The sequence below is a fragment of the Acanthopleuribacter pedis genome (assembly GCF_017377855.1).
GTDB classification, from domain to species: Bacteria; Acidobacteriota; Holophagae; order Acanthopleuribacterales; family Acanthopleuribacteraceae; genus Acanthopleuribacter; species Acanthopleuribacter pedis.
On sequence record NZ_JAFREP010000035.1, the window covers coordinates 1 to 103436 of the forward strand.

Here is a 103436-nt window from a genome sequence, read left to right on the forward strand (position 1 = left end):
CGAAAGGTCGGCCCCGCGAAAGGTCGGCCCCGCGAAAGGTCGGCCCCGCGAAAGGTCGGCCCCGCGAAAGGTCGGCCCCGCGAAAGGTCGGCCCCGCGAAAGGTCGGACCCCTGTGCCGTCTCTCGGTCGTCATCTTCGTACGCACAAGGTTTTCAGCTTCTCGCGACGAATCCTTATGAGAATTGCGGGTTAGCTTGGTTTGTCGAAGCGTTTTTTGAGCGTAAAGGCGTGAGGACTTGGGCCGTGTTCCTGTAAGTACGCGAGCCGTTTTTTGCCTTCCTCCCCGCTTGGGGTCTCGTCGGCGGGATGCCACCACAGCACCAGCGAGGCTTGTTTGGTGCGGCGCTCGAACCACTGGTGGCGGTCGGCGAACACTTTGACGTGATCGCTGTGGTAGGTGTACTCGAATAAGGTGTCGGGATCGGTCCAAACCGACATGTTGACAACGATCCTCGCATCCTCGTAAAGCTGGATATCGGTTGAATTACCGCTGTCGGATTTGAGGCGCCACACAAAACCGGGAGCGGCCTCGGCGAGCGCGTTGACGGCGTCGAGCTGGGACATAAACCCGTGCATGCGTTCGTCGTCAAGGGGATACAGGGCTCGGGCGATGTTGTATTGCGCCAAATGGTATTCACGCATGGTTCACTTCCTATTGGATTTATCGAAGGTGGGGGATTCAGGCCGCTCGGTGTGCGGCTCATCCAAGGAGCATCCTTAATATACGTGGCGCAAGCGAAGGTGTTCATCAACCGGGTTCGAATGGTAAAATAACCCGATTCCACCGTGTGAACCAAAATCACTAAATACGTCCAACAGTCCTTTTTCCGGGGCCGATCCGGCTAAAAGACGCTTGGGAGGCTGCTGTGTTGCTGCGAAACCCCTTTGCCCAAACGCTGATGTGGGGCTGGATCTTTTTGCTCGGGACAACCGGGCTGCAGGCCGGTGAAACGCCGGGGGCGGTGGTGCCGCTGTGGTTGCCGCAAGATGCCGCCGTCGCGCTTGACGCCGCGCCGGGCGACGCACTTTGGCTCGAGGTGCGTTACCGCGTGCATCCCCAAGGGGAGGCGGTGCATGTGGAAAGCGCCGAAAAAGTATGGTGGATTCAGGAGCGACCCCTGCTGGTGCTGGGGGCGGCAGGTTACCCCTTGCCGGAGAAGCTGTTGTCGCGCACCGTTGCTTGGATCAGCGTGCACCAAGCCGACGGCACCCAGGTTTCTGTGATGACGATTCACCCACGCCGCGACCGCATTTCGCTTGGCGTGGACAGCGCGGCGATGAGCCGAGCCCTCAAAAAAGGGTTGGGCGACGTCAACGCGAGTTATTTGGCCCAAGTCGCCCATTTCCTGGCCGGCAACCTGGCGGCGCTTGATGTTCAGGGTTCCTCTTTTTCGGTGACGGGTGTCGGCGAGGTGATCGACAGCAGCGGCGCTTGGGTCGGACCGCCGATTTCGGGAACGGGTCTGTGGTCGGAGGGGAGCGGCGGCATTTTTTACGACGCCGAATCGGATGCCAACGACCATGTGGGCATTGCCACGACCGACGGCGCCGCGACCCTTACCGTGGGCGGTGACGACGGCGTGTTGTTTACCGGCGCGTTTAACCAGGGCAACATTCCCAGCGAAGGGGCGGGCACCCGCCTGATGTGGTACCCGCGCAAGGCGGCGTTCCGGGTTGGCCAGGTCAGTAGCACCACGTGGAATGATGTCAACGTGGGCAGCCGTTCGATGGCGGCCGGTTTTAACACCACGGCCTCGGGTTCGGCGGCGACCGCCTTGGGCGATCAGACCGCCGCGACCGGCTCGGCTTCCGCGGCCATGGGGCTCAAGGCGACCGCCAATGGGACCGCCTCGCTTGCCCTCGGCAACGAAACGACCGCGGAATCTTACGCATCCCTGGTGCTGGGTCAGTTTAACCTGCTCGCGGGGAGCAGCACCTCTTGGGTCGCAACCGACCCGGCCTTGGTGATTGGCAACGGGACCAGCATTAACCTGCGCGCTAATGCGTTAACCGCCTACAAAAATGGGAATTTTGAAATCGCGGGCGTCGGTACCCAACCGAGCGGCGGCACTTGGGCGGCCCCGGCCGACCGACGTTTGCTCGCCGGTGTTTCCGCGCTGGCACCGGCGACATCCTTAGACAGCCTCACCGCCTTGGCGCCGGTTTCCTCGTTGCAGCGCGCTTTTGGTGATGAACCGTCGCAAAACTACACGGGGTTTCTGGCGGAAGACGTGGCAGCGCTGTTCCCGGAATGGGTGGTCACCCTGCCGATTGAATCGGAAGCGGTGCGCAACAGCTTGGGAACGGCCACGGTGAAAGGTGTGCAGTTGCCACAGGCGTTTTTCGCCCACCTGGTGGCGGCGCTGAAGGAATTGAAGGAACGCAACGAGATGCTTGAGGCGCGCATTACCGCCTTGGAAAACCCTTAAATTATGGCGGTGTCTAACCTAAGAAGCGCGATAACTCGCGGCGATTTTGGCTAAACCTCTGGGCTGCAACGGTCTGTGAAAATGCTCACCGCACCCAATGGGTGCGGTCGGGCGCGACCCCGGTCCGCTTTTTCCAAACCATTTCGCTCCAGATCTTTAGCCAAAATCCCTCGCTCTTATCGCGCTTCTTAGGTCTAAGGTTCCTTCTTGAGCGACGGGTAATATTGCGTGAAAACCTGGTCCTCGGCCGCGCCGACCTGATGGCAGGAACGACAGGATGCGGCGGGCTGTAGATCGGCCAGCTTTTTGCCGGCCTTGAGTTCACGATCCGCAAAAAAGTAATATCCCCAACCCTCACCGTCAAATTGGCGACGGTCTTTGACCGCGGCCAACAGATCCATGCCGCCGGTGGTGAAATAACCAAATCCGCTCTCTGCCTCGCGCACCGTCACGTGGTGGTTCTCCATCAGGATGATGGTCCCATCGGGGAAGATGCCTTTTTCCCGCCTCATGCGCAAGGCACGTGGATTGATGTACACCGTGTGGATGCCGGGGAAAATCGCCTTGCCGTTGTTTTTGTCGTTGGGCACCATGCTCGTGCCCATGTAGGGCCACTGGCGGTATTCGGTGACGTCGGGCAGGGTTAGCTGCTTGCTGCCACTTAATTCGTAGGGCAAATTTGCCGCCGTTTGCCAGGCGCCGAGGAGCAATACACAGGCGGCGCAGACGGCAAACATCGGGGTTCGTTTCATGGTGAGCTCCTCTGAACGCAAGCCGCGCTTGCGTTTCGCGCTTTTCTCGCGGGAACCGCGAGGAATTGGCTGATGACCCCAAGGGTCGCGTTAAGTAAGCCCGCGGGGTGCCGATGACAACCATAACCGCGGAGGGGAGGAACCGGCAGTATCTGTGGTCCCTGTCTATCCTTCTATCGGATTCCCACCTTTTGAGTTAAATCCCATGAAATACTTCATCGTACAGGGTTACTGGTATCTGGAACAGGAAACCGGCGAGTTCCAGCACCGCATCGCGCGACCCGGTGAGATGGTCGCGCGCCATCCCGAATTTCTCGTGCGCAACGTTCACGTGTACCATCCGCTGTTTGCGCAATTGGCCTTGTCGGCCGATTTGTTGATACTGCATTTGGTAGCGGAAGAAGAGACGGCGCAAATCATCCAACGCCGCAAGAAACTGGGCAAAGCCACGCTGTACGAAATACCCGACAACTTTCTGAAGGTGGGCGATTGGGTGCCGCCCCACAACGCGCTGCGCAACCCAATGGTGCGGCAACGGATTTTGAGCGCGGCCCGCGCTTGTGACAGCCTAATACTCAGTTCGCCCGCCCTGCGCGAGGTATTTGGCGCGGTGAGCGACCGCGTCCAGGTTTTCGAAAACCAAATCGATCATTTCAGCGCGCCCCGCAAAAAAAACGACTTTGTATTCGGTTGGGGCGGGTCCCTCGGCCACGGCCATGACCTGGCCTGGATTTCGCCGGCGATTGAACGTTTTTGCCGCGATTTCCCCGACGCACGTTTCGCCTACATGGGCGACCGCGGCTTGTTCGACCGTCTCTTCGCCTACCTCGACAACGCCGATTACACTGAACCCGGCTCCCTCAAGGCCTACTACCATTTCATCAGAAAACTATCGGTGGGCATCGCCCCATTAATCGACAACGACTTTAACCGCTGTCGGTCGGACGGCAAGTTTATTGAGTTTGCCGCCCACGGCGTGGTGCCGCTGCTGTCGGATGTCGCCTGTTACCGCCACCACGGAATCGACGGGGAAAACGCGCTGTTTTTTAGCGATGGTGAATCCTTTTACCAACACCTAAAAACGCTCTACGAGCAGCCGGACCGAGTCGCGCGTTTGGCCAAGCAAAGCTACGATTACGCCAAGCTGAAACGCGCCCTGCTCAACCACGCCGATAAGCGCATGGCCTACTACCGCACCTTTTTACCTTTTGAACCGTCCTTGGATGAAATTGCCGAAATCCCGCCCTGCACCGGGCTGATCGCCCATCTACACAAGGCGCATTATTTGGCCGACGCCCACGAGTACACCGAGGCACTGGAGGTGCTGGACGAGGTGCTGGAAATGCATCCAACCTATGCTCAGGCACACATGTTGCGGCTCAAAACGCTGTGCAACTTCGGCTATCACCGCGAGGTGATGGAGGAATACCACGATTTCGCGTGTGAACCGGTGTACTGGGATGTGTTGTACTGCTACCTGTCCCAATCCGCGCTGGCACTGGGCGATGCCCGTCAAAGCGAGCTGGTGCGCAAGATCGCCGATCTCGGTCTGCGCACCCGCTGTAGTTACAAGCCGTCGCTCAACAACGAGCGCATGTTCCGTAAGTTGCTTAAGATCAACCCCTACGATTACGAGGCCCTCATTCGCCTGAGCCAGATCACCGCGCACAACCCCAAAAAGGTGGAAGAGGCGTCCGCGTTGTTCAAGCGCGCTGTGTTCATGAACCCCGAGGAACTGGGGGCCGGTTAGCCCGCATTTCTCACAAGGATTCGTCGCGAGAAGCTGGAAGTCCAGTGAGAACGAAGATTACGACCAAGCCACGGTACAGGGGTCCGACCTATCGCGGGTCCGACCTATCGGGGGCCGACCATTCGGGGTCCGATAGGTCGGCGTAGCAGCTGAGGCGAAGGCGGCTCGACCGAGTAAGGCGGCCGGCCGACCCGCGGAAGGCCGCCCCCGCGTAATCGCAAGACTTCCGGCTTCGTAGCAGAACTCCTTGTGAGAAATGCGGGTTAGGTCCAACAAAAAAGGAGTGCCGCGGCACTCCTTTTTTAGGTGTTTAGTGTTTGGTGTCTTCGTCCCACTCCTGCTGTGCGCCACCGGATGGCGGTGGCGGTGGCGGTGGGGCGCTTGCCGAGGCGGCAGGCGGGGGGGGTGGTACCGCGCTGGGGGGAGGTGGTGGAAACGCAGCCGTGGAAGTCGCGATCACCCCTTGCGCGCTTACGACTTGGGTGTTGGCGTAGGTGTCGCCGTAACGGCGGCCGTCCGGCTTGGTGCAGACCAGGTAGCATTCGTAGATGCTAATGAAAAATTGCAAGCCGCCGCCGACGAACGCGCCCGCTAAGGCGCCCAACACGGGAATGAAGCCGAAGAGCAGCGAAAGCACCGCGCCGATCAGGCTGCCGATCACAAGGGGCAGGTTGCGTTTGATCGATTCTTCCGGGGTCAGGTTGCCGCCGTTCATGTTCACGGCTTTCAGGTTAAAAATCTTTTTGCCCGGGCTTGCGCCGTCCAGCGCGGGAAGGGGGATCGCGTCTTTCATGGCATAAGCCGCGGCGCCGACGACACCGGCTATTAAACCGCCGATAAAAGGGATCAGTCCCAGGACCGTGCCCAGAATGATGTTGATAATGCCAAAAATGACAGCATCGATGATCGCGGCAATCAGGCGATTGTTTCTTATGGTATTCGCATCGGACATGAGGTTTCCTCCGAGTTGTTTCATGAAATAAATAAAAGGGTTATGAGGTGGTGATGAATACGGCCGGTGATCAGGCGCGCTTAGTCGCTGAAAAGGGTCAAGTAAATTTGAAAACCCGTTGATAACCAAAACGCACGGCAGGATGTTCATTGGCGGACTACCGGGTAAGTGGGTGTCCGGGGGGGTTGGGTTGCGAACAAAAGGTTGGGAAGAAACCAAGGGATGTTGCACCGTTGGAAATTAAGCGATGACTCATTCTAACTGATTTATTTTCAGAATTCTGTAGCTTCTCGTGCAAAAATGATGATTTATCGGTTTTGCGTTGCACTTGAATCAAGACGACGGCCTTTTTATGCGTGTGCCGTTCTGTAACCTGCAGTTGTTGATGGGTTTATCCTTTGGAGAGCTGGGAGGACGACGTGGATTGGATGGTGTTGCTGGTGGTCCTCGCCGGATTGGCGTGTGGCTTTATTAATGTACTCGCCGGTAGCGGCTCGCTGATTTCGCTGCCCATTCTCATTTTTATGGGATTGGACGCCAAGGTCGCCAATGGGACCAACCGCGTCGCCATCCTTTGCCAAAACATCGTGGGCGTTGGCGGGTATTACCGTCAAGGCGTGTTGGATACGCGACACGGGCCGCGCTTGATGGTACCCGCGGTCGTGGGTGCTCTGCTGGGTGCCAAATTGGCGGTGGAACTCGACGAAAACTTAATGCGGCTGGTGATTTCCCTGGTGATGTTTCTCATGCTGGGTGTCATTTTGGTGAAACCCAAACGATGGCTGGAGGGTGCTGTTGCGCCGCAACGGGAAGGCTTCCGGTTGGGCGAAGTGCTTGTTTTTTTTGCTATCGGTGTGTACGGCGGTTTCATTCAGGCCGGGGTCGGTGTGTTTTTGCTGGCGGGTTTGGTGTTGCAATCCGGCTACGACTTGGTCAAAGCCAACGCCGTGAAGCTCTTGATTGTATTGGGTTACACCCCGTTTGCCTTGGCGATTTTCATCTGGGAAGGTCAGGTCGATTGGACCTATGGTTTGCTGCTGGCTTGCGGCAACATGCTCGGCGCTTGGTTGGGCACCAAGGTGGCCGTTTCCTGGGGGCCGGCGTTCGTTCGCTGGGTGTTGATCGCCGTGGTAGCGGTTTCCGCGGTGCGGATGTTGGGTTTGTCGCTGGGCTGGTTCTGAGCCCCGTTCCTAATCAGGGTTGATCAGCCCGGTTGTCGCCCGCGAGGCCGGCTAACCTGCTTCGTGGCGGTCTTTCGGGATCGCGAAAGACCCAGGATCGGCCCCATCTGCCAAGGGGCCGACCAGGGCCTGCCCGTCCTTTTCGGACGGCGGTTGGTGGTTTGGATTGGGAGAACGTTTTCGGTGGATTGGGGTCCCGGGACGGGTTTTTTGGTTCGACCCTTGGTGAGGCATTCAAGGGGCGCGGCCGTTGCGAGGCTCGGCTAAATCGGGGTCAAAACTTCCGCCGTATCTCGCGAGGTCATGGAGACAACCACCTTCCCCCGCGATGTTTTGGTTTGCGTGTGGTGAAGCGCCTCTTTGGCTTGGGCGTAGGGGTACACCTTGCCGATAAGCGGTTTCAAACGGCCTTGTTCGACCATGTCGGCGAGCAGGGCGAGCTGCCGATGGTCCGGGCGCATGACAACACGCCGGTAGGCGACTTGGCAGGTGGTTGCGGTTTGGACCACCTTGTCCGCGCGCCGGCCGGCAATCCAACGCCAGATCAGGTTGAGGCCTTGGCGGCGGGCGGTTTCTGCATCGACCGCGCCGTGGAGGGCGACCAGACGACCGCCGGGACGGATCAGGGGCAAGCTTTCCAGGGAAACCGCATCGCCGTAAGGGTTAAACACGACGTCCACGTTCCAAATCAGTTCGTGAAAGTACTGGTTGTTGCTTTCGATGACTTGGTCGGGACCGAGCCGCTCAACCCAGGCGCGGTTCGCACCTTGAATGGTGGTCGCCACATGGGCGCCCTTGGCTTTGGCCAGTTGAATCGCCATGGCGCCGGGTAGTTCGTCGCCGCCGTGGATGAGGACGTCCTCGTTTTCGCGAAGTTTGGCGCCCTCAAACAAGGCCTGGTAGGCGCTGAGGCCCGCCCAGGGTAGGCCGGCGGCCTGTTCGTGGGTCAGGCACGACGGCTTGAGGCTCACCTGGTGTTGGGGGACGCGTACGTATTCGGCGATCCTGGTTTGTTCGTCTTCGATGAGGCGGCCGAAGACCTGGTCTCCGACGGAAAAATCGCTGACGCCAGCGCCGCATGCGACGATTTCGCCACTGATATCGGCGCCGCGATCCTCGGGGAAGATTTGGCGGTGAGCGGACTGAAGATCACCGTTTAATACGTTGGTTTCAATCGCGTTGATGCCGGTTGCTTGTACTTTGATAAAAAGGTCGTGGCCACTGATTTTGGGGAGGTCGGTAGAGGGAGAAAGAGGGCCGAGACCCGGGCGGGTTCGGCTTTTCGTGAGGAACGGTAGCATGTTCAACTCCTACGGTAGCATGGGCTCGTACGCCGCAAACCAACGAGGAATAGAAGGTGGCTGGTGCGCTGCATGATGCAATAAAATTGCGGCGTCCGGCGTGCGATCCGCCCGCGTTATCCGAACCGACCGGATGATCCCTATGGACCGCACGTGAGGCGTAAGAGCAAGCAGGGTGCCGGCTTCGGAGGATGGTCGGGGCTTTTTGCTAAGCGTTTATGTTTGAATATGCTTAAGGTGATTCAGCTCGATGCGCGGGTGTCGAAAATATGCCGCTTGAACGATCCGTTGTGCCTGGCCTAAATACAGGTGTTACTCCGATGGATGCAGGTCTCCAGATCACCTAGCCGAAAAAAAACGACATGGTTGGGAATAGGTTAAAGAAAGCCCGTGTTTGCTCATACAGGCAACAAATACGCGTTGACCTACTCCGAGTCATGAACATGTAAACGGAAGGTTGGATGCCTCCAACTTTCGTGGGGAGAAAGCCGGTGTCCTGCACCGGCTATTTTTTTACCCGCTCCCAGATGGGCGATGATCCGGCGAACCCCACTGGGGTTCGCACACCCTAACCTGGGGGCCATAACTGGTTTAAAACGTGAGCCAAAGGCGAGCCTCTTCCAGCAACGCCGGCGGCGTTTTGGATTTCAGCCCTGATCAAATGGTTGTGGAACAACCGTTTGTTCTGGGTCCCCGGGGGTTCCCGTCGTGCAGGCCGCTGAAGGCGCCGGCCAAACAAAAACCACGCGAACCCAATGGATCAACACCATCCATAACCAACCGAACCCAACAAACCAAAACCAACCGAACCCAATGGATCAAAACCACCGAAAAACCGACCCTGCCTCCATGAACCGCCGCGGGGCATGAACCCCAGGCGCCTCTGGTGTCAACGCCTTCAGCGTTTTCCTGGCCGTGAACCCCCGAGACCCAGGGGGCGACCATTTTCAATGTTCGTACCCGGGGCTGACCGATTGCCCTCCTTCAGAGGGCGTCCAGGGTGGCGAGGCGAAGCCTCGCGTTCATTCAAAGCATGGTCCGTGGATGGGGTGGTGCGGCCCGCTCCGGTGCACGCACACGCCTCGGCGTGTGCTGAAGTGGCGCGCCGGGTCGACAATGGTCCAAAGAGGGTGTTGCGGTGTGATTACATGTTGGTGGCACAACCATTTGCTCTGGGTTCCCGGGGGTTCCCGAACCCTAAACCCCGGCGGGTTGGCATCACAACCGGAATCAAACCGAACGTCGGCGGAAACCGAATGGAATCAATTCAAACGCCGGCCGGAGATGGTCCGCGCCCCAAACAAAGATGCCGGTCGCGGGCAACCATCCAGCCATGGGTAGGCCGTCGCGAATCGCTAGTGGACGGCGAGCGCTTCTTCCTGCTCCGCCATCATCGAAACCACGACCTTGCCCGTGGCCGGACAGGAGCGGGTGCGGCGAATCGCCTCACTTGCCTCCGAGAAGGGGAACACTTTGTCGATCACCGGTTTAACCAAACCGAGGTCCACCATTGTCGCCAACATCGAAAGCTGGTGACCGTCGGGACGCATTACCACGCGACGGTACATCACTTCATGGGTTTCCGCCGTTTGAATGACCTTGCCCGCCCGCAGGCCCGCGACAAAACGCCAAACCGGGTTAAGCCCTTGGCGCCGTGCTGTTTCCGCGTCGACCGCACCGTGCAGGGCCACCAAACGTCCGCCAGGTTTCATGATGCTAAAGCTCTGGAGTGATACTTCGTCGCCGTATGGGTTAAACACCACATCCACATCTTGAACCAACTCGTGGAAATTCTGTTTGTGGCGGTCAATCACCTGATCGGCGCCGAGTCGTTCCACCCAACGCTGGTTGCAACCCTGAATGGTGGTGATCACGTAGGCACCCTTGGCTTTGGCCAGTTGGATCGCCATCTCGCCCAAAATTTCGTCGCCGCCGTGAACCAACAGCTTTTCGCCGTCACGCAATTCGGCAACTTCAAACAGTGCTTGGTGGGCACTCAGGCCCGCCCACGGCAAGCTCGCCGCCTGTTCGTGGGTCAGGGCAACCGGTTTCAGGGTGATCTGGTGCTGGGGAACACGGACATATTCGGCGACGGTAGTTTCTTCGCCTTCGATCATACGGCCGAAGACCTGATCGCCCACCGAGAAACCAGTGACGCTCGCGCCCATCCTTACAATTTCACCACTGATATCGGCGCCGCGATCTTCGGGGAACGCCTGTTTGTCTACCGATCTCAGATCGCCACGTAACACGTTTGTTTCGATGGCATTAATGCCGGTGGCCCGCACTTTTATCAAGACGTCGCGGTCACCGATCTGGGGGAGGGCGATGTCACGTACAACGGGATTAAGGTCAAGGTCACCGTAGCCTTTGGTCATCAAGGCAAGCATGGTCAAACTCCTACTGAAAATGGGCAAACGCCGCACTAAAAACCTAAAAATGGGATATCGGTTGGTGGTCAAGATGCAGGTTTGTGGTTTCGAAGCGTGATGTGCTGATCAATCGAGAATTTGACGAATGGCCGGTTGCGCCGCACCCGCTTGCCTCGCGATGAACCATCGTGAGACGTGTGGGCTGATTCAAGGCACTCCCCGCCGCGGTGTCCCTAAACGGACACGAAAAGAAGCGTAACAAGTTGGCGGTGGGGTGACATGATTTTCAGGGCAAACGAACTTTTCGTCTGTGATATAGATAACTGTCCTGAAGGTTTCGGGATCGGTTCGCCGCGGCATAAGGTCGCGTAAAGGTGATCCATGGGGTTACGAATCAGCGATAAGTCGCGTCTTTCGTGTCTCATAAAGCAACACGGCGGAAATGCGCCGCGTGGCCGAAAAAAATGAACAAATTTTTTGAAACCTCTACCAGGGTTGGACCCGTTTGGTCGCCTTTTCAGACTTTTTGTCCAATGAAGGGCGTTTGCCGACCGGGGACGATGGAAAAACGCGGATTGGCGTTTTGGGTGACCGGGTGGTGAGGTTTGGTCGCATGATCCGCCGGGTTGGGTACAACCTAAGGGGAACTGAAGCGAGGGTTTTTTGCTAAAGATCTGGAGCCAAATGGTTTGGAAAAAACGCGCCGGGGTCGCGCTCGACGTGCACGACCACACCCACTGGGTGCGGTGAGCATTTTTATAGGTAGTTCCAGCTCAGAGGTCTAGCTAAAATCACCGCGAGTTATCGTGCTTCTTAGAAAAGAGCCTTCTACTTTAAACGATGCGCGGCGATGAATTTATAAGTCGTTTTCGCTTATTCCTGTCCTTGCGTTTTCAACAGATCATGGAGGGGCACCAACGTGATTTCCATATGCTCGGCGTCGGAATCGCTGAAGATGGCCTCGTGATCCGTGGAACCTACAAGTTCTTGGGCGGTGTGAAACAGTTCACCGACGCGTGAGCCATTCAGTTTGAAACCAGCGTACGTGTAATCGCTCCGGCCAGGACTTCGAATCCCGAGGACCAATGTTTGGTCAATGACCTGCGCAAACTTGATTTCGGAGTGAAGCTCAAAATGACGTTCCATTCTAAAATCATCAAGCCGAAGCTTTGATATCACTTCAACATCGGGCGTCCGCCAATGGGGTAGCATCGTTTTTACCTGCTCCACTTCCTTAAGCATCTTATCGTAAACAGTCCAACCACTGACTAGACTCTCTAAGACCACATAGCCGGCCTCTGTTTCGAGAAGAAATCCTTTGTAGGACTGACTGTCGAGATAGGGCACGCGATCATCGAATACTTTATGCGCTTTTCGTTGGATGTTCATATCGAAATCCGTTTCGACCAATAGCCATTGATCGGCGTAAGCATCTGCAAGAAATACATAACCACGTTCTGTGCCAATGGCTTTACCCTCTTGGGCAAAATGAAGGCCGCTGGGTATCGACTTTGTGGCTATAAGCCGTCCTTCGGTGTCAAAGGTTTTTAATTGATTTCGGTATAAATCGAGAATAAGCCACTGACTGAGCCTGTTGTTGAAACTCGGCATGAGTGCGATGCTGAAGCCGTCTGGGCCTTCACCTGATTGGCCGAATACATAAGTCCAGTTTCCCTCTTTATCATAACTGTGGAAATGATTTCCTCTCGGTCCCATGTGGGGAATCAAAAGGTGATCATGGTAGGGAACAACGCCATAAATCATGTATAGGTCATTTGTTTTAAGCGAAAGAGTTTTTCCTGGCAATATCATCGTCATAAAGCACATAAAAAAGAACATCATTCATCCTTGAAGAAAAACCAAGCACGGCCTTTAACCTAAGAAGCGCGATAAGAGTGAGGGATTTTGGCTAAAGATCTGGAGCGAAATGGTTTGGAAAAAGCGGACCGGGGGCGCGCCCGACCGCAACCACTGGGTGCGATGAGCATTTTCAAAGACCGTTGCAGCCCAGAGGTTTAGCTAAAATCACCGCGAGTTATCGCGCTTCTTAGGTTTAACCGCGCTCGGCTAAGGGGTTTTCAATCTTTGATTTCTTTACTTCTTGTCTTCACATGTAGTAAAGGAACAATTGGTGTACTTGCTTCTTTTTTGACAGCCGTAGAAACCCCAGCTCTCTTGAATTTTTCCATCGTGAGTAACTAGCTTTTGGTTTTCCTTACAACCTCCGTTACCACTGGATGGCTTATCATCAGGTGGCCCAGGACGATCTTGAACCTCAATGGTTTGATCAGAATTTTTTGCAAACATTGCACCAGAAAGAGTAACAAGCAGACACAAAAATAAAACTCTTGTCATGTACAGAAACTCCAATGATTTTTTTCAATCTCAAGGACGGGCCATGTTACCAGTTCACGTAAAAATGGGCGACCATGAAAATGTGTTAGGTTTTTTTGTTGTGACTTCTGTCACATCCGGGTAAGTGGTGTATCTAGAGTTGCTTATCGTCGCATGGCTGAAAACATCGAACAATTTTTTGAAACCTCTACCAGGGTTGGACCCGTATTGCTTTTTCAGAACGTTCGTTTAGAAAAGTGGCGTCGCCGATGCCGCTTTTTTTTGACCTGGTTTCAGAACGATTGTTTAGAAAAAGGAGATGCTCCACCATGCGTCGTTTCATCCTCTTGTGTTTTGCCCTTGCGCTTCCCCTGTTCGCGGCCGAAATTCCCGCCGTCGACGACAAACCCATCTCTGTTGAGTTCCCGTTTATGTCTAAATACGTCAATGTCTTAGGTAGCAATATGCACTACGTTGACGAAGGCTCGGGTGACCCCATTCTGTTCCTTCACGGCAACCCCACCTCCATGTACCTGTGGCGCAACATCATGCCCTACTTAACCGAAAAAGGTCGGGTCGTGGCTGTCGACAACATCGGTTTCGGGTTCTCCGATAAACCCGATATCGACTACACCTTCGCCGATCACGCCGCTTATTTACGCGCTTTTATCGATGTCCTGGATTTACGCAACATCACCCTCGTCATTCACGATTGGGGTTCGGCGCTGGGGTTCGATTACGCGGCCGCGTTTCCCGACAACGTCAAGGCGATTGTGTTTATGGAAGCCATCCTGCCGACCATTTCGGACACCATCACCAACGGTCCCGGCGGCCCCCTGTTTGCCCAAATGCGCGATCCGATTCAAGGATGGTCCTTCCTGATCCGCCGCAACGGGTTCATTGAGGACATTTTGCCGGGGAACATTCTTCGGGAGATGACCCACACCGAAATGCAGCATTACCGACGGCCGTTTTTGTTGGAAGCGGATCGCAAGCCCCTTTGGGTTTGGCCGCTTCAGGTTCCGATTAACGGGGTTCCGGCCGAAACCCACGCCGTTGTTCAGAATTACGGTGCTTGGTTATCCCGAACCGATACCCCCATGTTGATGTTTGCGGTGACGCCGGGTGCCATTGGGCCGGGGGAAGCGGTGGCCTGGTCCCGTGAGCACATCGACAACTTGCGGGTTTTTCATCTGGGACCCGGGCTCCACTTTATTCAGGAAGACTACCCCCACACGATTGGGCGCTTAACCGCGCGGTTCGTGGATTCCCTTCCCTAACGACGGCGCTGTGCCATAATCAGTGGGCCGAGCGCCGGTTCGGCCCATTTTTTGTGCCCTGAGGTCCTTCATGGGTAGACCCAAAAATTTCGATGAAGAACAGGTTTTGGAAAAAGCCTTGCAGCTCTTTTGGTCGCGTGGCTTTTTTTCGTGTTCGATGCAGGAATTGGTCGCCATGATGGGCATCAACCGCTTCAGCTTGTACAGCGCCTTTGGTAGCAAAGAAGGTTTGTTTAACCAATGCATGCGGCGTTACTGCCAACGGGGGAAAAGGTTGATGTTCCAACCGCTGAGCCGACCTGACGCGGGTCTGGCCGAGCTGCACGGGTTCTTTACCCGGTTGGCGGAGGTCGCGGGCTCCGAAAAAGGTGAGCGGGGTTGTTTCATGAACAACAGCCTTGCCGAACTCGATTTGTTGAATCCCGAGGCCCAGGCGATTGTGAACCGCTGGTACGCCGACATGCGTACGGTTTTTTTGAAGGCGTTGCAGCGTGGTGGGGCGGAAGGCGCCTTGGCGGCCGAAATCGATTGCGAGGCGCTGGCCGACTTTTTGGTAGGCACGGTGATGGGCGTGTGGTCCATGGCCCGCACCGATTTACCCGCCGCCCACATCAAGCGTTACGTGGAAACCGCGATGGCGCAATTGCCGCAACCGGCTTAGCCTCCCGGGGCGATCTGCCGTCGGTGCATGCTGCCGAACATGCCGAGGACGAACAACATACCGGTGGTGACCAGGCATAAGCCGCCGACCTCGATCCAGCCGGGAATTTCACCCAGGACCGGGATGCCCAGGATCAGCGCGCAGCCGGGGACCAGCGCCGCAAACACCGCGCCGCGGCTAACACCCAAAATCGCCAGCGCCTTGTTGTAGCAGAACATGGCGATCACCGCCGAGAATACGCCTTGGAACAAACCTTGGGTCACGATTTCACTCGTGGAGGCCGCGCCCATGTTGCCCAATCCGAAGATGAGGTAGATCGGAATCAAAGCGAGCATCGAGGTAACGTTGACCCATGCGGTTGCCTGTAAACCGGTCATGCCGGTTTGTTTGAAAGCGACGGTGTAAATGCCCCACATCACCCCGCAGATCAGAAAAATGAGATCGCCGCGCCAAACGTCGCCCGAGCCCAGGCTCAAGCCGCGCAGACCGACCAAGGTCACACCGATCAGAATCAACGGCCAGCCTATCAGCCGCGCGGGCGTGGGTTTGTCGTCCAACAACCACCAGGCGGCCAGGCTCGAAAAAGTCAACATACAGCTTGGGGTGATCACGCCGAAGTGGCCCGCCGGTGCGATGGAGAGTCCGTAACCGCTGAGCACCAGGTAAGGTGCGCCGGCCCCGAAAAACATCAACAGAACCAGTTGGGGGCGGACCGCCGGCCGCGCGGTCGTGTGGCGCAGGGTCTTCAACCAATAGGGGAGGAGGATGGTGCCGGCGACGCCAAACCGCAAGACCGCAATATCGTAGGTATTCAGCGCGCGGGTGAGGGAGAAACGGGAGAAAACCGGCCAGGCGCCCCAAATCAAGGCCGTTAGTAAGCCGAACATCACACCCTTGGCGATGTGGGAGGAATCGGTTTTCATCGGAACTCCTTCAGATTCAGCAGCGTGATTCGCCTCGAGGATTTTAGCGCAAATCTCGGCGACAACCCGCTACGGTTTTTGTAGCGCTTATGCTACGGTATGTGTAGCGCTTTCACAAGGAGGAACTATGGCGATTCCGACACCCGGCCAACCCGTGCGGGGTTCTCGTTCCGGCGCGCCGATTATGGCACTGTTCGATTTACTCGGCCGCCGCTGGGGGATGGGCGTGCTGTGGCGGCTCAGCGAGGGGCCTTGTTCTTTTCGCGTTTTGCAGGAGCGTTGCGAGACGATTTCTCCCACCATTTTGAACCGGCGCCTCAAAGAATTGCGCGAGGCTGAATTTATTGTGCGCTGTGACCAGGGTTATTGCCTGACCGATTTGGGCCGCGAACTCCACCAAATGCTGGTTCCGCTCAGCTGTTTCTCGCGCCAATGGGCCGAGGTGTTGCGGGATGAAACGGAGGAACCATCTTGATGAAAGACGTACTTTATACGCTGGAAACCTTAGATCGCGCGGCCCATCTGCGCGAGGATCAACCCTGGCTGGCGGCGCGTCTGCGCGATCCCGAAAGCCGTTTCGTGTTGCAGCGCGGCACTGATTTATGGCTGATCGAAACGGATCCGGCCCGGGTGGCCCACGCCCTCTCTGAAGATGTAAGCGGGACACGGCCCATTTTCCTCGGGCTGCGCGACAAGCGCGCGGTGTTTGCCCTCGATTGTGATCGCGACCCGGTTACCCCGCCCGGCCCGGGTGCCTGGCACGGGCTGCGTTCGGTGGTGGCCCAATTGGCGCCGGACCAAGCGACCGCCGCGGCCTACGCGCGTGCCATGGTGTTTTGGCAGCGCGCCCACCGTTTTTGCGGGCGCTGCGGCGGTCCGCTGAGCCTGACCCACGCGGGCCATGTCGGCCGCTGTACCGTCGCGCGCTGCGGCGCCCAAATCTTCCCCCGCACCGATGCGGCGGTGATTATGTTGGTGGAATACCAACCGGCACACGGCCCGCCGCACTGTTTGCTGGGGCGTGGTACGACCTGGCCGGAGGGGCGTTTTTCGACGCTCGCCGGTTTCCTCGAACCGGGTGAGTCCCTGGAACAAGCGGTGCGGCGCGAGGTTCAGGAGGAGGCGGGAATCGCGGTTGGCGCGGTCGATTACTTGGCTTCCCAGCCCTGGCCGTTCCCGTCCTCGCTGATGGTGGGCTTTCGCGCCCGCGCCTTAACCCGCGACATCCAATTGGATCCCAAGGAGTTGGCCGAGGCGGCTTGGTACACCCCCGCCGAAACCGAAGCCTACCTGGCGCGCACCCCGGAACGCGCCAATTCCGGGTCGATTTCCACCCGGCTGATCCAACACTGGCTGGCGGAACAGCGGGAAGCCGGTTGGCTGTGAAACGGCGGGGCCCTTCTTAGGTTAAATTAGCAGGTTCGATCAAGCAGGCCCGGCGCGGCATCCGTAGGCTTAGGGTCAAGGAGTGGGAAATGAAAGCATCCACCGTCGAATCCTACCGCTTGCGTTTGTGGCGGGTGCTGGATTTTATTCAAGCACGTTTGGACGAACCCCTGCCCGTCGCCGATCTGGCCGCGGTTGCCTGTTTCTCGCAACACCATTTTCACCGCGTATTCCGCGGGATGGTCGGCGAAACGGTGCAAAACCACGTGCGCCGGCTGCGCTTGGAACGCGCGGCCCTGGCCCTGCGCCATGGCGACTCCGGGATTCTCGACATCGCCCAAGATGCCGGCTACGAAAGCAACGAGGCTTTTTCGCGCGCTTTCAAACAGCATTGCGGCGTGGCCCCGTCCGTGTTTCGCGAACGCCGAGAGCTTTCCTTCCCACGCCGACCCGGCGCCATCGCGTTCGGGCAGATGCCGCCCATCGACGACTTAATCGTCCCCGGGCTGGGAGGACCCTTGATGAAAGTAGAACTTGTGACGCGAGAAACGCTCCGCTTGGCCGGCTTACGCCACGTCGGCCCCTACAACCAATGTGGCAACGCTTGGGAAAAACTGCTGCCGATGATGGGCAAACTGGGCTGGTTGTCCGGTTGCGAAAGCATGGTCGGCTTGTGCCACGACGATCCCGAATCCACCCCGGCGGAGGAAATCCGTTACGACGCCTGTGTGGTGGTCGACGAAACCTTTGAAGCGTTTGACGATGTGACGATCCACGGCATTCCCGGCGGCACCTTCGCCCGTACCGTCCACGTCGGTCCGTACGACACGCTGAACAAAACCTACGCGGCTTTGTGCGGGACTTGGCTGCCGCAATCGGGGCACGAGACCCGTGACGAACCGGCTTTTGAGATCTACATCAACGATCCTGAAAGCACCGAACCCGAGGATCTGGTCACCGAAATCTATCTACCGATTGTGTAAACCTAAAACGCGCGAAAACGCGCGCCTCTTAGTTTGAAGGAGCCGTTATGACTGAAAAAATCGATCTTTATAAATCCTTGAAACAGGAATACGCCGCGCCAAAAAAACCGCGGTTGGTGCAAACCACCGACGCCCTGTTTCTGGCGATTACCGGCCGCGGTGCGCCGGGCGGCGAGGGTTTCCAAGAAAGCGTGGCCGCGCTTTACGCCGTTGCCTATACGGTGAAAATGACACGCAAGGCCGATGGTTTGCAGGATTACGTGATTTGTAAATTGGAAACGGAATGGTGGGGCGACGACGCCGAGACTGCCCTGACCGACCAACCGCGCGCCGAATGGAACTACCGCCTGCAAATCCGCACCCCGGATTGCGTGGATGAAGCGGAGCCGGCGCGCGCCGCCGCGGCCCTGATTGACAAAGGAAAATCGCCGCGCGTGCGTGACGTGGTCTTTCACCGGGTGGCGGCCCATCAACGGGGTCAACTCCTCCACGTCGGTCCCTACGACGCGGAAGGCGACGCCTTCGAACAGATCCGCGCGATGATCGAAGGGGAAGGATTAACCGCGGCGGGACATCCGCGCGAAATTTACCTCAACGACCCGCGCCGAACCGCCCCGGAAAAGCTAAAAACCATTCTCTGCATGCCGGTCGCGGGCTAATCGCATGGTTTGCCCCGCGGCAGCATTCCTTGTGAGCAATGCGGGCTAGGGTTTTGTGAGGAGGAAACGGCTTGGTTGCGGCGTGTTTTTCCGGCCAAGCCGTTTCTTGGTCGGCCCGCTAGCGGTAAACGCGCAGGCCGTTGGGCATGGCGTTGTAGTCGTTGAGGCGTTGCTCGATGTACTGCACCAGGTCGGCGTAGTTATCGGCGACGGCCGCGATGATGTCGGGTTGTGGTGGTTGGTAGGTCAGGCTGGGGTTTTGGCCGTAGAGCGCGCGGTAGCAGATCATGCCCGCGAGCAGGTAAACCGTGGGTGCGCCGTGGGGGGCGTCATCGACGTAGAGGTCGGCGAATTGGACGCCCTGCATGTAGGGTCGGGTTTCGACGATGTCGGCGATGATGGGTCCGACCGGGATGGTGCGCAGGTTGTAGGCCGGGCGTTGTTCGCGGATGAGGTTTTGGTAGGTGCGGAACCATGCGTAGTAATTGCCGGAGGCGGTGTATTGGTTGAAGGCGGTGAAGTCGGCACGGCTCAGTTGGTTGGTGTTTTCCACGTTGAGGCCGAGGATGATGGGTTCGGGCCAGTGCATGTAGAGCACGATATCGGTGTTGGGTTCGGCGCTTTCGACGAAGTCGAGGACGCGGAAGCTGTCGGCCAGGTATTGGGCGGGGGTGAGCCATTCTTGTTCGAAGTTACTGGGCATGAAGAGGGTATGGGTGAAGTCGCGTTCGGCGAAGGTGGTCGGTGGGAATTCCGGCCAGGCGTCGTAGGCGTTGGTTGGGTAGCCGATTTGGGGGATGGGTGGGATGCCGTGGTAGCTAAGCTGGCCGAATTGGCCGCTGCCCGCGGAAACCGTGCCGCTTGCCGCGGCGAGGGCGCCGAGCCAGTAGCCGGTGTTTTGGGTGCCGTGGTTGAAAAGGGAATGGCCGAAGTTGTAAAACCGTACCTCGTCGATGGGACCGCCGCCGTCGCCGCCGTCGGAGCCATCGCCGCCATCGCCGCCGTCGGAACCGTCACCGCCGTCGCCGCCATCGCCGCCGTCGGAACCGTCTGAGCCGTCGCCGCCATCGCCGCCGTCGGAACCGTCTGAGCCGTCGCCGCCATCGCCACCGTCGCCGCCGTCCGAACCGTCGGCTGTTACCGTAATGCGCACAATGGCATAACCCATTAGACCCCAATCGCCGCCGTCGAAACCGTCGGTCAAAGCATAGGTAAACTGGGCTTCTCCAACAAAGTCAGCGAAGGGTTGAAACTGGAGGCGGTTGGTTTCGCGGTCAAAGGTGAGTGTCCCGTTAAGCGGGTCGTCGACGAGCACAAGGCTGAGTGGATCGTCGTCGACATCCACATCATTGGCGAGCAAGTCGGCGGTGTTCAGCGTTAGGGTGGTGTTTTGGGTTATGAAAAAGCGGTCGTCTCGGCCTTCGGGTGGCGTATTGCCGGGTGAGCCGTCGGAACCGTCTGAGCCGTCGCCACCGTCGGAACCGTCGCCACCGTCCGAGCCGTCGCCACCGTCGGAACCGTCGCCACCGTCCGAGCCGTCGCCACCGTCGGAACCGTCGCCACCGTCCGAACCGTCGCCGCCACCTGAATCAGTGATGTTTAGGGTGACCAGGGCAAAGGCGTAGCTGCCGTCCCAGCCGAGACCGGCGCCGTCGTCGATCAAGTAGGTGAACTGTGCTTGCCCGACAAAACCGGGGTTGGGGGTGAAGACAATCGTTTGCGCACCAGGGTTGAACTGAATGTGGCCGTTGCTCCAGTCGTCGACCAGCCAAATGGTTAAGGCGTCGCCGTCGGCGTCGCTGTCATTGGCGAGAAGATCGGCGGCGGTCAGGTTAAGGGATGTGTCCCGAGGGATGGAAAAGGCATCGGGTAGGGCACGGGGGGGCGCCGCGTTTAGCGACAGCGCTGTCAGAAACAGCCAAAGGCAAGAGCTTGTGAAGGAAAAGGCATAGGTAAACCGCATTTATTGTGTCCTTTTGGTCATTTCGCGCAAAGCCGCGACAGCGAGGTTTCTTCAGTGGCCATCGCTGTTCGCGGTCGAATAGGGAAGGGGAAGTAAGTGATAAAGTATTTTGCACGAAAGGGTTATAGAGAGATTAAGGTTGGTGCGGGAAGTAGGGAAACCGCTGTAGATTACGGAGGACGTGTTTGCAAAAACTACCACGCGGCTGCTTTACTGATGGTTGAAATTGGCGACACGTGCGTCAAGTCACGGGTTATCTGTTTGTTTTCACGCGTGGTCGTGGATCGGAGCCCTTTTCAGAGATAAACCCATGCTAATGGGCGCCATGGTTTTCGGCGCCGGGGAGGTGGTTGTGAACCTAACGAACACACCCGTTTTGGGATTGGCGTTTCGGCCCTTTTTCTTGCTGGGCGGGGCATTCAGCGCCCTGAGCATTTTGGTGTGGAGCCTTCACATCGGCGGCCGGCTCGCCTTCGAGCCCTTTGGTGGTTCCTATTGGTGGCATGTTCACGAGATGTTGTTTGGTTTTGTGAGTGCCGTCGTGGTTGGCTTTCTCTTAACCGCCGTGCAAACCTGGACCAAGGTTCGCGGCGTTCACGGGGCGGCGCTCCTGGGTTTGGTGCTCCTGTGGCTTGCCGCGCGGTTTTTGTTGGCTTTTCCCCAGGCGGCCCCATCGTGGCTCATCCCCTGGGTTGACGGCTTGTTTCTCCCTTGCGCCGCTTTGCTGTTCGCGCGATCCATTGTTAAAGCCAAAAACCGGCGCAATGCCGTATTTATCCCGATCTTGCTTTTGATGGCTGTTGCCAACGGGATGATGTACGGGTCGCGTTGGCTGGGCGCGTCTCCTTCCATGCGCGAGGGCGCGCACGCGATGGTGTTGTTGGTGACCTTGGTGATGTGCTTGATCGGCGGACGGGTTTTCCCCATGTTTACGGCAAACGGCACCGGCACGCCTCGTGTACAGCCCATTCCCTGGCTGGAAAAGGTATCGCTTGGGTCGGTTGGAATCGTGGTGGTGCTTGGTTCAGGGGTGTTGCCTGTTCCTGGCGCCGTCGTCGGTTCGTTTTTCGTTTTAGCGGCTCTCGCCAACGCCCTGCGCGCGTTCCGCTGGCGGTTCTGGGTGACCCTGGGCACGCCGCTCGTTTGGGCGCTTCACCTAAGTTATTGGGCGATCTGCTTGGGTTTGCTGCTGTTGGGTTGCCACCATTGGGGTTTTGCGATTCGCCAATCCATTGCGACCCATGCATTAACCGTGGGTGGGATGGGCGGGATGATTTTGGCCATGATCGCGCGCGTTTCCTTGGGACACACGGGGCGACCCCTTGTGGTCGGTCCCGTCATGACCGCCGCCTTTGGGTTGATGGCGGTTTCTTTCGGGGCCCGTGTCCTCGGCCCGTTTTTGGGATTGCCCTACGCCGCGCTGATGATGGGCGTTGGTTTCGCGTGGACGGCGGCCTACACGCTGTTTGTCATTGTTTATTTCCCGATCCTAACCCAGCCAAGAATTGATGGAAAACCCGGTTGATTTCAAGGGACGGGGCGGGTACCGCCGGGGAGGCGAGTTATCGCGCTTCTTAGGTTCTAGATGTGTTTAGGACGCATTGTTTTTAGATCGTTCTTGAGACCCGCGTTTTTTGCAGAAACCATTTTCGGTTCGCTGTCGTACACATCCAACCATGGCCCCGGATGCACCTGTATGCCGGCAGCCAAACAACCCACAACCGCCAACAACCGCTTAGTCCAACACCAACCGAGGCAAACCGCCGGATACCGTGACGGTTTTTGTCAAACCTCTGGAACGCGTTGTGTCGCTTCAACTCGGCCAACCGCATGCTTCCAGATCTTTTACAAAAATCAGCCAAATAATCCGCGTGTTTTTACCCGCCCCCAAGAAGGGATCTGTCGCGTCTAACGCAAGTGATCTTGGCGTTTCGCTCTTTTCTTATGGAATCCATGAGGAAGGCGTTTAACGCTGAAACCCTCGTCCTTGCAGAAGGGTTGTCGCGCCTGAACCCCTTGTGTGTAATGCGGGTTAAGTCTCACTTTATCCTTCTTCCGGGGGACGGCTCTTTCTGCCGACCTTGGTGGTACGCCGTGTCTTGTAATCGGCGTCGATGTCCGCGCGTCTTGCGCTAACTTTTCAAGGAGTCTTTTGTGAAGTTCTTTACACGTCTTTTTTTTGTATCTGTTTTGTTTTTAACCACAACCGCCGTTTTCGCCAACGGCAATCTTCCCACTACCGTGGTGCATATCGGCCCCGGAAGCGATTTGAAAACCGAGGTGGCCGACCTCGTCGCGGCCGGTGGCGGTACGCTCATTTTGGAGGAGGGTACCTGGATCGTGCCCGCCGGTATGATTCCGGTCACCGTTCCCATTCGTATTTTGGGCGCGGGCGCCGGGTCCACGGTTCTGGAAAGCGGCATTGATCGTGCTTTCCCCTTGTTCGACGTCCAAGCCAACTTTTCTCTTGAGGGGTTAACTTTCAACGATTGGGACGAACCCGTTGTTCAATCCCTCGGTGCCACCCTGGAATGGTTGGAAATCCGCGGCTGCCACTTTTCGAACGTGAGTCACTACGTCATCACAACCCACAAGACCCAGGGAAGCATCCACCTGCGTGCGGACAACATCCACCGCTTCGTTTTGGAAGATGCTCTGTTCACCAATTGCCACGCCGCGCTCAAATTGCGCGCCCACAAATACTTGCGAAACGTAACCATTCGCAACAACCAGGTCGACGGCGTGGTCGTCGCCGGCTTTTTGGTGGGGGTCAACGGGCCGAACTACCAGCCTTACCAGACCGATTACGTGATCACCGGCAATACGGTGAAAAATGTGATCGGTCCCCAGGGGAATACCAACGAAATCTATGCGATCCAAGTTTTGGGTAGCCAGGCCGTGATTGCCGACAACCTGGTTCAAACCGTGAAAAACGATACGCCAAACAGTTCCAGCTTCGGGATTTACACCAAAATGACCGACTCGATTATCCGCGACAACACCGTGCTGGACGTTGCCGGCGCGGGCATTCAGGTCAAAGGACGCAGCCCCAATACCGCGAACAATGGTGACAACTTGGGTTACGGCAACAGGGTGACCCATAACCTGATTCAAGGCCCCCATGCTTCAAACGGTCTGATTTCTTTCGGAATTGCCTTAAACTGCAGTGATACAACCCTCTCCGATAATATGATTTCCGAGGTGGATCGCGGTATTTATCTTCATTTTGACGGTACCAACAACCTGATCGAAAACAATAAGATTTCCCATTTCCGCGCGTCCGGCATTCAAATTGACCAAATGGCCAAAGGGTTGACCATCCGCCACAACCGCATCTTCGCCCATCAAGGCAGCGGCGGTAAAGGAATCTATTTCAACGCGTTCTGTGCTAACGAGGGTTTGTGCATGATGGTGAATGTCCTGGTTGAAGGCAACCACATTGAGGCCATGAACGATCAGGTCGGTGTGTATTTCAACGCGAGCCAAAGTGATCCAGTCCCCATTCGCAACATGACCGTTCGGAACAATGTGATCCGCGATGCGACTTACGGCATTGGTTTCTTCAATGATGGGACCTATGAGAACGTGGTGATTGCCGATAACACCATTCAGGCAACCGTTCCGATCCAGCGGTTGGACCGGGTGGACAGCTACCGCATTCACGGCAATGACAATGGTGCGGCTAAAATCCGCGGTTCGTTCCCCATTGCGGGCGGTGGCGGTGCGGTTTTATCCGAAACCGTCGACCACGGCGCGATCATGACGCCCAGCGTGGAACAGGTCAAGGTAACCTTGATTGGCGACCCCGCCGATGTTGCCACCGTTTCCGCGACCGTCCAATCGGTTGGTTCCGCGAGCTTCCAAGTTGTGCTGAACCAAGCTCCGCTCAACGATATGGTTGCCTTTTGGGAAATCCAGCCGGATGAAAAGGTCATCGACAACAACCAATAATCGACCCATTCATGAATCGGTGCCGGGGTTCGGGGATCTGTACGATTTTCGAACCCCGGCATTGCGTTTCGCCCTCGCCGGCCCGCCCCCAAGCGCTTCATCTCACACCTTTTACCCTTCCGGTCCTTAGCGGGTTGACAGCCCACCCGGCGCGGTTTACTGTGCGAGAAGGAACTTTGGGGAGGACAGAGCTTATGTGCAAGCGTGCCGCGGTGTTGGTTGGGTTAATGGTGATGAGCCTGGGTTTACCGCTTCAGGCCATGGAAGACGGTTCCAAGTTGGCCGCCAAACTCAAGAAACACCATCAAGGGAAAGCCTACGAGGGCCAATTCCACATGCTGTTTAACACCGAAAACAACGGCATCCCGGTCAAAGCCACGACGGAATCCAAGGTGGGTTTCAAGGATCCCAACCACCTGGCGATCACCTCCACCCTCGATTTTGAAATCCCGGCCCTGCCTAAACAGCCGGGCACCGATATCCACCAGGTCCACGACGGCAAGCGCATGTGGCTCGATGTCAAAATCGGTGATTTCAAAAACAGCCAAGTCTTGACCATCAGCTTGAAAAACATCGCCAAGGTTCGCAACGCCCAAGGCCAATTGTCCTTCATGCCCGGCAAACCCGGCGCGGTCGATCCGATGAGCCTGATCCTGCAATACCTCACGCTTTTCCCCTGGCGCATCGAGAAAACGGAGGGCGATTGGGCCACGCTTTATACGGAGTTGCCCTCGTTGATGTGGCACCAATTTGGGGTGGTCGACCCCGAGGGCGCCAAAATTGATTTCAGCTCGGTGCGCATTGAAGCCAACACCCAAACCAACGCCATCCGGGCGGTGCGCATCGGCAAGGGCGAAAAGGCCCACATGAACCTGACGGTGAAAAGCTACGAGCAGGTGGCCAAAAACAGCTTTGCTCCAGAGCGGTTCCAGTACAAGCCGCCCACCGGCGCCAACATCAACGACTTGGATGTGCGCCTGGGTTTAGCCAAGCCGAAAACGCCCGCGCCGCAAAAAGCGCCCGTCAAAGAACCGGACCCCAAGAAGACCGAAACGAAAAAATAAGCGAATCTTTGTGACAGCAACGCCGACTTCGTAGGTTTTTATCCGTTCTTCCATTCACCCGCGGCGATTTTTTCGTTATGCTGCCTGTTGTTTGGGACGCCGTCCTTCAGCCGCCCCCGCGCGGCCGTGCGACCCCGACGTATTGATGCAACGAAGGTGATCGCGATGCGCCGTATTATTTTAGTAGAAGCCCCCGACGCCGTTGGGCTCGTGTACAAAACGACCGGTGTCTTTTTTGATTTGGCCCTGAACATAGTCAGTACCGACGAATTCGTCGAACCCAAGGAAAAGCGTTTTTTCATGCGGGCCGAGGTGGTTGGCGAGGCCGACAACCAAACCCTCACCGACTTGCTCAAGCAGCGTCTGCCGGAAGAGGCCGTCGTCCGTGTTGAAACCAAACGTCCCAAAAACATCGTGATCATGGCCACCAAGGAATCGCACTGCCTGGGCGACTTGCTAATTCGCCATTACGCCGGCGAACTCAACGCCAACATTCTGGGTGTGATCGCCAACCACGAAACGCTGCGCCCGTTGGTCGAGAAATTCGAGATCCCGTTCACCTGTGTCCCTCATGAAGGCCTTTCCCGTTTGGATCACGAGGCCTTGGTCCGCAAGGAGATCGACCCGTACGAACCGGAATACATCGTGCTGGCCAAATACATGCGCGTGCTTTCGCCGGAGTTCGTGGCGGCCTACCCGCGCCGCCTGGTCAACATCCACCACAGCTTTTTGCCGGCATTTATCGGCGCCAATCCGTATCGCCAGGCTTGGCAACGGGGGGTCAAGGTCATCGGCGCCACCTCGCACTTGGTGACGGATGATTTGGATGCGGGACCGATTATCGCGCAGCAAGTGTTGCCGGTGACCCACAGCCACAGCGCGCGCGACATGGCAATGGCGGGCCGCGACGTTGAAAAAATCACCTTGGCCACCGCGCTCAAGCTGGTGTTTGAGGATCGCGTCATGGTCCACAAAAACCGCACCATCATCTTCGAATAAGGATGGTTTGGGGATGGGCGATTGTGGGTGCCTGCTTATTTTTGCCAGTTGCGCCTTGGATCATTTCTTTCTTTCTCAGGATAGGGCGATTAAGCGTGGCCTGCTTGGTTGAACCGGTACCGCCTGGGATAAGCAGGATGGGGCGGTGGGCAGGTATCCCCAGCCGGGCGTCGCGGCGCCGGCGGATGACTGAGTCCACCAGGAACATGATGCTTCATAGGGTGCGGGTCGGTTTCGGTGGCTTTTGATATCAGCCGTTGTGAAACGGCGTGAATTGCGGCGCACGAATCTTTCATCCAATAGGGGCGTGCCTGATTCTCTTTCGTTAACACGAGGCAGACACCCTCAATCGCCCATCCGAAAAGAAGGAACCCGGCCCCTCGTCCGCTCCGCGTACACGGGCCGGGCCGATCCTAAGTTCCTCGCAGGGAGTTGATCTCCGTGCGGATTTCTCGGGCCATGTCCTTGGCGTTGGCGCCGAAGTTCATGGTGATGTGGTTGCCCTTGAGCTGTTTGAGCTTCAACCCGTTGGGCATCAACTCAATCCAGGGAATGTGCATGTTGAGTGGGTTCAACTTCATGGCTTCCGTCGGCCGGAAGAACAGGCCGCGGCCCGGATACTCCAGCGGCTTGTAAGCGTGCATGCCTTCTTGGTGCGCCATCCAGGTGTTCAACATCGGCAAGCCGAGGTTGTCCGGCAGTGCCGAGAAGTTGTTCGCGGAACGGGCGCGATCATTGATGAAGTTGAGCTGGTCCTCCGCATCCAACCCCTGCAGGTCGGACAAGGCCAGGTTCAATTGGTCGCCCAATAAGTAATGAAGGATTTCGGCCGTGCCCGCGACTTTTTTGGGCATGTAGCCCGGTGCCGGGGTGTCGACCAGGATCACCAGCGCCGGGGTGCGGCTCTTGGCGTGCATCTGCTGGGCGATTTCGTAGGCGACCAAACCGCCGTAGGAGGCGCCGCCGATAATGAAGCGCGATCCTTTGGTGATCTTTTCCATTTCGGCCACGTAATCGGCGGCCTGGCGTTTGATGTCGTTGACGGGGTCGCCTTTGCCCATCATCGACGGGGCCTGGAAGGCGTACACGGTTTGTTTGGCGCCGAGGTAGTGCGAGAAGTCGCGGTAGAACAGAATGTCGCCGCCGATGGGGTGCACCATGAAAATCGGAATGCTTTTCGGGGTGCCTTCCTGAATCGTGATCAGCGGCGAATCCTCGTTACCCGGTTGGCTGCCGTCGCGGCTTTCCGCGATTTTTTCGGCCAGCGAGGCGATGGTGCGGCGCTGCAAGACGATGTGGTTCGCCAAACCGACGTTGTGTTTTTTGGCCAGTTGGTTGACCATGCGCATCGCCACCAGCGAGGTGCCGCCCAGTTCGAAGAAATCGTCGTGGATCCCGACCCGTTGCAAACCCAGCAGGTCTTGCCAGACGCCCGCCAGCAAACGCTCGTGCGCGGTGGTGGGTGGCACGTAGGGGACGTCCACGTTGGGGCGGTAATTCTCCTCCTCCAACGGGATGTCGTCCGGTTCCATTTCGTCGGCTTCGAGTTTGAGGTCCTCGTCGCCGCCTGCCGCGTCGCGGTGTTTGGGTGGGTCGATCCAGTGGGGTTTGCGTTCGAACGGATAGGTCGGCAACACGATGCGGTGGCGGAAGGTGTCGCTCTGGAAGCCTTCCCAATCGACATCGACCCCGTTTAACCACAAACGACCCATGGTGGTCATCAGGTAGTGGGTGTCCGAATCCTGCTCCTGCGGTTGGCGCATGGTGGACAGGATGGTGTGGCCGCGGTCCAGCGCGTTGCTTTGCTTGGCCTCCAAACTCAAGGTGTGGTCCGGGCCGACTTCCAGCAGAATGCGGTCGGGGTCCTGCAGCAGCACCTCGACACCGCGTGCGAAACGCACGGTGCCGCGCATCTGCCGCGCCCAGTAGCTATGACTGGTCGCTTCTTCTTGGGTCAACCAGGTACCCGTAATCGTCGAGATGATCCGGTTTTGCGGGGGCTTCAGATTGATGCCTTTGATTTTTTCGCGGAAATCGGCGAGGTGCTCGTCCAGCATGAAGCTGTGGAAGGCGTGGCGCGCGAACAAGCGGCGCGTGTAGACCTTCTTCTCTTTCAGGACTTTGAGCAAGTCGCTGATGGCGCCCACCGTACCCGAGATCATGCAGCCGGCCGGGTTGGCCACGGCCGCCAGGGAGAGTTCGGGATTGTCGTGGATCAAGGCCTGCATGTCGCTTTCCGGCATGGCCACGCGAATCATTTCACCCGGCGGCAGCCGGCTGGTGATCTCGCCGCGGGCGACCAGCAGTTCCAGCGCTTCGTCCAGCGTGAACACGCCCGCCAAGCAGGCGGCCACGTATTCGCCGGTACTGTTGCCGATCATGGCGTCGGGCACGATGCCCCACTTGCGCAGCAACTTGGCCAGCGCGTATTCCAAGATGAACAGCGAGATTTGCGTGATGTCGGTTTTGTGGATGGTGCGCGTGCGGGCGCGGCGATCCTTCTCCGACAAGCTTTCGTAGAGTTTGGGGAACTTGTGCTGGAAGCGTTCCCAGCAGTAATCCACCTCTTCGCGGAACACGAGTTCGACCTTGTACAACTGGTCGCCCATGTTGGTGTACTGGGCGCCCTGGCCGGGGAACATAAACGCGATGGGCCGCCCTTCCTGTTCCTGGTAGTTGGTGTAAACCCGTTCCGATTTGCGCTCGATTTCCAGCACGGCTTCGTTCAGCGATTGACACACCAGCATGCGGCGGTGTTTGAAATCCTCGCGGCCGACGTGCAGGGTGTGGGTTGCATCCGAGAAGTTGATGTGTGGGTTGTCCTTGAGAAAGCCGGACAGGTTTTGGGTGGCGTTGTCGAGCGCCTCGCTGGAACGCGCCGACAGGGTCAGCAGTTGCCATGGCCGGGTTTTCGGCGTTTGGTGGGGGCGCGGCCCTTCTTCCAAAATCAGGTGGGTGTTGGTGCCACCCAGGCCGAAACCACTGATGGCCGCGCGCAAGGGTGTGTTGTTGGTGCGTTCCCAGGTGCGCGTTTCGGTGTTGACGTAAAAGGGGGTTTCCGACAGGTCGACCTTGGGATTGAGTTTTTCGTAGTTGATCGTCGGCACCAGCTTTTGGTGGTAAAGCGAGAGCACGGTTTTGATGAAAGCGGCACAACCGCCGGCGGTGTCGGCCCCGCCGATGTTGGATTTAACCGAACCCACGGCACAGTAGTTGTGGCGGGCGTTGTGGCGGCCGTAGACCTTGGTCATGCTCTCGAGTTCGGTGGCGTCGCCGCTGAGCGAGCCGCCGGAACTGGTTTCTACGTAGGTAATGGTATCCGCGGGCACGCCGGCGGTTCCCAGCGCGCGACGAATGGCCGATTGCTGGCCGTCCGTGCTGTAGGCGGTGTAGTTGGTTTTGTTGGCGCCGTCGTTGTTGGCGGCTGAGCCGCGGATGACGGCATAGATGGTGTCGCCGTCTTTGAGCGCGTCGTCCAAGCGTTTGAGCAGCACCACCCCGACGCCTTGGCTGGGGACGATGCCCGCGGCGCGCGCGTCGAAGGGTCGGCAATGCCCGTCGGGTGACAGCAACATACCCGGCTCGTAGAGGTACCCGGATTTTTGCAGGTAACCGAACTGAACGCCGCCGGCCAGCATCATTTCACACTCGCGGTTGACCAAGGCCTGGCAAGCGAGGTGGATGGAAACCAGCGGGGTCGAGCAGGCGGTTTGCACCGTGACGGCCGGCCCGGTCAGGTTGAGCATGTAGGAGGCGCGGGTACACAGCGAGTCTTTTTCGTTGGCGATAATGATCGGGAAAATGCCGACCGTGTCGACCAGGGTCGGGTGTGCCAACAGGTGTTGGGCCAGGTAGTGGTTGAAGCCCACCCCGCCGTAAACACCGATGTGTTTCGAGTACTTTTGCGTGCAGTAACCGGCGCGTTCCAAGGTCTCCCAGCAACACTCCAGGAAGATGCGTTGCTGCGGATCCATGATTTGCGCCTCGCGCGGGGTTACGCCGAAGAAGCCGGTGTCGAAGCCTTTGGTGTCGCGCAAGATACCTTGGGCGCGCACGTAGTCCTCGTCCTCAACCAGTTCGGGGTCGACGCCCTCGGCGATCAGTTCTTCCTTGGAAAAGAAGGTGAGGGTTTCCTTGCCTTCGACGAGGTTTTGCCAAAATTCCTCGGGTGAATCGGCGCCGGGGAAGCGGCACGACATGCCGACGACGGCGATATTGGTCCCCGGCAACTTGCGGTACTGGTCCTGCAACTCGCCGATCTCTTTTTGGTAATCGGTTTTGAATTTGTAGAAGCTTTGCTCGTCTTCCTGATTTTCGAAGTGGAGGTCGAGCGAGTGGATGGTGGGGAACTTAAACAAATCCAGGGGTTCGAGGTTCTTGCGCAGCAGTTCCGGCAGCTTGTGGAAGACCTGAACCATTTCCATGGCGGTCCCGCCGATTTCGAAGAAGTTGTCGTGGAGGCTGACTTCTTTGAGGTTCAATACCTCGCGCCAAATCCGGCTGATGATGCGTTCGACCTCGCTGTAGGAACGGGGATATTCGCGCTGGTCGCCGGGACCGAAATCATCGGAGATGGGCAGTGCCTCGCGGTCCACCTGGCCGTCAGAGCGCATGGGCAGTTGCTCCAAGTAGGTGAATCGCTCGGGGATCATGTAGGCGGGCAGGCTTTTGCGGAGGAAGGTGCGCAGTTCTTCCGAGGGCGGCGGCGTGGCGCGCACGGTTTCGAGGCAGGCGATCAGCACGGCCCGCTCGTTCTCCCGGCGGCGCAGGGCCACCGCGGCGTTTTGCACGTCGGGATGGCTTTTGAGGCAATGTTCGATGTCGGTGATGTCGACCCGCATGCCGGATACCTTGGCGTGTTCATCACGGGTGCCGAGGTATTCGATTTGGCCGTCGCTGAGGAAGCGCCCGACGTCGCCGGTTTCATAGAGCAGGGTGGCGCCGTCGTCGAAGGGATTGTTAATGAACCGCGCCTGGTGCTCGGCGCCCGAGGCCAGGAACTCGGTTGCCATGCTGGTGCCGCCGATGTAGATGTCGGCCGGGACCCCGATGGGGACGGGTTGCTTAAAGGCGTCGAGCAGGTAGATCTGGGTGTTGGCGATGGGTTTGCCGATGGAGACGGTGCGCGTGTTTTTGGGATCGCATTTGCTGAAGGTCACCGGGCCGGTGGCTTCTTTGACGCTGTAGACGTTGTAGAGATCGCTTTGGGGGAACTCTTTAAAGAAGCGCTGCTGGAGGCGCGTGCCCAATTGTTCGCCGCTGCAGAACACGCGTTTGAGGTAGCGGCTGCGCTTGGCTTGGGCGGAAAGCAGGAAGCTGTCCAGTTGCGAGGGGGCGAAGTGGACGGCGGTGACCTTTTCGCGCTGCATGATGTCGGCGAGGTAATGTTGGTCGCCGAGCCGGTCTGAGTCGGCGAGCACGACGCGGGCGCCGCAGGAGAGCGGCCAGAAGAACTCCAGCACGGAGATGCCGAAGGCAAAGGGTGATTTGAGCAGAACCGCGTCGTTGCGGTCGAGGCTGAAGGCCTCGCGCAGCCACAGCAAGCGGTTGCAGACGGCCTTATGGGGTTTGACGACGCCCAGGTGGCGGTTGCCGCTTTTGGAGGTGAACATGACGTAGGCCGATTTCGGCGTGTCGGTTTTGACGGGCGCGGCGGGCACGTCGCCCACGGCGCGGCTGATTTCCTCGTAAAGGCAGGAGGTCAACCCCGCGACTTGGTCGCGGTGGGTCGCGCTGGTGATGACGTGGTTGGGTTTGCTATCGCTGAGCATGTCGTCGCGATGCTGCTTGGTGAAGCTGGGGTTGAGGTGCATGTAGGCGGCGCCGCTTTTGAGCACACCCAGCAGGGTGGTCAAGAGGTCGACCGAGAGCTCGAGGTTGACCGCGACCACGTCGCCGACACCGATGCCTTTGCCGTGCAGGTAGGCGGCGATTTGGTTGGCGCGTTCGTCTACCTGAGCATAAGTCAACGAGCGTCCACGTGCCGAAACAGCAATGTTGCCAGGGGTTTTCGCCGCTTGTGCTTCGATCATGCCGTGGATGGTGAGGGTGTCGTCGATGGCAAGGGTGTTGTCGTTCCAGTCCGAAATCAGCGTGCGGTACTCGGTTTTTGAGAGGATCGGGTACTTGGCGATGTGCCCGTCCGGTTGATTGGCGACGGCCTGCAAGAGGTTGGCGTAGTGGTCTGCCATGCGTTGGATGGTGTCGTCGAGGAACAGGTGATCGTCGTATTCGAAGAAGGCGCGCAGGCCTTGGGGTTCGTTTTCGATACGCAGATTGAGGTCGCAGATGATGTTGTCGGTTTCGAAGAAAAAGGAGGTCAGTTCACAATCGGTGACCACGTCGGGCAGGTTTGCCGGTTCTTCGTATTGGAACATGACCTGGAAGAAGGGATGGCGGCTGAAGTCCCAGTCGATGTCAAAATCGTCGGGATAGGCTTCCAAGAAGATGTCGCGGTTGCGGTCGATTTTGGCGACATTGTCTTGGGTGTAATCGAGCAATTCTTGGTAATCGTTGATCGTGTGGAGGCGGTTGCGCAGGGGCAGGTAGTGGGCGAGCGGTGCGATCAGTTCCTCAAAATTACCGCGCATGCTCAGGGAGCGGCGCAGGCCGACCGTAAAATCGTTGGCGCCGGAGTAGCGGTGGAGCAGCGCGACATAAGCGGCGAGCAAGGTGTTTTCGAGGGTGGCGCCTTTGGCTTCCGCCATCTTGGTGAGCGCCTCGGCGATGCCGGCGTCGATGGCGAGTTCGTGGCTGGCGCCTTTGTACTCTTGCACCGTCGGTCGAGGCCGGTCGCAAAACATTTGGAAGACCTTGGGTCGGTCGGCCAAGTAATCGCGCCAAAAGGCGTGTTGTTCGGTGTAGTCGCTGCTCGCAAGGAAATCTTCTTGATGGTGTTTGAGCGCCTCGTAGCGGTCTTCCAGCGCGTTTTCTTCCAGGGGCAACTTGCGCACCGCGACATTGTAGAAGCGCAGGATGTCCAGCGCCGTGATTTGGGCCGAGGCTTCGTCGCCGATCATTTGATGGAGCACCACCAACAAGCGACACACGTAATCCTCGCGGCGCACCAGCACCGCGCGCCACAGCGGCCCGTTTTCGTGGTTAAAGGCCTTGTGGGCGAAGGTGTGGAGCAGGTCGTCACAGGCCGCGTCCCGTTCCTCCGCGGGCAGTTTGGTCAAGTCGCGGTAGCGGAAAAGCTGTTCCGGTTCGGTACTGGACGTCTGGTAGGGAAGCCCGTTGTGCATGGGAAACACGTTGTCGAGGCAAGCGTGGCGGTCGGCGACCTGCGCCATCGCCATTTCGAACAGTTCGGGCATGACGCGCCCGCGAATTTCCACGCCGAAGACGGCGTGGTGCGCGGCGGTTTCCAAACCCACCTGACGAATGACCCACAGGCCTGCCTGTTGGCGGGTCAGCGGTTCACCTTTGGGTGCCTCGGGTTCGGGCGGTTCGGGTGGTGGTGCCGGGGCCGTGTTTTCCGCCGTCTTGGCGGGTTGCGGCGCCGCGGCTGTGCTTTTCGCCGCGCCCGCCGCTGCGCCCGCGGCGTTCGCCGTGGGGGAGGGTGGCTTGGCGGCGTTGCCGAGGAAGGCGATGAGCGCCTCTTTCTGGTCCTTCAGCTGGTTTTTCAGCTCCGCCGTCATGTGCCCCTTGGGCGCCTTGAGACGGAGCTTGTCACCCTCTAACCAGATTTTGATATTGCGACTTCGCAGTTGCGACAGAAGATTGATGACGCTCACAGCTCAAACTCCTCTTCTTCTTCCGGTTCATTGCCGGCCGCCTCTGCCATGTTTTGGGCCGTCCATGCCAAGGTGTCGATCACCTGGGCCAGGCCCACCACGTCTTGATGGTCACTCAAGCTGTCGGGCCCGATGGGGAGCCCAAAGGCGTTTTGCAAGGCTTGTTGGTGTTGGAGGAGCCATCCCGCGTTGACGCCCAGTTCGGTCAGTTTGGCGGTGGTGCTCAGGGGTGCTTTGCCGGTTAGCTCGCTCAGCAGGCCGACCAGTGTGGTTTCCGTCTCGGTTTTGGGCGCGGTGACCGGTGCCGGCGCGGGCGCCGGTGCGGCCGGTGCTTTGCCCATCAGCCCGTCCAGGTGGGCCGACATTTGTGCGATGGTGGGTTTTTCATTAAACAAGTGCGGCGAAATTTTGACCTTGAACTTGCGGCGAATGTTGGCGGTTAACATGGTGGCTGATAGCGAGTCACCGCCGAGATCCGTCCACACATCGTCCGCGCCGATTTCGTCAATACCGAGGGCGTCCTGCCAGAGTTGGGTCAGCATCGGGGCCGTGTTTGACGCGGCCGGAGCGGGAGCGGGAGCCGGTGCGGGTGTTGGTGCAGGGGCGGCGGCGACCGGGGCCGGAGCCGGCGCGGCCGGCGCGGGGGCCGGACGCTTGACGCCCATTTGTTCGTCGAGATGGGCCGCCATTTGGGCGATGGTCGGTTTCTCATTGAACAGGTGCGGCGAGACCTTCACTTTGAACTTGCGGCGAATCTTCGAGGTCAGCATGGTGGCCGACAAGGAATCGCCGCCCAGATCGCTCCACTCGTCGTCTTTGCCGATTTCGTTGATGCCGAGCGCGTCTTGCCACAGTTCGGTCAGTTGTTTTTGCGTGTTGGAATCCGGCGCGTGGAATTCGGCGACCACCTTGGGCCGGTCGCGAACCGGATCCGATTTCTGCACGGGTGGCGGTGGTGGTGGGGCGACGGCGACCGCCGTCGCGGCGGGTTCAACCGCGGTGGTGGTGGCCGGCTTCGGCGCCTCGATTTGCGATTGCGCCGCCATGAAGTTTTTGATGTCTGTCAGCATGGTGGTTAGGTCGAAGGGCGAGACCACGATCTGCGGCAGGTTCTTGACGCTCAGGGCGCGGTGGAAAGCCTCGACCCCGTCTTTGTTGGCCATCATGGTGGCGAGGCGGCGGTTGTGGGCTTCCTGTTGTTCCGGCGGCAGGTCCATGTCGACCGCCATGCCGACCTCGCGCCAGCCGTCCCAGTTGATCGCCAGCGTCGGCTTGCGTTCTTGGCTGTTGCGGTAGAAGGAGAAGGCGTCGAGGAAGGCGTTGACCGCGCAGTAATCGGCAAAACCCATGTTGGCCAGGATGGTGCTCGTTGAGGAGAACAGCACCATGAAGTCCAGGTGGCGGTCCCGGAACACCTCGTCCAACGCCAGCGTGCCGTAAACCTTGGCCGCCAGCATGTTGGCCGTGTTCTCGCGGGTCAGCTCGCCGATCATGCCGTTGGGGTAAAGGCCCGCCGCGTGGATCACGCCGTGAATGGTACCGAAGCGGTAGCTCGCCTGATCGGCGATGTCGCGCAGTTTGCCGGTGTCGGTGACGTCCGCGGAGGCGACCATCACCTCGGCGCCCAGGCTCTCCAGCTTCTTCAAGCGCTGAATCTTCTGACTGGTGCGGTCGTTGGCGTCGTTTTGGGCCAGGTACTTTTCCCATTCGTCGCGGCGCGGGAAGGTCGAGCGACCGACCAGGACCAGCTTGGCTTTGACCGTTTCGGCCAAAAACTCCGCGATCACTTGGCCGATACCGCCCATGCCGCCCGTAATCAGGTAAACACCGGCCGGCCGCAGGCCGCGCGGCCCGTCCAGCGGTTCGATGTTCATCGATTCGTAGGACTGTACCCAGCGGTTGTTGCCGCGCCAGGCCAGGACTTGGTCCGTTTTGCGACCCGTCACCTCGGACAGCAGTTGTTCGACGATTTGTGCCTCGTTGCCGTTGGGCGTGTGGCCGAAGGCGATGTCGATGCTGCGCGTGGCGATGTGCGGGTACTCGCGTGGGATGACCTTGAGCGGACCGAGCAGGGTCGCTTTTTCGGGATCGGTCAGGTCGCCGCCGATGATTTCCTGCATGTGGTTGGAAATGACAAACAGCTTGATCGGATCCAGCAGGTTGGCCTCGTCAATCGCCTGGGCCAGCCAAATCAGCGAGTAGAAACCCATGTTTTGACAGTTCTCCGCAAATGACTTGCGCTCGCGGAACAAGCGGCTCGGCGTCACGCTCCACAGGTGAACGATGTTGGCGGGGATGGTTCCCGCATCGGTTAACTTTTGCAACAGCCGCGTGTAATCGTTTTGCTCCTTGGGGTTAACGCTGTAATGATCGCGACCCAATTCTTCAAAACGCTCGCCCTGAATGACCGTGACCAGGCGAACCCCGTCCCGTTCCAGGCGGTCTACCAGCTTGTGGCCGAGCCCGCATTCGTCGGCAAACACCAGCCAAGGTGCGCTTCGGTCGCTCAGGCGGTCGATGCTGTAGCTCGGCGGCGGGGTGGCCTGTTTCCAAATCGGGATGTTGAACCAATCGTCGAGTGAGGTGAACTTGCGTGGCCCGCTTGCGGGCGCCGGTGCCGTCTTGCGCGGGGTCGGCAGTTGTTTGGGTTTGGTTTTGGGTTTGGCTTGTTCTTTACCGGGATCCACCCAGAAACGGCGTCGTTCGAACGGATAGGTGGGCAGCGGGACGCGGCGGCGTTTTTGATCCGCGTAAAGCGTGCCGAAATCGAAGGCGACCCCTTCGACCCACAATTGGCTCAGCGCTTCCTGTAAGAAACGGATGTCGGAAAGTTGGTCCTTGGGGTGACGCAGCGAGGTGATCACCTTGGAGTCGCCCTTGCGGCGGACTTGGCCGCGCGCGAAGGTGGCCAGCGCTTTGCCCGGTCCGACTTCCAGCAACAACTGGTCGCCTTTTTCCAGCAGGGTTTCGACACCGTCGGCGAAGCGTACCGCTTGGCGCAAGTGTTGGGCGTAGTAACTTGGGTCGGTCGCCTCGGCGTCCGTGATCCACTTGCCCGTCAGGTTGGAGACGTAGGGAATTTGGGGCGGGTTCAACTTGAGTTTGCGCACCTCGTTGGTGAACTCGTCCAGCATGCCGTCCATCATTGCGCTGTGGAAGGCGTGCGAGGTGTGCAGCACCGTGCTTTTGATTTCCTCGCCTTCCAGCGTGGTTTTAAAGCCTTCAATCGCATCGGTCGGCCCGGCGACCACACAGCGCGACGGCATGTTGATCGCCGCCACCGTCAGGTTGGCCGGCAGCTTGGGTTCCGCCTCGGCCGCCGGCATCGGCACCGCCAACATCGATCCGGTCGGCTGCGCGAACATCAGGCGACCGCGTACCGTAACCATGCGCAGCGCGTCTTCCAGGCTGACCACGCCCGCGATGCAGGCCGCCACGTATTCGCCGATGCTGTGGCCGATCATGAACTGGGGTTTGACGCCCCAGTGCAGCCAGGTCTTGGCTGTCGCGTACTCAATCACAAACAGCGCCGGTTGCGTGTTCGAGGTTTTGTTGAGTTCCGCCGCCGCCGCTTTGCGGCCTTCCTCGTCGGTGATCTCGGGATAGATCAGGTCGCGAATGTCGCTGCCGAACCAAGGCTTGAGCAGGTCGGCACAGTGGTCGACCTGTTCCTTGAAATAGGGTTCGTTTTCGTACAAATCACGGCCCATTTGCGGGTACTGCGCGCCTTGGCCGGAGAACATGAACACCACCGGTTTCGGTTGTTTGCTTTCAAAACCGGTGTGGATCTTTTTGGTGTCGCCGTCCTCGAGGATGCTGATCGCTTCCGCCACGTTGCCCACCACCAGCGAGCAGCGGTTGGCGAACAGTTTGCGACCCGTCATCAGGGTGAAGGCGATGTCGGCCAAATTCTGGTCGGGGTTGTTTTTGAGATGGCTCAGCAGGTTCTCACGGTGCGATTGCAGCGCGTCCGGCGTGCGTGCCGAGAGGGTCAGCACGTGGAAGTCGCGACCTTCGTCGCTTTCGATTTTTCCGGTGAACTCCTCCAGCAAGGCGTGGGCGTTGGTGCCGCCGATGCCGAAGGAAGAGATGCCCGCGCGGCGCGGCGTGTCGCCGTGTTCCCACACGTGCAGGTCGGTGTTCACCACAAAAGGCGTACTCTCGAAATCGATGTCGGGGTTGGGATTTTTGAAGTGCAGGCTGGGCGGCATCAACTTGTGTTTCAGCGACAGCGCCGTTTTGATCAAGCCCGCGACACCCGCCGCCGAGTCAAGGTGGCCGACGTTGCTTTTCAGCGAGCCGATGCGGCAGAAGCCGGATTTTTGGGTGCCGTAGCGGAAGGCCTTGTTCAGCGCCGCGATTTCAATGGGATCGCCGAGGTTGGTGCCCGTGCCGTGGGTTTCGATGTAGGTCACACTCTCCGCGTTGATGCCTGCAACCGCGTGGGTCTCGGCGATGACCTCGGCTTGGCCGTCGACCGAGGGCGCCGTGTAGCCGACCTTGTTGGCGCCGTCGTTGTTAATCGCCGTGGCGCGAATCACCGCATGAATGTTGTCGCCGTCGGCAACCGCCTCGTCCAACCGTTTCAACAGCACCACGCCGGCGCCGCTGCTGACCACCATGCCTTTGGCTTCCGCGTCGAAGGCGCGCACGTGGCCGTCGGGTGAGTGAATGCCGCCCTCGTTGTAGAGGTAACCCGAAACCTGGGGTACTTGGATGGAAACCCCGCCCGCCAGCGCTTGGTCGCATTCGCCGCTAATCAGCGAGCGGCAGGCTTGGTGGATCGCCACCAGCGAGGTGGAACAGGCCGTCTGGACGTTGAGGGCCGGACCGCGCAGGTTGAACTTGAAGGCCACCCGCGTGGGCAGGAAATCTTTGTCGTTGAGCAGCATGATTTGGAAGGGGCCGAGCGCCCGTTCCAAACGGGGGTTGGTCATAATGTTGTTGATGAAGTATTCGCTGCGGGTGACGCCCGCGAAACAGCCGATGCGACCGGGGAAGGTTTCCGGGTTGTAACCCGCGCTTTCGAGAGCTTCCCAGGTGATTTCCAGGAACAGGCGCTGTTGCGGATCCATAACTTCCGCCTCGCGTGGGCTGAAGCCGAAGAAACCCGCGTCGAAGCCGGCCACGTCGTTGAGGACGCCGCGTGCGCCCACGTAATCGTCGTCGTTGAGCAGTTCCCGATCCACGCCCGCGTTTTCCAACTCTTTTTTGGTGAAGCGTTTAATCGATTCGACCCCTTGGCGAACGTTGTCCCAGAAGGCGTCGATGGTGTCCGCGCCGGGGAAGCGGCCCGCCATGCCGATGATGGCGATGTCGCTGCTCCCCGTGCCCGCCGTGGTCTTGCGGGTGTAGGTCGCTTTCGTTTTCTCCACGCTGGGGGCCAGGTGTTCCGCCAGCGCCGAGATCGTGGGGTATTGGAAGAGGTCCGTGTTGGTGATCTTGATATCGTGTTTTGATTTCAACAACTTGCGAATCGCGACTACCTGCAGCGAGTTACCGCCCAGGTCGAAGAACTTGTCGTGAATGCCGATGTTCTGGATCTTGAGCACCTCGCGCCAAACCTGGGCGATGGCTTCCTCGAATTCGTTTTGGGGCCGCACGAAGTTGGCCGAGAGTTCGGGGCGATCCGTCGAGGGCTCCGGCAACTGCTTGCGGTCGACCTTGCCGTTGGGTGAGAGCGGGAGTTCGTCGAGGAACACAAAGGCCGAGGGCACCATGTAGTCCGGCATTTTGGCCGTCAGGAAGGTGCGCATTTCTTCGTTGGTCGGGGCTGGGTTTTCCTTGGCGACCGAGTAGGCGACCAGTTGTTTTTCGCCCAAGCCGCCCATCTCGCGCACGACCACCACCGTTTCGCGGATGTTGCTGTGCTCCGCGATCGTGGCTTCGATTTCTCCGATTTCAATGCGGAAGCCGCGGATTTTGACTTGGAAGTCGATACGGCTGATGTACTCGATGTTGCCGTCGTCCATAAAGCGCACCAGGTCGCCCGTACGGTACATGCGCACGCCCGGGTTTTTGGTGAAGGGATCCGGCACAAATTTGTCGGCGGTGAGGTCGAAGCGGTTGTTGTAGCCGCGCGAGACCTGGATGCCACCGATACAGAGCTCGCCCGCCACGCCGATGGGGACCGGCATGAAGTTTTTGTCGAGCACGTAGATTTGGGTGTTGGTAATGGCTTTGCCGATGGGCACCAGCGGGCGGTCGTAATCGCGCGGGCAGGCCCACCAGGTGACGTCGACCGCCGCCTCCGTCGGCCCGTACAGGTTGTGCAGCTCGGCCTTGTCCATCAAGCTGTAAAAACGTTCCTGCAGGTTCCAAGGCAGCGCTTCACCCGAGCACAGCACCCGTTTCAGCGAGGTACAGGTCGCCACGTTGTCTTCTTCCAAAAAGACCTGCAACATCGAAGGCACGAAGTGGATCGTGGTGATGCCGTGCTGTTTGATCAGGTCGATCAGGTAACTGCCGTCCTTATGGCCTTCCGGCTTGGCCATCACCAGGCGCGCCCCGATCATCGGCGCCCAGAAGTGTTCCCACACCGAGACGTCGAAACTAAAGGGTGTTTTTTGCAGGACGCGGTCGTCCGGGGTCAGGTTGTAGGCGTCTTGTTTCCACATTAAGCGGTTGTAAATGCCGCGGTGCGTGTTCACAACACCCTTCGGATTACCCGTGGAACCCGAGGTGTAAATCATGTAGGCCGCGTTGTCGACCGCCACGCCCGAGTCCGGTTTGGTGTCCGGCTCTTTTTCCACCTCGGCCCAGTCGCGGTCGATGACCAGCACCACCGCGTCCGACTCCGGCACTTTCTCCAGCAGGTGCGATTGCGTGATCAGGACCGGTACCTTGGCGTCGCCCGCCATGTAGACCAGGCGTTTTTCCGGGAGACCCGGATCCAGCGGCACGTAGGCGCCGCCCGCCTTGAGAATCCCTTGCAGGGCGATTTCCAGTTCGATGCTGCGTTCCATGCACACGCCGACGAAAATCTCGGGGCCGACCCCTTTTTTGCGCAGGTAGTGGGCCAGTTGGTTGGCGCGCCGGTTAAATTGGTCGAAGGTGACGTGTTGGTCCTCGAAGACCACCGCGATGCTGTCTTGTGCCACCGCCGCCGTGCTTTCCATCAACTCGTGCAGGCATTTCGCCGGCGGATAGGTTCTGTCCGTCGCGTTCCAGGTGTCGATGATTTCCTGTTGTTGCGCCTGGTTCATCATCGGGAAATGGCCGATGCGGCGTTTGTGGTTGGCGGCAACCTCGCCCAGCAAGTTGGCGTAGTTGTCGCAAAAACGCTGCATCGTGTCGTCGTTAAACAAATCGCTGCTGTAGTCCAACACCCCGTAGAAGTCCGGGCCGTGTTTGACGATTTTCAGCGCCAGGTCAAATTCGTCCAATTGGAACTTCACCCACTGGCGTTCCAGCTTGATCTCGCCCAGGTCCCAATCTTCCTCGCCCTGGTCGTTCAGGCGTACGATGGGATCCGTGCCGCGCCATTTGAGGAAGCGGTTGGGGTTTTCCCACACGAACAACGTTTGGAACACCGAGGCGCGGCTGGCGTCGCGTTCCGTTTCCAACTCCTGCACCAGGCGCGGGAAGGGGTACATCTGGTTTTTGATGCAACGCATCGCCTTGGTGTTGCTGTTTTTGACGTACGCGCTAAATTCGGGGTTGCCCTCAAAGGTGGTGTGGAAGCAAATCGGGCTGACCAGGTAGGCAAACACCCTGTCGAACTCTTCCGTGCGGCCCAGCGTCGGGGTGCCCACCAAAATTTCTTTTTGACCCGTGTAGCGGTGCAGCAGCAGTTGGTACAGCGACAGGTACAGGCCGAACAACGACACTTCCGTTTCGCTCGCCACCTTGCCCAAGGCGTCGGAAACCGCTCGTGGGATGGGAAACTTAATAAACTTGCCCTTGAAGTTGGGGAAGGCCGGGCGGTTGCCGTCAACCGGCATGCCCAGCGGGGGCCGCTCGCCCTTGAGTGCATCGAGCCAGAAGTCTTTGAGTTTTTGCCCTTCTTCGCCGTCGAGAATCGCGTTTTGTTTTTCGGCCCAGTCCTTGTTTTGAACCGTGATCGGTTCCAGCTCGGCCGTTTCGCCCTTAACCGCCGCCGCGTAAAGTTTGCTCAATTCGTCCAGTGCCAGCATCACCGAGTGGACATCCATGCCGATGTGGTGCATTTGGAACCAGAGCACCGGGTCTTTGTCGCCGCGGTCAAACAGAATCCAGCGGATCGGCGCCTGTTCGTCCAAATCCCAGGAGGCATACACCTCTTCATCCAGGCGATGCACCATTTCCTCATCGCTGAGGCCCGCCACCTTGATCACTTCAAACGGGGTCGGCATGGTGTCGTGAATCAATTGCATCGGTTCTTTGCCGACCAGCGAATACGTCGAACGCCAGGTGTCGTAGCGCGCCACCAATTTGGCCAAGCAGTCTTTGAGCAACGCGGAATCCAGCTTGGAGCGAACGTACCACGCATAGTTAATGTTGTACGCGCGCCCCTCCGGGTCCATCGTATACAGGTACCAAAGGGCTTTTTGTCCCTCGGTCAAAGGATGTTGCTCCACTACTTCGCCTTTTTTGTTTGCGATGCCTGCCATCTTGCTCTCTCCTTTACGCGCTGAGGTCTCTGGGTCTGGGGCGCTTGCGCGGGGCTTACCGATCCGCGCTCGTTACGTCTTGGGTCGCGAAAGCACGGGTTACCCGAACCAAATCGGTGTCGGGTTTTCTGAGTGGGATAACCTCGAGATGAGGGTGCCCAAAGGGGGTACCGGTGAGGGGGTCATCATGCCGCTCCTGGCCATGTCACGGTGTCCGGTGTCAAAACGCCGAACACGAGATGGGTCGCGGCAATGACGGAAGGTCTCACGGTGCCCGAGGGATGGAACAGCGAGCCGTCGGTGTGTCGCGGTGTTTTGACGGAAAACTTCAGTTGTCTAAGTTGGGAAACTCGGTAATCCCTCAAATTCTGTCATTGGCGCGTGAGGGTGTCAAGTCGGTTATCTGTTGAGATTGCTTGAATCTTGCTTCTTTATCCGAGGTCGTGAACATCGGTTGATTTCCCGAAAAATTCCGAGCAAGGGCTTCGCGAAATTCGAGCGCTTTTACCTAGAGTGTTCGATTCTGGTGGATGTAAGCGCATAAAATGCTGGAGCAAAACTTGCGGGAAAAAACACAGGCGTACTGGATCGTACGGCGCCCATTTTTACTGCAAGTTGTAGCCCGGCAGGTTATGGGAGTGCGCCGCCGAGAATCGTTCACTTTCGGTTCTGCTTCTTTCCGGCTGGTTCCCTGGAAACTAGGGATTTTCGGTTACGTTGTCACCTGGGGCATGCTTACCCTTTCGGGAATCTGTTGGGTTGGCTTAAATTCCGAACGTGATTCCCGCGGGCTTAGTCTGTTTCTACGCCCAGGGTGCGGCACAGTGCTTGGCACGGATGGTCCGGTTTCGTCCCCGCAAACCGTTGTGTTTGCGTGCGGCACGAGTAACCCGTCGCCAAAATGCGATCCTTGTCCGTCGCGCCCTCGCGGAAGTACAGACCCCAGCTCATATCGAAAATGCCTTTCGAATGGTCCAGGTTCTTTTTCTCGTGACCGTAGACGCCCGCCATCCCGCAGCAGCCCGCCGGCAAAATGGTGAGTTCCAAGCCCAGTGCCGCAAACACCCGCGCCCATTGTTGTTGCGAATCCAAGGCGCCCGTTTTTTCCATGCAGTGGCCGAGCAGAGAAAAAGGTGCCTGTCCGTCCACTTTGCGGTCCACCGGGAAGGCCGGATGATCGGCCAGCCATTCTTGCAGCAGGTGAACCTCAAACGGCAAGGCGTCCACGCCCAGGATGTGTGGGTACTCGTCGCGGTAGGTCAGCACCACGCTGGGTTCAATGCCCACCAGGGGCACCCCGCTCACCGCAAGGGCCGCGTGGGCGTCGCTGTTGCGTTTGGCCGTCTCGCGGAATTCTTTGAGAAAACCCTTGATGTGGAGTGCTTTGCCGTTTTCTAGAAAGGGTGCGATAAACACATGGAACCCTAGATGTTTTAACAGGTTGTGGGTGGCGCGAAAGACCGGACAATCGTAGAAAGCCGTGAAAGCGTCTTGCATCAGCACCACCGCGCGCGCTTTTTCTTCCGCGCTCAGTTGCTTCAAGCGTTCCGGCGTCGCCAGGCTCAGGCCCTGTCGACCCATCCAACGCGAGAGCGTGGGCACGCTTAATTTCGGCGCGTCGACCATGCCGAACGAGGACGCCGCCACCTGCTCCGCCACACCGTTGTGGCTCATCACGTTGGCCAAACCGGCGAAACGCGCCTGCATCGGCAGACTGCGTTCCATGAAACCCACCAGGTAATCGCGCATCGGGCGTTGGTAGCGCGTGTGGTACAGCTCCAGGAATTGCGCTTTGAAGTGCGGGATATCGACATTGATCGGGCACTGGGTCGCGCAGGCTTTGCACGACAAGCAGCCGCCCATCGCCTCGTAAACCTCGTGGGAAAAATCCTGGGTGCCGCGTTCCAAGGCTTTGCTGTTGGCGCGCCGCGTCCACCAGGAACCCGACGCTTTGAAGCGGCTGAGATCCTCGTTTTTGTCGCGGTGATCGCCCAGTGTTTGGCTGTAGGTCACCTTGCCTGATGCGTCCGCCTGGGACAAAGCCCGCAGCCATTCGCGGATCAGGGTGGCGCGTCCCTTCGGTGAGTGAATGCGGTCGCGCGTCACCTTTGAGGACGGGCACATTACGTGGTGATGGTGGACGTTAAAACAGGCGCCGTTGCCGTTGCAGTACATGGCGTTTTGAAAGGGTTGCTGCACGGTGCGCGGCACCTGGCGGTCAAATTGGCCGCGCAAGGGCGCCTCAACCTTGACCGTCTCGACGTCCAACCCCGCCGGCGTGACTACCTTGCCTGGGTTCATGCGGTTGTCCGGGTCAAAGGCCGCTTTGATTTGCTGGAGATCCCTGTACAGTTCGTCGCCGAAAAACAACGGCGTGTACTCACTGCGAAAGCCCTTGCCGTGCTCCGCCCACATCACGCCGCCGTACTTGCGTACCAGGGCTACCACGCCGTCTGAAATTTCGCGAATCTTGGGTTCGTCCAGTTTGTCTTGGAGGTCCAGCGCCGGGCGCACGTGCAGACAACCCACATCCACGTGGCCGAACATGCCGTACTGCAAACCGTGGCTGTTCAAGAGTTCGCGGAATTCTTGGATGTAGGCAGCCAGATGGTGGGGTGGAACCGCCGTGTCCTCGACAAAGGCGACTGGTTTGCGGTTGCCCGGCATGTTGCCCAGCAGGCCTACGCCTTTTTTGCGCAAATCCCACAAGGCCGCCATTTGTTTGGGTTCGCGGGTGAGAAACACCCCCAGTCGGTTTTGTTCGTGTTCGGCCGCTTTCAACTGCGCCAAACGCGCCTCAACCTCGGCCTCGTCGCTTGCCGCAAACTCAACCAGGTTGATGTTTTTGACCCGGGGATCGTCGCCGATGGCCGTTTTGACGCGGCCGTAGATTGCGTCGTGGCGTGCCAGCTCCAGGATTTTGTCGTCAATGGTTTCGATGGCGCTCGGCTCCGTTCCCAGCAACGCCATCGCATCGCCCAGGGCCGCGTCAAACGACGGGTAACGCACCAGCGCCAAGCCTTTGTGTTTGGGGATCGGTTCCAGGTGGACCCGCGCCCGCGTGACCATTGCCAGCGAACCTTCCGAGCCCGCGATGATCTCGCCCAGGTTGAATTCACCCTTTTCGTTGGTGACCTTGGCCAGGTTGTAACCCGTCATGAAACGCCGCATTTTGGGGAATTGCGCTTCAATCAGCGCTTTCTTGGTGGTGACAATTTCGTCCACCACGCGGTGGATCGCGCCCACTTGATCCTCGCGCTTCTTGATGTCCGCCAACGCCTCCGGCGTGATCGGGCCCGTCTGCCAAATCGTGCCGTCCAGCAACACGATTTCCATTTCCAGGATGTGGCTGCTTGTTTTGCCGTACACCCGCGAACCCTTGCCGCAGGCGTCCGTGTTGATCATGCCGCCGATGGTGGCGCGGTTGCTGGGCGACAGGTTGGGCGCGAAAAATAATCCGGTTTCCTTCAAGTGCTCGTTCAATTGGTCCAACACCACACCTGGCTGAACCCAGGCCCAGCGCGCCTCGGTATTCACCTCAAGAATGTTGTTCATGTACTTGGAACCGTCGATGATCAAACCGCTGGTTAAGGATTGACCGTTGGTGCCCGTGCCACCGCCGCGCGGGCTGAAGGTAATCGCCTGGTAGTCGTCGTGGGCGGCGACGGAAAAGGCCGTCGCGATGTCCGTGGCGGAACGTGGGAAAATGACTGCCTGCGGCAAAACCTGGTAAATGCTGTTGTCCACCGCCGCCACCAGTCGGGTGGATAAGTCGAAACGGATCTCGCCGTTGAAATCGGCGTGGGCCGCGAGTTCATCGAGAAATTGGCGGTAGAGGGGATCGGTTTTGTTGTCGATCTGGAGCTGGGGAATCAAGGGGGTTCCTCCCGTGGGGTGGGTCGTGGGGGACGGGTGGCGGTTCATCGTGGCTTGGAACAAGCAGCGATTCTACACAATAAGATGTGTTTTTTGAAGGGTTTGGCTTTGGATAACCCTTTGTGGAGAAAGCCTGGGCGCCCGCGTCGAAACGTCATTTCCAGTAAAAAGGTGTGGGTTGCTTTTTCAATCGGAACGAGCTTCGGTGGGCATTAGAAAATAATGGAAGGCCGCTGTTGCTTGACTTCGCCCGAAGTTGTTGATTTCGGGGAGGCGTCGAGGATCGCGCATGTGTAAGATTTTTGCTGAATCACGGCTTCAGCTTGCCTTGGGCGGCGGCGCTCACCTATAATTGCCGCATCCCATTTTAAAAACATAGACGGATAGACCCATGACCATTGTCATTTTCGATTTTGATTCGACCTTGTTGACGTGTGAGAGTTTGGAAGAAATCCTGAAGCCGGTTTTGGCCGACGCCCCCGACAAAATGGCCCAAATAGAGGCGATTACGAAGGAAGGCATGGAAGGCAAGCTGGACTTTAAACAATCCTTGGCGCGACGTTTGGAAGTGGCCCAGCCCACCCTTCGGCTGTTGCAGGACTTCGGCGCCGAGGGCGATCAATGGTTAACCGAGGGCATCGCTGATCTTGTGCGCGCTTTGTTGCAACGCGGCATTGAGGTGCGTATTGTCTCCGGTGGGTTATGGGAGGCCATTGTGCCCGTGGCCGGCCGGCTGGGGATTCCTGCCGAGCGCGTCCACGCCGTGCGGCTCAAGTGGGCCGACGACGGTTCCTTTGTCGGCATCGACGACCAGGATCCTTTCAGTGAAAACAAAATTGTGGGTTGTAAGCCGTTGTTTGAAGGGCGCGACGCGACCAAAATCGCCGTGGGTGATGGGATGACCGACCACGCCTTGTTCGCCTCGGGTATTGTGAATCATTTTGTTGCTTATACCGAGCATGCACGCCGGGAGGCCGTCGTGGCGACGGGTGCGCCCGAGGCACGGAATAGCAAAGAGCTGGCAAACATTTTGGAGGCTTGGTTATGACCCAGGGAACCGTTTTTAACAAAGAAGAGATCAAGATTGTGTTGTTCGAAGGGATCAGTCAAGCGGCTGTTGAGGTTTTTGGTCAGGCCGGTTACACCAATGTGGAACTGTTGCCCAAGGCCGTGGATCGCGAGACCCTGCTGGCAAAACTCAGCGGCGCGCACATGATCGGCATTCGTTCGCGCACCCAGCTCAAGCAAGAGATTTTGGAACACGAGGCCGCCTCGCGCCTGATGGCCGTCGGCTGTTTTTGCATCGGTACCAACCAGGTCAACCTACCGGTTGCCGCCACCCGCGGCGTACCCGTGTTTAACGCGCCCCACTCCAACACCCGTTCCGTTGCCGAGCTCGTCATCGGCCACACCATCATGATGATGCGCAAAGTGTTTCCCAACAGCATGGCGGCGCACCGCAAGCAGTGGAACAAATCGGCCGCCGGTTGTTACGAGGTGCGCGGTAAAACCATCGGCATCATCGGCTACGGCCACATCGGTTCCCAGGTTTCGGTGCTTGCCGAGGCCATGGGCATGAAGGTGATTTACTACGACGTGCTGACCAAGTTGCCGCTGGGTAACGCCACCCAGGTGACGAGTATGCAAGAACTGCTGAAAACCGCCGATGTGGTTTCGCTACACGTGCCCGCCACGCCGGAAACCAAGGAGATGATGGGCGCCGAGGAAATCGCGCTGATGCGTGAGGGGTCTTATCTGATCAATGCCAGCCGCGGCAACGTGGTCGTGGTGGACGCTTTGGCCGAGGCGATTCGTTCGGAGAAACTGCTCGGCGCCGCCGTCGACGTGTTCCCCAAGGAGCCGGCTTCCAACACCGAGGCCTTTGAGAGCCCGCTGGTTGGTTTGGAATCGGTGATTCTCACCCCGCACATCGGTGGTTCGACCCAGGAAGCCCAGCGCAACATCGGCCGCGAGGTTGCCGGAAAGCTCATTAATTATTGTACGCACGGTTCCACCATCGGCGCCGTCAACTTCCCCGGCGTGAACCTGACCCACTCGCCCAACACCATCCGTTTGCTCCACATTCACCACAACCGACCCGGTGTGCTGCAAAAAATCAACGACGTGGTCGGTGACCATGCCATCAACGTGTTGGGTCAGTACCTGCGTACCACCGAGGATATTGGTTTCGTTGTATTGGACATCGACGCCGCCCACGGCCGCGAAAAAGTGAGCGTGATTCGCGATCAGCTCAGCGAGGTGCCCGGCACCATCCGCACCCGTAAGCTGGTTTCCGACGAAGAAGGCGATCACACCATTCTCGAATAAATCGGGCGTTTGCCCCCTCTTCGGCGGATGGTTTCGACCGCCGTTTTGGGGTGGGGGCGCTCGCCGTGTCTGTCACGGGCGGCTGTTCGTGACCGTTCTGATGCTTGATCCTGGACATAGAAGGGGGCCGTTTTTTTGGGATGGGTTCTTGGTGAAGCACGGATCCAACCTCGGGAAAAAAGATGAAGCCGTGTTCCGCCTTGGTTTGAATGAGGCGTGGCTTCTTGGTGAGAAGAAAAAAGGAGGTTTACTCGGTTTCGGTCAACCCATTATTTTTTAGATAAAAATTGGTGCGGGAAAAAGGGTGTTTTGTCCGTTGATTTGCAAAAGAAGATAAAGATGCGGTGCGTTTTCTGTCAGTAACTTTTGGGATTATGTACTTATGTAGAATATGGCAAAACATGTTTTGTGCGGACGTGCTCTTCAGACGCGGTCGTGGAAAGCTAAGTTCCCCTAATATCAAGCGTTTGCCTTGAACCGGGGTGAAGATTTTCGGGTAGTTATCGGTTGACAGAGCCGTGCCTTTGTGGAATGATTTCTGGAGTTTCTCCAAAATGACAACGTGATGGGAAAAAAAGACTTGCGGGGCTTCTACACAAGGTGTTCCGCTGGTTGATTATTGCCGTTTTGGAGTCGCCCCGTTTTCATGAGGCTTCCAATTCTTGTCCGATGGAAGTTCTCGAGCTTCAAGCAACGAAACACGCGTGGCGTACTTGTGACGAAGTTCAATCTAAGCTGTGAATTTGGAGGGCTTTGATGTGCTCTTTTCGATCCCGTTTCGGGATGTCTCCCTGGTTTATTTTTCTCGCTCTTTTTGCGGTCTCATCTGTTGCCGTAGCGCAAGACGAAATTGACTTCGCGAGCATGGATCTCGAAGATCTGCTCAACGTGGAAGTCACCGTTGCATCGAAATCGAAAGAAACCGTTGCCGATGCACCATCATCCGTTACCGTGTTTTCCCGCCAGGAAATCCAGAACATGGGGATAACGACCCTTCAGGAACTGTTGAACTACGTGCCTGGTTTCCAAACCGCACGCCAGCAGGAAATCGGTACTTGGTACGATGCCGTGAGTTCTCGCGGTCGCCGTACCGATCCCGGTGCACCTGAGATCATGTTTCTGATTGACGGCCAACGCCTCAACGACTATTGGCGTGGTGTTGCGGGTCCCTACAACAACAACATGACCCTTTCGAACATCAAGCAGGTTGAGATCATCCGTGGTCCGGGTTCTGCACTGTACGGTTCAAACGCGTTCTTGGGTGTTGTCAACATTGTTACCGACAACAGCCGCAACGAGGCCGGTGGCTCCTTCGGTTCTTGGAACCGTCGCGAGATTTACGCCAATGTGTCTCAGGAAGTAGAGGGCATGACCCTTGCGGTTTCCGCCAGTGGTTTTGCCGACGAGGGCGACTACTACGACCAGATGCCGCTTTGGAACGGTCTGGACCGCCCTACCAACGATCCCATCGAAGGTTTTGACGGTTATGTGAGCTTGAGCGGTGAGAAGTTCCGCATCAACTTGCGCCACACCCAGCGTCACCAGGAAGATTTCCGCCAGTTCGGTAACGTTTCCAACGGTGAGCAATACTCCAACGAAGAAAGTTCTTCGTTCAACATCTCCTACACCTTTATTAACAACGACAAGTTGAACTTAAAGGGTTTCGCCGGTTACTTGCGTAACCAATCCGACTTCTACGGCATCGTTTTCCCACGCGGTGTGTTGCAGGCGATTGGTTTGAGTGATCAGCCCGACGCGGCGTTCGGTGGTACCGTGTTGTTGTCCAACCAGACCATGGGCAGCATGGACGCCGTGTACAGCTTCAGCGAAAAGCATCAGTTGTACTTCGGTGCCAGCTTCCGTCGCGCCAAATTGGAAAACGTCAGTTTGCAGAACAACTGGGATGCCGGTGCCCTTTTCAACGGCGGTCCTTTCCCCATCGAGTTCTACAGCGACGTTCGCGAAACCTTTGGTTTGGGTGAGACCGGTACCCGTGAAGTACTGGGCATCTACCTGCAGGACAAAATCGAGTTCGGTAAGTTCAAAGCGATCATCGGTGGTCGTTACGATGACTACGATGACTTCGGTTCTACCTTCAACCCTCGTGGTGCTTTGATCTACTCTCCCGGCAAATCCAAGTTCAAGTTGATGTACGGTCGTGCCTTCCGCGCGCCTTCTCAACGCGAGCGTACCAATACGGATTTGACCTTCGTGGGCAACCGCGATCTCGATCCTGAAACCGTTCAAACCATCGAACTTGCGTACATCCAGCAGTTCTCCGGTGGTCAGTTCAGCTTGACCTACTTCGACTCCACCATCGACGACGGTGTTCAGTTGGTTGAATTCAGTCAAGGTGGCGGTACCGTTGCGTTCCAACCTCAAAACGTTGCCGAGCAAGATTTGTCCGGTTTCGAGTTTGAAGGTCAGTTCCAGTTGAGTGATTCTTTCATTCTCCGTGCCACCGCCACCTTCTTTGGCGACACCGAGGAAAACCCCCGCCAGGTTGCTGAAACCTTGGCGGCCGTGATTCTCAACTACAACCACGGCCGATTGAACCTCAACGTGAACGGTTACTACCACGACGAAGTTCAAAGCTCCGCGATTGACGAAGCCACCGGTGATTTCGTGACCATCGACAGCTTCTTCAAAACCAACTTCGCCGCCAACTACAGTCTCAACGACAACTTCTCCATCAACTTCCGCGTACTCAACGCTTTTGATGAAGACTACTACACCGTTGACAACATCATCGCCTTCCTGCCCAACGGCCTCCCCGGTCGTGGTCGCAGCTACATGGGCGGTTTGAACCTGCGTTTCTAAATCCCCAGGTTCTTTCAGTCTGTTGAAAAGGGTCCCCTCGTTGGGACCCTTTTTATTTGTGGATCCTTGGTGGATGGGTTTCGATGGTGTGGGATGGGGTGTTCGGTCATTTCTTAAGCCGGCGATTGATGCCGGCGGAGCGGCTTCGATCCCGCGGTGTTTTGGTATTTGTTTATTTCTTAGGATGGCAGGATGGGTTCAGGATGGCGATGAATGTTTGCCTGCTTGGTGGGGCCGATCCCGCATCCGGATGGATGGGTCGCGGTGTGGCCCAACCCGCATTTCTCACAAGGAATTTTGCCGCGGGGCAAGCCATGCGATTACGAGGGGGCGGCCCTCCGCTTTACTCAATCGAGCAATACTCGACATAGCGCTGCTGCGCCGAAGGGTCGGCCCCGCTCCGTTTGCTCTCGGTCGTAATTTTCGTACTCACAAGGCTTTCAGCTTCTCGCGACGAATCCTCGTGAGAAATGCGGGCAACGTTGATAAATCGGATGGGGCCCGCCGCGGTGGGGTGTTCGGGGGTCGGCAGCGAGCTTTGGTTCGCGGTACCAAGCGGCGTTTGCCTTGAGCCTTAAATCGGCTCCGTTGGGCTGGGTTGCGTTTGTGCCGTCTCTGCCCCTCAGCAATAACCCAAATCAATCCGTCCCATTGAATGCGCCCCGATCCAGGTAGCCCCAATCATCCTCGCTTCCTAAATGGAAAAAAGGCGAGGCGCCAACCCACCCTCATCCTCGCTTCCTAAATGGAAAAAAGGCGAGGCGCCAAACCACCCTCATCCTCGCTTCCTAAACAGAAAAAGCCGCCAATTGCTTGGCGGCCTTTGTTGGTTGGTCGGTTTTGGGCTTAGCGTTCGTTGGGATCAATGAGCGCTTCGTAGGTAAGTCGCTCGAATTGGGCCTGCATGTCGTTGCCCAGGAAGGGAACAAGCTGGGCCATCATGATGCCGATGAGTTCTTGCTCGGGGTCCATGAAGAACATGGTATTGAAGGCGCCGTTCCAGCTAATTTGGCCGATGGAAGCCGCTTTGCCGGATTCGCTGGGATCCACGTGAACACCGGCGCCGTTGTTGAAGCGGTAGCCTTTCCAACCGAACTGCTCGGTGAAGGGATCCATACGTGGATCGTGGTCACGCACGCTGAGCAAGTTGTGGACGGAGCGACGGTTCAGGACGCGGACGCGGCCCCAGCCGCACTTGGGTCGGATTTGACCGCCGTTCTCAACCATTTGCACCAAACGGTAGAAGTCATTCAGCGTGGCGGAAAGACCGGCACCGCCGGAATAGATCTCTTGAGGACCCATGAAGGGAAAACCGTTGTCGGCGTAGAAGTTGGGAAAGAGTTCGACCGGATCGTTGCCCAACGCGCGAATGCCGTTGCCGTCCGGCGTGTAAACCGTGGCCATGCGGTTGATTTGGTCGGGGTTGTTGGTGAAAAAGAAGGTTGAATCCATTTCGAGCGGAATGAAAAGGCGTTGGTTCAAATAGTCGGCCAGGCTCATGCCGGTGGCGACCTCAATCACGTGACCGAGGACATCGTGGGAGAGGGAATAGGTGAACTGCTCGCCGGGTTCGAACAAAAGCGGCAATTCGGCCAAGCGTTCCGCGACCATTTCGCCCAGGGTGGTGGCCCCACCTTGAGGAACCGTGTTAAAGCCGTCCCAAATGCCGTTGTCGGCGTAAAGTTGGCCGAGGACCGGGTGGTTGTGAAAGCGGTACTCAAGGCCGGAAGTATGATCTAAAAGGTTTTCAATAAGGATTTCGCGACTTGAGGCCGCCACCGTAAAGTCGGTGGCGACACTGCCCTCTGTTTGCTGGATCACGCTGGGGCTGGCAAACTCGGGTACGAAATCACTGAGCGGGGTGTGGCGGCACAAGACGCCGTCCTCGATGAGGGTGAAGGCGGCCACGCTGACCACGAACTTGGTCATGGAGGCAATGCGGAAAATGGTGTCGTCCTGCATGGGGCGTCCCGACTCGAGATCGGAGACACCAAAGTTCTCGCGATAAACGACATGGCCTTTGCGAGCGACCAAAACGGAAACACCGGCTACGGTTTGATTGTCGACGTATTCCTGCATGGCGCGTGATAAATCAGCCAGCTTCTCGGTAGACATACCGACCTTTTCCGGGCGTCGCAGCCGGAGCTCGGTGGACTGTGCGGCACAAAAAGAACCAAAGATAAGTGTCACGGTGACAATAGCAGACTTAAACGTACTCAACTTGAACCTCCCTGAATGACCAAGTTGATTGGTGACGAACTGATGGAAAGTGTTCACTCTTGGCATAGATTGAAAGTCAATATAGGGGCAAAATGACGAATGATCAAGGTGCGACCTAGGGAAATATCGGGGTTTTCGAGTAGTTCAAATGACGACTAACAAACGCTCAAGTGGCAGGCCTGGTGAAAGTTGTTGAAAACGTGAAACTTCCGGGGCCGCCATTGAATTTTAGTCCAAGCATGGCTGCTCAAAAAAATCCGAAAAAAAATCGCGAAGAGTGCGGATAACTTGTTCTGATAATAGACTAGCCAAGGGTTTTCGCTCAAGAGTATAGAATAACCTAAATTATTCGATGCGTGAAAAATGCCTGTTCCTTAAAAAATCGAAGTGGGGTTTGGTCGGTGGTTTCCTTTGGGGCGCAGGGTAAGCGGTTGCTTTCCTCGGGGCACCGTTCCGTGATGTGCCTCTCTCTTGTCGTTTTTGTGACCCTTCAGAGTCTGCTTTTTTGTGATCGGGCTCACGCTTGTTGGATGCCGTTGTTTTCCGGGGCGGGCGAGTTTGCCCGGGTTTTTCGGTTCAAAATGTTTGGCGTAACGTGAGAAAGTCACGGCCCCCGAATTGGGATGGTGCCGTGACTTTATCGAACTGTGGATCATATATGTAAAAGGGATAGGAAACCAATCAGAACGGTTGTTGGCCTACCTGACTTGAGGAGATGAGTAATCTTAGTCGTCGTCATCGTCGTCATCGTCATCGTCGTCATCGTCGTCATCGTCATCGTCGTCATCGTCATCGTCGTCATCGCTGTCGGCATTGAGGGCGTCATAGGTCATGGTTTCGAAGGTTAATTGGACTTGGGTGAAGTCAAAAGGAACCAACTGGGTCATAACTACACCGACCAACTCTTTTTCCGGGTCCATGAAGAAGAAGGTGTTAAAGGCGCCGTTCCAGGTGACTTGGCCGACGGAGACATGGGGTTTCCCGGAAATCGCCGGATCAACATGCACACCGGCGCCGTTGTTAAATTTGTAGCCGGCCCAGCCAAACAGATTGGTGAAGGGGTCCATGAAATTATCGCTTTCTTCAACGGTTAAGATCTCTTTCACGGTTTTCTTCTTCAAGATTTTGACCTTACCATTGCCGTCTTTTTTCTTGATTTTGCCGCCGTTGGCCAGCATCTGGACGAAGCGGTAGTAGTCATTTAAGGTAGCGGAAAGGCCGGCACCGCCGGAGAACACACCCTGGGGGCCTTGGGTGGTGTAACCACTGTCGGCGAAGAAGTTGGGGAACAACTCAACCGGTTGTTGGCTCAATTCGACCAGGCCGCCGTTGCCGTCAGGCGTGTAAACCGTGGCCATGCGGTCGATGCGGTCGGGATCTTGGGTGAAGAAAAAGGTGTCTTCCATTTCGAGGGGATCAAAGATGTTTTGTTGCAAGTAGTCGGACAACTTCTGGCCGGTGGTCTGTTCAATCACATAACCCAAGACATCGTGGGCCAGGGAGTATCTGAATTCTTGACCGGGCTCGAACAAGAGGGGAAGGTTGGCCAAGCGGTTGGCGACCATGTCGCCAACGGTGGCGGGACCGTCGTCGGGAACCGTGTTAAAGCCGTCCCAGATGCTGTTTTCGGCGTAAAGGACGCCCAGTACGGGGTGGTTGCGGAAGCGGTATTCGAGACCCGAGTTGTGATCCAGCAGATTATCGATACGAATCTCGGTTGCGGCAAGGCGAGTGGTGAACACGGATTCGGGCTCACCCGGCACGGCTTCGATCACGCTGGGGTTGGCAAATTCAGGGACGATGCTGGAAAGCGGCGTATCTTTATCAATGACCCCGTCCTCAATCAACTGGTAGGTGGCAACGGTAACAATGAGTTTGCTCATGGAGGCGATGCGGAAGATGGTGTTTTCATTCATGGCGGTGCCCGATTTGCGGTCGGCCAAGCCAAAGTCTTCGCGATAAACGACCTTGCCTTTGCGGGCGATGACGGCGGAAGCACCGGCGATCATGTTGTTGTCGACGAAACCCTGGAGGGCGGCGGACAGATCGTCGAGTTTGGCGGCGGACATGCCGTGTTTCTCAGGATCTTTAACATTGAGGTCACCGGCGAGCGTTGGCGTTACACTGGTGATGAGAAGTGTCATCATGACGAAAGCAGACGTAAAAAATTTCAACTTGAACCTCCCTGAATGCGCAAGTTGATGCATGGTTTTTTGTTTAGATGTGATGCTCTTTCTGAGTAAGTACTGGTCAATATAGGGAGTAGTTGACCCTGAAGCAAGGTCTAAATGAGGTTATTTTGGTATTTCTTTGCCTTCAAAGAAGAGTCAAAAATGTTCTAAAGTTGGGCTGTCAAGCAAACCCTTGGGATGGTTGTGGTTTCCCCTTAAGTTGGGAATTTTGACGAAAAAAAACAGCGATAAAAAAGCTGAAAAAAGTGAGTTAGCGTCTATTTTTTTCGAGAAAGTCCAAGGGAAACCTGATTATTTTCAGTGTGTTTGCTTTTACATGATGTTTGTCAACGTCTTTTTTGACGGAGGGTTCAGCCTGTTCGGGAATTGTTGATTTTTGGTTGTGGTGTGTATTTGTGTAGCAGTGTTTTTGTGTGCTGTTTCTATGTGCTTTGAATTTTCGTGACTCTTTGTGCTCGTTTTGCCGCGTGCCCCCGGCGCGATGAATCGCCCTGCCGCCACGGTTTCCATCTGGTGTCAACCTGGGAATGCGTGGTTTTCCCCTACTTCGCTGCAACTTTCGGCCTTGGCCGCTCACGTACCTCGCGTGTGCTTTCAATCCCTTGACCGATGGCGCGCAATCACCCGTGGTGATTTGTCGCGTTTCTTCGGCTTATCCAATGGCTTCCTCGCTTGACTTTTGACGAGCCGGGCCCTGTAATGATTTCATTCCCTCTATATATAGTGACTCGATGCTTTTTCCAGGGCCCTGGTTCCGGTTTACCGGAGCTTGAAGCGCCGTTCCACGGCGTGCCCGCGCCCCATGGGTTTGCGCCTAGGTGTTCGCGGTCTCCGGCCTCCAATCGGTAACCCGTTGGTTCGTCTCGTGCGGACGTTTTCAATAAAGGTGGTGACATGAAATATTTTGGGATTGCCAACGCGAATCATTTAAAGACAGCAGGTGCGGCGCTGTTGCTTGGTTTTTTTTCGATCCTTGCCCCGGCCCAATCGGCCCTTTCTAACGAGCCCTTCCAGCCCCTGGCCCCCGCAACAGCGCGGCTTTCGCAAACCTTGCCGCGTTACGATGCCGATTGGCAGCGACTGGCGACGGTCAGCCAAAAGCAGGGCGTGGGTTTGACCGTTCGCTTCCACGAGCAGCACGGCACACCGCGGTTCATGAGCGGCAAGCTCAGCGAACCGAGTAGCCAATCCGCCGAGCACATTGTGACGGCTTTTCTGGCCAAACACCGGCCCGTCTTTAAGATGGGCGGCGAGGACGCGTTTCACATCGCCGATATTCAAGCCGACCACCTGGGTTGGCAACACGTGAAAGTGCGGTTCTCCCACCGCGGTGTGCCGGTCTGGCCCGCGGAAATGATGGTCCATCTCAACCGCGAGGGTCAAATCGAGGTGGTGAACGGGGTCTACCGCCTGCCCGTGCTTGCCAAAAGCGAACCCCGTCTGGACCGTGACGCGGCTGTTGCCCTGGCGGTGAAACAGGCCGATACGCCGATTGCCCTCAAGGCCGAGGCCGAACTTTTGATTTACGATTGGCACATCGATCAGCCTCGTTACGCTTGGCGTGTGCGCCTGCAGGCACGGGACATCGCCCCCCTCGACGAGGACCACTTTATCGATGCGATCACGGGTGAACCGCTCAACCGCATCAACCGCATTTGCGATCATCTGGCCGCCTACCGGCCGACGCCCAAGGTGCTTCACGCCGCGCCGCGCCCCAATCTCGACGCGCTGGTGCCGAGCGTCGCCGAAACCCGCGACAAAACCGCCGTAAACTGCACCGTGTATCCCACCCTCGACGGCTCGGTGAGCCGCACGGTCGGCGGGTACAACTCGGAGGGACAGGTCCTTCTGATCAACACCGCCAAGGCCATGTTCCCCGGTCAAATCGATCCCAACACCTTGGCGGGGACGATTTACGTGTTGGAAACGCAACACACCAACCAGCCGGTTGGTATCTCCAAGGATCCCAACGACGACACCCTGTTTAACGACAGCGCCGACACCCACGCCGCCGGCGCCGTCGCCTACATGATGAGCCACACCTACGACTGGTTGCAGACGACCTTCAATCGCAACAGCTGGGACGGCAACGGTTCGGCCATGCGCATTTTCGTCAACTTTCGCCAAGATCCAGCTACCGGTTACGACAACGCCTATTGGAACAACCGCGAGCTGGTTTTCGGTGACGGCGGCCAAATCACCCGCAACTGGGCCTTTTCACTGGATTTCGCCACCCACGAAATTTGCCATGCGATTACGTCTTCCTCCGCAAATCTGGTCTACCAATTCCAGTCGGGTGCCCTCAACGAGGCCTTTTCCGATATGTACGCCGCCACCAATGACGACGCCAACTGGCTGCTGGGCGAAACCATTACCATTGCCGAAACCTTCGGTGCGCCGGCCTTGCGTTCCCTCGCCGACCCCAGCCAAGGCATGGCGCGCGGTGCGCCGGGTTGGCAGCCGAGCAACATGAACGAGTTCGTCAACCTGCAAGCCAACCAGGACAACGGCGGCGTGCATGTCAATTCGGGCATCGTCAACAACGCTTTTTTCCGGCTGTCGAATGTGGTTGGCCGGGATCGCGCCATTCAAATCATGCACCGTGCCTTGACCTCCTACCTGACACGCAACAGCCAATTTACCGATGCGCGCGCGGCGGCGGAGCGGGCGGCCGCCGATCTTTACGGCGCCACCGAACAGCAGGCCGTCAGTGACGCATTTGCCGCGGTCGGGATCGGTGGCGGCGGCACCATTAATACCGGTGAAAACACGGCCACCACCCTGTACTATCCCTTCACCGCGCCCTACGAGCGGTTTGGCCAAAATTTCGGCAACCTGTTTTCGATCACCAATACCAGCGATCAGGCCGTCACCGGGACCGTGAGTTGGATCGGTCCCGACGGCGCCGCCACCTTCACCCAGGAATTTAACCTCAACGCCCACGCCACCACCTGGGGCCGTTCCGATCCCGGTGACCAGTGGGTGAAAGTGACCGCGCCGGTGCGGGTGATCGGGGCATACCAGCACATGACCGAAAGCGGCGACAGTTGGTCGATGATTCCCGCCACCCCCTACATCAGCAACGGATTGTTCATTCCTCACGTGGCCACCAGTCCCGATTTTTGGACCGTGGGTGCCGTCGCCAATGTGGCCGATACACCGTCCAATGTGCTGTATCTGGACAACTTGGATCAGGGGTGGACGATTAACGTCAACAGCTTTAACGCGGGTGTCGCCTTTGATTTTCTCGAGGGAATTTATGGTGGGACCTACCCCAATGTCTCCGCCCAAGGCGGGTTGTGGGGCTTTTTTGTCAACTACGACACGGCCGCCGAGAAAATTCTCGAATACAACATGACCGGCGCCGAGATTTTCGGCAGGAAAGACCGCCCTCAATCCGCGGGTTTGATCATGGATGCCACCAGCGGCCGCAACCTGATTTTTACCCACGTGGCCGAGGATGTGGGTTCCTTTTGGACCGGTTACTCGATTGTGAACCTGACCGGGGAAAGCAGCCCGGTGAACTTCCTGTCATTTGATCGGAACGGTCGGGTGCTGGCCAACGAGGTGCGTACCATCGGCGCCTTTGGCAAATTGTTGGCCGTGACCGGGGATCAGTATGTGCCGGCGGGTACATCCTGGTTTATGGTTTTGGGTTTGTCCGAGACAGCCTCCATCGCGGGCATGGAATTATTCGGCACCACCAACAACCAAAGTTTGGCCGGCTTTCAGGCCACACCGTACACCAGCCGCAAGTTTTACTTCCCGCTGGTTTATTCCGGTGCGCAGAACTTGCCGGACGCCTTTGCCGGTTTACCCGCGACCTTTACCGGCATTTCGGTGGTGAATCCCAACACGGCCACCGCGACCCTGACCTTCCGTTTGTACAACCACCAGGGCCAGGTTGTGAGCGGCAACATCCAACTGGCGCCGGGCGCCAAGTTGTTGAACACCCTAGCCAACCTCTTTGGTGTGACGGACTTCTACGGCCACGTGGAAATTTCCTCGGATCTGCCGGTGGCCGGGTTCTCGTTATCGGGCTTTGCCAACGGTCAGGAGTTGGCCGCGAATCCGATGGTATTTTACGAGTAGCCACGCGGCATCCGTAAAAACAGGAATGGAAGGGCGGAGACTGCTCGCGTGGTTTCCGCCTTTTTCTTGAGTAAATTTAAGGTTGCTGTTTTTTTTGCTGAGCGGTTTTTTGGTGACTGGGCGGGGTTTGTTTTCTCCCGTTCTGCCGTTGTTTTGGGGTTATTCCAGACTTCACCGAGCATGCTTCCGATTGCCTTTGCTTTTCCTCCGGCACGGCGATATCATGATGCATTCGTGGAAAATACTGGGGCTGTGGTGGCTTCATTCTTGATTGGAACTCTTGTTTTTGTACCATCGAAGGGGGTTTTGTGAGTATTCCTGTGCTTCAGCCTGGTGATCGCATTGCAATTGTGAACCGTGGGGAATCGGCCAACCGGTTTCTCAACGCCCTGGACGATTTCAATCGGGAGCGTGGCACCGAACTGCGCAGCATCGCACTGTACACGAGACCCGATCAGCATGCGCGTTTTGTCCAGCGCGCCGATTACTCGTTTTGTTTGGGTGACGCACTCGAGCCGGATTTGGCCGCTTCAGCCGGTGAAGGCGGCCCCGTTTTAAAGAGCCCCTACCTGCAGTATGAGCGTTTGCGCGAAGCTTTGGTTGAAACCAAAGCTAAGGCGGTTTGGGTCGGCTGGGGTTTTGTGGCGGAACACGCCGAATTTTCCGATCTCTGCCGCGATATGGGCATTTGTTTTATCGGCCCCACCGGCGACGCCATGCGCAAACTCGGTGACAAAATCGGCTCCAAACATTTGGCTGAATCGGCCGGTGTTCCGGTTTCGCCTTGGAGCAAAGGCCCGGTCCCCGATGTGAAGGCGGCCAAGGCCCACGGCAAGAAAATTGGTTACCCGTTGGTGATCAAAGCCACCGCGGGTGGCGGCGGCCGCGGCATTCGCAAGGTTATGTCGGAAAGCGAAATAAAAGACGCCTTTGAATCGGCGACCTCCGAGGCGGCCAAAGCCTTCGGCGACGGCACCGTTTTTATGGAAAAAATGATCATCGGCGCGCGCCACCTGGAAATTCAGGTGCTGGCCGATACCCACGAGAACGTGTGGGCCGTGGGCGTGCGCGATTGCTCGGTGCAGCGCCGCAACCAAAAGGTCATTGAGGAAGGGCCCGCCCCGATTCTGACCCCCGAACAAGACGGCCACTTGCGCGAGGCCGCGCGCGGCATCGCCCGCGCCTCGGGTTACCACAACGCCGGCACGGCCGAGTTCCTTTTCGAACAGGAAAGCGGCGAATTTTACTTTATGGAAATGAACACCCGTCTCCAAGTTGAGCACCCGGTAACCGAACTCACCACCGGGTTTGACATGGTCAAGGGGCAAATCCACGTTGCCATGGGCGGCGAACTGGAAGGCGAATCGCCGGTAACCGTCGGGCACGCGATTGAGGTGCGCCTCAACGCGGAAGATCCCTACAACCAATTCGCGCCTTCTCCCGGCCACATCGAACTGTTTAACCCGCCGGGCGGACCGGGGATTCGGGTTGACAGCGGCATCGAAACCTTTTCCGAAATTCCCAGTTCATTTGACTCGATGGTGGCCAAAATCATGGCCTACGGGCGCACCCGCGAGGAAGCCCTGGCGCGGTTGACGCGGGCCGTTCGCGACACCACCGTGGTCATTCAAAACGGGACCACCAATAAATCCTTCCTGCTGGAGCTGCTCAACAACCCCGTTGTCAAAAACAACAGCTACCACACCGCTTGGCTGGACCGCCAAATGGAGGAAGGCGCTTTTGGGCACCACCAGAATCGCCAGTCGGCCCTGATTGCCGCCGGTATTGAGATGTACAGCGCCATGTTGCACGAGCAGCGCAAGGAATTTTTCCAAACCGTATCGCGGGGCCGCCCGCAACGCCTGCCGATCGCGGGCAACGCCGAGGTCGAAATGAAGCTCAACGGTCAGAGCTACAAACTCGGCATTCGCCTGATTGAACCCAAGTACTATCAAATCCACCACGAGGGGCGTTTCTTCACCGTCAAAATGGTGGCCGACACTCCCTACAAATCGCGCCTTTACTACGATCAGGTCAAGTACGATTGCCTGATCACGCCCAAGCAGGACGATTACCAGGTGGAGATTAACGGACTCAGTTACCTGGTGGAAAAAGACTCCGGCGGGATTGTCAAAAGTAACTCGCCGGCCTTGCTCCTGAAACTGCTTGTTCAGGAAGGACAGGAAATTAAGGAAGGCGAACCGCTGCTGAGCCTGGAAGCCATGAAGATGGAAATGGTGATGCTGTCGCCTCAATCCGGGACCGTGCGCCAGCTTTTCGTCAAGGCGGGCGACCAGGTCGCCGCCGGCGATCCCCTCGTTTCCATCGAAACCGACAAAGAAAGCTCAGCCATCGAAAGCACCGCCGAGGCCGTGACCTTTGCCTACGATTCCCAACCCGAACAGGAACGCGATCAACACGATCAAGTCATGCGGGAATGCCGCGGTTTCTTGAAAGGGTTCGACATCCACGGCGATAGTTTTGACAGCTTGGTCTCGCGCCTCAAAGAAACCGTGGATGCGCTGGCCCAAACCGATGCCGGCAAAAACACCCTTATCGAGTTTTTGGAAGACCTTTACCAGCTTTATCGGGACATTGAGTTCTTGTTCCAGAAAGAAGTGTCGCTCTCCGAAACCGATATCAGTTCGCCCGAGCAAAACTTCTTCATTTACCTGGCGCTGCTGCGCTCCGGCCAAGAGCACCCGGTGGAAGATTTCAACGACTGCCTCAAGCTGGTGTACAGCCATTACGGCGTTTCCTTGGAAACACCGATTGATGAACTGGAAGAAGTCATCATCCGCCTGTTCTCCTCGCACCACTACCACGACCGCAAAATCAAGTTGCTACGCACCCTCCACGACGCCTTTAGCGGGAGTCGCGCCTTTACCGAAAACGACTTGCTCAAAAACCTGGTCGACAAACAGATCCAGAAATCGCGCTTGGCGTTTCGCTCGTTGCACAACCTGCTGGTCGACTTCTTTTATTCTGTTTTTGAAAATGCATCCTTTACCTCGGTTTCCCAACTCTCACCCGCCAAACTCCACGAGGTTATCGACCAAATTTTGGGCATGCCCCAGGGTTCGAAACGGGGTGACCTCACCCAGCAACTGATTTTCTCGCCCCACGCTTTGGTCAAACTGCTCATTTCACGGTTCGGTTCCGCCGAGCCCGGCCAACAGGGTGCCGTGCTGGAACTGTTGATGCGGCGCATGCACTTGGAAGTCTCGCTCAACGAGCTTCAGATCTTTGAGGAAAACGACCGCGTTTTTGTGCTGTGTGCCTATGCCATGGATCGCAATCGCGTGGTGTCCGTGGGTTACGGCGATGATTATGCCAACCTTGATGCGGTTTTGGCCCATGCCGGCAAAACCGTGAAACAACAGCGCGACGCCAACGAAATTGAAATCGATCTGTACTTCCATTCCGCCGAAACCTTGAACGACGAGGCTTATCAGGCACAAATCAAAGCGGCCCTGGCGACCTTCCCCAAGGTCAGCCTGCTCACCAAAATTCGCTTTATGATTTCCGACTCGCTCTCCATCCCCCGCTGCTTCATGTTCGTGCATGATCAGAGCGGGTATCGCGAACGGCGCAGCTACAGAGGCCTCACGGAAAACATGGGTCAGCGTTTTTACATCGACCGCTTGCAAGGGTTCCACACCGAACGCTTGCCCACCGAGGAACACATTTACCTGTTCCACTGTAAGGCACGTGAAAACGATGAGGATCAGCGGCTGATCGCCTTCACCGAAATCCGCGAGCAACCGCCCGAACCCGGCCAAGACTTTGTGTACCCCGCCTTGCACCGCGAGTTCCTACGTGTGCTGCGCGCCCTGCGCCAAAAACAAAATCAATTCGGTCCCAAAAGCAGCGGCAGCTTCTATTGGAACCAAATCATCATTTACATTCGCCCCTTGCTGAACGTATCGCGCGAATCCCTGCTGGCTTACCTGCGTTTTATCATCTCCGGTTACGAGCACGTCCACCTGGAGAAGGTCCGCATCTACTGCCTGTTGTCCCAGCCTCACGGCGATGTGGCCAACCTGCAAATCGAGGTCAACTTCCCGGCCGATGTCGGCATTGAATTCCGCTACTCGCCGCCCTCGACGCCCGCGATTAAGCCGCTGTCTTCTCGTGATTTACGCCATGCCCTGGCCCGTCGTCGCGGGTTGAACTATCCCTACGAGGTGCTCGAACTGCTCACCAACGGGTATTTCTACAAGGGTGAGTTCGAAGAGTTCGACATGGAACGCGGTGAAAACGGCGCCTGGCAAGCGGTTTCGGTTAAAGGTCGTCCGCCCGGACAGAACCGGATCGGCATCGTGTTCGGCATCATCACCAACTACACGCCGGGCCACCAAGAAGGCATGCGTCGGGTGATTGTGCTCAACGACGGGAACTTTGGGCTCTGTGCCTTGTCGGAACCCGAATGTCGCTCCATTCTCGCCGCCATTGAGCTGGCCGATAAAGAGAAGTTGCCGGTCGAATGGTTCGCCGTTTCTTCCGGGGCCAAGATCTCGATGGAAAACGGCACCGAGAACCTGGACTGGACCGCCCGCGTTTTGCGCGAAATTATTCACTTCACCCAGAAAGGCGGCGAAATCAACATCATCGTCGACGGCATCAACGTCGGTGCCCAGTCCTACTGGAACGCCGAGGCCACCATGATGATGCACACCGCCGGTTGCCTCATCATGACCCCGCGCGGCACCATGGTACTCACCGGGAAAGGCGCCTTGGATTACGCCGGCAGCGTGTCCGCCGAGGACAACATCGGCATCGGCGGCATGCAGCGCATCATGGGTCCGAACGGCCAGGCGCAGTATCCCGCCAAAAACCTGCTTGAGGCCTGTCAGATTCTTTTCCGTTACTACAGCTTTACCTACTGTCAGCCAAATGAGGCCTACCCACGGGTCCACTTGGTTGAGGACGCCAAGGATCGCGATGTGACCCAAGCGGCCTACGCGTTTGACCTGACACCCGACTTCAAACAGATCGGTGACATCTTCAGTGACGCGACCAATCCCGGCAAAAAGAAACCCTTTGATATGCGTCAGGTCATGCGCAACGTGGCCGACCATGGCTGTCGCCCCCTGGAGCGCTGGCCGTTGATGGCCGAGTCCGATACCGCGCTGATCTGGGAAGTGACCCTTGGCGGTTACTGCGCGACCATGATCGGGATTCAGTCGTTCCCCATCAAGCGCCGCACCGAGGTGCCCAACGACGGTCCCGATACCTGGAGCGGCGGTACCTTGTTCCCGCTCTCCAGTAAAAAACTGGCGCGCGGGATCAACGCCTCCAGCGGTCGGCGACCGGTGGTGATTCTGGCCAACCTGTCCGGCTTTGACGGTTCCCCTGAATCCTTGCGACGGCTTCAATTGGAGTACGGCGCCGAGATTGGCCGCGCGGTGGTGAACTTCAAAGGAATGATCCTCTTTGTGGTGCTGTCCCGCTACCACGGCGGCGCCTATGTCGTGTTCTCCAACGTCCTCAATCCCGGTCTGAAAGCGGTTGCGCTGGAAGGAACCTATGCCTCCGTCATCGGCGGTGCGCCCGCGGCCGCGGTCGTTTTCCCCCGCGTTGTGCGCAAACGGGCCTTGGCCGATCCACGCATCACCTCGCTCCAGAAACAACTGGAAGTGGTGGAGCCGAGTCGCCGCGACGCCCTGCGCCGCGAGTATCAGGAAACCTTCGACGAGGTTTACCGCGCCAAGCAGACCGAAATGGCCAACGAGTTCGAAGAGGTCCACACCGTGGAACGCGCCAAACAGGTTGGTTCCTTGGACGACATCATCAAACCCGAGCAGTTGCGTCCATTCTTGGTCCAAAAATTGGCCGAGGAATACGAGACGCGTCACTTCCTCAAAGGTCAAGACATGGAAGGGTAAGCGCCCGGTTCCCGGGCGAAAAGCGCCCAACCCTTGCTACCGGCCGAAAAAGGGCCGCGGTTTTTTGACCGCGGCCCGCCGGCTTGCTATGATCCGTCCGTTCTGCCACACGCGGCTCCCTGTTGCAACAGTGAGCCGCGTGCTTGGTGTTTGGCCGACCGGCTTGTGTTCGGCCCAAGTTTGCTTTGACGCCGCCTGGCAACGTCCCTCGGATGAAGGCCCGCGGCGGGACGACCCAGGGTCGTCGGACCTTTAGGAGTATGTAATGAGTCAACCTGTTTTCCTGTTTCCCGGGCAAGGTTCCCAAGTTGTCGGCATGGGGCGCGATCTCTACGACGCCTTTGCTTCTGTTCGTGATATCTTTACCGCCGCCGCCGACGTGGCCGGCTTTGACGTGGCCGCCGTCTGTTTTGACGGCCCGATGGAAACCCTGACCGAAACCCGCTTCCTCCAGCCCGCGATGACCGCAATGGTGCTGAGCTGTTACCAAGCGGCCCTGGAAAAGGAAACCCTGCAACCCCCCGCTTTTATGGCCGGCCACAGCCTGGGCGAATACGCCGCGCTGGCCGCCGCCGGGGTATTCTCTTTTGAAGATGCATTGCGCCTGACCACCGCGCGCGGCAAATTGATGCAGGAACAGGCCGAGGCCAACCCCGGTGCGATGGCCGCTATTCTCAAGTTACCGGCCGACACGGTGAAAGCACTCATCGAAGAAACGGCCCTGGAGCACGACCTTTGCCTGGCCAATTTCAACGCACCCCTACAGCTGGTTGCCAGCGGTTCGGAAACGGGCATTCAGGTGCTGATGGAGAAAGCCCGCGAACAAAAAGGCCGCGTTTCCCAGCTCAAGGTTTCCGGCGCTTGGCATTCCCCGCTGATGAAAGGCGCGGAAGAACCCTTTAACGCCGTGATCGATGACATCACCTTCCACACCGCCAAGGTCCCGGTCCTGCTGAACGTGACGGGTGAACCCGAACAAGAAGGCAAGGTCATCAAAGCCCGCATGAAAGCGCAAATGTGTTCCGGGGTGCAGTGGTGCCCGGCCATGTTACATGCTTGGGAAGAAGGTTCCCGTTTGTTTGTGGAATTCGGCCCCAAGGGCGTGCTCGGCAAAATGCTCAAAACCATCGTCCCCGACAAAACCCTGCTGGAAACGAGGATCATCGACAGCGTCCAAGCCGACTGGGCTTAGGCGGAAAGGGGCGTCCTCGGTAGGTGGCGCCACCTTTGGATGATGGCTTGGATGGGTTGGGTGTAGCCGCGGACAGGGCTTGGTGTTCGTTATTTCTCAGGATGTTCGGATGAAATGAGGATGGGCGGTTTGCCGCCTGTTTTACCGGGCGGGGATCGCGCCTTGGATGGATGGGGTGGCGACCGCGTCAGTTTTTTTCCCCTCGGGGTCGCGCCCGGAAAAGGGGCGGCCTGCTTGCCGAACCGCTCGGTGTGATCACATTGGGCAAGGCTACGATTCGAACAGGCTCGGGAAGCGACACCCAAGGTGGCACCGCGCAACAACATCCATCGTTAGGAACCAGACCAACGAAGTGGCGGCTTCATCCGCGGCGTCTACCAGCCAAAAGGGGAGCCAGGCCAAAGCGCCCATCCTCATAAAATCGAAAGATCCTGAGAGAAAAACAGACGAAGTGACGGCTTCATCCAAGGCGGATTACACCCAAAAAGGGAAACCCCGCCGAAGCGCCTTTCCTTATTTAGCGAAGACAGGATGGTATACGTAAATGCCCTCCGAAACGGCAAGGTTGACGCGGGGGATGCCGCGGCGTACCTGAATATCGTCGATGATCGTGGTGCCGCTTTCAATGACGTAACCGTCCATACCCGCGACGCGGTGTTCAATTTGGTAATGGTGGTTGCCCAGCGCGGTGATCTGCAGTTCTGCATCGCCCGCCTTTTCCTCGAGTTTGATGCGGCGGTTACCCATGCGCAGCATCGCCTCGCTTGACGGTTGGTAGGCGGTGAAACGGACCGTAAAGGTGCCGGCGCCCTCCTTGTTGAACACGGCTTTGTCGGCAGGGTTCAGCGGCACCGGGATACGACCCTTGGCGGCGTAGTGACCGTCGGTTGAAAGGTTCGTGTTTTCGCTTTTGACCAAGGTCATCCCCGCGGGCAGGGGGGTCGGTGCCATAAACATCGGTTTGTCTGGGTTCGGGGCCAGTGACTCAAAGTTCTGAAGGTAGGCGAAGCGTTCGCGGCGCGCCGGAACCGTTACCACGTAGCGGCGCCGGTTGCCGGTGACCGCCCTTGGGCGATCTTCGACATGCTTGCGCAAGGGGTTGGCTTCTACGGCCGATTGTGGCGCATTGAATTGAAGTGATTCCAACTGGAGTAATTGGGTTTCGGCGGGGGTCGGTTGGGTAAGGGTCGCGCCGTTGGATGGTTTCCAAAGCGCGGTCGGAAACAAACACAACCAGATTGCTGCACATACAACTTTGCGGATCATAAACAAGCTCCTGCGGAACCTAAACCGTTGCGGGGTGCACCTGCACCGCGATCACCCAGTCAACGTGGTGGAGAACGGAGGTCAAAAGATTGGGAAAGCCTTTCATTCGGCTTCAACACTTAACGTCCCCTTTCAGGGCAATACCGGTCACAAAAAAACAAAAAAAATCTAAAAACAATCTTTGCTGAAGGTTTCTTGTAAAGTATTTGAATAATTGGGTTTATGTTGGGAGCGAGGAGGGGTTTAATAAAAAGGTGCGGAGGGCGTGAAGAAAAAGTGATGCATTACACGCGGCAGGGATGTCCTTTTTTACCGGCAAATGGGCCCTGGTACGGCGGAATTAAAAAATAGTTTTCCAGCCACGCGGTGGGCGCTCGAGGATGTGTTGGAACCATTCGGCTTGAAGCGCGAAAAGTTCGGGGTAGTGGCTTTGTAAGCGGCTGATCTGTGCGGCGATTTCGGCCAGATAGGTGCCTTCCTGGAAATAGGCTTGCGTGAAGCCACGCCATTGTTTCATGAGCTGTAAAGGCGCACTCACCAATCGTTTGTACCAAATGAGGAAATCGGGGTCAAGGGCGGGGTCCGTTTCGGCGGCAAGAAAACGATCTCTCAGGGCAAATAGCCGACTCAATTGCTCGAAGCGTTGTTGCAACAGCGGGTAGGCGTCGAAATCCGCGTGGGACGGTGGCTGTTGCCAAGCCGGACTGTCCGGTTGAAACAGGGTGGCTTCCAGATGGAGCATTTGGTTTTCCAGTTGCATGCGTCGTGTTTCGCGGGGCGCCTTCGGCGACGGCAAATCTTGCCGGCCCAGCAGACGGCGACGTGTCGCCAGCAGATCGTCCAGGTGGTTGGTTTCGTAGGAAAGGATTTGGCCGAGGTAGTGGCGGCGGTCCGCGTCAGGGTTTGAATTGGCCAAAATCACTTTCCTCCGGTGGTTGTTTGAGCGAATAACCCAGTTCTTCCAAAAAGTCGCGCAACTGGTGGTGGGTATCGAAAAACCAGGTTTGACCGTCTTCTACTTGGCCCGCTTCCCAAAGGGCGGCTTCGTAGGCGTCGATCAGGGTTTCCAATTCCTCGCGGCGATGGTGGTTCACCTCGGCAAGGGCTTGTTCCGCGAAGAACAGCAGGTGCTGGTACTGTTCTTGGTCGCGTGGGTAAAACTTGAACTGGGCCATGCGTTTCAGCGCCTCGTCCAGGTCTTTCTCGTCCAGACCTTTGACCTGTTGCGACAACACGCTGCGGAATGTTTGGCCGTTCTCACCAATCAAGGCTTCGACCTCCAGGACGCCGCTGAGATCGTAGGTGAAGCGAATGAAAATTTCCTGCTCCTCCGTGGAGGGGGGGATGCCGGAGACCTTTAACCGGCCCAGCAGGAGGTTGTCCTTGATTTTGCGCGATTCGCCTTGGTAGATCATCACGTCGACCTCGCGCTGGTTGGGGTACAAGGTGTAAACCACTTCCTCGCGTGACACCGGCAGCGTGGTGTTGCGGTGGATGATCGGCAGGAAATAACCGGTGCGGTAATCGCGGCCCAATTGCTTGGAAACGGCGATGCCGAGGGTGAAGGGACACACATCGGTGAGGACGAGGTCCTCGACCGCGACATGGTTTTCGTACAGGCCGGCTTGGACCGCGGCGCCCATGGCGACCACCTCGTCGGGATGGTAGCGGCACAGGGCGGGTTTGTTAAAGGTGGTTTGCAGCAGGTCGGCGATCATCGGCATGCGGGTGGCGCCGCCGACGAGAATGGCGTGGTCGACCTGATCCGGTTCGGTTTGGCCGTCGCTGAGCGTTTTTTGGATGCAGGCGGTGAGGCGCGGTAGGAACCCCTTTAGCAGGGTTTCAAAGGACGCGCGGCTGAGGGGTAATTGCGGGGGCTGTTCGGCAAAATCGCCGCCGGCCTCCGGCAAGCGCAGACTGGTCTCCTGTTCCCAGCTCAATCGAACCTTGGCGGCCTCGCACTCTTTCCACAGCCTGGCGTAGCGGTGCGGATCGGCGTCCCGCAAGAATCCGCCGGCGGTCTCCTGCTGCTCGCAGGCCCATTGCATCAGCGCGGCGGTAAAATCTTCACCGCCGAGCATGCTGGAGCCGGAAGTGGCGATGATTTCCAGACTGCTCTCGAAGATGTCCATCAGGGTGACGTCGAGGGTGCCGCCGCCCAGATCAAAAACCAAAAGGCGGCGTTCGGATTGGCGGTCGTGGAAGCCGTAGGTGAGCGCGGCGGCGGTGGGTTCATTGATCATGCGGGTCACCTTGAGCCCGGCCAATTCGCCCGCCCGCCGCGTCGCCTTGCGCTGGTGATCGTTGAAATAGGCGGGAACGGTAATGACGGCCTCGTGGATGGCGGTGCCCAGGTGGGCCTCGGCGTCGCGTTTCAGCGATTGCAACAGGAGCGAAGACAGTTCGATGGGTGAAAAAGATTGGTTGCCGAGGGTGAAAGGTTGGTTGGTGCCCATCATGCGTTTAAACCGCGCGGCGCATCGCCCCGGTTCGATGAGGCTCATTTCCTTGGCGGCCGCGCCGGTAAGCACGTGGTTGTCGGCGGTGATGCCGACGATGGAGGGCGTGAGGAAGGTACCAACGCGGTTGGGGATCAGTTCGGGGCCGTGGTTTCCCATAACGGCACACAGGGAATGTGTGGTGCCTAAATCAATGCCGATGATGCGTCCCATCGCCTGCCTCGCCCCAAACTGGGTACCTCATTCTCGCGGAAAACCGCTTGTTCGCTTGCGTGTCCGCCCACCGAAACGTTTTTTGTCCCGGTTGCACGGGAAAAGCGTTGGTCGGCCCACAACCCGTGCGCTTGGAAGCAAACGGGTTCGGTTTTGACCTAAGAAGCTCTGAAGCGAGGGATTTTGGCTAAAGATCTGGAGCGAAATGGCTTGAAAAAGCGAGCCGGGGTCGCGCCCGACCGCACCCAGTGGGTGCGGTGAGCATTTTTACAGGCCGTTGCAGCCCAGAGAATTAGCTAAAATCACCGTGAGTTATCGCGCTTCTTAGGTTTGATGCCGATGTGCCTGCGCGGCTGACCGCGCGCCGGTTCGTGCTTGGTTCTTAATATAGTAGATCCCAACACGCTCGGCGACCGATTTTCCGCTGCCTTGCCCACGAGCTCACTTTCTTTTGCGTCGGCTGAAACGCGTGGATTCGTTAGAATACAGACATCCCAGTTTCAAAACCCTGTTTCCAGGAGGCCGAGATGGCAACGCTGATTGAAAAACCCTCGATTATTGAGGCGGCGGGCAACAAGCCGAAAATCATTGAAGAGTACATTGGGCGTGTCAATTCCAAGACCACGGATGTGAGTGTGGCGCGCATGAAAAGCCCCGGTGGTTGGGTTGAACCCGGCCAAACCCCCGAGTTCGACGAATACACGGTGGTGCTTAAGGGCCAATTGCGCGTGGAAACCAAAAACGGCACTTTTGATGTGGCCGCGGGCCAAGCGATTATTGCGCACAAAGGCGAATGGGTGCGCTACAGCTCGCCCCACGAGGACGGCGCCGAGTATGTCGCCGTGGTGTTGCCCGCCTTTTCGATGGAGACGGTTCACCGCGACGAATAGGGTTACGTGGCCTAGGTTTCCCTTTGAACCGGCGGTGTTTCGCGCAACGCCGTCAGTATCGCCGTGCGAATGGTTCGTGCCGCGGCGGTTTTTCCGTGGTCGGCGCGGCGGATCAAGCTGATGCGGGCTTCCTCACGGGGGCCGTTGCGGTAGGGCCTCATTTCCGTCAAAGCGCTGTTGAGCGCAATGGTGGCCGGCAGCAAACCGACCGTGCCGCCGCCCGCCACCATGGCTTCGATCAATTTGAGTTCACTGGTGGCCATCACCCGTTTGGCCGCGAAAAAAGGGGCGGTCTGGAGTTGTCTCAGGAGGGACGCTGTTTGCGGCATTTTGGGGTTCACGACCAGGATGCTGTCGGGGTCGGTGAACTCGTTTTCGTCCCTTGCCCAAAAGCCGATGAAGTCGCGGTACAACTCGGTGAGCACCAGGTCGGGATGGGGGGTTGGGTCGACGGCGATACCCAGATCGGCCGCCATGGCGAGCACGGTAGCTACCACCTCGCGCGAGGGTTGGTGCAGCAGTTCGAGATGGAGTTGGGGGTGGTCGCGCAGCAGTTGGGGGGCGAACCGCGGCACCGTGTACACCGCAACCGTCGCGTGGACGGCGAGGCGGTAGTTGCCAACCACCGCATCCTGGGTTTGACGGAGCGCGTTTTCCAGGTCGCGCCACTGGTGTTGCAAGTCGCGGGCGCGGTTCAGCAGCAGCGTGCCCGCGCGCGTCGGCGTGACCCCTTTTTTGCCCCGCAGGAACAAGGTTTGGCCCAGCCGGGTTTCGATGCGTCGCAGCATGCTGCTTAAGGCGGGTTGGGTTAACCCGCGTTCGGCGGCGGCACGGGTGAGGTTGCCCGCGGCGGCGATGGTGGTCAGGGTTTCCAGTTCATCAAAAGAAAGCACGGTTGTTGCCTAAATATTAATTCTCTTTATGATAAACCAAAAAACCATTTATTTTCATTTTGAATACGTGCAGGCCATAATCAGGGCATCCCACCCGCGGCGTACCGCGTCGCCCGTTTCTTTCAACCCATTGGGGCTCCCGATTGGCTGAAAAAAGCGGGCCGACTCAAGCGGCTCGGGCACCGGGATGACGAAGAAGAAAACAAAGCACGCCCCACGTAGGCAACGCGGGGGCGTCACGATGGTTGATGTCGCCCGGGAAGGCGGACGTTCAACAACTTGCGAACTTTGTATGCGGCGAAGGGCTCCTAACCCTCCGCCGCTTTTTTTATGGCGGGAGGAGTACTCCTCTTTACCGCTAAGCGAGATATTAAAGATTCCTGTTCCGACGTGGGCATTGCACTTTTTGACAGACAACGGTCTTATTGCCCGCCCCTTGGTGGGTTTACCGCATATCGAGCAGCACGGACAGGTCCTCAAGCGCGAGAACCTGTTTGGGTGTGAGGTAGGAGCCCAAACGGTGTTTTTTAAGTTGTTTCGGTAAGCTCAGATGGGAAACACTTTTAAGTTGGTAGGTTCCTTGTAAGTGAAGCAGATCATCGTGATTAAAACGGATCGTGAGCTGTTTGATTTGGGGGTTGTCGCCAAGGTCGATCCTACGCAAACGCGTACAATGTTGGATGGCGAGTTTCTCGAGTTTTGGTGCCCTGGGCACTTTGATAGAAAAGAGTTTTGGAAGGCTTTGTACATCCAGTGTTTTTAATTGAGGGGCCTGTTCTAAAAAGTCAAGATCCTTGATCTGGATTTTTCCCTTAATGCTTAAACGCTGAAGGGATTGGCAAGGGACGGCGTTAAAATTTTTGAGGAGGACATTTCCGCTTTCCAGTTCCAGGTGCGTGAGTTTCTCAAATGGCGAGAGGAAACTTAAATCTGAGATGGTCAAACAGTTGATCAGGCTAAGGCGGCGCAGTGGGGCGTTTTTTGATAGGTTTAGCGTTCGCCAATTGACACGTTTGTCAATTTCGATGAGCTTAAGCGATTTAAGGTTTGGAAATTTCGTAAATGAAAGGGTGTCGCTTGGGTTAAAAATGATACCGACTTCCAGGTGGTCGACCTCCTCAAAAATAGGTACCGGAACCTTTGGTTGAAAGCGGCCTTCCGGGTTCCTGGCCGGCTCCGTGAGAAGGTCCGAGGGGATCAATGACAGGGACAGGCGCTGGAGCGGCAGCATGGTGAGACGGGCCTGGTTAAGTACTTCGTTCAGTGCGTCCAATTTGAGTTCTCTGCATTGGGGGACTTTTTCCCTCAGTACCTGAATGTCGAGTGGGACGCTGAAATCGGATAGCTCAAGGTTGGTGACCTGATTACAGGCATCAAGAAGCTTGCGTAAACCGTTTTGAGATATAGGACCATGCCATTTGACCGTGGTTAGGTTATTAAAGGGAAACCGAGGTTGTTCTGATTCAGGTCGTTCGTTTTCAATATTGCCAAAACCATGGAGCGGGTTATAAGCAATTTCTAGGGTTTGAAGGTGAATGGCGCTTGCGAACACGTTGAGGGCGTTAAAACTCGTGTCTTTTAAGGATAAGTGCATAAGGTGTTGAAGGTTTTTGAAGTTGATATTATCGGTGGGTGTTGCTAAATCATCGATTAATAAGGCTTCAAGTAAGGTAAAGTTGTTAATTAGCTCTAGGTTTAACAATTTTTCACTGCCCAGGAGCTCCAGGTGAATGATGTTTGGGAATTCACGCAATGCGTTGAAATCTTGCAGGTTGAGGTTGTTCCTCAAGATGAGGGTGTTTAAATAGCGCCGGTTTTTTGCAGGGATGGCATCGAGCCCGTTCAGTCTTCTTAGGTCTGGGCAGGAATCGATGATCAGGGTTTGAAGCGGTGACTGGTTGAATTTGAGCAAGGAAAGGTTTTCAAAGCCGGAACAGTTGATGAGTTCCAGATGCGTGATTTGGGGTGGGATCGGTAGCGCTCTAGTTAGGTGCAAATCCTTTAAGACAAGCCTTGAGACCTGCTTGTTTACAAGACCCAGGCTACTCCTTAAGTAAGGGATGTGTTTCCGTTTGTGGGTAGTTTTTTGCAGGTTGCCGCCTTGCTTGCTCGGGGTGGGTTTTTTCTTGACGGTGGTTTGCGGTCCGGTCAAGGAGAAACTTTTGGTTTTGAATCCGGGTAAATCTTCCGGCATTCCCGTCCGATGCAACATCATCGGGTTGTAAAAAGTTGCCTTCCCGCCCCCGATCATAATGATCATAACGAAAACAAGCAGGGCCCAGCGAAACAGGTTGAAAAGATTTGAAACATGGTTGTCCGTAAAAAAAGCGCGAAGGATAACGATAAAACCGAAGACCGCGAGTGCAAACTCAACGCGGTTTTGGATAATGTAAGAGTAATCCGTGGAAAGAACTTGAACCACGTATTTTGCCAGAGCAATTGATTCATCTAAAAACACACGGATCGTGGTGAGGCCGGCAAAAACCGTGAGGATCAAACCCGTTTTATTCCCAAAAATTGTCTTGAAGAATCGTTCCGTGTCCGTCGGCTCCGGCAAACAGCCCCTCCTAATTAAAACCTAAATTGAGCGATTCTTGGCGGCGTACTTGAGCAATCTGTTGGGCTGCAACTTGTCGTGAAAATGCGCGACGTACCTTACAGGTACGCCTCCGCTTTTCCTAACAAGTATCGCGCCAAACCTCGGCGCGTCCTGCGCCTATACTTGCACAATTGCATCCGACCGAATCGCACACTTTAGGTAAAAGAGCCGGTCATCAAAGATGAGCCGGCTCTGCCGCGGGATGAAATAAAGGAAACGCGCCTATTGGTAGGAAAACAGTTTTACCTGATAGTCGGAATCCGTGCGGGTCGATAAATCGGGGGCGAGCACCACCGCGGCGTTGTCGCGCATACCCGCAAAAAGACCACCCAATATCGGATCCTCTTGAAGGACCGTTTGGCCTTCTGAGTCAATGATTTGCAACACGAGAGACAGCTTTTCCTCGGTATGACTGGTGGGCACTTCATAGCCAAGCACAAACAAATCATCCATGCCTTCTAATGGGTAAAGGCCGGTATTTTTAGATAACCCATACTGTAATTGGTGTTTTGACACGTAGGCCACGTCGTCGTGTGCTTTCTTAGGTGTCGCCTGTTTATAAGATACAAATCCTTCACGCGTTAGGGGCAAGGTCGCTTCAAGTTGGTAAGAACGCGTTTTGATGAATTTTTGTGCCATGTCCCCCAGCTCATCAATTGCCAAGAGGGTTCTGCCGTCCGCGGTGGTTGCAATCCAACTGCGCGTAAAGGCTGCCGGAATCCCGCCGAGACGCACATCTTTTACCTGGAATGATCGCCGAACTTTTTGAAATACGGGGACGCTGTCGGGGGTAGTGACCTTGAATTGACTCCAACGAAAGATCAACGAATTGGGATCGTTTCGCCAAAACTCCAAACCGAAGAAACGACCATTCGGTGTTTCCTGTAGGGTTCTGAAGAAGGGGGGTTGTTGGGAGTTGTAGGTTCGCGCGCGGCCGATGTAGTGCAGGTTCTCGTCAAAGGTCAGCACATCGCCGAACCTGTTTTTCGCTTTATCTGTCGTTAGCACGAAGGCCAAATACTGGTTTTTAAGTTTGACGACATTTTGGAGGATGCGCCCTCGGTTTTTGTCGCCCAGGATTTCCGCGTCATCGATTTCGGCGATATTGACGGTTCTCGAGTGGGTCCCATCGGGGGCGATGACCACAAAACTGTCGTGGAAAAGGCTGCCTTCGGTCCCTTTCCCTTTAATTATCAATGCGCCGTCTTTGCTCATGGTACAGCTTGTGCGAACCAAGTTGCCCTCTAAACCATATTGGTTGAGGTCGATGCGATCTGGAAATCCCAACATCAAAGTTAGCAATGTACAGACGAACATGTTCGATTCTCCTTAATTCTTGCAACCTGAACCCCAGCTATCGCAATCGGCGACAAGGTCGTCTGGGTTGATGTTTTCGGGCCCCAAGAAGGTGGCAATGTTGGGTTCCCCTGGATCGAAGGTGACGGGGGTGGTGTCCGGGTCCGTGTAAAAAATCATCAAGGCAAGCATACAGGTCAGCATGTTGGCTCCTTCAGAACGATCAAGAAATCAGAACAGGACAGGGACAACATTAGCACATCCAGGATCGTACGTTCTCTCGGAGGGCGGTGTCTTAACGTGTTTTTAAGGATTTTTAGGTCTCTCAAATTTTCTCATATACAATCTTGAAGTTCAAGAAGTTATGTTGAGAATTCGTCTCTATTGTCCCTACTTCTGCGAAAACGGCACAAATCTTGACAACTGTTTTGGGCGAAGCACATGTACAAGGTTAAGCAACGTTATCATTTGAAGGATGTTGCCGGCCTTTAGGTCCTCAAAACCTTCGTTGGCGTGAAACCTAAGAAGCACGATAACTCGCGGTGGTTTTGGCTAAACCTCTGGGCTGCAACGGCCGGTAAAAATGCTAACTGCACCCAGTGGGTGCACGTCGTGCGCGACCCCGACCCGCTTTTTCCAAGCCGTTTCGCTCCAGATCTTTAGCCAAAACCCCTCGCTACAGAGCCTCTTAGATGAAAAGACAAGGTTGGGTGCGTTCCCGCGGTAGTTTGTTTTAACTTGTGATCTCTATCCTTAAATGCGGAAATAACGTGCGTTTTGGATCAGAAATAGTGTTTTCAATGTCTTAAATTTTTCAAATAATTGCATTTAAAAGGTTTGTTTGTGGTTGTGTCGCGGTGTGAATTGAAAGAAAAACCGTTAAATAGAAAGAGAACCATAGCCTAATCGGGGATTATGGGTAGTGTGTTTTGGCGATGATCTGTGTAGTCCAAGCGTGAACAGGAATTTCAGAAGGCGAGCATAAGAAACGGCGGGAACTGTGTCAATCCAGTGAGGCCGATCACAGGTTCCATCGCTGCCGGGTTGAAATGAAAAGCACGCCCCACGTAGGCAACGCGGGGGCGTCACGATGGTTGATGTCGCCTGGGAAGGCGGACGTTCAACAACTTGCGAACTTTGTATGCGGCGAAGGGCTCCTAACCCTCCGCCGCTTTTTTTATGGCGGGCCGGACAGCGCGCGGTTACAGCTTTCCGCCACCCAAGGGATTGAGGGTGAGGCAGTTGCTTTGCATCATTAGGTAAACCTTGGTTGCGTTGTGCAGCAGAAAAGTGCGCGAGATGCGGTGTAACTCGTTGTAAATAAGAGGGATCAGTTCGTCCATCGCCGTTTTGTTGCCGGCCTGCCATGCCTGTAACAGCAGGATAAGGTTGGATTTGGGTGATTGAGTTGGGTTCATATCTGTAACAGGGGCTCGGCGCGTTGGAGATGGTCCTGTGCTTCTTCCGGGCGGCTGTCTTTCAACAGGATTTCACCCAAAATTTTATGACTCATCAGGGTATCGAAATGGTCCGTGCCGAAGCGACTGCCGCGGCCGGCCGGCCGTCGTGCATGTAGGCCGAGGCCAAACCGTTGGCGGAAATGAGGGTGGACCGTTGTTCAAAGCCGAGGCGTTTTTCGTTGGCGGCGAAAACCTGTTCCATGATGCGGGTGGCTTTTTGGGTGCGGCCGAGTTGGCCCAATAAGCGTGCCTGCATGCCCTTGGCCCGCGGCGTATCGATGTGTTCCGGGCCCAAATGCGTTTGTCGTCACGCCACTGCTTTTTCGATAAGTATCAGGATCTGTTTGGGTTGGGTTCGCCGGTGGTGGCTTTGGCGATGCCGAAATCGATGACCTTGGGGGCGGCGACGCCTTCCTCCTCGCAAACCAAAATGTTGGTGGGTTTGAGGTCGCGGTGGAGACAGCCGCGGCGGTGGGCGTGGTGGACGGTCTCACACAGCCGCAAAAAGAGTCGGAGCCGTTGTTCAATGGTTTCGCGGTGTTTGTCGCACCAATCGGAAATCGGGGTGCCCTCGATGTATTCCATCGCGAACCAGGGTCGCCCTTGTTCGCTGATGCCGCCGTCGTAAACATGGGCGATGTAAGGATGTTTTAACTTGGCCAGGGTGTGCTGTTCCAAGCGAAAGCGCGCCGCCACCTGGCGGCTGTCCATGCCGGCTCTGATCAGTTTGAGGGCAATCTCGCGTTCAATGGGTTCGGCTTGGCGGGCCAGGTAGACAACGCCCATGCCGTCTTCGCCGAGCTTGCGCACGATTTGGTAACGGCCAACGGTTTCTCCCGGCTTGGGGTCGAGCCCGCCTTCATCCCAATTGAACAGCGCTTTGTCGAGGACGTTGTCGCGCGAGGCCTCGGCGTCGACACGCGGCATGTCGCTGACTTCCCGATGCAGGGCCGGATCCTCTTATTCGAGGGTGGCAAGGAACGCGGTGCGTTCCCCCGGTTCCATCTCGGAGGCTTGCAGGAAGATACGTTCGGCGTGTTCCCAAAAATCCGTGGTCACGGAGGGCTCCCGTGGGCGAGCGTCGGAGGATCGCGGCATAAGGCGAGTGCCGCATCCAAAAGAGGCCGGTGATTTTGTGACAACCGACCGGCGCGCTTATAAAGGTCGGCAAAATGCTGTTTGCCGATATTCAAAACGCGTTATTTCCAATGATACCTTTCTGGTTGAAGGCAAGAAATACGGCAGGGCTTCGGCGGCAAAAAAAATCGCCCCGACCGAGGAACTCGGCCGGGGCGATTGGCGGGGTGGCGTAACGGAATCGTTTAGAAGGGGACACCGACCGGGGTGGCGGCGAGGCGTTTGTGGAAGCGCCGCGGCAGGGTTGTGGTGATCCCGTGTTTGAAGGGGACACCCATGCGCTGCAACCAGTCGATGAAGATGTTGTTGAGCATGGGATCGAATTCAGAGCAGTTAATCAACATGGCGAAAGCGGCCATGCGGTTGGGCAGGTACACGAAGCTTGAAACGCCGCCGTAGGTGCCGCCGTTGTGGGTGATGATGGGTTCGCCGTTGATGTCGTCGACGATCACACCCAAGGCGTAGGGCACCTCGGAAGGGGATTGCGGGGCGACGGTCAGCATTTGGTCCATGCTTTCGGCGTTTAGGAGGTTGCCGCTGAACAAGGTGTGGACGAAGGTGAGCAGGTCCTGGTTGCTGGAGACGATGCCGCCGGCGGCACCCGCGAAAGCCAGGCTGATTTGTGAGACATCGAGGTAGGTGCGATCATCTTCATCGTAGGCGTAGACGTTGGCGCGGTTGGGGACGGGTTCGAACCCGCCGAAGAAGGTGTCGTTCATGGCCAAGGGGTTGAAAATCAGTTCGCGGTAGAGGTCGACCAAGGGTGTGCCACTGACCTGTTCGGCGATGAGGCCCGCCAGGACGTAACCGGAATTGCTGTAGTTCCAGCCGGTTCCGGGCGCGAAGTCAAACCCCTTGTCGAAGGCGAAGTCGACGATTTGGCGTGGGGTCCAAACGGGACCGCCGAAGAAATGGGCGTGAACCACTTCGCCGAATTCGGGTTCGGCGGTGTAGTTTTTCAGGCCGCTGGTGTGGTTGAGCAGCATGCGGGTGGTGATTTCGTTGCCGCGGGGCAGGTCGCTGAGGTAGGTGGCGATGGGCGCGTCGAGATCGATGGAACCCGTCTCTTGCAAGTGGAGTAACAGGGTGGCGGTGAACATTTTGGTGATGCTGCCGATGTCGGAACGCATGGTGGAAGGGGCGGAGGCCTGGGTTTGGGTGTTGCTGACGCCGGCGGAACCAAGCACCGGGGTGGTGCCGAACATTTGGTAACCCGCGGAGAGGCCCGTTTTGACCTGGGCTTGGCTGAAGCGGCGGGCCACGATTTCCTGCCAGGCCGCCGTTTCCGCGCCAAAGGTCGGCGTGGCGGGTACCGCGTAAATTTGTTGGACTTCATCTTGGAAGGTGAGGGCGAAACCGGTTAATGCAACCTCGCTCCATACGGTGACGGCCGCATTGGCGGGTGTGTTTTCAGGGACCAGCTCGGCGAGCATGCCGACCCACTTACCGCGGGCACCGATGGATTGGACCATGGTGGTGCGTTGCTCACCGGAAATCACCTCGATGAACAGTTGGGCTTCGTCCGTGCCGGGGTTGGTGATGACCAGCCCGCTCTGGCGGCTGTTGTTGTGCTCCAAATGGGGAAAGGCCAAGCCGGAAGTGGTGGTACCGATCAGGGGCAGGCTTGCCGTGCCGCCGTGGATCAGCGAGCGGAAGGTCATCACGCCGCTGATTTCGACGATGCTGCTTTCGACACGCATCCAGCCGCGGTCGTCGTTTAAGTCGGGGACCAGATGTGCCAGGGTTTGGTCTACTTTTTCACCCGGTTCAAGCGTCAAACTGTGACGACCGGATTCCAAACCGAATTGCCCGTAGGCGACTAAGTTAATGTCGGCACGGGCCGGGGTGGGGTTAAACAGCACCAATCGGGTTTCCCATTCGTCGGTGGTTTGGGTGTAGTGGGGGACATAAAAATGATAACTCTGAGCGATGAGTAGTGAACCGAAGAAAAAAGCGGATAAAGCGATTAAGCGTTTGTTCATGAAAACCTTCCTTGCAAGCCAAAAGATCCGGGGCCTGGGGCTGCGCCTTCTTGCGAAACCAAGCGTAGGTGGTTCAGTGCGGAGGAAATCCTTCGCAAAAAAACAAAAAAGAAAAGGCCGCGGGTTTTGATGCCGCGGCCTTTTCTTCGGGGTTGATTAACTCAGCCCGCATTTCGGCTTCGTCGCGAGAAGCTGAAAGCCTTGTAAGCAATGCGGGTTAGGGTTTAAGGGTGGTTTTTTGATCGAACAAGGCGTCGATTTCGGGCGAAGCCTGTTTGTCGATGCCGAACACCCCGCGGGCCCAGTTTTGCACGACCGCGGCGAAGGCATTGTCCAACACGTTGCAGTTGACCAGCATCGCGAACGCGGCGCGTTGGTTGGGGTAGTAGTAAAAGGTTGAGGCGCCGCCGAGGGTACCGCCGTTGTGGTTGTAAATGGGTTCGCCGCCGTCATCACCGACGACCACGCCGAGGCCGTAGGGTAAGGCGGCACTGGAAAGTGGGGTGACGGTGAGCATTTCCTGCAACGCGGCTTCGCTCAGCACGGCGCCGCCGAAAAGGCCGTGGGCCCAGGTCACCATGTCTTGGCTGGTTGAGATGATGGCGCCGGCCGCGCCGGCCCAAACCAGTGAAACATGGGTGACGTCGGTGAAGGTTCCCGTCACGGTGGAGAAGCTGTAAGCGTGGGATCGGGGATCGATGGTTTCGAGGCCGCCGTAGAAGGTGTCGTGCATGCCGAGAGGTTGCCACAGGCGTTCGCGGTAGAGGGTCAGCAGCGGTTGACCGGAAACCTGTTCGGCAATCAGACCGGCGACCAGGTAACCGGAATTGCTGTAGTTCCAAGCGGTGCCGGGCTCGAAATCAAAACCCTTGGCAAAGGCAAAATCGATGATGTCCCGCGGCTGCCAGGGGGGAGCGCCCTCGAATTGCGCGTTAATCTGTTCCGCGAATTCGGGTTCCGCCGTGTAGTTCTTGAGGCCGCTGGTGTGGTTGAGCAACATGCGGGTGGTGACCGAATCGCCGCCCAACAGTTCGGGAACGTAGGTTGAGATGGGTAGGTCGAGATCAACCAAACCTTCTTCCTGAAGTTGGAGCAAGATGGCGGCGGTAAAACTTTTGGTGATGCTGCCGATTTCACCGCGCATATCGGCCTTGGCCGGCTCGGCGGGGGAGCGGTTGACAATGCCGGCCGCGGCGATGACGGGCGTGGCGTCGCCATTTTTGTAGCCGGCGCTGACGCCGACCTTGACTTGGGCTGCATCGAAGGCGCTGTTCAGGGTGGTTTGCCAAGCCGCCCGTTGTGCCCCGGAGGTGACCGTGGCCGGCACCGCAAAAATCTGCCGGCCGTTGTTCTGGAAGGTTAACGCGAAACCGGTGATGGGCGCGGTGCTCCACACATCAACCGCCGCGGCGGTCGGGGTTTCTTCCGGCACCAAATCGGCCAGCATGCCGACCCATTTGCCGCGTGCCGCCAGGGTGATCGTGGTGGTGGTTGTCGCTGAATCGCCGCGGATGCGCAGGGTCACCTCGGCTGCTTCCGTGCCGGGATTGGTCAGCACCAAACCGCTTTGGCGCAGGTCGTGGTGTTCGAGTTGGGCAAAGGCGAGTCCGTCGGAAAGGGTGGTGATTAGGGGCAAGGAGGCGCGTCCGCCCAGTTGCAACGCGCTGAAGGTGAGCACCCCGCTCAACTCGGTGATGTTGCTCTGGATGTGCAACCAGCCGCGTGATTCGGCAAGGGCGGGAAAGAGCGCGGCAATGGTTTGGTCCAACCGTTCGCCGGGGACCAGGGCGCGTTCGAGACGGCCTGCTTCGCCGCCACTGCTGTCGTAGGCCGTGATCGTCACGTCGGCACGGGCGCCGGTGGGATTGTAAAGGACCAGGCTGGTTTCCCATTCACCCGGCGTTTGGGTGGTATGGGGCAGGAAAAAGTCGGTGGGTTGCGCGAGGAGCGCGGCGCTGAATAGGCAAAAAAACAAAAGGCTTCGTGTTGGTTTCAAGAAATTCATCCTCATGGTTCGGCCGAGGTGTCGGGTAAAAGCTCGGCACATGGTTTGGACCTTGGCTGGTCGCGGCGGAAAAGACAGGAACGGAGCCGGCCAAGTGGTTTCCAAAATCGGTTAAACCTAAACTAAGTGAAAATAGAGGCGAATGCTCGAAAAAAAGAGGGCGACAATTGGAAAAAGTTTGCAACCAAATGGTCTAATCGGGAAGCGAGTAGGGTACAACCCGCATTGCTCACAAGGAACGTTGCTACAGGGCAACCCATGCGATTACGAGGGTTGCCCGGCGAACGGTCGCCCCGCGAAAGGTCGGCCCCCTGTGCCGCGGCTTGGTTGTCATCTTCGTACGCACAAGGCGTTCCGCTTCTCGCGACGAATCATTGTAAGCAATGCGGGCTCGTTCGGTTGCGGTGAGGTGCCCCCAAAAAAGGAAACGGCAAAGCGTGGGGTGAACGCTTTGCCGTGGTGTTCCTGAATCGGTGGGGGTGCTCACTGATTCAAGTCCTGGTCCGCGGCGTTGCTTCAGTGCTTCTTCTGAATACCGCGACCCCGATATGGAGGTCGGCTTGTGAGGCCTTCCATCAATATCAGACGTGAATCAGGGAACGATTGTTTGGTGTTTGCCTAAATTTTTTAAGAATAACCCTTAGAAAGCAGCTTATTGCCATAAGGCGAGGCAGCCGACCGCGATCAGGGTGCCGGCCAGTGCGCCGATAACCACATCGGATGGGTAGTGCAGGCCGAGGATGACGCGGGAAATGGCGACCATCATGGTAAAGGGAATGAGAATCCAGGCCAGGACCGGAATGGCGGCGACCATCACGATGGTGAACGAAACCGCGTGGAGCGTGTGCCCGCTGGGAAAAGAGAAGGCGTCGAGTGCGGGGGTCCAGTCGGAAACTTCGTCGAGCGAGGCGTAGGGACGAGGACGGGAAGTGGAGCTTTTGACAAATTTGTAGAAGAAGTGGCCGACCACCCCGACCGCCAACATTTGTAGCGAGGTCGTGCCGCCGATTTTGCCGAAGAGCAGGGGCAGTGCCAGCATCCAGGCGTACCAGAAGATGCCGTTGCCGAGCCGACTCACGGTCGAAAACACCTTGCGGACCGGTACGTATTGACCGGCGCGGTTGATTTTAAGACACCAGGGGCCCTCGATTTGGTCCATGCGCAACAAGGTGAGTTTGAGCCTTGAGTCCAACATGGGAAACTCCTTCTTTTCCTTTTCCCAGGAGCGCATCCTCTAAATCGTCGATGGTACGGGACCATCCACACGTTTGCGCCAAGGGAAGAACCGCTTGCTTGAATCGCTCGATGGTTTCGGGAAGCCTCGCCAACGATTCTACACGTTTTTCGAAGCTCACGTCTTCATTAAACGGCACCAAAGCCGCCGTCTCGTCGTCCTGAAGGTACTGGGCCGCCGCGGCGTAATTAAAGGCGACAATCGCCAAACCACTTGACATAGCCTCAAGTACCACGTTACCAAAGGTTTCGGTAACACTGGGAAACAAGAACACATCAGCCGATGCATAGTGGGCTGCCAGCGCTTCGCCTTTTTGCATGCCCGCAAATATGACGTGGGGGTAGTCCTTTTGCAGTTGCAAGCGGGCGGGGCCGTCGCCGACCGCGATAAATTTGGCACGCGGTTGCACGGCGCGAAACCGTTCAAAGGCCGAGATCGCCAATGCTACATTTTTTTCCGGTGCGATGCGGCCGACATAAATCACGGCTATGTCTTTTTCTTCCAGGCCCCAGGCGCGGCGGAGTTCTGGATCGCGGCGCTTGTGGTTAAACAGCTTGGTGTCGATGCCGCGGCCGACAACCTTAATATCGCGGTAACCCCGTTCGGTCAGCAGTTGTTTCATTTCACGGGTGGGGACCAGGGTGAGTTCGGTGCTGTTGTGGAAACCGCGCAGGTGGCGTTCCACCAAATGGCTGATCGCGCTCAGGCGGTAGTATTTGGAGTAGGCGTCGAAGTTGGTGTGAAATTCGGTGACGCAGCGGATCTTCAACGCTTTTGCGGCCTGAATCGCGGCCCAGCCCAAGGGACCCTCGGTAACGACCTGCACCACATCGGGGCGCTCTTCGCGCCAATATTTCTTCAGGGTTCGCACCATCGGCAGGCCGAACCGCAGTTCCCGGTAAAAAGGGATCTTCAAACCTGGCAGGGCGACGACCTTGAGCAATTCGTGGTGCATGACACCGGGCTCTTCTTTTTGGCGAGGGCGGAACAACTGAATGCGGGTCTCGCGCTCAAGCAAGGCCTTGACCATTTTACCGATGGTTTTGGAAACACCGTTAATTTCCGGGGGGAAGGTTTCGGTGACCACGGCGACGTTGTAGCGTCCTTTGCCGGTTTGTGGGGTTTGCGTGGCGTGTTTCAAAGCGTATCCCTCTTGCCAAACTGCGTCGCATGTCCTTAGAGCGCATGCCTTTGTAAACTTCTCGCTAGTCTAGGCAAGGGGTGTTGGGCCGGCGTGAAGACCCATCGAGGCTTTGGTGAGTGGCGTGTCAGATGTGCGCGAAGCGGGTGTAAATCTTTTGTGAGGTGGTTCGCTCGCCGGGTTGATTACCCAGATAAACGGAGGCGTGGGTTGCGTGGTTTTTTGAGGTACGCTCAGAAAAAAGATGAGCCTGAAATCTTGACGGGCGATTTTGTTGCGCTAAGATGAAACGCGAATACCAAGTGAAAGAACCTGATATGAACCACACCACCCGTCCTCGCCCCGGCGATTCGGGTCCGGTGACGTTATGGTTGCAGCGTTGGTACCACGGTGATCGCGAGGCGTTCGACCGGTTGGTGGCCCTCCTTTACACGCCGCTCAAGCAGCGCGCCCGCCGCTACCTAACGCCCGAGGCCACGTTTTCCGCCACCGCACTAATTAATGAATGGTACCTCCGCGTCGCCGGCTCGACCGCGCCGACCCTTAATAATCGCGACCACTTCCTCGCGGTGGCGGCGCTTAACCTGCGTCGTCTGGCCGGACACCTCCGGCGCCGCGCCCGCGGCCACGCCCGCCGCCGTGCCGATCAAAGCGTGCCCACCTTTGCCGCGTCATCCCCCGTGCGGCCAACCCGTCGGCGTGCCTTGGATCAGGCCTTGCAACGCTTGGCGCAACGTGACCCACGCTGCGCGCGGGTTTTTGTCATGCGCCACTTGTTTGGGTTGACCCAAGCCGAGGTGGTTCGCCAAACCGGCCTTTCGCCCGCAACCATTAAACGCGAGCTGGCTTTTGCCCGCGCGTGGTTGGCCGCCCAGGTGGGCGTCTCCCACGGGGGGCCGCGTGTTTGAGCCGGGAGGGACGGCGCACACGCCCGACTGGGCCGCGCTCAAGGCCTTGTTTCACCAGGGTTGCCGCGGCGGAGAGAAGGCGCGGCGGCAGATTCTTGGCTTGTGCGCACCCAAAACCGCCGCCTTGCTGCGGGAGATGTGGCGGGAGGCTGAAGCCGACAGCGCCCTTGCCCCCGCCGAGGAAGCGGACACCGCGCCCCCATTGCCGCCCGCGATGCGCGAGCGTTATGAAATCATCGAACCCCTTGGGCGCGGCGGGATGGGCCGGGTATTTTTGGCTTGGCAGCACCGGCCGATTCGCCGCAAGGTCGCCCTTAAATTCCTTTCGCCCCATCTCTCCACCTCACGCGAACTGAAGCGCTTCCAAGCCGAGGCAAATACCACCGCCACCCTCAATCATGCCGCCGTGGTGAAGGTTTACGACGCGGTTTTTTCCGAAACAAGCCAACCCTGTTTGGTGATGGAGTATGTGGTCGGCCGGCCTTTGAACGTCTATCTCGAGGAGGTGGCTCCCTCGCGTGACGCCCGTCTGGCCCTGTGCCGCGATGTCGCTCGCGGTTTGGCCTACGCACACCGGCGCGGGGTGATTCATCGCGACATCAAACCGGCCAACCTGGTCGTTTGCTTGGAAGATCAACAGCCTCAAATTAAAATCATTGACTTCGGCATTGCCGCGCTGAAAACGGGTTTGAGTGACGGACCTTCAGCGCGAGACGTCGCCGGCACGGGCGCAACCCGTTATTGCGGCACACCGGGTTACATGAGCCCGGAGCAGATGCGCGGCGAACCCATGGACGGCCGCGGCGACGTGTTTAGTTTGGGGTTGGTGTTGCTCGATGCATTGCAGGGTCGCGAGGCCCGTTTGACGCGCTTGCGTGAGGTTGCCGAACACATCCCCCGCGACCGCCGTGTCCCCTTGCCGGAACCCCTGGGCAAACGCGGGTGGCGTGCCGGCTTGTCGCCCGCCGAGGCGGCCGTGATCGAAAAAGCCACCGCCGTGGATCCCGCCGCCCGTTATGCCGACGCCGACGACCTCGCCGCGGATCTTCAAGCCTTGCGTGAACAACGCGTGGTTTCGCCCCATGCGCACAGCCCCCGCCGCGTCTTGGCCGCCTGGCTGCGGCGTCGGCCCTTGCGGGCGGCCTTGGGGGCTGCCTTGCTGCTGCTCCTCGTCGTCACGGCCGGCCGATTTCATCAGGTGCGTCTGCGCCTCGACCAAATGCAGGCCGAGTCCGTGGTCAAGGAGATGGGTTTACACCAACTCAGCAGCCAATCCCAGTTGCTGTTGGCCATGATTAACCCCTCGATCATGCCTGCCACCCCCGAGATGCTCGCCAATCTGAAACGCATCAGTCGGAATTTGGACGAAAGTCGGCTCGTGGCCGAGGTTCAGGTGCTTTTGCGTCTTGAGCTCGGCAGCGCTTTTGCCTATTACAGCGATGTCGATGCCGCCATGGGCGAATTCGAGGCCGCTCGGCGTTTGTTGGAGCCTTTGCCCGCGCGGTTCGACCAGGAGCGGATTTTCGTGAACGGTGCGGCGGCGTTTTTGTTAACGCGTCGGCAACAATATGCCGACGCCGAGGTTCGGTACCAACATGCCTTACAGGAGGCACGGGGAAAACTCGGGGTTACCCATGAACTGTCGCTGGCGCTTGCCGGTGGGGCCGCTTTGCTCCAGGCCGAAACCGGGCGAACCCACCGCGCGCTGACCCAATTTCGCGAGGTGCTGGCTTTGCAGGAACGGCACCTGCCCTTTGACAACGGTTTGCTGACCGCCACCCGTTCCAATTTCGCAACCCTGTTGACCCGCACCGGTGATCTCGCCGGTGCCGAGTCGCTGCTGACCGCCAATTTAGTGGTGCTCCGCGCGCGCCACGGTCCGCGTCATCCGCTCACCTTGCGCGGTGAGCACAACTATTTATTCTTGCTCTATAGCCAGGGTCGTGTCGATGACGCGCTTGCCGGTTTGAAATACCTGCTGGCCGTGCGACGCGATGTCTTGGGTGATCGTCATCCCGACGTCGTCTTAACCGCGGCCAATGTGGTTGGCTTGCTGACCGCGACGCGGCGTCACCGTGAGGCGGTCGAATTGGGGGAAGCCATGGTCCTTGCCCTGGACGATCCCACCCCGAGCCGGCCAATGCGGATCAACCTACAGCAAAACACCGCCCACGCCTGGCTGGAGTTGGGCGAACCGGCGCGCGCCGAGCGCCTGTTGGCCGGATTGCCCGACGATCCGACCGGGGGACCGCTCGCCGCCGTGGTTGCCTTCACGCGTTACGAGGCCCAATTTGCGCAAGGCTGTCGGCGCGAGGCTTTGTTGGGCATGCGAACCTTGTTGCGGGATTTCGAGCAGGCGCATCCCGCCCATCGCGCCGATGCGACCCGCATGCGCCGCGCTTTTGAAGTGTTGGTCCAAGAAGCCGCCGGCTCTGGGGACCGCCTGCCGGATTAGCCCCAAGGATGATGCTTCTTACGTAAAACCCTCCGACGTACCGCCTTCTCGGAATTGAAGCTACAATAGGCGGGGTAGGGGCGTACTTTTGGAACAGCAACCACCTTGGCATTTGTTGCCGGCCGATCCTCGGGGTTTTTTTGGTCTCACCCGCGATATGACGCGGCGCGATCTCAAGCGTCGTTATGTCGCCTTGCTGAAACGCTTTAAGCCTGAACACCATCCCCATGAGTTCATGACCTTGCGTGCCGCATATGAGAAGCTCTGCGCCGAACTCGATCAAATCGCCGCCGAGGCCTCGCTCGTCGAACAGGTGCTTCCCCCCGAACCCAAGCCGGCGCCCATGCCCCGGGGAACCCCGCTGCAAAGCATGCACAACGTCGAACCCGAAATGTGTTACCGGCACCTTACCGACCAACGCAAGAAGGAACCCGAGCATTATGTGCTGTTGGCGTTTCTTTCCGACGTGATCGATCACGGTGAACCCCACGCTTTTTTGCGCTGGGTTCTGTTCGGCCTCAATCAATTTCCCGACGACCCCGCGCTTAACCGCCTTTTCGATGAGGTTTTGCTGGGGGTAGAGCCCCACGGCTACGACACCGTGCTGCGCATCTTGGCCGACACCTGCGAACCGCGGCTTTTCTACCAATTGGCCTTGGCGCCTTTTGCCACCTTGCTCACCGTGTTGCCCTTTGCCCAATGGAAAACCTTGTTGTTTGATTGTGAATCGCGGTTGCGCGCCGAACGTCTGCCGTTCCGGCTTCCGTTTATGGTGGAGCTGGCCAGGCGCGGGTTTTGGCGTGCTGATGCGTCTTGGTTGCACCAGTTTTTCGAATACTTCGACCACCAGCTCGACGCCGTGGACGACGAGTTGGAAATGGACCTGGATTTATTGGAGATTGCCTGGGCCTACCGTTTGGAATGGTCGGAAAAAACCGAAACCACCCCGCTCGCTTTGCTGCTGCACCAACAGATGCAGGCTTGTTTCGCCGCCGATACCCCCGCCGTGCAATCGGCGCTGGAGCGCCTGTGCTTAACCCTGAAGGAACACGCCCTGCTGTTGACCGAGGAGCCGGACGACGGCGGTTGGGTTAACTTCGAACATCTGCTCAACCGGCTTTTGGAACGTTACGCGCCTTATTACCGCGAGGAAGACGGCGTGCCGGCGAGGGTGGCCGACTACCTCGTGCGCCATTTCTTGGTGGAACTGGAGGTGTCGGGCGAGAAACAGTTCATTATTTGGTTGTGGCGTTATGCCGTTTTGGCGACCTGGGGTGGTTTGTTGTTCCTCGCCATCGCCTTGCCGCTGTGGTTTTCGTTTTATGTGCTGGCGGCCTTGCCGTCCGCGGCCAAGGGGTTGTTGTTTTTCGTTGGGCTTTACGCGTCGCGGTTTTTGTTCGAATGGTTGCCCATCAGCGATTACTACCGCCGTTTCCAGATTTGGTTTGGTGAGCGGATGTACCGGACCCACTGGCGCATCGAGACCTTGCAATTTTTGAGTCGCAGCGGTTTGAGTTTCGATCACTTCGTTGCCTTGTTAAAGGAGATGCCGAAGGAGCAGAACGTGCCGCGCTGGTACCTTACCTTGTTGGAGGAGGACCGGGTCTTGGCGTTGTTCGCGAGGGCCCAGTGTTTGACCGGCGATTGGTGGCGCTGGCGCAGCGGTTATTTGAGTTAACCGCACAAAACCAAGGCTTGGTCGCACCCGATAAAGAACAAAATAAACGGTTGTTCGGGCACGGCGGAGAACGAACCAAACGCATACAAAACCGGATGCTGAAATGAGGGTGATCCGGCGCGCCCTAACAGGGCGCGCACACCGCCGTATGTGGACCACAAATGATTTAAAACGTGAGGCGAAGCCGAACAGCATCTGGTTACACCGAAGGTGTTACGGATTTCAGCCTAGGGTAAGCGGTTATGGAATAACCGCTTACCCTAGGACCCCGGGGGTTCCCGAAACGCAAACCCCACGGGGGTTGGCATTTGAGAGATGAACAAACAACGAATGATGGGGTGGGCCACGGTGGTTGAAACCCGAAAACCCAACGAACCGAACAAACAACGAATGATGCGGCGTGCCACGGGGCTTGGCACCCAAAAACCCAACGAACCGAACAAACAACAAATGATCCGGCGCACCGCAACGGGGTAGGCACCCCGATCAAACCCCGTTTCATCAACAGATAACCTTGTGATGGTTCTGCGATTTGGCAAAAACTCACCATTACTTGATGTTCCATTCATGGAAAACCCGCACAGGGTGGGTATTCTCCGGGCGGTTTGAAGGAATGAACGATTGAGAGATTTTGTAGTTCGTTGAAAAAATAGAAAGAAGAGATTTTTTGTGAGCAGCCCGCAATTCCCGCGAGGGGTTCGGCCCAGAAGCAGAACCCCTCGCGAGAATTGCGGGGAAGGCTCGTGCAGGACGGCGCCTTTTTTCCGCTTAACAGCCTCGTAGGTATAAGGCTTAATCCTCAATCAGCGCCGCCCGCTCCGTCATCATGACCCAGCTCACGAAAGTTTGCGCCCGGCGAGAAAAGTCTGTGAGCCGCTTTGTTCTTCAGGTAGACTTCCTCTCGTCTAAGGCGTAAGCGTGGTGAATGACCACCCAACGCATGATCTTCCTTCTTCTTTATGATGACGAGACGATGTTCCGGTGTTGCGGCCGGAAGCGTCAACATGGATTTCGGCACGGGGCCGCGTTCAGGACAGGCGAACCCCCACCGCCACGAAATATGCCCTGTACGGCACCCATGATTGTCCTTTATCGCCCTACGTCCCACGAGCTGCTTCCCCCATAAAGTGCGTGCTCGTCGGGCCGCGGGCGCGAATCCCGGCGCTGAGCCCGGGTCGAACAGGTTCTTGGTATGGAATCAATGGATTGTGTGATTGTGAGAGAGGTAGCAAGACGTCAAAATGACGGAAATATCACAAACTTCTCAGTTGTAAGGCGCGTAAGCTTGGTGGATGTCGGGCGAGGGTTTTGGGTTTCTCCCGCTGCGGCACAACCGATCCCTTACACATGAAGCAATCAATCTTGGTGAGAAACACGTGGTTTTGCGAGCCCTTCCCAGCATGTCCAGGGTGACCTGCTTTTCGCAAGATCGAGGTAAACAGCCCCGCGGTTACGTCATAACTGTGTGGACTATCGAGGAAAACTATGGCAACGTTAGCTAGTTTATTAGAGCTTGGTAAGCAAATGGAATCACAATTGAAACCCATGGAAACGGTCATTCTTACGCAATTTTTGCGCGACTACCTTAACCGCTTCAACGCCTACAAAATGAATTTTGGATTTCGTAAAGGCGCATTTGAATTTGCGGGCCAAGCGCGCAACACCAACACCGCCAAGCTGGACGGTGTTGAGTACGACCTGGAACCCATGCTCCAAGCCTGTGAAGCCCCCGGCCACGTCAGCATCGGCGGTGACTTCGTTGTGGGTTTCGACTACGAACCCCTGACCGAAACCGGGGCCATTACCCAGGAAGTCGGTCTGTCGATTTTTGATACCGCCAACCACGGTTACGACGCCTTCTTTTTGTCCGGTCATATCCGCGGCTTGCTGCTCAATATTCTGGATGCGCACATTCGCGACCGACGTCGGATTGAGAACCATATCTTTACGGAACTCAACAACTTACTCAAGGGCCCCTTGACCCAAGCGCTGGTCAAAAGTACCAACCCCAGCCGCGCCACCCGCACCCGCGGCGCCGTGGGTCTGCATGGGCAGTTCCACGTCGACACCGGCGATTTTAACTTCGTCTGTACCGGCTTACCGGTGTTCTATTACAGTTCTGTTCAGAACCGCTTCATTTACTTGGAACCCAACAGTGGCCCGCCCCTGGGTTACTTCTCCGAGAATGACGCCTTCTACAAACCCTACGTGCCGCACAACGTCAAGCTTCACCCCGGCGATTACTTGATTCTGGCTACCGACGGCTGCTTCGAGTCCGAGTGTTACGAAGATTTGTGCCCTGCCTTGGGTGCGCCCCCTGAACCGATCGGCTTCTTCCGTTACCCGGAAAACTTCAACATGGAAAACACCTCCGCTTTTAGCCTCTACGACATGGCGCCGGATGAGATTGGGGTGCAAAACGATCCCGACATCCAATCGTTCTGTCACTTCTTGCAGCCCTATGTGGCCTCCGGTGTCGGTGCTTCCTTGATCGTGCAAAATGCGCTCGAGGCCATCAAAGAAACCCCCTACTTCAACTTCGACGACAAGTCGCTGATTGTGGTCAAGGCATTGGGTGAGGAAGAAATGATCGCCATTTAACCCCTGAGGCGCGGCCTTTAGCTGCACTTTATTTGGATCTGGACAGCCGGTCTTTTGCTGCGAAGCGGCAAAGATCGGCTTTTCTTTATTTTGTTGCGTTTCGTTTTATGAATCGCTGGAGAAGCCTTGTAAATGGTTTGTTTTGAGCAGTTTTTCCAGAAGAAACGAAGGCCGGTGGTGGGGCGTTTCCCCGCCGGTTTTGCCGCTTCTCCGCCTTGGTTTTTTGGGAAAAATGCCGTGGTCGGTCTTTTTTTGCTGGTTTCACGCCGGGCTTTTTTGCTATTTTGATGGGCAACATCAGGTACTTAACCACCAGGGCATTCATTCCCCCACTTCCCCCAAGGAGACGAACATGAATGTTACCTGGAAATCCCCAACCATCTTTTTGGTCGCCCTGTTGAGCTTCCCCCTGCTCGGCTTCGGCGAATTCAGTGCAAACCTCGGTGTCACGCCCGACTACGTTTGGCGTGGCGAATCACAAACCGACGAAGAACCCGCCCTTCAAGGCGGCTTAGATTACGCGTTTACCAACGGCCTCTACGTGGGTACGTGGGCGTCCAACGTCAAATTCGGTGACGAGCGCGATGTGGAAATCGACCTCTACGGCGGTTTCGGCACCGAGTTCGAATCCGGCCTAAGTTTGGACGTCGGCCACATCAGTTACGTCTTCCCCGACGGTGACGATGTGGACGAAGCCTACCTCGGTCTTGGATTTAAGATCTTTGAAGCCAAGTACTACTACGACTACGACAATGAGAACAGCTACCTTGACGGCAGTTTGAGTTTCGATCTGCCCAAGGGGTTCGGCCTCGGCCTGCACGCCGGCTTATTCGACTTTGACCAAGGTGAAGACCGCAACGACTACAAACTTGCGGTCTCTAAATCCATGTGGTCGCTCGACTTCGAATTGGGTTACACCGACACCGATTGGGATTCCAATATCCACGACGGTCGGGTCACCTTTTTGATTAGCAAAACCTGGTGAATCCCTGTTTGCGCCGCCTGAACCACGGGCCGCGCCGCATCGGAACGGTTGATGAACCACCCATGCGAGGTGGAACCCCGGCGGGTTCCACCTCTTTGTCTTGGATGCCTATTGGGTAAATAAAGCCTTCACATTAATCGGGAGAAATCAGAAAATAGCCACTTTGTTGATGAAGTGTAAATGAATAAGTGTCTGATATTATGAATCGGGCTAGCTTATCTACTGTTGATGGGTGGTTCTTCTTTTTCCGAGGTCGCTTATGGCATCCGCTGACGATCCCGCCGCGCGCCGGTCCCCGCCGGCACAAAGCCAATCCGAACCCCATGATTTGGATGAATGGTTCGTGTTGGTATACAACGACTTGCGTTGCTCCGCCCGTTTTTATTTGCAGCAGCGTGGCGCTGATTTGTCCCTACAACCCACCGCTTTGGTCCACGAGGTTTACGAGATCCTTCACGGTGAAACCGGTTTGGTTTTTGAGAGTCGGCTGCATTTCTTTCGTTGCGCCAGGCTGATGATGCGGCGGTTTATCGTTCACTATGCTCGGCGAAAGTTGGCGCAAAAACGGGGCGGCGGTTTGACCCACCATACCCTTGATGAATCCCGTCGGCTGGGGTCGGCGGCTTGGTCGCCCGAACAGTTGTTGTGCCTCGCCGATGCGCTCGAAACCCTGCGCGCCTGTGATCCGCGACGCTGTCGCATTGCCGAATTGCGTTTTTATCTGGGGTTGACCCATGACGAGATTGCCCTGGTCTTGGGCTGTTCCGCCCGATCCGTCCGCAGGGAATGGCAGACCGCGCAACTTTGGTTGGCCCGTGAACTGCGCGGGGTCGCCGCGCCCGCCGTGGGACGGTTGGCCTAATGACGTCTGATCGCTGGCGGCAAATCGCCGCGATGCTTGAAGAAGCGCGCTCATTGCCGACCGCCGCCCGAGCGGCCTTTCTTCAGGAGGCCTGTGGCAGCGATGCCGACCTGCGCCATGAGGTCGATTCCCTGTTGAATGTGGATGAGGCCGCGCTTGCCCTGCTGGAGCAACCCTTTATGGAAGCGCCGGATTTGGTCGGAAAACGTTTTGGGGCCTATCGCCTGGTGCGGGAACTGGGACGTGGCGGCATGGGGACGGTTTACCTCGCCGAGCAGGATGAACCCCATGTTCGGCGGGTTGCGATCAAATTGGTGAACACCAGTCGTCCCAGCGCCATGCAACAACAGCGCTTTGCCCTGGAGCAGGAAATTCTGGGACGCTTGAACCACTCGGCCATTGCCAAACTGTACCAGTCCGGCCTGGTTGCCAATGGACCGGCTTACTTTGTGATGGAGTACATTGAAGGGGCGCCGATCACCGATTATTGCGACCAGCATCGCTTAAACCTACGCGAGCGCATTGAACTGGTGATGAAGGTCTGCGACGCCGTCGCCCACGTGCACCTCAAGGGTGTGGTTCATCGTGATTTAAAACCCTCCAACATTTTGGTTCAATCCGAGGGCGAGGCGGCTCAGCCCAAAATTATCGACTTCGGGATCGCCAAGGACGCCTTGGGCCGCGAGGACCTGACCCGAGAAGGCGCCGCCCCGGGAACCCTTCGCTACATGAGCCCGGAGCAGGCCGGGCTCAGTGGTCCCGACGGTCTGGCCGTCGGCTGCGATTTTCGCACCGATGTGTACGCCTTGGGTGTGGTGCTTTACGAGTTGTTGGTCGGGAAACCGCCGCTAACCTGGCCAAAGGGAAGTGGTTACGCGGAGGTGGTGCGTTTGATTTGCGAGGAAACGCCACTTTTTGCCGACGAGGCGTGGCGGCGATCGCCAACGGCGGAGCGCGAAGCATTGGCGCGGCGGCGCGGTGGGTCGTCCCGTGCGATCCGGGCACGGCTCGGCGGCGATCTGCGCTGGATTTTGGCGCGGGCCCTGGCTAAACGGCCGGAGGATCGTTACCCATCGCCGCGCGATTTTTCCCGCGATCTCCAGCGCTTGCTCCACGACCTGCCCGTTGAGGCGCGACGGCCCCATCTCGGTTACATCCTCGGCAAGTTCGTCAAAAGGCACCTCGCCGCCGCCGGTGCCCTGGGCGCCGTCGCCGCGCTCGTGCCCGTGTTTGTGCTGATGCTGCTGTTTCAGCAACAGCAAACCGCCCTGGAGCGGGATCGTGCCCACCGCGAACGAGATTCGGCCGAGGCCGTCACCGAGTTTTTGGTTCGTTTGTTCCACGCCAAGGATCCCTACAAAAAACATGAGGGCGAACGGTCCGTCACCGATTTGCTGCAAACGGCCGGGGATCAAATGAACCGCGAACTCGAGAGCCGACCCCACCTGCGCAGCCGTCTCTTGGGAACCATGGGCCGGGTGTACCATCATCTCGGTCAGGTCGATGAAGGGCGTACCCGCCTGGAGCAAGCACTCGAGGATCGCGCGGCCCTTGCCGAAACCGCGCCGGAAGTGTTGGCCGGGAACCTACGTTACCTCGCGCAGCTTGACCAAGAAACCGGACGGTACCAACAAGCCGAGGCCGGCTACCGGGAAGCGGCCAACCTGTTGGCGACCCATTTTGGAAGGGATCACCTGGGTTACCTTGAGGTGCGCAACCTGATCGGCCACCTTCAATTCGAGCAAGGCTTGTACGAACAGGCAGAGCCCTTGCTGGTGGAAACCCTCGCCGCCTTGCGCGACGCCCCCAGGGTTGACGACCTCCAAATTGGGCGAACCCTCAACAACCTCGCCGTGCTTAAGCAACGTCAGGGCAAATTTGACCAAGCGGAGGTTTACTTTCGCGACTCCCTCGCGATTCATTCTAAGGCCTACGGTGCTTCTCATCCCCTGATCGCGGTGTTGCGCAACAACCTGGCCGCGATCCATTTCCAGCGCGGCGAATACGGGCCGGCCGAGGCCCATTACCGCGCTTCGCTTGAGATTAAGGTACAACGGCTTGGCTGGGATCATCCCAGCATTGCCAACAGCCTAAATAATTTGGCAGTGCTGCATCAGGAACAGGGGCGGTGGGCGCTGGCGGTTTCCGAATTGTGCCGCGCGATTCATATTCGTGAGCAACACACGGAACAGGTGACGCTTACCTTGGCCCAGGGGTATATCAACCTCGGCCGCAACCAAACGCTGCTCGGCCAAACCGATGATGCACGCGCCTCTCTGAACCTGGCTCACGCGATGATCACCACGGCTTTTGGTACCGATCATCCCCAAATTCCCTTTGTGCTTAACAACCTCGCCCGCAATGAGGTTGAGGCCGGTTTTGTGGCACGGGCCGAGGCGCTTTTCCGCGCCGGTATCCAGCACAGCCTTAACCACCAACGCACCAGCGAATACTTGACCGCTGTTTTGGTGGCCGGTTTGGCCGACACACTGAGCCGGCAGGGGCGTCACGCCGAGGCCCTGTACCAGGCCGAAAGCGCGCTTGGTTTTTTGGCCGACATCGGTCATGAGGACCACTGGATGTTTTTTCAAGTGCAGACCACACTGGGCGAGGCCTTGGCCGGGCTGGGGCGTTTTGAGGAGGCCGAGCCGGTTTTGCGGGAAGCTTACGCCGGAACGGTTTCGCGGTTCGGCGCGGATCACTGGAAGACGGGCAAGGCCCGCGCCGCGCTTTCCCGTTTGGAGAACCGCAAGCTCACTTGGTAGGCCGGCTTGTGGTGTTTCCGCCGTGGTGCTTTTAGGATGCGCGCGGTTTTTGCCATTTTTTTGGCCGCTTCCTGCCCGCGAATACCCAGTTGAGATAAGGCTGTTTTGCCAGGCCCTTTTGCGGTGCCTGGTAACGGTTCCACTTTTTACCTGATGAGGGATTTACCATGATGAAGTTTTCGTTCGGATGGATGTTGGTCTTATGTCTGTCCTTCTCGTTTGATGTCGATGCGCGTTCGCCCAAAATCGACCCCGCTGTTTATGACGCTTTTGCCGACGAGATCGCGGCTTTTCGAAACAAGCGGCCGAGCCCCAAAGAAGCCGGTTTGCGTGTCATCATCCACCTCGACCCCATGGGGCGTTTGCTTGCCAAGGATGTGGGCCGCGAGGAAGACGGTTCGCTGGACCTGCTTGCCGAGGACGTCTTTGAGGCGCAATCCTCCTTGATCGACGACCTGCAACAACAGGGCGTGCCGGCGCGGCGCACCAAAAACGGCGAAACGGCTTTTGCCGTGGAATTGATGCTGACTTACCAGTACGCCTTTGCCGCCACCGTTTCCGATATCGCGCTATTGGAAGAGGTCGCCGATCATGACGCCGTGACCCGGGTGGTGGTTGACAACCTGAATCATGCCCATACCGCGGAGGGGCGCGCCTTGACCGGTGCGACCCGTGCTTCCGCCCAAGGTTTCAATGGTGCCGGCATTGGGGTCGCCGTCATCGATTCCCATTTTGACCTGCTTCACCCTGAAATGGGTGGCTCGACCACCTTGCCCAACAGGGTTTTTGCCGGGGGAACCAATTTTGACAGGATCGGCGCAAGCATCCATTCGCAATTTGATGAAGATTGTGTTCACGGGACGGCGGTCGCATCCATTGTGCGGCGTTATGCGCGCGGTGTGGACCTCTACGGCGTGGTGGTGTTGCCCAATGCGTGGGACAGCGTCGTGGCCGAGGCGATTAACTGGTGTGTCACCAATCGCAACGGGTTAAACGGCGGCGATCCCATTCGCATCATCAACATGTCCCTTGGGGGCGGCAAGTTCGAGGGGGCTTGTAACTTCGGGGTCATGCATTCCGCCGCCGGTACCGCGCTGAGCCGCGGCATCATTGTGATTGCCTCCTCCGGGAACAGCGGCTGGAGCGATAGCATGGGGGCGCCTGCTTGCTCCAGCAACGTTATTTCGGTTGGTTCAAGCTGGGATGCAACTGATGCGGCCTACACCCCGTTCATGCCCGCCTTCTGTAGCGACAGTGAGCGCCGTGTCGATGAACGCGCATGTTATTCGAATACTTCGCCGGTTTTGGATGTCTACGCCCCCGCCGAGTCGGTTGTGTGCGCGTCTTGTGGTGGTGGTACCGCGGCTTTTGGGGGAACTTCTTCTGCTTCTCCCGCCACCGCCGGCATGATCGCGCAATTACTGAGCGCCAAACCCAATCTGATCGGCGCCCAAACCTTGGTGCGCAATTTGTTGCGGGAAACCGGCCGACCCGTTTTAGGGGATTCGTCTGGTCGCCGTATCGATATCGGCGATGCGGTGGCGTCTTGCGCGCCGCGACCCACGGGCATGACTGCCTGGTGGCCGCTCGGCGACCTAGTGCCCGGCATCCCCACCGTCAGCGATCTTGCCGGTACCAACAACATCGGCACCAAAATCAACGGCCTTCCGGGAACCACGGGTCGGGTCGGTTGGGGCGACACATTTAACGGGTTGAATCAATACATCCGGGTGTCGCACCATGGCGATCTCAATTTGGGCACCGGTGATTTCACTATTTCGGCGTGGATTCGCACCAGCCGTGAAAATCAAGTGATTGTAACCAAGCGCAACAGCTCGGACAGCCGCGGTTATTTATTGATGTTCTACAACGGTCGTTTGCTGTTGCAGATGGCCGACCATGTGCGCGGCCCCGCCAATTTCCAGGCGCCGGTGATTCCCGAGTTGTTGGACGATACCTGGCGGTTTGTGGCGGTGACCGTGGATCGCGATGCAACCCATGGTGGGCGGATGTATGTTGATGATGAGCTGGTGTTTACCTTTAACCCGACCAGCCGTCGGGGGAGTTTGGATACCGGCGATCATTTTTACATCGGTCGCCAGGATGGGCTCGGTGCTTATTACCAAGGGGTGATGGATGAGTTGACGCTCTACAAACGCGCCTTGTCCGCCCAGGAAGTTGCCGCCGAATTCTACGCGGGTTATTTGGGGAAATGCCGTTAAGGGCGGTTCAGAAATGCGAAAAGGCAGCCGTGAGGCTGCCTTTTTTAGCGCGGCGGAAAACCCGCCGTGAACCCCGCGGGGTTTGTCTTAGTAGACGGTGCTGCGCTTCACGTTGATTTCTTTGGCTTCCAGGTTACCGTTGCCGTCGCCCCATACCTGAACCACGATGTGAACGTACTCGGTTTGCAAGGAGTAGTTACCGCCGGTGCGACGGTTCATCACGATGGTCACGGTGAACGCTTGGTGATCGCCGGTAGGTGCCATGATGTAGTAGACGGGGTCTACGGTGATTTGGCTCAGGTTGTGGCCTTCGTCCAGGCACGTGCGGTAGTTGCTCAACACAAGGTTGTCGTTGTTGAGTGCTTGGCGCAATTCTGGGTAATCAACCAGTTGGTTTTCTTGTGCGAAAGCACCAAAAGAAACGGAGGCGATCAGGGCGAAAGTGGCAATTTTGAAAAGATTTTTTGAATTCATGAACATAGCATTCTCCTAATGAAGCGTGTGAAATTGATAAACGATGCTTGATGGGGTCTTTTGGAAGCAGGGTTGAATAGTCGTGCGAAAACCATTCATCCGGCAGGGACAAGGTGCTTTCCCATTTGATCTGGAAACGCCTTCGTGTTGGGTATGAATGAATGAGCCCAAAAAGGCGCCGTCGGAATCCGTTTCGCTAGGGTTTGGTGCACCTTGCGATATGATGGTTGTGACCCATGGTGGCCGCCCGTACGCGATCCGCGTTTTAACATAAGATGCGGTGGCCGTTGAAAGGTCGTTTTTGTTTGGGGAGGTGTCGCGCGGATAGTATCGAGATCAAGCCTTGAGCATACTAGCGTTTCAAGGCTGTTCGCGCCGCGTCACGGGGATAAGGTATTGCAGTTGCGATGCCGGCTTTGCCGGCCGTCGGTTGCTCTGTAACACCTCTGTAACACCTAAATGAAACTGGTCAGATGAGTGCTGGTTCATTTCCGAAAAAACGAGAAAGGGCGCTTGTCTGCCAAGTGCTCGCTGCCCGAAAGTACGTGTGTTAAGAAAATGTGAATGTAAAGAATATTTCTCCGAAAGCAAAAGGCTGTACGGCAGCCCGTTGGTGTGCGGGCTCACATTTTGATGTGTTAATTGGGAAAAAATAAATAATTGTTGTGATTATCTCTGTTTTTGAGTGTGAATCATGCCTGCCATGAGCCTCGGGGCTAAAAAGAGAATGTCTCCGAGGTGGTGCGGCAACACTTAGGACCCGGGGGGCTTCCCCAGAGTTCTTGTCTTTCTTTTACAAAGGCTGTTCCTTGCCGTTGTCTGCTTTGCCATCGAAAGAGGTTTATCCCGAGCGCCAAGGCCGGCTCATCGATTTTTCGGCAATCAGTACAGATACCCAGATTGGACCCGCTGTTTCGGCATTTTTGCCTGTTGGACAAGGGCTGTCTCGCACCTTTGTTACGCTCAGTTGGCTGCTTTTAATGGGCTGTTACTTTTTGATTAGAGCCGACCTTTTGCCGGTATCAACCGGTAAACCTTCATCATCGGCGTATTGTCGACGTTCTCCGTTTTGACGTTTTCACCCTTCACATGAGAGGTAATCCGATGCAACGAACCGCTTTTCTTCAGACCTGCATCCTTGCCCTTAACGTCCTTTCTTTTTTTCCCTTACACGCATTCCAAGAAGCCGTGGTGACCCGCGTCGCCGCGCGCGAGTTACCCACCCAGCGGGAGGAGATCGAGCCGCTTTCATCCGATGCCGACCAAATCGGGTTGCGTACCGAGATTCCCTACACCCACATCAACGAGTTCACCGGCAAACACAACATCACCCTGGAAGCCGTCGGCGTTCCCGGCCTGAGCCTGACCCCGATCTACAAAACACCGGAGGAACCCTACTGCCGCAACAGCTCCGACTTTCAGCTTTGCCAACTCTCCGGTACGCCCGACAGCCATAACCTCGGCCTCGGCTGGAGTTTTAACCTGGGTTACATCGTCGCCCGTAACCGCGTGATCAGTAGCGCTTTTGCTGATTGGGAACGGGTCCGTTTTGTCGACTCGGCCGGGAACGCCGCGGTTTTCGGTCGCGACGCTTTGTTCCAAAAGGGGCCTTTCGACGGTGGTGCACGGGACGCTTGCGACACTTTCGGCTGTCTGCCCGAGCAGGCCGATGTGCATTTCATCGATCGGAACTTGCGCCGCATCACGCGGCAATGGCGCGACGACGGCACGTTGCTCCAGGGTTTTTCCCAAAGTAATTATTACCTCAAAGAACCCAACGGCCAGGTTACCGAGTTTTTGGCGCAACGGCGTGTTACCGATGAAGCCAATCGTTCGGCCGTGCGCTTTTACCCGATTCGCATTACCCAACCCAACGGCCGTTTCCTGACCGTGACTTATGTCGGTGGGTTGGATGCCGACGGGACGGTTCCCGAGCCGGCGCGCATCGCCTCGCTGGTCGACCAAGACGGGCGTCGCCTCGTCATTGATTACCACGGACCCGAAAGCGCCTACCAAGGCCTGCCGGAAAAAGTCG

61 protein-coding genes are annotated in these 103436 nt (G+C 57.4%); 31 read left to right on the top strand and 30 right to left on the bottom strand.

Annotated elements, in window-relative coordinates:
- Positions 1–190: 190 nt before the first annotated feature.
- Positions 191–643, bottom strand: coding sequence for a DUF3291 domain-containing protein (locus J3U88_RS28105; RefSeq protein WP_207862340.1), 453 nt, complete (start codon positions 641–643; stop codon positions 191–193).
- A 224-nt stretch (positions 644–867) separates the two neighbouring features.
- On the opposite strand from J3U88_RS28105, the gene J3U88_RS28110 reads away from it, so the two are divergent.
- The gene (locus J3U88_RS28110) at positions 868–2430 is read left to right on the top strand and encodes a hypothetical protein (RefSeq protein ID WP_207862341.1); all 1563 of its coding nucleotides are present in this window, start codon (positions 868–870) and stop codon (positions 2428–2430) included.
- A gap of 194 nt (positions 2431–2624) precedes the next feature.
- Here J3U88_RS28110 and J3U88_RS28115 read toward each other — a convergent pair whose 3' ends face one another.
- Positions 2625–3182 carry a cytochrome P460 family protein gene (locus tag J3U88_RS28115; protein ID WP_207862342.1) on the bottom strand — a complete coding sequence of 186 codons (558 nt, stop codon included), beginning with the start codon at positions 3180–3182 and terminating at the stop codon, positions 2625–2627.
- Between the two features lie 205 nt (positions 3183–3387).
- On the opposite strand from J3U88_RS28115, the gene J3U88_RS28120 reads away from it, so the two are divergent.
- Complete coding sequence (locus tag J3U88_RS28120; RefSeq protein WP_207862343.1) at positions 3388–4932, top strand: glycosyltransferase family protein; 1545 nt, start codon at positions 3388–3390, stop codon at positions 4930–4932.
- 310 nt (positions 4933–5242) lie between these two features.
- On the opposite strand, the gene J3U88_RS28125 is transcribed toward J3U88_RS28120, so the two are convergent.
- Positions 5243–5884, bottom strand: a complete 642-nt coding sequence (locus J3U88_RS28125; RefSeq protein WP_207862344.1) for an RDD family protein — start codon at positions 5882–5884, stop codon at positions 5243–5245.
- A 428-nt stretch (positions 5885–6312) separates the two neighbouring features.
- Between J3U88_RS28125 and J3U88_RS28130 the strand changes: the two genes are divergently transcribed.
- Entirely contained in the window at positions 6313–7065 is a 753-nt protein-coding gene (locus J3U88_RS28130; protein ID WP_243436200.1) for a sulfite exporter TauE/SafE family protein, read from the top strand.
- Positions 7066–7328: 263 nt separating this feature from the next.
- Here the strand turns inward: J3U88_RS28130 and J3U88_RS28135 are convergent, their stop codons facing one another.
- The 4 genes from J3U88_RS28135 to J3U88_RS28150 all read right to left on the bottom strand — a co-directional run bounded on the left by J3U88_RS28135 (position 7329) and on the right by J3U88_RS28150 (position 13093).
- The gene (locus J3U88_RS28135) at positions 7329–8366 is read right to left on the bottom strand and encodes an NADP-dependent oxidoreductase (protein WP_207862346.1); all 1038 of its coding nucleotides are present in this window, start codon (positions 8364–8366) and stop codon (positions 7329–7331) included.
- A 1355-nt stretch (positions 8367–9721) separates the two neighbouring features.
- On the bottom strand, positions 9722–10756 hold the full coding sequence (locus J3U88_RS28140) for an NADP-dependent oxidoreductase (protein ID WP_207862347.1): 1035 nt from the start codon (positions 10754–10756) through the stop codon (positions 9722–9724).
- A gap of 855 nt (positions 10757–11611) precedes the next feature.
- On the bottom strand, positions 11612–12580 hold the full coding sequence (locus J3U88_RS28145) for an NHL repeat-containing protein (protein ID WP_207862348.1): 969 nt from the start codon (positions 12578–12580) through the stop codon (positions 11612–11614).
- A gap of 252 nt (positions 12581–12832) precedes the next feature.
- Positions 12833–13093 carry a hypothetical protein gene (locus tag J3U88_RS28150; RefSeq protein ID WP_207862349.1) on the bottom strand — a complete coding sequence of 87 codons (261 nt, stop codon included), beginning with the start codon at positions 13091–13093 and terminating at the stop codon, positions 12833–12835.
- 308 nt (positions 13094–13401) lie between these two features.
- Between J3U88_RS28150 and J3U88_RS28155 the strand changes: the two genes are divergently transcribed.
- Together J3U88_RS28155 and J3U88_RS28160 are read left to right on the top strand one after the other, a co-directional pair.
- On the top strand, positions 13402–14352 hold the full coding sequence (locus J3U88_RS28155) for a haloalkane dehalogenase (protein WP_207862350.1): 951 nt from the start codon (positions 13402–13404) through the stop codon (positions 14350–14352).
- Between the two features lie 70 nt (positions 14353–14422).
- Complete coding sequence (locus J3U88_RS28160; RefSeq protein WP_207862351.1) at positions 14423–15013, top strand: TetR/AcrR family transcriptional regulator; 591 nt, start codon at positions 14423–14425, stop codon at positions 15011–15013.
- Here the strand turns inward: J3U88_RS28160 and J3U88_RS28165 are convergent.
- Positions 15010–15936: a DMT family transporter gene (locus J3U88_RS28165; RefSeq protein WP_207862352.1), complete on the bottom strand. Its 927-nt coding sequence runs from the start codon at positions 15934–15936 to the stop codon at positions 15010–15012. The two genes, J3U88_RS28160 and J3U88_RS28165, sit on opposite strands and share 4 nt — an antisense overlap.
- 127 nt (positions 15937–16063) lie before the next feature.
- Here J3U88_RS28165 and J3U88_RS28170 point away from each other — a divergent pair, with 127 nt between their 5' ends.
- The 4 genes from J3U88_RS28170 (at position 16064) to J3U88_RS28185 (ending at position 18964) form a co-directional block, all read left to right on the top strand.
- Positions 16064–16411, top strand: a complete 348-nt coding sequence (locus J3U88_RS28170; protein ID WP_207862353.1) for a winged helix-turn-helix transcriptional regulator — start codon at positions 16064–16066, stop codon at positions 16409–16411.
- Complete coding sequence (nudC, locus tag J3U88_RS28175; protein ID WP_207862354.1) at positions 16411–17322, top strand: NAD(+) diphosphatase; 912 nt, start codon at positions 16411–16413, stop codon at positions 17320–17322. The genes J3U88_RS28170 and nudC overlap by 1 nt, the downstream gene beginning before the upstream one ends.
- Positions 17323–17411: 89 nt before the next feature.
- Positions 17412–18305 carry an AraC family transcriptional regulator gene (locus tag J3U88_RS28180; protein WP_207862355.1) on the top strand — a complete coding sequence of 298 codons (894 nt, stop codon included), beginning with the start codon at positions 17412–17414 and terminating at the stop codon, positions 18303–18305.
- 47 nt (positions 18306–18352) lie between these two features.
- Positions 18353–18964: a GyrI-like domain-containing protein gene (locus J3U88_RS28185; RefSeq protein ID WP_207862356.1), complete on the top strand. Its 612-nt coding sequence runs from the start codon at positions 18353–18355 to the stop codon at positions 18962–18964.
- Positions 18965–19082: 118 nt separating this feature from the next.
- Here J3U88_RS28185 and J3U88_RS28190 read toward each other — a convergent pair whose 3' ends face one another.
- Positions 19083–20927, bottom strand: coding sequence for a cadherin-like domain-containing protein (locus tag J3U88_RS28190; protein ID WP_207862357.1), 1845 nt, complete (start codon positions 20925–20927; stop codon positions 19083–19085).
- Between the two features lie 352 nt (positions 20928–21279).
- On the opposite strand from J3U88_RS28190, the gene J3U88_RS28195 reads away from it, so the two are divergent.
- The 4 genes from J3U88_RS28195 to purU all read left to right on the top strand — a co-directional run bounded on the left by J3U88_RS28195 (position 21280) and on the right by purU (position 26941).
- Positions 21280–22452, top strand: coding sequence for an NnrS family protein (locus J3U88_RS28195; protein ID WP_207862358.1), 1173 nt, complete (start codon positions 21280–21282; stop codon positions 22450–22452).
- 629 nt (positions 22453–23081) lie between these two features.
- The gene (locus J3U88_RS34810; protein ID WP_207862359.1) at positions 23082–24878 is read left to right on the top strand and encodes a right-handed parallel beta-helix repeat-containing protein; all 1797 of its coding nucleotides are present in this window, start codon (positions 23082–23084) and stop codon (positions 24876–24878) included.
- Positions 24879–25072: 194 nt separating this feature from the next.
- The gene (locus J3U88_RS28205) at positions 25073–25942 is read left to right on the top strand and encodes a hypothetical protein (RefSeq protein ID WP_207862360.1); all 870 of its coding nucleotides are present in this window, start codon (positions 25073–25075) and stop codon (positions 25940–25942) included.
- 165 nt (positions 25943–26107) lie between these two features.
- Positions 26108–26941, top strand: coding sequence for a formyltetrahydrofolate deformylase (gene purU, locus J3U88_RS28210; RefSeq protein WP_207862361.1), 834 nt, complete (start codon positions 26108–26110; stop codon positions 26939–26941).
- Positions 26942–27354: 413 nt separating this feature from the next.
- Here the strand turns inward: purU and J3U88_RS28215 are convergent, their stop codons facing one another.
- From J3U88_RS28215 to ydiJ, 3 genes are all read right to left on the bottom strand, one after another.
- Positions 27355–34677, bottom strand: a complete 7323-nt coding sequence (locus tag J3U88_RS28215; protein ID WP_207862362.1) for a type I polyketide synthase — start codon at positions 34675–34677, stop codon at positions 27355–27357.
- On the bottom strand, positions 34674–43268 hold the full coding sequence (locus J3U88_RS28220) for a non-ribosomal peptide synthetase/type I polyketide synthase (RefSeq protein ID WP_207862363.1): 8595 nt from the start codon (positions 43266–43268) through the stop codon (positions 34674–34676). Before J3U88_RS28220 ends, J3U88_RS28215 begins: the two co-directional genes overlap by 4 nt.
- A gap of 792 nt (positions 43269–44060) precedes the next feature.
- Positions 44061–47144, bottom strand: coding sequence for a D-2-hydroxyglutarate dehydrogenase YdiJ (ydiJ, locus tag J3U88_RS28225; RefSeq protein WP_207862364.1), 3084 nt, complete (start codon positions 47142–47144; stop codon positions 44061–44063).
- A gap of 391 nt (positions 47145–47535) precedes the next feature.
- Between ydiJ and J3U88_RS28230 the strand changes: the two genes are divergently transcribed.
- From J3U88_RS28230 to J3U88_RS28245, 4 genes are all read left to right on the top strand, one after another.
- The gene (locus J3U88_RS28230) at positions 47536–48192 is read left to right on the top strand and encodes an HAD-IB family phosphatase (protein ID WP_207862365.1); all 657 of its coding nucleotides are present in this window, start codon (positions 47536–47538) and stop codon (positions 48190–48192) included.
- The gene (gene serA / locus J3U88_RS28235) at positions 48189–49472 is read left to right on the top strand and encodes a phosphoglycerate dehydrogenase (protein ID WP_207862366.1); all 1284 of its coding nucleotides are present in this window, start codon (positions 48189–48191) and stop codon (positions 49470–49472) included. Before J3U88_RS28230 ends, serA begins: the two co-directional genes overlap by 4 nt.
- An 88-nt stretch (positions 49473–49560) precedes the next feature.
- Entirely contained in the window at positions 49561–49752 is a 192-nt protein-coding gene (locus J3U88_RS28240) for a hypothetical protein (RefSeq protein WP_207862367.1), read from the top strand.
- Positions 49753–50336: 584 nt separating this feature from the next.
- The gene (locus J3U88_RS28245; RefSeq protein ID WP_207862368.1) at positions 50337–52292 is read left to right on the top strand and encodes a TonB-dependent receptor plug domain-containing protein; all 1956 of its coding nucleotides are present in this window, start codon (positions 50337–50339) and stop codon (positions 52290–52292) included.
- Between the two features lie 846 nt (positions 52293–53138).
- Here J3U88_RS28245 and J3U88_RS28250 read toward each other — a convergent pair.
- Together J3U88_RS28250 and J3U88_RS28255 are read right to left on the bottom strand one after the other, a co-directional pair.
- Positions 53139–54512: a serine hydrolase domain-containing protein gene (locus J3U88_RS28250; RefSeq protein WP_207862369.1), complete on the bottom strand. Its 1374-nt coding sequence runs from the start codon at positions 54510–54512 to the stop codon at positions 53139–53141.
- Between the two features lie 725 nt (positions 54513–55237).
- A complete protein-coding gene (locus J3U88_RS28255) occupies positions 55238–56686 on the bottom strand; it encodes a serine hydrolase domain-containing protein (protein ID WP_207862370.1) in 1449 nt (482 codons plus the stop codon).
- Positions 56687–57598: 912 nt separating this feature from the next.
- Here J3U88_RS28255 and J3U88_RS28260 point away from each other — a divergent pair.
- The 4 genes from J3U88_RS28260 to fabD all read left to right on the top strand — a co-directional run bounded on the left by J3U88_RS28260 (position 57599) and on the right by fabD (position 67876).
- Positions 57599–60796: a M4 family metallopeptidase gene (locus tag J3U88_RS28260; protein WP_207862371.1), complete on the top strand. Its 3198-nt coding sequence runs from the start codon at positions 57599–57601 to the stop codon at positions 60794–60796.
- A 48-nt stretch (positions 60797–60844) separates the two neighbouring features.
- Positions 60845–61108, top strand: a complete 264-nt coding sequence (locus J3U88_RS28265; protein WP_207862372.1) for a hypothetical protein — start codon at positions 60845–60847, stop codon at positions 61106–61108.
- Complete coding sequence (locus J3U88_RS35105; protein WP_207862373.1) at positions 61105–66684, top strand: ATP-binding protein; 5580 nt, start codon at positions 61105–61107, stop codon at positions 66682–66684. The genes J3U88_RS28265 and J3U88_RS35105 overlap by 4 nt, the downstream gene beginning before the upstream one ends.
- Before the next feature lie 265 nt (positions 66685–66949).
- On the top strand, positions 66950–67876 hold the full coding sequence (gene fabD, locus J3U88_RS28275; RefSeq protein ID WP_207862374.1) for an ACP S-malonyltransferase: 927 nt from the start codon (positions 66950–66952) through the stop codon (positions 67874–67876).
- A gap of 513 nt (positions 67877–68389) precedes the next feature.
- Here fabD and J3U88_RS28280 read toward each other — a convergent pair.
- From J3U88_RS28280 to J3U88_RS28290, 3 genes are all read right to left on the bottom strand, one after another.
- Positions 68390–69142, bottom strand: a complete 753-nt coding sequence (locus J3U88_RS28280) for a hypothetical protein (RefSeq protein WP_207862375.1) — start codon at positions 69140–69142, stop codon at positions 68390–68392.
- Positions 69143–69482: 340 nt separating this feature from the next.
- Complete coding sequence (locus tag J3U88_RS28285) at positions 69483–70058, bottom strand: hypothetical protein (RefSeq protein WP_207862376.1); 576 nt, start codon at positions 70056–70058, stop codon at positions 69483–69485.
- Complete coding sequence (locus J3U88_RS28290; protein WP_207862377.1) at positions 70039–71814, bottom strand: Hsp70 family protein; 1776 nt, start codon at positions 71812–71814, stop codon at positions 70039–70041. Before J3U88_RS28290 ends, J3U88_RS28285 begins: the two co-directional genes overlap by 20 nt.
- A gap of 527 nt (positions 71815–72341) precedes the next feature.
- On the opposite strand from J3U88_RS28290, the gene J3U88_RS28295 reads away from it, so the two are divergent.
- Complete coding sequence (locus J3U88_RS28295) at positions 72342–72704, top strand: cupin domain-containing protein (protein ID WP_207862378.1); 363 nt, start codon at positions 72342–72344, stop codon at positions 72702–72704.
- Between the two features lie 11 nt (positions 72705–72715).
- Here the strand turns inward: J3U88_RS28295 and J3U88_RS28300 are convergent, their stop codons facing one another.
- The 11 genes from J3U88_RS28300 to J3U88_RS28350 form a co-directional block, all read right to left on the bottom strand.
- A complete protein-coding gene (locus J3U88_RS28300; protein WP_207862379.1) occupies positions 72716–73597 on the bottom strand; it encodes a LysR substrate-binding domain-containing protein in 882 nt (293 codons plus the stop codon).
- 445 nt (positions 73598–74042) lie between these two features.
- A complete protein-coding gene (locus J3U88_RS28305) occupies positions 74043–76154 on the bottom strand; it encodes a hypothetical protein (protein ID WP_207862380.1) in 2112 nt (703 codons plus the stop codon).
- A gap of 264 nt (positions 76155–76418) precedes the next feature.
- Positions 76419–77411, bottom strand: a complete 993-nt coding sequence (locus J3U88_RS28310) for a hypothetical protein (RefSeq protein ID WP_207862381.1) — start codon at positions 77409–77411, stop codon at positions 76419–76421.
- Between the two features lie 114 nt (positions 77412–77525).
- On the bottom strand, positions 77526–77696 hold the full coding sequence (locus J3U88_RS28315) for a hypothetical protein (protein ID WP_207862382.1): 171 nt from the start codon (positions 77694–77696) through the stop codon (positions 77526–77528).
- Between the two features lie 998 nt (positions 77697–78694).
- Positions 78695–78910: a hypothetical protein gene (locus J3U88_RS28320; RefSeq protein WP_207862383.1), complete on the bottom strand. Its 216-nt coding sequence runs from the start codon at positions 78908–78910 to the stop codon at positions 78695–78697.
- A gap of 94 nt (positions 78911–79004) precedes the next feature.
- The gene (locus J3U88_RS28325) at positions 79005–79247 is read right to left on the bottom strand and encodes a tetratricopeptide repeat protein (protein ID WP_207862384.1); all 243 of its coding nucleotides are present in this window, start codon (positions 79245–79247) and stop codon (positions 79005–79007) included.
- Positions 79248–79285: 38 nt separating this feature from the next.
- Entirely contained in the window at positions 79286–79879 is a 594-nt protein-coding gene (locus J3U88_RS28330) for a serine/threonine protein kinase (protein ID WP_207862385.1), read from the bottom strand.
- Between the two features lie 395 nt (positions 79880–80274).
- A complete protein-coding gene (locus J3U88_RS28335) occupies positions 80275–82071 on the bottom strand; it encodes a serine hydrolase domain-containing protein (RefSeq protein ID WP_207862386.1) in 1797 nt (598 codons plus the stop codon).
- 217 nt (positions 82072–82288) lie between these two features.
- Positions 82289–84067: a serine hydrolase domain-containing protein gene (locus J3U88_RS28340; RefSeq protein WP_207862387.1), complete on the bottom strand. Its 1779-nt coding sequence runs from the start codon at positions 84065–84067 to the stop codon at positions 82289–82291.
- A gap of 661 nt (positions 84068–84728) precedes the next feature.
- Complete coding sequence (locus J3U88_RS28345) at positions 84729–85271, bottom strand: phosphatase PAP2 family protein (RefSeq protein ID WP_207862388.1); 543 nt, start codon at positions 85269–85271, stop codon at positions 84729–84731.
- Positions 85204–86451, bottom strand: a complete 1248-nt coding sequence (locus J3U88_RS28350) for a glycosyltransferase family 4 protein (protein WP_207862389.1) — start codon at positions 86449–86451, stop codon at positions 85204–85206. Before J3U88_RS28350 ends, J3U88_RS28345 begins: the two co-directional genes overlap by 68 nt.
- Before the next feature lie 317 nt (positions 86452–86768).
- On the opposite strand from J3U88_RS28350, the gene J3U88_RS28355 reads away from it, so the two are divergent.
- The 4 genes from J3U88_RS28355 to J3U88_RS28370 all read left to right on the top strand — a co-directional run bounded on the left by J3U88_RS28355 (position 86769) and on the right by J3U88_RS28370 (position 94093).
- The gene (locus tag J3U88_RS28355; protein ID WP_207862390.1) at positions 86769–87359 is read left to right on the top strand and encodes an ECF-type sigma factor; all 591 of its coding nucleotides are present in this window, start codon (positions 86769–86771) and stop codon (positions 87357–87359) included.
- A complete protein-coding gene (locus J3U88_RS28360; protein WP_207862391.1) occupies positions 87352–89814 on the top strand; it encodes a protein kinase domain-containing protein in 2463 nt (820 codons plus the stop codon). The genes J3U88_RS28355 and J3U88_RS28360 overlap by 8 nt, the downstream gene beginning before the upstream one ends.
- 88 nt (positions 89815–89902) lie before the next feature.
- Entirely contained in the window at positions 89903–91492 is a 1590-nt protein-coding gene (locus J3U88_RS28365; RefSeq protein WP_207862392.1) for a J domain-containing protein, read from the top strand.
- Positions 91493–93016: 1524 nt separating this feature from the next.
- Positions 93017–94093, top strand: a complete 1077-nt coding sequence (locus tag J3U88_RS28370) for a SpoIIE family protein phosphatase (RefSeq protein WP_207862393.1) — start codon at positions 93017–93019, stop codon at positions 94091–94093.
- Positions 94094–94178: 85 nt separating this feature from the next.
- Here J3U88_RS28370 and J3U88_RS28375 read toward each other — a convergent pair whose 3' ends face one another.
- Positions 94179–94418 carry a hypothetical protein gene (locus J3U88_RS28375; protein ID WP_207862394.1) on the bottom strand — a complete coding sequence of 80 codons (240 nt, stop codon included), beginning with the start codon at positions 94416–94418 and terminating at the stop codon, positions 94179–94181.
- 27 nt (positions 94419–94445) lie between these two features.
- On the opposite strand from J3U88_RS28375, the gene J3U88_RS28380 reads away from it, so the two are divergent.
- The 4 genes from J3U88_RS28380 to J3U88_RS28395 all read left to right on the top strand — a co-directional run bounded on the left by J3U88_RS28380 (position 94446) and on the right by J3U88_RS28395 (position 100927).
- Positions 94446–95078: a TorF family putative porin gene (locus J3U88_RS28380; protein ID WP_207862395.1), complete on the top strand. Its 633-nt coding sequence runs from the start codon at positions 94446–94448 to the stop codon at positions 95076–95078.
- Positions 95079–95337: 259 nt separating this feature from the next.
- Positions 95338–95940: an ECF-type sigma factor gene (locus tag J3U88_RS28385; protein WP_207862396.1), complete on the top strand. Its 603-nt coding sequence runs from the start codon at positions 95338–95340 to the stop codon at positions 95938–95940.
- Entirely contained in the window at positions 95940–98705 is a 2766-nt protein-coding gene (locus J3U88_RS28390) for a serine/threonine-protein kinase (RefSeq protein WP_207862397.1), read from the top strand. Before J3U88_RS28385 ends, J3U88_RS28390 begins: the two co-directional genes overlap by 1 nt.
- A gap of 167 nt (positions 98706–98872) precedes the next feature.
- Entirely contained in the window at positions 98873–100927 is a 2055-nt protein-coding gene (locus J3U88_RS28395) for a S8 family serine peptidase (protein WP_207862398.1), read from the top strand.
- Positions 100928–101014: 87 nt separating this feature from the next.
- Here J3U88_RS28395 and J3U88_RS28400 read toward each other — a convergent pair whose 3' ends face one another.
- Entirely contained in the window at positions 101015–101401 is a 387-nt protein-coding gene (locus J3U88_RS28400) for a hypothetical protein (RefSeq protein ID WP_207862399.1), read from the bottom strand.
- 1104 nt (positions 101402–102505) lie between these two features.
- Here J3U88_RS28400 and J3U88_RS28405 point away from each other — a divergent pair.
- The coding region (locus tag J3U88_RS28405; protein WP_207862400.1) for a hypothetical protein at positions 102506–103436 on the top strand (931 nt) is incomplete at its 3' end.

Bases quoted from the DNA above. Each gene is read 5' to 3' on its own strand.
- J3U88_RS28230 (WP_207862365.1), top strand. From the start codon at position 47,536: ATGACCATTGTCATTTTCGATTTTGATTCGACCTTGTTGACGTGTGAG.
- J3U88_RS28180 (WP_207862355.1), top strand. From the start codon at position 17,412: ATGAAAGCATCCACCGTCGAATCCTACCGCTTGCGTTTGTGGCGGGTG.
- J3U88_RS28160 (WP_207862351.1), top strand. From the start codon at position 14,423: ATGGGTAGACCCAAAAATTTCGATGAAGAACAGGTTTTGGAAAAAGCC.
- J3U88_RS28140 (WP_207862347.1), bottom strand. From the start codon at position 10,756: ATGCTTGCCTTGATGACCAAAGGCTACGGTGACCTTGACCTTAATCCC.
- J3U88_RS28315 (WP_207862382.1), bottom strand. From the start codon at position 77,696: ATGCTGACCTGTATGCTTGCCTTGATGATTTTTTACACGGACCCGGAC.
- J3U88_RS28190 (WP_207862357.1), bottom strand. From the start codon at position 20,927: ATGCGGTTTACCTATGCCTTTTCCTTCACAAGCTCTTGCCTTTGGCTG.
- J3U88_RS28245 (WP_207862368.1), top strand. From the start codon at position 50,337: ATGGATCTCGAAGATCTGCTCAACGTGGAAGTCACCGTTGCATCGAAA.
- J3U88_RS28390 (WP_207862397.1), top strand. From the start codon at position 95,940: ATGACGTCTGATCGCTGGCGGCAAATCGCCGCGATGCTTGAAGAAGCG.
- J3U88_RS28330 (WP_207862385.1), bottom strand. From the start codon at position 79,879: ATGCCGCGTGTCGACGCCGAGGCCTCGCGCGACAACGTCCTCGACAAA.
- J3U88_RS28320 (WP_207862383.1), bottom strand. From the start codon at position 78,910: ATGAACCCAACTCAATCACCCAAATCCAACCTTATCCTGCTGTTACAG.
- J3U88_RS28385 (WP_207862396.1), top strand. From the start codon at position 95,338: ATGGCATCCGCTGACGATCCCGCCGCGCGCCGGTCCCCGCCGGCACAA.
- J3U88_RS28120 (WP_207862343.1), top strand. From the start codon at position 3,388: ATGAAATACTTCATCGTACAGGGTTACTGGTATCTGGAACAGGAAACC.
- nudC (WP_207862354.1), top strand. From the start codon at position 16,411: ATGAAAGACGTACTTTATACGCTGGAAACCTTAGATCGCGCGGCCCAT.
- J3U88_RS28295 (WP_207862378.1), top strand. From the start codon at position 72,342: ATGGCAACGCTGATTGAAAAACCCTCGATTATTGAGGCGGCGGGCAAC.
- J3U88_RS28150 (WP_207862349.1), bottom strand. From the start codon at position 13,093: ATGACAAGAGTTTTATTTTTGTGTCTGCTTGTTACTCTTTCTGGTGCA.
- J3U88_RS28170 (WP_207862353.1), top strand. From the start codon at position 16,064: ATGGCGATTCCGACACCCGGCCAACCCGTGCGGGGTTCTCGTTCCGGC.
- J3U88_RS28105 (WP_207862340.1), bottom strand. From the start codon at position 643: ATGCGTGAATACCATTTGGCGCAATACAACATCGCCCGAGCCCTGTAT.
- J3U88_RS28260 (WP_207862371.1), top strand. From the start codon at position 57,599: ATGAAATATTTTGGGATTGCCAACGCGAATCATTTAAAGACAGCAGGT.
- J3U88_RS28205 (WP_207862360.1), top strand. From the start codon at position 25,073: ATGTGCAAGCGTGCCGCGGTGTTGGTTGGGTTAATGGTGATGAGCCTG.
- J3U88_RS28345 (WP_207862388.1), bottom strand. From the start codon at position 85,271: ATGTTGGACTCAAGGCTCAAACTCACCTTGTTGCGCATGGACCAAATC.
- J3U88_RS28355 (WP_207862390.1), top strand. From the start codon at position 86,769: ATGAACCACACCACCCGTCCTCGCCCCGGCGATTCGGGTCCGGTGACG.
- purU (WP_207862361.1), top strand. From the start codon at position 26,108: ATGCGCCGTATTATTTTAGTAGAAGCCCCCGACGCCGTTGGGCTCGTG.
- J3U88_RS28290 (WP_207862377.1), bottom strand. From the start codon at position 71,814: ATGGGACGCATCATCGGCATTGATTTAGGCACCACACATTCCCTGTGT.
- J3U88_RS28130 (WP_243436200.1), top strand. From the start codon at position 6,313: ATGGTGTTGCTGGTGGTCCTCGCCGGATTGGCGTGTGGCTTTATTAAT.
- J3U88_RS28220 (WP_207862363.1), bottom strand. From the start codon at position 43,268: ATGGCAGGCATCGCAAACAAAAAAGGCGAAGTAGTGGAGCAACATCCT.
- J3U88_RS28125 (WP_207862344.1), bottom strand. From the start codon at position 5,884: ATGTCCGATGCGAATACCATAAGAAACAATCGCCTGATTGCCGCGATC.
- J3U88_RS28185 (WP_207862356.1), top strand. From the start codon at position 18,353: ATGACTGAAAAAATCGATCTTTATAAATCCTTGAAACAGGAATACGCC.
- J3U88_RS28165 (WP_207862352.1), bottom strand. From the start codon at position 15,936: ATGAAAACCGATTCCTCCCACATCGCCAAGGGTGTGATGTTCGGCTTA.
- fabD (WP_207862374.1), top strand. From the start codon at position 66,950: ATGAGTCAACCTGTTTTCCTGTTTCCCGGGCAAGGTTCCCAAGTTGTC.
- J3U88_RS28400 (WP_207862399.1), bottom strand. From the start codon at position 101,401: ATGAATTCAAAAAATCTTTTCAAAATTGCCACTTTCGCCCTGATCGCC.
- J3U88_RS28380 (WP_207862395.1), top strand. From the start codon at position 94,446: ATGAATGTTACCTGGAAATCCCCAACCATCTTTTTGGTCGCCCTGTTG.
- J3U88_RS28375 (WP_207862394.1), bottom strand. From the start codon at position 94,418: ATGAATGCCCTGGTGGTTAAGTACCTGATGTTGCCCATCAAAATAGCA.
- J3U88_RS28135 (WP_207862346.1), bottom strand. From the start codon at position 8,366: ATGCTACCGTTCCTCACGAAAAGCCGAACCCGCCCGGGTCTCGGCCCT.
- serA (WP_207862366.1), top strand. From the start codon at position 48,189: ATGACCCAGGGAACCGTTTTTAACAAAGAAGAGATCAAGATTGTGTTG.
- J3U88_RS28335 (WP_207862386.1), bottom strand. From the start codon at position 82,071: ATGAACAAACGCTTAATCGCTTTATCCGCTTTTTTCTTCGGTTCACTA.
- J3U88_RS28280 (WP_207862375.1), bottom strand. From the start codon at position 69,142: ATGATCCGCAAAGTTGTATGTGCAGCAATCTGGTTGTGTTTGTTTCCG.
- J3U88_RS28155 (WP_207862350.1), top strand. From the start codon at position 13,402: ATGCGTCGTTTCATCCTCTTGTGTTTTGCCCTTGCGCTTCCCCTGTTC.
- J3U88_RS28145 (WP_207862348.1), bottom strand. From the start codon at position 12,580: ATGATGTTCTTTTTTATGTGCTTTATGACGATGATATTGCCAGGAAAA.
- J3U88_RS28395 (WP_207862398.1), top strand. From the start codon at position 98,873: ATGATGAAGTTTTCGTTCGGATGGATGTTGGTCTTATGTCTGTCCTTC.
- J3U88_RS28115 (WP_207862342.1), bottom strand. From the start codon at position 3,182: ATGAAACGAACCCCGATGTTTGCCGTCTGCGCCGCCTGTGTATTGCTC.
- J3U88_RS28310 (WP_207862381.1), bottom strand. From the start codon at position 77,411: ATGAGCAAAGACGGCGCATTGATAATTAAAGGGAAAGGGACCGAAGGC.
- J3U88_RS28370 (WP_207862393.1), top strand. From the start codon at position 93,017: ATGGAATCACAATTGAAACCCATGGAAACGGTCATTCTTACGCAATTT.